We start from the raw sequence: 115,343 nt of genomic DNA, 5'->3' as shown, positions 1-115,343 counted from the left end.
GACGCAGAGCGCGGTAATCCATAGAAGGGTTACGGAAACCCACTTCTTCTCCACCCATTTCCTCATCTGTCTCACCCTATCCTATTCTTCGAAATGACCTTGAATTTGATTGTATAACGAGTAGAATTCCGGTGAGGTTACGTCCCGCGGATACGGAAGTGTATTGTCATAAATATCCGTAATATTAGAGGACGGTCCTACTGACATAATACCAATTCGTTCTCCCAGCAATAACGCCTCCTGAATATCATGAGTTACAAAAATCACCGTCTTATGTGTCTGGCGCCAAATATTGACCAATTCCTTCTGCATCGTTCGGCGCGTCATCGCATCCAGTGCACCAAATGGCTCATCCATCAGCAGAATCGCTGGATCATTCGCCAGCACCCGAGCCAGCTGAACACGCTGCTTCATACCCCCAGACAGCTCCTTCGGGAACTTCTCCTCATGCCCGTTCAGCCCAACAAGCCCGATGAACCTATCCGATATTGTATGCCGTTCCACCTTTGCGATTTTCTTCATCCGCAATCCGAACTCCACATTCTGACGAACGGTTAACCAAGGGAATAAGGAGGAATCAGCCTGCTGGAACACAACCGCCCGATCTCTGCCGGGCTTATTCACCTCTACATTATCCACCCGTAGATGCCCACCGGATTTGGAGACAAAGCCGGCGATCATATTCAGCAGTGTTGATTTCCCGCAACCACTCGGCCCGAGCAGAACGAAGAATTCGCCACCTTTAATTACGAGATCTACATCTTTTATAATGTAGTGAACGTCCCCAGCAGTCGGTTCACTGTAGCTTTTACGGAGCTGCTCAATATGAATGGTATGCTGCTTAGCAGATAATGACATGCTGAACTCCCCCTATTTCTTGTACGTAACCTCTTCTGGCAATGCCTTCTCCAGCGGCTCGAGATTCAGTTTACTATCCAGATCAAAATCCTTCTCAATGATTCCGTTGTCGACCATATATTTCTTTTGCTTGGTCAAACTGTCATACGCTGCTTGAGTAAATCCTAGTGCCCACGGATTATTCGGCAGATCTTTTATCGTTGATTCCTTAGGCTGCTTCACTTCCTTATACATCAGATCAGCAACCTCATCTGGGTGAGCCTGAGCATAGGCTCCGGCTTCATTCACCGCTGCTAGGAAATTCGCTATACCTTGCGGATTCTTAGTCGCAAAATCATTTCCCGTTACAATCCCCATCCCCAATCGAACCGTGGTTTTAGACATATCTGTCAGTTCATGAACACCTTTAAGCGCGTAGAGCTTATCATTCAGAACCGAACCATAAAACCATGCTCCATCCACAGCACCTTGCTTCAAAGCGATATAAGCTTCATCAAAGGCACCCTGTCCTATCAACTCCACATCACTGAGAGCAGCATTATGCTCTTTCAAATATTCATCCCAAAGGTACGGAATGAAGGTACCGCGTATGAAACTCAGCTTCTTCCCCTTCAAGTCTTCAGCCTTCTGAATATCGTCCTGTACGAACAATTTCCATTCAGTGGACGCTTCATCAGTCGCTAATCCCGCCGAGGCGATAATAGCATAATCGCCCTTCGCCACTGCGTTCAGCAAGGGGAAGTCTGCCCCGAAAGCCACATCCACCTGTTTAATAAAAAGGGCATTTACACCTTCCGCAGGGGAACCAAAGTTGACCAGTTCAGCGTCAATCCCGTGTTTGGCAAAGATGCCTTTATCTAGTGCCACCCGAAAAGTGGGATTCGTATTGATGTCAGCAATTTTTATCTTTAATGTCTCTGCTTTGCTGTTCGCCGCTTCCTCTTTAGCGGCATTAGAGGCAGCCGCGTCGCCCTTGGAGCTGCAGCCCGATAAAAGGATAACCACTGATAAAGATAAGAGCAGAAAGCTTGAGCTGATCCATGATTTTTTCAACCGACACATCTCCTCAAATTTGTTAATTTACCTTGCGGCTGCTGCCTTCATCCGTCGTCGCCACACAAGCAGCTCCTTCAACAAATGGCAGGGTTGTCGCCACACTTACCACAGAATCCGATCCTTTAGGTGCAGACCCCGGGACTCTGAACTGCGTTACGTCTATTGGCTCAATCGCTTGTTCAACTGGCGTTTCCAGCTGTGGTACCCATGCATAAGGCACACGGTAGGAACGATAGACCATGTTGGTATTTCTGGAGTCCGTAAATGGCGAAATATATTCCCATACCAGTTCATGTTCTGGCGTAACCTCAAAGAGTCTGCCGTTAGAACCTTCTGTAATTAAGGTGTTGCCATTCGGAAGCCGTTGAGCTGAGCTGATATATGGACTGTAGAATTTATAAGAATCGGTTGGGACAGAGAAACCTGCTTCTGCCGCTGTATATTGCCACTCAATCTCAAGGGTTACGGGATTAATCTCCAGAATTCGTGAGTGGTCGCGGAGTGCATTTTTTTGCCCGAAAGGAGAAGATGGATTTGGAAGACCATAACCGCCCCAGCCCCCGTTATCGAATACAAGTAAGTTGCCTTCTCCCGGCAAACCTTTCGGAATGATGTGCGCATGATGCTGGCCAATGATCCAGTCGATATGCTTCACTTCTGGCAGCGAGTAATCCGGACCGATTCTCCAAACGATGGCTCCGGTACGCTTATCCGTGATCGCAATAATATTTGCTTCACGCGCATCCCAGATCACGTTATCCGGATGGAAACGCTCATCCCCTGCATCGTAAAACTTATTGGGTCCTACATAAGAAGCCGAATTGATATGCAGCCAGTCTCCAACACCACCACCTAGATTTCCGAAAGAGCGTGAGTTAGGATCACGAAATAGTACATTTTTGGCCGCTTCATCAAAGCCTAGCTCATCAAAATGTTCATTTGGAGCCCACTCCCAGACGATATTCCCCTCCCAGTCCACCTCAAGGATCGTGTCATCAAGCAATTGTTTGTCGGAGATTTGAGGATTGTAGATGTTTTTATGAGCAAGAATTAGCGTTTTTCCACTGTCTACCTTGGGTTCAAGCCCCGGTGCAAAATATCCGACCGGATTGCCTTCGCGCTGATAGTCATGATGTTGGCGGGCATACCAGAGGGGTTCATAACCCGGATCTTCTATATGTTCATAGCTGTTATATTTCCACACGATGTTCCCATCCCAGTCCACCTGTACCAGATCTACATTATCCTGTATTCCGAATTTAGGATCTCTTCTTCCTGTGCTGCCCAGCACATAACCACCCGGGAAGATTTTAGCCGGAAATCCAAGCAGCCCCTTCCACAAATGCACCTCTTTACCGTTCATATCAATCAGTACAACACCTTCTTCACCAGCTTGAAATACGGTATAGCCACTCCAGGCTTTGTTAGGGTTATATACGGTTGCTCCAGTTGGATAAATGGTTGAATGTCCCATCGTTCATCTCTCCTACGTTCAATTTTTAGTAGCTAAGATAATTACTTTTTTTGGTGGTTGTTCGTGGCTTCTGTTCAAGGGTTGGAGAGGTCTCTGCATTCTCCTTGGCGAGCTTCAGCAGGATATCCGAGAATCCTTCCAAATTGCTAATGATCCGCTGATAAAAGTCATTTTGCTGCGCCAATTCCTCCTCCGTAAACCCCTCAAACAAAAGCGAAATACATCGTTCTCCGATGTTGCTGTTCTGCTCCGCCAGCTTGCGGCCTTTATCCGTAATATCCAGCATTACCGTTCTACGGTCGCCTTCTTTACGTCTGCGCACGGTATATCCACCCGCCTCAAGCTTATCGCTCAATGCGGTAATCGCACCTGAGGTGAAGTCTAGTTCATCCGCTAAGTCTCCTAGCCTTTGTTCACCATCACGAATGATTTTGTGCAGAATCAGCATGCCTGGTAAGGAGATGCCTGCTACGGCGACCTTATCCCGCTCTTTCACGAATCTGCGAACCGCCTTGCGAAATGCCCAATCTGTCTCCTCCAGCTGTCTCCAATATTGTTCGCTCATGGCTTACTTACCTCTGCTTTCTCCCAATCAGCCCATAAAAAAAGACTCCCAGCACCTACCCCTGACAAGGGAAAAGTACGGGAGCCTTTGGTGGTCCAATCAGCTCAGTTGAATTATTTCACTGTTCATTTAATTACTGTTTAAGTATTGGTGATATCATATACCCCTTTATTCCTACCTGTCAAGTAAGTATTTTATATATTCAAAAAAAGAACACCCTCAAAGGTGCCCTCCAACTCGGAAGCTTATAGACCACTTTCCAGTACAAGCGCATGGCTGTCTTCATCATAAACCTGCATAAAAGATGATACGGCCGGTAAATAACGCTCTAACTGGTAAATATATTTTACCCGACTCCTGAATTGGCAGATTGGAGATATTTAATTTCACTTGCACTCCTTGCAATCTACCTTTTATTTTGAAAGATTCTGAAAATTAAAAATTAATTCAAAAATATTATATATGAAAAATCATATGAATAGTGGAAATTTCCTTTTTACATAGAAGAAAAAGGAGACTACACGCAAAAAAGACAAAAAGCAGGCCAGAGTCACCTCTGCCTGCCTTTGCCAACCTATCTTATAATTTGATTATTCCATATAACAGTTTTGCGATTTCAGCACGGGTCACTTTGCCACGAGGGTCAAAGTTATTGTCGCCCTTGCCGTCAAGGATTCCCTTTGCTTGCAAATCAATTACCGCTTGCTTCGCCCACTCAGATACACTATTCATATCCTTAAAGCTTGCAGCAGCAGCAACGGAAGCTTGCAATCCTGCTTTATACTGCATCAGTTTCTGCAGGACAACTGCCGCCTCCTCACGAGTAATCGCATCTTTAGGTCGGAACTTGCCATCACTGCCTTGGATCAATCCAAGCTGGACAGCTTTGTCTATCGACTGTGCATAATAAGCATCTTTAGATACATCTGCAAAAGCACTCTGTACGATAGCCCCATTTGCTTCATCCAATCCGAGAGAACGAACGGCCAGTGTAACAAAATCTGCACGGGTTACATTCGCCTGTGGTCCATAATGCGTATCGTCGATCCCTTTAATCACATGCTTAGCCGTCAGCTTGGAAATATACGACTCTGCCCAGTGACCAGCAGTATCCCTAAATTGCTTATGGTATTCCAGCACCGCAAAGGAGGAAAAGTGATTTGTTGTGAAGGTAACGGTATTATCCTTAAACACTCCACCCAAATATTCCAACGTGCTGCCATTTACATAATAGACACCCGCAAAATCTGTATCAAGCTTAGCAAGCTGTTCCTTAGTCAGCGTCAAGGTAATCGTAACAGCACCTTTAAGCTGGTGGATAGCCGTTTCTTTGCCTCCTGCAGATGTACTGAGGTTCAGCGTAACGTTAGCTCTGAATGGACTCATTCCAGCGTCATTGGCCTGTACAGATATCATACTCGTATCAATGCTTAGTAGCAGCATATCACTGCCTGCCGGAATGGCTGGTAAGGAGCTTGTTGGTACGCTCAAGGTAACGTTAGATGAAACAATATTCAAATTCAACTTCTTATCGACAGCCTGTTGAACAGCGGCTGCATCAAGAGCAATTCTAATCTGATCTTGAGCCGAGGTTGCTCCGCCTGCGCTAATCTTTAGGCTTCCCCCTGTAGCAGCTTCCTCTATCAGTTTCTTCAAGGCTGACGGATCAGCTGTATACGTCCCATTACTTCCTAATGCCAGTTCAATGTTTCCTTTTCCCGCTCCAGGTGTGGCTGTAGGCGTTGGAGTCACTGTTGGCACTGGTGAAACTACCGGAGGTGCCGTTGTCACCTCTGGTGCTGGTGTAGGCGTCACTTCTGGCGATGGCGTCACTTCTGGCAATGGCGATACCTCTGGTGTCGGCGTTACCTCTGGTGTCGGTGTCACCTCTGGTGTCGGCGTCACATCCTCTTTTCCAGTGTAAAAGCCCCAGATATCTGAAAGCACACTACCGGAGTGATCATCCTCAACCTTTGTATACCATTGGTAGTAGCTATCCGGATTCAGCTTACTCCAAGTGACCTGAGTCTCCGCGCCACTCTCTACTTGTGGATTGGCCGCAATTTCCTGATCGCTGTAAACCTTGACTCCGATATAGTCGGTAGCCACACGTTTAGTCACAGGCTGTAAATCCAGATCCAGAACGAACTCATCTTTGCCTGGATATTCGTCTTCATCATAGTAGTTATAATCATCCAAATAAGGCGAATAAGTCTTCACGCGAAGTTTGTTATTAGCAACATCGAACTGAAGCAGTCGGATATAGCCGAGACCCCCTTCTTCAGCGCCTTGATAATCTGCCAGCATTTGATAGACACTGCGGTCTGGAATACCGTCACCGTTATCATCCAGCTCGTCTACTTTAAGCTCAGCATCATGATAATGGCCGGACAGTGCTGCGATTACGTTTTTATTAGGTTTCACAACCATCTCAAAAATCTTATCCGCAATAGGTGCCCGGTTATTAGAAACCAGCAAGTATTCATGGAGACAAAGAATCGCTTTACGCTCTGGATAACGGGCAACGATCTCATTCATCCATTCGATTTCTTCCTCAGCCAATCCCCAGCCCATGTATACAATAACAAAATCATTTCCGTTCGCAGACACTAAATCGTAATGGCCCCTGTTGTTGTCATAAGAGCCACCAAAGGTCGGCATATTCTTGAATCTCCACTCTCCAAAATACTCCCAGAATTTCGTGTAATCCCCGGTTTGATGACCTACGTCATGATTACCTGCAAGAACACCATAAGGAATGTTAGCTTCCTCCAGAACCTTCATGTCCCGGTCAGCTTCCTTCCACTCATACTCCTGATAGGATTTATCCACGATATCTCCTGTATGAATAACGTATTTCAGGTTCAAGCTCTCTTTGTTGTCAGCTATCCATTCTACATTTTTACGGTAAATGTAAGGGTAGCTCTGTGAATAATATTGTGTATCAGACATCCATACAAAAGAGAAGTCATACGTATCTTGTGTTACTGTAGGTGCTGTCTTAGCCACAGAAGCAATTTCATCCTGAACCATTACGGCAATGCTATTTCCATTAGCATATTCTCCAGCTGTAACCGTGGATTTCAGCTCAAAATCCTCTGTTCCAGCGATTAAATGATCCAGCTGTACCCATTTTTGTTGAGCTGGACTCCATGCGTAGAGACTTACTTTTCGTCCCGGCAACGAATTCCCTTTCCATTCAATATCTACACGATCTGACGCCTTAACCGACTCATCCAGCTTAATTTCATAACGCTGATAAGGGAATTGATCGACAGCATCATTAATTAAATATTGTCCGTCCACCGCACTTATTTTACTGTAGTCATCACTGCTAAGCGCTTGTTCGCCCGCAGGTACGGATTGTTTCGGCGGCTCTGTATCGGATGCATTTATAAACCCAGCAAAGCCTTGCTCCGGATGGTTAGCATCGTACTTAAATCCTCTAAAGAAGGTAACGTTTATCTTATCCTGATTAGGATCTTCAACCTTAACCTTTAAAGTCGGATTAGTACCTACAGCGGTCTCCCAGTTTGTAGGAGAAATAAGCAGTGGCGCAAATGGATTCTCATTCGGTACATGGAATGTAATGACCTTTTCTGCCTGATTGCCAATCCTGTCTAAGGCTGTGATAGAAAGCGTATGATCCCCAGCCGACAACTTCCCGGATGAAGTAGCATAGGGCAGTTCAATAACATTACCATCCAGCTTCACGCTGACCTTATCTACACCCGCATAAGTATCCTTAACTTCAGCAGCAATTTCAAAATTGCCACGGTAAGTTTGTCCTTCTTCTATGGATGCTTTGATGGATGGTGGCGTGTTGTCGACAATTACGTTTGATGATACTTTCGTTCCACCTTCGGTAAGCGTTACTTTATGTTCTCCGTCAGTTGCTTCCTTAGTATTCCAGTTGTACGCCTTTGAACGGAACAAATCCGCTTTTAGATCAAACTGGAAGCCGAGGGATTCATGCTTACCTGCGCTGTCCCCCATCTTGATTTCCTTATCACGTTCTGCATAAGCCGGGTCCCAAATTTCGGTACCATCTGCCAGCAGGAGACGAACATTTTTTACTTCAAAATCATCCTTATTCTCCTCAGGACGAGGATCAAATGGAGATGATTTAGAGCCCGCCCGAATGTAAATCACATTATCCGTACCCTTTTTTAAAGCGGCAGAAGAAATAGGAAAAGTCAATGTAGTATACGTAGTAATCGGGTCCATAAAGGTATACAGAATACTGGCATCTCCTAGTTCTTCCGGTCCCATCGTGATCGCATTTTTAAAATAATAGTCCACATTTTTAGCTTCAAATACAAAGTAGGCATCATTCTCCAGTGCATTATATGCCTCGTTATTGCCCAGTAACTTACTGTCAATGCTCAAGCCTAAGACATCAGCCTTAGCGGTGGCAGAGGTTCCCTTTACGGTCACGGAGCCATTGATCAACTGCCCTTCCTTCACATTCAAACGAAGGGGTGATTGATCCTGTCCTCCTGTAACTTTTACTTTTATTACTGGAGATTGTGTTTCATTCGTTCCATCAGAAACAACAAAGTAATACTGGATTTCATTTCTGCCAATCAAATCCGCAGAGGTCAATTTAAAGTGATACAAGCTGTCGTTGAAGTCTTGGGATAGATTGTGGCTAACAGCCTCCGGCTGCTTGTCCGAAGACACTCTAACTTCCACAGAAGTAACAGCTTTATTGTCATCAGCAAAAGCCTTCAAATCGAGACCCAGCGACTGATCAATCTCCGTTACGCCGGTCAGATCTTCTACTGTTGGTTTCTCTGTATCCGGCTCCACATGGATCGGTGTGTTTGGAAGTTGTGTTGCATCCGTCTGGCCTGGTGACGGAACGGCTGACCCCGTACTGATCTTGAGCATTTTGCTCAGCCCATTCACAGGATACTTATATAGAAGGGCTTTATTCTCTTTGGTGTCATCACCTTTAGCTCCACCATCGTAGGTGAGGTCAGCATCATAATACGCGGAGGAAATTTCTTTTTCCGTGTTACTTTTGATTACGACTGCCCGGCGGCCAGAGTTCGCCATACCATCGCTTTTGATCAAAAAGAGATTGGTGCCTTCAATTAAGTTTGTGTTGAATTCTGTATTGAAATCATTAGCAGTGTAAGTACTATTGGCACTATTAATAACCCAGAACACCACGGACTGCTGTGCAGGAATCAGAAAGTTGTCTGGCGTCGAAGGCCACTTCACATCGGAAGCGTTACCTTTATCAGGATAACGATAATAGACCTTGTAGTCCTTGAAATTAACTGGTGCATCAGTATTGTTATAGATCTCAATGAATTCAAAAGCGTCGCTGCTCGTTCCTTTTACATTCGTCGAATTCGGCAGCAGCTCTGTGATTAACAACGGCGGCACATTATTCGAATCAAACGCCGGCAGGTTCACATGAACAGAATAACTCTCTGTCACATTATTAACGCGGATGCTGTAATGCAGCTCCGGCTCTTCCAGCGCAGCTGCAGGAATCATTGCCGCATATTCATCCCCACCTTTTGAGGTCATGGTGATTACCGTATCTTTCGCCTGAGAAGGAGAGCCATACTGTAGCTTCACTACAGGTAGTGATCCATCTGCCCCGCTTTCCAGATTAGTAATCTTCGCACTGATAGGGAGATCGACTGGATCGACACTACTCTGTGCAATATGTTCAATTACTGGCTGCTTGTTCCCAGGAACTAGCTCAGGCACTTGTTCTGCCTCTACGGTTCCAGGCGTAGCCACAACCGTTCCCGAATTCACCATGAGGTTCATAACGGAGCTATCTGCTTGCAAATATTGATAGAAGATCCCGTTATTCTCCTTCACCTGTTCTTTTCCATAGGAAGCAGAAACAATTAGCGTATCTCCTGCTTTGCTTTTAATTTGTAAATTACGCGCAGAAGTGTTAGCCATCCCCCCGCCACCGTTGATCCGGAACAGATTCACTCCTTCCTGCAAAGCTGCAGAAGGATTAAAGTTTTTGATGAAATCCTCCGTAGGAACATTCAGATTATTGCCGTTCATAATCCAGAAAACAATATTTCCATGCGCCGGTATTACAGCATCACCATTAGGTGCCCATGTATCTTTGTCATTATAAAAGAAATAATAATCCTTAAAATTAACCGGCTTGTCCGTATTATTGTAGACCTCAACAAACTCGTAACCATCTACAGAGGTTCCATCTGTCCCTTTTACATTTTTAGTATCCGGAACAACTTCTGTAATCAGTAGCGCTCCTGGATTATTAGGTACCGCGTACACATCTGCCATTACAGTCGGTTGACTTAAAAGCGTGTCGAGCTCAACCTGTTCATCAAAATGCGCCTCTAATTCGGAAGATGTCTGCTCTGTCTCCAGCTGCTGCTCTTCGGCATACCCTGCTGGAGCCATTATTCCCAACATCAGACTGCTGGCAATTATGCTGGAAAATAAACGTTTAGCTTTTGCTGTTATTCTCAAAACTCCGAACACTCCCCATTTGTTTGATTGTGATTCAATGCATAAATATGCAATGAAGCTCATCTGGAAAGTATACCTGCGGTGTATTATCGCTATATCATAGCCGTGTTAAATCTTTAGGTTATTTTTAATATTGCTTAAGCTTCAGTTCAGCTTCGCGGGTTACAATATAACTAGTTAGAACCCATTTTAAACGATACTTTAGACGGATGCTTAAGCAAGATAAGTTATTGCAGAACAAGAAAAGAGGACTCTAATGGATATAAAAAGAGTGATCATAGTCGGAACGGTAGTTGTAGTGATGTCTTTCGGAAATGCTTGGACTAGTCTTACCGCTAATGCAAGTTCGCCTGTTAAATGGTCCACGGCAGAGGTCGCGGATCAAGACGAATTATTGGAGGTACTTAACCAGCCAACGGACGAGGATCTATACGAGGCCATATATGACGGTAAGTCACTTCAAGATATTGCATCAGAACAAGGCCAAGATATTGAAGCTGTAATCGATCTACAGGTTGCCCAGCTAACGGATCAATTGGATTCACGGTTAGCCGCTGGAAGCATAACAACCGAGCAGTATGCGGCATATAAAGCGGAGCTGAGGGACATCGTTTCAGATAGTGTCCATACTTCCTTCGGTTAAGGGAATACATACAGCGACGCTGTAACATACACACAAAAAAACCGGCTAAATGGATCTTCCATTTAGCCGGTTTTTGTATATTTAACACTTATTTTATAACAGAATCCCTAAGTTCCTATCTTGTTCTCTCTGTTAATCTCCAGAATATCAAGGAAGAATACAAAGATCGGAATCCCCAGAATCAGACCCCATACCCCGAGATAATGCTCAGAGAATAACAACACGATAAACGTATAGAACATAGGCAAATTCATTTTGGATGACATCAGTTTAGGATTTAGGAAGTAGCCTTCTACAAAATGCAGTACGGCAATCATTGCCAGTACGTATATCGTCATGACTAGGCCACCAATATTGTAACCAATAATACAAAGTGGGATTAGCGAGATAACAAAACCTACTACCGGAATTAAACTGAGCAAGAAGATCATAATGGATAATGCGAAAAGGTAAGGAAAACCTAAAATCCAGAGTCCGATCACCGTAAAGCATGTATTAAACAACGCGATCAGAATTTGTGCTTCGATCACTTTTCCGAAAGAGGAGATAAATTTTCTGCCAAAATACTCAAGCTCTACATAGAACCAAGAGATTTTGCTCTCTTTAAGACGGGAAGTGAAACTAACGATCCTGTTCTTCTCAAGTATAAATACAAAGCTCAAAATAGTTGATAAAACAAAGCTGGTGCCCCAATTGCTTATTTTCAAGACATATTCAATACCGTCTTTCATGTACGACTGATAGTTCAAATCCTTAAGCTGGGCGAATATATACTGCACTATATCATTTTGCGGGATGTTCTCAGGGGTCAAATTGGTCAAAAAATTCGTTAACTGTTTAATCTGTATAAAAACCTTAGGCAGATAATTAACGAGGGTTATGACAACTACAGCGATTAAGGCAAGGTATAGAATAACAATAATTACTTTGCTGTTAACTGCTACATATTTGTTAATGCGCTTCGTGAGCAGCACTTGAAAGCTATTCATTACATACGCAATCAAAAACGTCAACAGTACCAAATTAAGCATATCTCTAATACTGAATAGCAGTAGAGCAACCAATCCTAAAATCAAAAAACGCCGGACCGTTAAATTTGCGTAATAACGCTTAAACAATTCCATCAGTTCTCTCCATTCGCTTACCAATTAGTACTCTGTTTATAGTCTACAGTAAGGAATTCACTTATAGCAACTAGTGATTCGCCTAAAATGACGAATTTACTCACTTTTTGTAATCTCATCATCTATAAAAGTGACACTTTTCATGCTCCTGCATCCATATGAGTCAATTCAACGATTCGGCGTTTCGGATCATATTTCATATCTATATGCAGATCTTTGCATAATTGATGAAACGGAACCATCAAGGTTCCCTTCCTCATTTCAGGAGAATTCCTTACCATATTCACCTTTTGGTTGTTCAAGGTCAATTCCATAGGCAAATCGATATGCTTCATCTGATCAAGCGTCAACGCAGCGGTAAGTGTCTCACTTCCCCCGTTAATTCGTGCGGCATTCCGATCCGCTCTGGTGTTAATCCCATCCTCAATTTTGAAGGTCAGTGAAATCCCCAGCGAATCACAAACAGCCAGCAATCTGTCATTGTAGGACCCATAAGGAAAAGCAATCGCCGAATCCATATTGCCCAATTCTTTCTTCAGCCTTTGCTCCGCCTTAGCCAGATCACGTGTAACTCTGCTGTAGTATTCGACATTCATCTCATTCCTGTTCTCATCATCAACATATAACAAGGCACTTGCAGCTGGCCGCTGCCCGCCCTCGGCATCGACAATCCCATAATGGTGCAAATCATAGGTATGACTATAAAATCCCATCCCAGCATGCTTCATTTCCCGCATTTGCTCCCAAGTGAGCTTCGGTACGCTATTCGGATCTGGGTGATCTATTGTAGATACGATAACAAAATTGACGGCTGTATATCCGTATTTTTGCAAAACGGGGAACGCCAATTTATAGAAACTCTCATATCCATCATCAAAGGTCAGCAGCACTGCATTGTCCGGAACTGCGCCGTTATTCAGCATAAATTCACGGTATTCCGCCATGGTGATCACATGAAAACCTTCCTGCTTCAGCAGATTCATTTGATCATCAAACCGATCAACCGATAACACCCAAGGAAACTGTGGCATGGGCTTCTCAGAAAGATGATGATACATCAGCACAGCCACCTGATCTCTGTAGTAAATACCTTTTGGAAGAGGTCCGGATTTCTGCCAGCCGATTTGTGTATTTAGTGCCTGTTCAGCTACCGCCTTCGGGATCATAAGATCATCAGGCGAGGCTGGATTGGCAGCTATCGTCTTTATCATTTGACCATTTACGTTAATAGTTATTGTTGAAGGTTCACGTTGTGTATTCAAAATAGCAGCAAGGCTCAGCAGTAGAACTATGACAACAAGCAGCATATATTTTTTTGTTTTCAATCTCAGAATCTCCTTAACAACATTTCTTGTCCCTATGTAACTATATATTTTATGGAAGTTCCACCTGCTATTGGTTACATTTTCTTCTTATTTTTGTTTCTTTATCATAAAAAAGAGGGCGAACCTCAAGCCTGAACCGGCTTAAGGAACACCCCGCAAAAATGGAGATCTATATACAATTATGTACATCTATATGTGATTGTAGACGGTCTAGGACCTTCTCTTATCTGCGAAGTAATTCTCTTCCCCAAGCTCGTCCACGAACTGCTGCAGCCAATGATAATATTGAACGGCATGCTCCAGCTTCTCCAGATCCTTCAGGCAGAATTGCCGCTCCTCCTCAGACGTATCCACGGCTTGAACCAATCCCTCCAGCTCAGGAATGACAACGTCTAAAGCGTGCTTCATGACATCAATCTCCCGCTGTAGCTTCATCCCAAAAAAGTTCTTAAAGGTCTGAAAGAAATCTGTTTCCACTGCATACAGATCCTTTCGGTCCCGCTTCTCCTCCAGCTTAGTGACCATCTTGGAGGCCATCAAAGAACGGACTCCATAGCTCATATTACTCTTGCTCATATTCATCACATTCTTCATCTCTTCAAGCGTCATCGGACGGTCTTCAAAGAACATAATTCCATACAGCTGCCCGAATGAATAATTCGCACCATATAGGTCCATCGTCTGAGCAATCGCATCGATCATCGGACGCAGCAGCTGCTCGCGTGGAGATAAGTCTTTATTCTCTTCACCAAAGGCTACCTGTTTCATAGCTGCACCTTCATTCCACTTAGAATCTACCCTTCTATTTTACACAAAATAGCAACTACCTGCGCTAATCTCTTAATTTTTTACATAATCTCGCATCGATCTTTACGTCCACTTGACCACGCAGCCGCTCGATGAGTGTACAATTTTTTTTGAACGGAAGAGCTTTCCTCAGAATTATACCGCAAAAAACAGAAGATGGAATGGGGTATCGACAGAATAATGAAACGTTCGAGATTTATAGGGGAGTTGAAACCGGTGCTCTTCACCTTGCCGGCAATGATTCCATTCGTTGTATTTTGGCTAGCGCCATTACTTTATGTATTTTATCTCAGCTTTACCGAATGGGACTTCATGAGCCCTGAGAAAACCTTTGTCGGACTAACCAACTATCTGGATCTTTTCAGCAATCCTGCCTTCTATAAAGCACTTAGAGTGACTCTGTTATTCTGTGCCGGAAGTGTGCTGCCCGTTATTCTGATCGGACTTGGACTAGCACTCCTGATGAACGGGAAGCTGAAAGGCTCCACCCTATATCAGGTATTGCTGTTCTCCCCTTGGGTCACGCCGACCGTGGCTGTATCCATTGTCTGGTCCTGGATCTATGAACCCGAAATCGGCCTTGCCAATACTGTACTTGACCTCTTAGGTCTAGAAAAAATCGGTTGGCTTCAAGACCCTAAATGGGCGCTGCTTGGCGTTCTGCTCGTGACAATATGGAAATCGGTAGGCTGGGCGATGATTTTTTATTTGGTGGCACTACGCAATGTCCCTACAGATCTGCTGGAAGCAGCTCAACTGGATGGAGCAAATGCTGTTCAAAAATTCAGCCGTATTACTTTACCGCTAATCTCGCCAACGACACTGTTTCTGTTCATCGTACAGATCATCGGGGCGTTACAGGCTTACGACCAGATTAACGTACTTACACAAGGTGGACCCTCAGGATCAACACGCACCTTGCTCTATATGTATTATCAGTCTGCCTTTGAAGCCTTTCAGATTGGAGAAGCCTCTAGTGTCGCAATGATTCTGGTATTTATATGTATGCTGCTCTCCGTAATCTCACTAGAGGTTAGTAAACGGACAACCCATTATCAATAACAACTGCTGTAAAGGAGAACGACTGATGAATGCAACGATCGTACGCGTGGGCAAGCTGACCCGCCATCTATTTTTTACAGCTATTGCACTGATCATGGCCTTCCCCTTCTATTGGATGGTCACCAGCGCCTTAAAAACCAATGATGAAATCTGGCAGTCTCCGCCCACAATTTGGCCTAAGGATCCGCTGTGGAGTAATTTTTCAGCCGCCTGGCACGAAGCCCCTTTCTTCAGATATATGGGCAATAGCATATTTGTCGCTGTGTCGATTGTTATTCTGCAGGTCATAAATTCCGGGATGATGGCCTATGCGCTTACGCATATGAAATTCCGCTTCAGAGGGCTGTTCTCAGGCGTTATTCTTTTCGGCTATATGGTTCCAGCCACCGCTGTTTATCTTCCCGGATATTTGGTATTGTCCCAGCTCCATCTACTGGATTCATATGCCGGATTAATTCTATCCAACTGTGTAAGTGTCTTCTCCATCTTTCTAATTCGCCAAGCCTTCCTTCAGGTTCCCCATGAGCTGGTGGAGGCTGGAGAAGTGGACGGTTCCTCACATATGCGGATTCTGTGGACCATTCTTGTCCCCATTACACGTTCTTCCTTTGCTGTGCTAGCCCTGATCACCTTCATTGATCAGTACAATAACTATTTCTGGCCGATGCTGATCACCAAAGACCCTAATCTCCAGCTAGTCTCGGCGGGTCTGCGTAGTTTCTTTACTCAAGGAGGTGCTTATGGATTAAAATGGCCGCTGATCATGGCCGCTAGCGCATTCACCATCGCCCCGTTGCTGCTAGTATTTCTACTAGCTCAGAAAACGATCATGCAAAGTGTCAATATGACCGCTGGTTCCAGCAAAGGATAAGCTAACAATTCTATTTTAATAAGAGGAGAATGATGATGAACGTATTGAAGAGACTGTCCACCCTGTCTTTGGTTGCCGGATTTACAATGTTAACAGCTTGCGGAGGAAATGCGAATACAGGCAATGTTACAGCGGCGAATGGAGCTTCTTCCTCCCCCTCCACAGAGGCTGCACCCACACAAAATGCACCGGTAACAATTGAATTCTGGTATGGTCTCGGCGGCAAGCTTGGTGAGAATATGGAGGTACTGATTCAGAAATTTAATACCTCTCAGCAAGAGGTCATTGTCAAAGGTATCGCGCAGGCAGACTACACGGAAACCGAACAGAAGCTGCAAGCAGCTATCGCTACAGGGAAAGTGCCTGCGGCTGCTCTCTCCTCCAATGTAGATTGGGCCCGTAAAGGATATTTCGCTCCGATAGACGAGCTTATGGCACTGCAGCCAGATTTCAATAAAGAGGATTTTGTCCAAACCTTTCTAAATCAGGGCCAGGTTGATGGTAAGCAATACTTCCTGCCGATGTATGGAACAACGCAGGTCATGTACTATCGCAAAGATGTTTTTGAGAAGAATGGAATTGATGCGAGCACACTAAAGACTTGGGAAGATCTGGCTGCCGCAGCTGCGAAAATGACAGTGAAGGACGGCGGCAAAACCACCCTTTATGGTTGGGAGCCTATGTGGGGTTCAGGGAACATGATTGATGCCGTACTCAGCAAAGGAGGCACTATCCTTAGTGAGGATGGAAAACAAGTTATGGTCGACTCTAAAGAGTGGATTGAAACCTGGGATTTGTTCCGCAAGTGGATTCACGAGGATAAGATCATGCGGATTCATTCCGGCGGTCAAGGCTGGGAGTATTGGTACAAGACGATTGACGATGTAATGAAGGGTCAAGCCGCAGGCTACACCGGCTCCAGCGGCGATCAGGGCGACTTGGACTTCAGCATTGTTTCGGCTATGGAGCAGCCAGGCTGGGCTGGGATCGGTGAGGGCAAACCCGTAGCCCAAGCACTTATGGCCGGCATTCTATCCAAAGCTAACGACAGTGAAAAGGAAGCAGCTATGAAATGGCTAACCTACTTCACAAATGCTGAGAATACTGCGTCCTGGTCCATTAATACGGGATATATTTCGGTGCGCCAATCCGCATTGCAAGACCCGGCATTTGTGTCATTCAGCGAAAGTAATCCACAGATTAGGGTCCCATTGATGCAAGCTTCTCATGGTTCTGCACCTTTCCAAGACCCAACTGGCGGCAAAATTAACGATGCGTTGACAATCGCCGCAGATAAGGTGCAAATTGAGAATATCCCAGCAGCACAAGCACTTAAGGAAGCACAAGAAACGGCACAAGCAGCGCTTGATAAATTAAAATAAAGGGCGGTGGACTTCATGTCTGAGCTCATCACTCCGCAAGGCAGATACGCTGTAGCAGCTATTCTATTCGATAAGGATGGTACGCTGCTCCAGTTCGTATCCCTCTGGGGCAGCTGGGGCGAATGTTTTTTAGAGAGATTCACGAAGTATATGAAGCAAAGAGGGCTACAGATTGCAGAAGAGCAGCTTCCTGCATTAATGGGAACTGTACACAATGCCGAGGGGAGCATTACCGATTATGATCGCAACGGACCGCTGGCTATGGGGACTATGAGTGATCTTTATGCCATTCTGTCATGGCAGGGTTATCTGCAAGGTTTATCTTGGGCGGAGTCCATGGAGATTGTCCATCAATGCCGTCTCGAAGCGGATGTTAGGTTAGAAGAGAAACGCCCCGTTCATTCCCTTCCGGGACTTCATCGTTTTCTTGATGAGTGCGTGAGTGCAGGCATCCCTCTCGCCGTGGTGACCGCAGATGAAACAGAGGCCGCAGACAAACATCTCCAATGGCTGGGCATACGGCATTATTTCTCCGAGGTAATTGGAACAGATCTTGTGGATCAGGGTAAACCTTTCCCCGACATGGTGCAGCTTGCCTGCAAAAGGTTAGCCGTGGAACCCGCGTACACAGCGGTTATCGGCGATACTAACGGGGATATGCGAATGGCTAAAGCAGCGGGTGTACAGGTAGCTATCGGCCTAGCAGAAAGCGACGGTACTAGTGCTTCAACACATATTCTCCCGGATGCAGATCTCATTGTACAATCTTATGCTGAGCTCAGAATTGAGGTTACTTCCCTGTGAGAATAGAAGGAATATGGGCATGGATGTTTCTGGCGCTGGCTATTGTGTTCGAACTCTCAGGGACCCTCTCAATGAAAATATCTCAAGGGTTCACCCAGCTCTGGCCTTCCGTGCTTATGTTCCTGTTCTATGGAGCCAGCTTCACCTCCCTGAATTATGCTCTCACCTCTATTAAGGTAGGCGTAGCTTATGCGATATGGTCAGGAGCGGGAATCATCCTGATTTCCTTCATAGGAACCCTGTTCTTTGAAGAAAAGCTAACCCTATCCTCACTACTTTGGATAGCCGTCATCATTGTCGGGATCATAGGACTGAATATTAGCGGCAAGACGCATTAGCGAACAGCAACAGTATTGGATAGGTTCATAGATGAAGGAGGATGCCCAAACATGAGTACGAACACATCACCTGATGATAAACCAGTTATCACCTTTCAGATCATTACGGATACCCATGTCACTGCTGACCGCAATCATGAGTACAATCTTAACTTCGAGCTGGCTCTCCGTGATATAGCAGCGCATGGGGAAGGCAGCAGCGGGATTATGCATATCGGTGATGTCACAGACCACGGCTTCCATGCTGAATACGAAGAAATGCTTCGTATCCTCAAACAATACAAAACCGAACTGCCCGGGATTACCTTTACCTTAGGCAATCATGATGTGGGCCTCGGAAATTGGGAATCACGTTTAGGAATGTATACGTCACAGACCGGAATGTCCGGACCCTATCATGATCACTGGGTCAATGGCTATCATTTTATTTTTCTAGGGACAGAACAAGGATTGCCCAAATTCTGTGATCTTTCTTCTGAACAGCTTGATTGGCTGGAGCATAAGCTTGGAGAACAAGCTTCACCAGATCAGCCTATCTTTCTCTTCCTGCATCAACCGCTTAAAGACACCGTAGCCGGATCGCTGGAATCGCAAGATTGGTATGGTGTCACACAAGATACGGAATTAAAAGATATCCTGTCGAGATACCCTCAGACCTTGTTATTCACTGGACATACCCATTGGGAGCTGGAGGTAGACAACACTATGTTCCCTGGCGATGGAGAGATCGCAACGATGTTTAATGCTGCTTCTGTCGCCTATCTTTGGACTAATGAAGATAAACATAAAGAGGGCAGCCAAGGCTTCTATGTAGAAGTGTATAGCGATAAAGTGCTTGTCCGGGGCAGAGATTTTAAGACAGGAAGCTGGATTGAGGCTGCATACTATGAGGTATTTTACCCAGCGGTAAGCGTATATTAAAGATAAGCATTTAAGCGAGAAATATAACAAAAAAACGATTGTGCACAGGGAGTCCTTCCCCGCAACAATCGTTTTTTACTGTAGCTATTCAGCTTAACGTCCAATCGGTGCAATCCGGTAGACAGCTGTATCTCCAACCGCTGCCTTCGTATCGCTCTCGATCTGCCAACCGAAGGATAACACAGAGGCCAAACGTTCCTTCTCGGCCAAGGTTAAAGCCACCTCAGCAGCTTCCTTACCTTCCTCAAGCTCCAGAGCCGCTTCTTTGCCCAGAGCTACCCATATCCAGCTGCGAATCCCACGAATCGTGTTGTATTTAATCTGATAGCCTGTCTTCACCGCTTGCCCGAACAACTCCGGCTGCTCTGACTGCAATGTGGTCAGCTGCTTATAATCAAATTGGTATTCGCTCTCGTCAACGGGCAAATCGCCCTCTGCCACTTTACGAAGAATATCCTCATCAGACCACCCCAAGGAGCGGAGTGATTCCACCAATAACGCATCCCACTGGGATAACTTTACCCGGTTTAAGTTCTCTGACATTCTGATCCCTCCCAATCTATATATAGAGTCTAATCATACCGTAAAATCATAAGCAACATAATGGCCCGGACTTACTTCCTGTAGTGTGGAAGTCTCAGCTCTGCCATACTCTTGCGAATATCCGTCTAAAATAATTCTCTGATTGGCCCGCCGGGGATCCGTCTCCAAGATGGAAGACAGCAGCGCCTTTGTATAAGGATGAATAGGATTCTCGTACAGCTCATTACTTTCGGCTACCTCCACTAGACGACCGCCATACATCACGCCGATCCGGTCAGAAATATGCCGTACCATCGACAGATCATGTGCGACAAAGAGATAGGTCAAGCCGAATTCGGACTGCAAATCCTCCAGCATGTTCACTACCTGAGCCTGGACAGACACGTCCAGCGCTGAGATCGGTTCATCACACACAACAAATTCAGGTCTTACGGACAATGCTCTGGCAATCGAAATCCGCTGGCGTTGGCCACCGCTGAATTCATGCGGGAAGCGGTAGAGATGTTCTCTTTTTAAACCTACCTTTTCCAGCAATGCCGCAACAGCTTCTTTGCGTTCTTCACCTTCGTGGATACCGTGGATTTTCATCGGCTCACTGATCAGATCAAGCACACTTAAGCTTGGATTAAGTGATGAATAGGGATCTTGGAAGATCGACTGAATGCGTCTGCGAAAAGGTTTTAGCTGCTTCTCTCCAAGCTTGCTCAGCGGCTGCCCGTCAAAAGACACTTCACCGTCTGTGTAGTCATATAAGCGCAGCAAGCAGCGTCCAACCGTGGACTTGCCGCTTCCCGACTCTCCAACCAGCCCAAAGGTCTCTCCCTGTCGTATCTGAAAGCTTACGCCATCTACTGCCTTAAGCACCGATGTATCGCGTCCCCACATATCCTTGCCTTTGGAGAAATGTTTTTTGAGATTATTTACGTCCACTAGAATCTTATTGTCACTCAACCGAACCGCTCCCTTCAACGCCAGCTACGGCTGGAGTCTCCTGCACACCATCTGCTAACCAGCACATCGAACGGTGACCGGGCGATAATTCGATTACCGGAGGACGTTCGCTGCAACGGGCAAAAGCATTAGGGCAACGTTCCATAAAGGGACAGCCAGAAGGAGGATTCAACAAATCCGGAGGTGTGCCTTCGATTGGAATTAGACGTTCACGCGATTTGCCGTCACGTTTCGGAATGGAGCGAAGCAGACCTTTCGTGTAAGGATGCTGTGGGCGATAAAAAATATCCTCCACCGTACCTTCCTCCATCACTAGTCCACCATACATTACGATAACCCGTGTACATACCTGAGCCACCACACCCAAATCATGAGTGATCAGCGCTATAGCTGTACTGGTATTATTTTTTAGCTCTTTAAAAAGATCAAGAATTTGGGCCTGTATTGTTACATCAAGCGCAGTTGTCGGCTCATCCGCAATCAATAGCTCTGGCTGGCAGGAAAGAGCCATAGCGATCATGACCCGCTGCCGCATCCCGCCGCTGAATTCATGCGGATACTGCTGCAGCCGCTGCTCAGGATTATTAATGCCCACCTGCCGCAGGATACTTGCTGCCTCTTTAAACGCTGCTTCCTTATTTAAGCCGCGATGCCGCCGGATGACCTCCGTAAGCTGCTGGCCGATTTTTTTCACAGGATTAAGAGAAGTCATGGGGTCCTGAAACACCATCGCTATGCGGTTACCGCGCAGTTTTCTCCACTCTTTTTCCGAAAGGTTAGATAAATTGTCACCACGAAAATTAATATTTCCAGCGATAATTTTACCCGGAGGTGTAATCAACGACATAATCGCCTTCGCAGTTACACTTTTCCCGCTTCCGGATTCACCAACAATCCCTACCGTTTCTCCAGCATCTATATGAAAGCTAACGCCACGAACTGCCTGATTCTCTCCATCCCGAGTTTGGAAGGAAACCTTCAAATTCTCAACAGACAATAGCCGTTCCGTCATGATGTCTTCACACTCCTATCTTCGGATCAGCTTCGGTTCAAAGCCAACCCGCAAAATATCGCCCAGAACATTAAAGCTCAGAACCGTTAATAGTATCAATAACCCCGGGAACAATGCCAAATAAGGTGCCTGAGCGATATATCCCTGCGCATTGTTAAGCATACTGCCCCAAGTGGCATTCGGAGGCTGTACCCCGAACCCAAGGAAGCTTAGGGACGACTCCATCATAATCGCGGAAGCGATATTATTCGTCGCACCTACAATCACAACAGGTACTAGCCCCGGAAGAATATGACGCCAAATAATTCCGAAGTTGCTCTGGCCGGAAGCTTTTGCATACAGTACATATTCCCGTTCTTTAATCGTCATCGTCTCCGCACGAATCACACGGGCAATGTTCATCCACATTAATAGAGCAATGATTAAAATGATGTTTCCTACACTCGGCTTCAAAAATACGCTGAGCAGCAGCAGCACAAGGAAAGATGGAATGGACATCACTACATCAAGCATCCGCATCAATAGATTATCAATCCATCCGCCAAAATATCCACTGATTACGCCCACCGTCACACCTATACCCGTGGCGATGATCATTGAAGCAAAACCAACTAGCAAAGATACCCGGCCACCATACAAAGCTCGGGCAAAATAATCCCGGCCGTAATCATCCGTACCAAACCAATGATCCGCCCCGGGTGCTTTCAAACGTGCCAAAACATCCATTGCATTCGGATCATGTCCGGATAAAAAAGCAAATATAGAGCCTAGTGTGAAGACGATTAAAGTAATGAGGGCTGCGACACCCAATTTATTCGTAAATAGCTCATCTCCAACACTTTTCCATTTACTGCGATTCATGAGGTCACCTCGTTAATTTAATTCGTGGGTCCACGAAGCTATATAGAATATCCGCGACCAGATTGCCGATGATCAGCATTAAAGAAGAGAACAAAGTTATTCCCATAATTACGGGATAATCCATCCCTTTAACCGCAGTCATCCCTAAAGAGCCAATACCCGGCCATGAAAATACCGTCTCCGTTACAATTGCACCCGCCACCAGATCACCCATCGACATCCCGAGCAATGTAATTACTGGCAACAGTACATGCTTAAGCACGTGACGGAACAGAATCGTTGTCTTGCTGGATCCAAAAGCATATTGAATCTGCACATATTCTTCTTTTAGCTGTCCAATCGTACTAGAGCGGATGTATCGTACGTAACCGGCCAGAAATCCAAACGCCAATACGGCGCAAGGCAAAATACCATGCTTCAATACATCAACCGCTGATTCCACACCAATGGTTCGCATCCCCATTATAGGCAGCAGGTGCAGCTTAATTGCGAATAAGTACATAAGTAAGATGGCCAGCCAAAATAAAGGCACTGAAATTCCGATATAGGATAAAAAATTAATTACTTTATCCACCCAGCGGTTCCGGTTAGCTCCAGCAAGCAGACCCATCGGGATCGCCAACAGAACGGCTAAGCCGATTGCACTGCCCATCAAACCTGCTGTTGCAGGTAAACGTTCTAGAATTTGCTCCAATACAGGCTGATGATTCACAAGGGAATAACCGAAGTTGCCCTGCAGTACTTCTTTGATCCATATAAAATATTGAATGTAGGCTGGCTTATCCAGCCCAAGGTTATGCCGGATGCGCTCAATATCATCCGCGTGCATATTCGGCGTAACGAAGGATAGTACCGGATCCCCCGGAGCCAGCTTAATCATCGCAAAGCACACAACCGAGACAAAAAACAGCATCGGCAGGGTTTGCAGTAATCTTCGGACGATAAGTTGTCTCATACGTATATTCTCCCAGTTCTATATCGGTAAAAAAATAAGCTGGATTGACCAGCTTATTTTTTCCCGTTCTTATTTAAGGTAGATTTTCGATAAATCTTCAAAAATAACGACAGGCTTCAAGACTGCTTCTTCTAGACCGCCGTAGTTCTTGGAGACAGCTACAATAGTCTTAGTATTAGCAATTGGATAAATCGGTGCATCGTCAGCAATGATCTCTTGGATCTTCTTATAGATCTCACCACGTTTAGTTACATCTGCTTCTCCTGCACCATCATTGAACAACTTATCGACTTCAGCATTATTATAATGCGAGTAGTTAGAGTCTGCAGTAGAAGTATACAAAATTCTGTAAGCATCAGGATCGTAACCCATAATATAACCTGCAATCGCAAGTTCAAAATCTGTTGAATTCATATCACTGAATTTCTGACCATATGCCGAGGCATCCATATTTTGCAGTTCAACTTCAGCGCCAATGGCCTTTAGCTTTTGCTGCACGTATAGTGAAATGGCTTCCTGAGCTTTATTACCGCTCGATACAATCAATCTCAATTTCAGATCGCTAACCCCTGCCGATTGCAGAAGCTCTTTGGCTTTTTCTACATCATTATCAAAAGAAGGTACGTCATTAGTATAGAACAATGCATCCGGAGTCAAAAAGGACTTCGCCGGGTCTGCATACTCATTAGAAGTATAAGCAGCCTGAATGATTTCATCACGATTTAGGGCTAAAGACAAGGCTTGACGAACTTCTTTTTTAGCAAGAGCACCTCTATCACTGTTTGCATTGAACAACAGGTAGGACAATCGGCCTTCACTATAAGGCAGGATTTCGAAATTGTTCGAAGCCTCAATCGTTCCAACATCCTGTGGATCTAGATACTTAATGTTGATCTCACCATTCTGAAGTGCGAGATTCGCAGCATTCGTATCTTTAGCAATCCGGTACGTTATAGAATCAAGATGTGGTTTGCCGCCAAAGTAGTTATCAAATCTCTCGAGTGTAACATATTCGCCTGCTTTGTATTCTTTAAATTTAAATGGGCCAGATCCAACCGGAGCAGCATTCTTGGTGCTTTTCTCTAGATCCGTCTCATTCTCAAAAATATGCTTTGGAATCGGAAATACTTGCACTAGTGTAGCTTCAAAAGCTGGGCTGACCTGCGGAAGCTTGAACTCTACAGTCAGATCATCCACCTTAACTGCCTTAACGGGTTTATCACCGATGAATAAGTTCGCTCTCAGCATGCTGTTTTGCTTCTCATCGAGGATGCTATCAATCGTGAACACGACATCGTCAGCTGTAAGCTTTTCTCCGTCATGCCAAGTTAGTCCACTTTTCAGTTTCAATGTATAAGTCAGGTTATCTTCGGAAAGTGTCAGGCTGTCTGCCAAGTAGAAGGTCTTCTCTCCGTTATTCACTTGGAACAATGGCGCGTAGAGCGCTTGGTCAATCGTCAGACTGACACGATCACCTGCATAGTTCGGATTTAGAATGACAGGATCTGCAGCGACCCCAATAATTAAGTTGCCGCCATCTTTTGGTTCAGTGCTTGCTGTCGATCCTTCAGTAGCCGTAGGCGTCTGATTTGTATTTGTGGAAGCGGCGTTATTTCCCCCGGAGCACGCGCTAATCAAAAATGTTAACAAAACCAAAGTAATAACTCCAGATAATCCTCTACGCATAAGTTTCTCCCCCGTGTCTATATTGTCTTTGTTTGTTTTTATATTGTATATCGGGATACTAGGAATTACAATGGATAGCATTTCACATTAATGTAATATTGAGGGAACTGATAATTTCCACCTTTTTCATGACATCCCCACGCCTTAAAGTATCCACATGGTCCATACCTGAAATGACTCTTCCGAATACAGTATGCCAAGGGTCGCAATAATCAAACTCTGTTCAGCCACCAATATGAGCTTCAGTCTTCGCTGTCTCTTCCGGTGCAATCAATTTCCTCAGCATCCTCATTCAGCAGAGGTCGGTATTCACCCTTTCCATCATCCCAGAACACATCCGCACGAGGATTCATGGCCAGTAACAGATTGATTAACTACTGAACTTTTAGTGGTGATTTATCCATAGTCTCATTCCTGTACTCATCTGGCTGCATTCTTATCTAATTATCCGGTAATTGTACAGCAGATTCATCAAAATTAATATATCTAAAAAGTTCAATTTATCCAACTCTCATTTCTCATTTACTATAAGAACTTTGCGAAATAAGGATTATTACTCTCTCACTGTAAATATATTGAGAACATACCTATACCTCTCGGAAGAAAGGGAGAGTCCCCCAAGGAGGCCGCAATGAATAAGACACGCGTATTAATCGGCAGCCCGATCCATCAAAAGCCCAATGTATTACGGGAATTTCTGAATTCCCTGCTGCGCTTGAATATCGAGCAAATCGAACTGGATTTCCATCTGATTGATGACAATGATGATGAGGAATCCAGCCGGCTGCTCCAGGAATTCAAAAGCAAGGGCGAGCATATTTTTATTCAAAGCTCCGGCTTTAACGATGTGTACATTCGCAATGATACGACTCACTATTGGAATTCTGATTTAGTCTGGAAAGTCGCCAACTTCAAAAACCTCATGATTAACCGAGCGCAAACCCTGAACTACGACTACCTGTTCCTGATCGACTCAGACCTCATCCTCCACCCCGCTACGCTAAGACATCTAATAGGGACGAACAAAGATATTATTTCAGAGGTATTTTGGACACAGTGGCAGCCCGATACCATGTTTCAGCCGCAGGTCTGGATGCATGACGAATATAATCAGTGGGAGATACTTCCCGGCGAAAAACTGCAACCCGAGGAGATCAACCGCAGATTTCATGAATTCATAGCCAAACTCCGCAATCCTGGAATCTATGAAGTGGGGGGGCTCGGCGCTTGTACATTGATTAGCCAGCATGCGATAAAAGCCGGGGTGAGCTACAATCAGATCCGGAACATATCATACTGGGGCGAGGATCGCCATTTCTGCATTCGTGCCGCGGCCCTTGGCATCCCGCTATTTGTTGACACCCATTATCCTGCCCTTCATTTGTACAGAGATAGTGATTTGAACAAGGTTGAAGATTTCATCAGAGAAACAACAGGAGTAAAAGCTGAATCGGCACCCACACCCATCGAGGAAAATTCCAATGAGGTTGCAGCTGCTCCTATAACCAAAAAGCGTCCCAAGCTAACCCTTACCATGGTTGTAAAAAATGAAAGCGGGCGCTTCCTGCGACAGGTTCTGGAGGAACACCGCAAATATATCGATGAGGCTGTCATTATTGATGACGGCAGCACCGACAATACGGCAGCTGTCTGTCTGGAAGCACTTGAAGGCATTCCCGTTCATCTCGTGCATAATACCGAATCCAAGTTCAGCAATGAAATTGAGCTGCGAAAACAGCAGTGGGAGGAAGTCCTAAAGACAAATCCCGAGTGGATTCTGAGTCTGGACGCGGATGAGATCTTTGAAGCCAGCTTTGCGGAAAATATAGATACCTTGCTGTATGCAGATGGGGTCGATCTGTTCTGCTTCCGCCTTTACGATTTATGGAACGCGAACCATTACAGGGAGGATACCTACTGGCGCTCTCATCTGAACTATCGCCCTTTTTTGCTTCGCTATAAAGAAGACTTCAACTATGTATGGAATGAATCCCCACAGCACTGTGGGCGGTTCCCGGAAAATATCTTTGAGCTGTCTCATCAGCTAAGCAACCTGCGGCTCAAGCATCTCGGTTGGTCCAAAGCCGAGTTCCGGCTGGAAAAATATCTGCGTTATATGCTCCTCGACCCCGACGGCAAATACGGCTGGAAAGAGCAGTATATGTCCATCTTGGATGAACAGCCTCATCTAATCCCTTGGGTGGAGTGAGGCTTACAATAAAAAGGGCGTTCACAAAACTGTTAGGGTTTTGTGGACGCCTTTTTTTATTCAGAACTCAATTCAGAACTCTGTGGTCCATCGACTTCTGGCTTCAGAATGGTTACCGTCAGCTCGTTGCCGGATTCATCCACCTGAATAACTGATCCCTCTGCGGCTTCACCAGCAATAATCGCACGCGCCACACGTGTCTCCAAGCTGCGCTGGATAAATCTTTTCAACGGTCTTGCCCCATACACAGGATCAAAACCTTCCTTAGCGATAAAACGCACCGCCGATTCAGTTAATGCCAGCCCGATCTCCCGTTCTGCCAGACGTAGACGCAATCCATCCACCAGTTTGTCCACAATTTTCTCGATCTCACCCAGTGTCAGCGGCTTGAACATTACAATGTCATCCACCCGGTTCAGGAACTCTGGACGGAAATGACCACTCAGTTCCTTCATCACTCTATCCTTGGCAGCTTCCGTGAGCTGACCGTTTTCATCGGTGCCTTGAATCAGATAAGGTGAACCGATATTGGAAGTCATAATGATGATTGTATTCTTGAAGTCAACCATTCGGCCTTGTGAATCAGTCAGCCGTCCATCATCAAGCAGCTGCAACAGAATGTTAAACACATCGGGATGCGCCTTCTCCACTTCATCGAGCAGCACTACAGTATAAGGCTGACGCCGCACAGCTTCCGTGAGCTGCCCGCCTTCCTCATATCCAACATATCCTGGAGGTGCGCCGACGAGACGAGAGACACTATGCTTTTCCATATACTCCGACATATCTATACGGATCATGCCATCTTCGCGGTCAAACAGAGATACCGCAAGCGACTTAGCCAGCTCAGTCTTCCCTACACCCGTCGGGCCAAGGAACAGGAATGAACCAATCGGGCGATTCGGATCTTTGATTCCTGCTCTTGCCCGAAGCACTGCATCGGCCACCAAGCTGACTGCTTCGTCTTGGCCCACTACCCGTTCATGCAGCGTATCCTCCAGACGCAGCAGCTTATCCCGCTCACCTTCTACCAGTCGGCTAACTGGAACGCCGGTCCAGCGGGAGACAATATCTGCGATTTCCTCTTCAGTAACAGCCTCACGTAGCAATCTTGTATCCTGGTCCTGCTGTGCCGCTTCTTCCGCTGTTTTCAGCTGACGCTCCAGATCAGGAATAATGCCGTAGCTCAGTTCGGCTGACTTATTAAGATCATATTCCTCCTGTGCATCGACCAGATCCTTGCGCGCTTGCTCCAGCCGTTTTTTGAGGTCGCGAATCCCTTGGATGGCCGACTTCTCTTTCTCCCAGCGCGCCGTCATTCCTAGCTGTTTCTCCTTCAGGTCAGCGAGCTCGCGCTGCAATATTTCGAGACGGCGTTTGCTGGCGTCATCGGTTTCTTTTTTTAGCGCTGCTTCTTCAATCTCCATCTGCATCAGGCGGCGGGTCACTTCATCCATCTCACCCGGCATAGAGTCTATCTCTGTGCGGATCATGGCGCAAGCCTCGTCCACTAGGTCAATCGCCTTATCCGGTAAAAATCGATCCGTAATATATCGATTGGACAATACCCCTGCGGCTACCAGTGCGCTGTCATGGATTTTGACCCCGTGGTGAACTTCAAACCGCTCCTTCAGACCACGCAAAATGGAGATCGTATCCTCTACATCGGGTTCGCTCACGAGCACCTGTTGGAAACGGCGCTCCAGCGCAGGGTCCTTCTCTATATATTTGCGATATTCATCGAGCGTTGTGGCACCGATACAGTGCAGCTCACCCCGGGCTAACATCGGCTTCAGCATATTGCCCGCATCCATCGAGCCTTCGGTTTTACCTGCGCCCACAATCGTATGCAGCTCATCAATAAAAAGAATAATGCGGCCGTTACTTTCGCGAACCTCCCTCAATACCGCCTGCAGACGTTCTTCGAATTCACCACGGAACTTCGCACCTGCCACAAGTGAACTCATATCCAGTGAAAAAATCGTCTTATCTTTCAGCCCCTCTGGTACGTCTTTGCGTACGATCCGGTGGGCCAAGCCTTCCACAATGGCTGTTTTCCCTACACCTGGTTCACCGATCAGCACAGGGTTATTTTTCGTTTTACGGGACAAAATCCGGATTACCCGGCGGATCTCGCCATCACGACCAATGACTGGATCAATCTTGCCCGCGCGAACCTCTGCTACAAGATCACGGCCGTATTTCTCCAGCACCTCATAAGTAGCTTCTGGCTCCCGGCTGGTTACCCGCTGATGTCCACGAATCTCAGCAAGCACCGACATCAGCTTCTCACGGGTCAGCCCACGGCGGACAAAAAGATCCCTTAGCTCACGATTCTCCCCGCTCGAATCTGACACCATGGCCAGCACCGCATGCTCCACAGAAACAAACTCATCCTGCATCTTCGCCGCTTCCTTCTCCGCCTGCTCCAGCAGATGAATCAGCGATTGCGAGGCGTAACGCCTTACCGTGCTTGCTCCTGACCCGCTGATGCTCGGCTTGCGTTGAAGCAGTTCATCTGTGCTGCGCATCAGCTCAGCCACAGGGATATTCATCTTTTGCAGCAATCTTGGCAGCAATCCTTCTTGCTGCTGAAGCAACGCTTTTAACAGATGGAGATTATCGATCTCCTGATGACCGCTGTCTGATGCCAGCGACTGCGCCGCAGCTACTGCTTCCTGCAGCTTTTGAGTTAATTTATTGAAATCCATAGCTCTCTCACCTTTCTATTTAGGAGTGATTATATTAAATCGGCCTTTTGGGCCGGGGATAGGTTAATTTAGTGGGATTTATCCCGCTTATTTCGAGTAACTGGCTGGTTTGCGCTCATTCTGCGGGATTTTTACCGTTCTTTTCGAGTAACTAGTTGGTTTGCACTCATTCTACGGGATTTTTACCGTTCTTTTCGAGTAACTAGTCGGTTTGCACTCATTCTACGGGATTTATACCGTTCTTTTCGAGTAACTAGTTGGTTTGCGCTCATTCTACGGGATTTTTGCCGCTCTTTTCGAGTAACTAGCTGGTTTGCACTCATTCTGCGGGATTTTTACCGTTCTTTTCGAGTAACTAGTTGGCTTGCACTCATTCTACGGGATTTTTACCGTTCTTTTCGAGTAACTAGTTGGTTTGCACTCATTCTGCGGGATTTATACTGTTCTTTTCGAGTAACTAGTTGGTTTGCGCTCATTCTACGGGATTTTTGCCGCTCTTTTCGAGTAACTAGCTGGTTTGCGCTCATTCTACGGGATTTTTACCGTTCTTTTCGACCTACGAGCCCCATTCGGCACTTTCGAAGACACTTTTGCTTCTCTTTTCGACCAACGATCTCCATCCGGCACTTTCTAAGGCATTTTTGCTTCTTTTTTCGCACATCGAGCCAATTTCGGCGCTTTCTAAGGCACTTTTGCTTCTCTTTTCGCACATCGAGCCTATTTCAGCGCTTTCTAAGGCACTTTTGCTTCTCTTTTCGCACATCGAGCCTCATTCAGCGCATTCTAAGGCACTTTTGCTTCTCTTTTCGACCATCGTGCCCAATTCGGCGCTTTCTAAGGCACTTTTGCTTCTTTTTTCGCACATCGAGCCTATTTCGGCGCTTTCTAAGGTGTTTTTGCCTTTCTTTTCGCCCAACGAGCCCCATTCAGCGCTTTCTAAGGCACTTTTGCTTCTCTTTACGACCATCGATCCCAGTTTGGCACTCTCGAAGGCACTTTCGAAAGCACTTTTGGCACTCTTTTCCCACCATAGTGCCGACTTTCACCGTTTGAGCGAAACGTTCATTTATAGTTAGTGGCTAAATAAGTTACTGTTCTGCAACTAGCATTCAAATCACCTTATTCACCAACCAGAGTTGATCACAAACGAGTGAAATCACCTCACCTCTACCTCTTCTACCTATCTATTAATTACCCACTTTCGCCTTCTGCCGCTGGGTGCCAGTGCTTTGACGTTTAGCTCTGGCTTCGAAAGGGCTGGAGTCTGCCAGCTTTCGGTAGAGATTTTTCTCCGCTTCGCTGATAGGTTCAGGGATAACAATCTCAATTCCAAATAAAATATCGCCGTTCGCACCATTCTCACGTTTTAAGCCCTTGCCGGGGATACGTAGCGTTTTGCCGCTCTGAATTCCTGCTGGAATCTTCAATTTCACGGCGCCGCCCCCCGGTAATGGAACCTTCACTTCTCCACCCAATACCGCTTGCCAAGGAGCGATTTCAACCATGCCATATAAGTCGCCATCGCGAATCTCATAAATATCATGAGGAAGAATATGAAGTGCCAGCAGCACGTCGCCACCCGGAGTGTTTCCCGCGATTTTAATAATTGTACCCTCATAGGATCTAGGCGGAATGTTCACATCCACCGTTTTGTCACTGACCTGTACTCTTACAGTGGCACCTTTATAAGCCTGCTCCAAGGTAATATCCAGCTGCGCCTGCATGGTACTACGGGCCTCGCCCCACGGATTGCCATTCGCACGCCCCGTTCCACTTCCCGAGAAAAAATCAAAGCCAGCCCGATCCGCCGAGCCCCGATTCCCAAAAAACATCCCGAATAAATCTTCCTCCGAAATACCAGAACCTCCTGTTGAATAAGTTCCACCGTTCCAGCTTCCACTTCCACCAAAGTTTGAATCCCAAGAGGAGGCTCCACTCGCCGCCCCTCCACTAGCTCTGCCACGTTGAGCTCCATAAAGCAGCTCTTCATCATAGAGTTTCCGTTTATCCTCATTACCAAGCACTTCATAGGCTTCAGCTGCTTCTTTGAATTTCGCCTCTGCCTCAGGGGCTTTGTTAACATCGGGATGCCACTTCTTGGCAAGCTTTTGATAAGCCTTTTTAATTTCCTGTTTAGTAGCTTTTTTGCTCACACCCAAAGCATCATAATAGCTTTTACTAGCCACTCGCGCTTCCTCCTTTCCATCCCTATTCTCATATTGACCACCATTGCACTCCGAGAAAAGACGCACCATAGCCGGAATCCTCCACTACAATGCGCCTTCTATTCATAACACTATATTAAAAGCCCGCTGCCATCTCTAAAAGACTGAGCGGAAGTTCATTCCGCTTAATTTATGCTTATTCAGACTGCGAACCCGTAGAATTAGAATCTCCGTCTTGAATCTCGATGCGTTTACCTTGCATTTTTTGCCGTTTGGGAACTTCCAGCTTCAGCACTCCATCTTTCAAAGACGCGCGAATTTCTTCCTCGGCAATATCTTGAACATAGAATCTGCGCACATATTCACCATATCGGCGTTCTCTGCGTACAATCTGATGTTCCTTGTTCTCCTCGGCATTTTCTTCCTTACGTACCGCTTTAATCGTCAAATAAGGACTGGCATAATCAATGTCGATTTCTTCTTTTTTCAAACCAGGAAGTTCAGCTTCAATCAGGTAAGCCTGCTCACTCTCACGAATATCTGTTCTGAAGGACATCGTGGAGCTCTTAATCGGTGCAAAAAAATCATCATTAAAAACATCATTCAAGGACTTAGCCAGCACACCAAAAGCATCATCTCTACGTTTACCAAAAGGAACCATATCAAACATTATCCATTCTCCTCTCATTGACTTTGACTTTATTTGACCTATGACCTTATTATAGTCCCCCACCCGAGGAATAACAAAACCGATTTAAGCCGATTATCGCTCAAATTCAGGCGAATTAGCTGATTTTCCACAACGAAATTAGTTCTTTTTATTTATTTGACCAATTTTGACCTTTGTTTGATCTTTCGTAAATGACACCTATATAATCATGATCCAACTTGCAGTACGATTATTATATGTTCAGACCTTCCGTTCAATACAAGCCATTAGCTTCTAATCATCTTCACGCCAGCTTTTAAACAGAGTTTTCTTACGATCTATCAAAATTTAACGATTTAAAGATGAAGCCAGCAGAAGTGATATAATGAAAGACAACTAAAGACCATTTTCATTACAGGAGACCAATTGTATGCAACCAACCTATCCTATGGATGATACGCAGTGGAGTAAGCTCATCCAAAATGTCGCCTATTATTTCGATGATCTTACCCTCAAGCGGGGGTTCCAATATTATAAACAAAATCGAGTGCAGCCGTTTACCATGACGGAGCCTCGTAAGATTAACGCTCTAGTTGAAGGTAGAGAGGATTACCGCGTCACCATTGATCTCGACGGCTTCACCAATTGTCATTGTAATTGTCCAGTATCAGGTCATTGCAAGCATATGGCTGCCGTGCTGTTGAATTATGCCGAACAACAAAATAGATCTGTACAGGTTTTGGCTAACGCTAAAGCTGCATCCTTTTTGCCTAAAATATCAAGTACAGCAACAAGTACTTCTATTGGAGCCGATGCAACTCGTCAGCAGCAAATGAAAGAGATGGCCAACCGCATCGCTAGCGGAAAAATAATGGAGTGGCGGGAGTATTTTGAATTCTGTATCTCCCCTCTAGCCCATACTACCCGAAATCCTGAATATGTGAGTCGGGCCTTGTCTGCAATTAATAAATTCAAACCAAAAATGCTTCCGGAAACGGAGAAGCTGTTCACTCTGCATGCTCATCTTTATCTGTTGGAAAAGCTCGCTAAGCCTTCCACGCAATCCGTCGGTCAGGCCGCTTACGCCCCTTCTCTTGGTTATTACACACAGGTAGCAGTCTCAGAGCTACAGGAAGTAATCACAGGTCTTTTAAAAAAGACACTTCCGCTGTCCCCCGAGCAAGAGCAGGATCTATGGCCATACGTCATCGATACTTTATCTTATCTGCGGTGCGAGATGTTGACGGAGTCGCGGGATCGCTCACGGGATCAACCCTCTTTTTCTCTTAGCTATGATCTGCTGTGGAGAAATTGGATTTATCCGAATACAGGTGGAACTAAGCTTTACCTGAATGAAATCGAACAGCTGCAGCAAGCAGAAGGTGAATTAGGCGCTTCCCTGTCACAACATGCGTGGCTGTTAGCTCAGAGCCGCATGTATTACTATCTGATGGATGACCAGAAGGCTTGGGACTTACTGAATAAGGCTGCCGAACGCCCGGGTCTCCATCCCGATGAGCTCATGAGCTTCACCTCTCCGCTGCTGGATGCAGGGGATTGGTCCCGGTTGGTGGGTTGGCTTGTTCAGATCGGTCCACTACTGAGCAGCAGACTCTATAATCTCAATAGCTATTCAACCAGTTGGGAAGAAGCTGTTCGCCACCTGCCTGAAGCTGAGCTGCAAATGTGGGACACACTAGCCACCATGTTACCTATCTCTGGCGAAGTCTATGAAGAGAAGCTAATCACCTATGAGAAATGGCAGACCTGGATGGATTATCAGCTGTCCATCGGTAAACAGCCCTCCGAATTTCGTGTCAAAGACCTCCAACCGGTGGAAAAGAATGCACCTGAGGTTCTGCTGCCCTTTTACCATCAGGCCGCCGAAAGATTCGTGCTGGATAAGAACAGACATAGCTACAAAGCGGCTGTGAAATTATTGAAACGATTATCCAAGCTGTATAAAAAGCTGAAACAAGAAGAACGCTGGGAAGAGTTCCTCACTGCCTTCGCCATTAGGCATAGCAGGCTCCGTGCGCTGCAAGAGGAGCTTCGGAAAGGAAAGCTAATACCATGAACATGCATTTACGCACGCTAACCATCCGGCTTGCATTAAGCCAGTATGGCGATGCTTTAATATTTGGAATGAATGAGCGCGAAGATCTCGTGCCGGGCTTGCAGCTTAAGCAGCGGCTTTTCGCCTGGCATGAGGCGTCTTTTTATGGTACGGAGTTAACCGTGCAGCCCGCTGGCGAAGGCGTGGAGCTAGTGATTCTTCCTGCTGAGCAGGTCATCCCCTTCTTTGCCGAGCAGAAGCTTTTGGCGCATATCGAATGGAGCTGGGAGGGCGATGCCGCCCACCTCACAGAACTGGCGCCACTTCTGGCTATATGTCTGGAGCACAAACAGTATATTCCCGACATCTCCGTCTACCGCGCCGGGAGGCTGCAATGGACTTGGGACGAGGGGGCTCTTGCGCAGGTGGCAGTGGACAGTGACACTGCTAAGGGAGCCCTTGAGGCGCTAAATGGCGGCAGCGAATTTAGCCGTGGATTACGTGCGGCGTTCTCTGCCGCCGTATCGCAGCGCTATTACAGCACGGAGGCCGAGGCCGGCGACCTCCGCAGCGAATTCCCGCTTCTCTTCGATAGAAGCGGAGCACTTGCAGCGGGCATGGATACCGCTGCGTGGCTTATCGCCATTGGCTGGAAGGCGGACACCGCGCCTTTCCGGCCCGCTCTACAGCTGCTGGAGCCCGATGAGGATGAATCCTATTGGCGGCTGCAGCTGATCCTTCAGGACAAGCGCGATGAATCCGCGCTTGTTCCCATCAGGCTCGCCGATAACGGCGAGCCGTACGGCTTGTGGCCGGCCGCGTGGTCGGCTCACGTGCATGAACGGGCCGCGGGATGGCTGGAGCGCCTCCGCGGCAGTCTGCCGCCCGAGCGCTTCGCGGCGGGCGGCGATGTGCTGGCCGAACCGCTGAGCGATGCCATCGCCTGGCGGTTCTTGACGGCCGAGAGCCAGCGGCTGCTGGAAGCTGGCTGGCAAGTGCTGCTGCCGGCGTGGTGGGAAGCCGCCAGCCGGAAAAAGCCGCGCCTGCGCGCAAAGATCAGCTCCGGCGAAGACAAACGCAGCGGTGGCGAGTCGCTGTTTGGTCTCGATTCGATCATCGATTTCGATTGGCGAATCTCCATCGGCGATGCGGATCTCACTGAAGCCGAATTTGCCGAGCTGGTCGCAAGAGGGGAACGGCTCGTCCGCTTCAAGGGCAAATGGGTCTCACTCGATCCGGCTCTGCTGGCGCAAATCCAAAGAGCCATGGCGGGAATGGACAAGTCGCAAGGCTTGTCCTTCCAAGACGTGCTTCAGCTCCACTTGCTAGGAGCTGGTGAAGAGGCAGACGCTGAAGCTACGGAAGAGCAGCTGCAAGAGGATGCCGCGCGTCTGCGTCTGGAGGTAGAGCTGAACGAGCATTTGATCAGCCTTATCGGTCAGCTGGGCCAGCGCTCAGAATGGCCTAAGCCGCCCGTACCTGCAGGCCTTAAAGCGGAGCTGCGCACCTATCAGCATGAAGGATTCGCTTGGCTGACCTTTCTGCGCCGCTTTGGGCTGGGGGCCTGTCTAGCCGATGATATGGGACTAGGCAAAACAGTACAGCTCATCGCCTATCTGCTACACATCCAAGAAAACACGGATGCAAGCTCAGCCCGGCGGCAGACCGACCCACCAGGCTGGCCTTCATTGATCATCTGCCCGACCTCTGTGTTAGGCAATTGGCAGAAGGAGCTGCAACGCTTCGCGCCTTCGTTGAATGTTATGCTTCATTACGGAAGCCGCCGTCTGGACGCAGGATTCTTCTATGGCGCAGCTTCGCAAGCCGATGTGGTACTGACCTCTTATGCGACTGCTGCGCTTGACCAAGAGCTGCTAAAGGAATTCACTTGGGCGACGATCTGCCTGGATGAAGCTCAAAATATCAAAAATGCCCAAACCAAACAATCCGCAGCTGTACGTAGTTTTCCAGCTCTACACCGGGTCGCCTTAACAGGGACGCCGATAGAGAACAGATTATCCGAGCTGTGGTCCATTTATGATTTTATAACCCCAGGTTATCTGGGCAGCGCCAAGTCTTTTAATGACCGATTCACGAATGCTATTGAAAAGGAACGCGACGCGAAACGTACAGCGGACCTACAAAATCTAGTAAAACCCTTCATGCTGCGCCGCAAGAAAAAAGACCCTAATATACAGCTCGATCTACCTGATAAAAATGAAATGAAAACCTATGTTCATCTGACAGCCGAACAAGCGGCGCTTTACGATCAAACCGTAAACGGACTGTTGGAACGGATGAAGAAGCTGGAAGGCATTGAGCGCAAAGGGGCAATTCTCGGAGCTCTGACCGGGCTTAAGCAGCTATGCGATCACCCGATGCTTGTGACAAAAGAAGCTATCCCTGAGCTTGATACGGACAATAAACTGGATACCAGCTTTCTTATTAACCGCTCCTCCAAACTCGAAAGACTGCTGGACATGGTTAAGGAGCTGCGCGCGGAAGACGAGCGCTGCCTGATTTTTACTCAATATGTGGGTATGGGAAAAATGCTTCAGGCGGTTCTCCAGCAGGAGCTGGGCGAACCCGTCCTTTATTTGAACGGAAGTACCTCCAAACAGGCGCGCGACCGCATGATCGAGCGGTTTCAGACACCAGCCCCTTCGGCGGAAGATGGGTCTACACGCCCAGACACATCGCCGTCTGATCAGCCGAATGTATTCATCCTTTCACTCAAAGCTGGGGGAGTTGGCCTGAACTTAACTGCAGCCAATCACGTATTCCACTTCGACCGCTGGTGGAATCCAGCGGTGGAGAATCAAGCAACTGACCGCGCTTACCGCATGGGCCAGACTCGTGATGTGCAGGTGCATAAATTCATCGCCCTGGGCACACTCGAAGAACGGATTGATGAGATGCTGGAGAATAAACAGCAGCTCAGCGATAATGTGATCTCCAGCTCGGAAGGCTGGATTACCGAGCTGTCCACAGAGGCTCTGAAAGATCTCTTCACCTTGCGTCGTGACTTAAATGACTAGCAAAAAGGAACATTCGCGTAAATGCGAATGTTCCTTTTTCACAAGAATAATTACCATTGCTCGGACATTTTAAAGGTAACTGCGAGATCGTCCCCGCCCGAGAGGGAGTTTACCACCAATGTGACAGGTTCATCATGGAACTCGTATGAGAGTCGCTCATTAAGTAAATTGACCGCCAGATTCGCATACGCACCAGAAATCCCTGATCCTGTACCTTGCATAATAACTTTTCCACCCGTGACCGTAGTGCAGGTATAGTTCACTAGCAGCGCCGTGTCCGTGACAGGAATATTTGTAGTCGGTGTAGGATAATTCTCGAAGGCCCCATCAAGGGTCCCGCCTGCAACGACCATATATCGCACAGGTCTTTTGGACATAACATCTAAAGCTGCCGGTCGAATCTCAGCCGCAAGACCTTGTGGAATAGCAAAGCCAGGACGTCTCATAAAGCTGATCGCTGCGAAGTCAGTCGATGTAACGGTCACGTTATCACGTATTTCCGAGGTTATTCGGCTCACTTGAAACACTTCAAGATCAACGGCCGTCCATACACCTTCCGCATCAACAAGGAAAACCTGAATCTTCATCTGCTCCTGTGAATATACAAAATTAAATTGGAATAAATCCTCTACCATGACATAGGTCTTGCTTAAGGTCTCCTGATATTGCAGCTCAAATAACTCTTCAACAAAAATGGCCTGGGGACTGACACTATTGGATAAGCCCGTAATATAACAAAACGCGCCAGCCGATCCATTGTTGACAACTTTGATCACTACTTGATCTATTGGCCGAGTACCGTCGACTGGTAAATTAATAATGGTGTTTGTGGACAGAACAGGCAATGTCATCACACCTCCTATATATCAATTCATATATGATATGTAAACATTGTTTAGAATTATTGGGTATAATTAAAATACAAGAGATGTTCCAGAGCATAAATTGAGATTTGCCACTAAATAACGAATGTGGTAAACTCGACTTAACTTTTATGAACGGAGGGTTACGTGTGATAGACTTTATCCGAGTTAGAACTTTGCGCGGCTAATTGAATAGCGCTAAAGCTCTGCCCATGTGCAGAGGACTCAGGATTGGTCTACCCATTTTTAAAGGTAACCCGATAATTTAACAACAGCGTGTAGGGAGGATTCTCTTCACCTCCATTCCTTTAAGAATTGAACATCCATAGAAGCCGATTAGCCAACTGCTGCTCGCAAGGGATCAAAGTGACTCTTCCCTGCGACTGGACTGTTGTTTAATTCATTCTACCTATGGAAGGCCCTAACTCTGACGTCCTCTAACGAACCGTAAGCACAGGCAGATTGCCTGTGTTTTTTTGCGTTTATTATTTACTATTGGAGGATGAATAAATATATGGAACAAATACGAGAAAAAGCAATTATAGTCGGTGTCCAGCTTCAGAACGAAACGAATTTCGCCTATTCGATGGAAGAGCTGAGCAATCTGGCAGTTGCCTGTGACCTTGAAGTCGTAGGAGAGCTTAGTCAAAAGGCAAGTCGAATTAACCCCTCCCATTATATCGGGACAGGTAAAATCGAGGAATTATCGGCACTTTTAGAAGCACACGATGCTCCTATTGTTATTTTTAACGACGAACTGTCACCTTCACAGATCCGCAATTTGGAGTCCGCACTGGATCGTCAGGTCATTGACCGGACCATTCTGATCTTGAATATTTTTGCGGAAAGAGCGAAGACCAAGGAAGCCCAGCTGCAAGTTGAAGTAGCCAAGCTGCAATATATGCTGCCGCGCCTCACAGGTCTTCGTGAGTCGCTGGGCAGACAAGGTGGCGGAGCTGGACTTAAAAACAGAGGTGCTGGTGAAACCAAGCTAGAGCTGGACCGCAGAAGAATTGAAGAGCGGATTACTGCTTTACAGGTTGAACTGCAACAACAAGTAGCAAGACGTCAAATCCAGCGGAAACAACGGCATAAAAATGAAGTTCCCGTCGTCTGCCTGGTAGGCTATACGAACACCGGAAAATCCAGCTTAATGAATGTCATGGTAGAGACTTACCATCCGGGTTCCCATAAACAAGTATTCGCCAAGGATATGCTGTTCGCTACACTAGAGACATCGGTTCGCAGCATTGAGCTGCCTGATCACAAAACCTTTTTATTAACAGATACTGTCGGATTCGTCAGCCAGCTTCCCCATCATCTGGTCAAAGCGTTCCGCTCCACTCTTGAAGAGGTTACCGAAGCGGACTTATTGATTCACGTAGTCGATATTTCCGATCCGCAGCATCAACAGCATATGGCGGTTACAGATGAGACGCTCAAAGCACTCGGCGCTGACCAGATTCCAACGATCTATGCCTATAATAAAGCTGATCTGACTGATTTGCCTTACCCGCAAATTGAAGGTGACAATGTCTACCTTTCCGCCAAGAAAAATAGTGGAATGGCTGAACTTACCGCTCTGATCCGCAGCCATGTTTTTACGGACTATGTGCAGTGTGAGATTCTGGTTCCATTTGATCGGGGTAATGTAGTCTCTTATTTCAATGAACACGCCCATGTTCAATCTACTAGCTATGAAGAAACAGGCACACGCCTTGAGCTGGAATGCAGAAAATCTGATTTTGAGAAATTCCGCAACGATTTTATTGAGCTATAACAAATTAGAAACGACGTGGTAATCCTTAATTAAAAAAGAGGGATAGAGTTTTCAGAGTTATCTGAAGCTCTATCCCTTTCTTTTGTGAATAAAAAAATGAACAATACAAAAGAGCCCTCTCTTTGCATTGCTCAGTAAGTATAAAATAGGCAGACGCTAGATCTTATAAATATAGTTTCTAGACCCTATTCTTGAACATACAGTGTATCGGAAGCTTCTATTGTTGGCTGCCGGTAAAACCGTTCCTGCAGATAACCGCTGTAAGTAATTAAAGTCTGGATGCACCGATTCATCCGTTAAATAGGCCGAGATATCACTCCCATATACTCTTTCCTGATTCAGAGAGTCTATGATGATCTCTCCAGTAGTAATCCCTATGCCATGGCCGTAGAACAGATCATTTTCGAGTTTAATTGCATTCTCGCCCTGCCATTCTGGCTTGCTCGGAGCATGATCGGGATTCTTGAAATATACAACGTCTCCCCGCTGCGTTAGTTCCTTGTTGTAGTTTGTAATTAAGCGTAGATTCTCATCGTAATTCCAGTCCCATAAGAACAAATCCTTGAAATACTGATTAAACGCTTCCTCACCTATAGCTTCAATCGTCGCCCGATACATAACAATGACCATGGCTGTCGCGCATTCAAAGGCATATAAATGACCATTCCGAAAAATATCTTTAATTCCCACTGTGGGCTCTACGCCAGTGTTCAGCTGAAGTCCACCAATCTCTGTACGTGTCCAAAACTGCGGATTGCAGCGGGAATCATCAAATGTTGCAAAATCCACTCCACTTTCATTTAAAGCTTCAGCCGATTCCACGATGCTTTCTCTCATTTTGCGCTCAAAGTCAAGGGCATCGGGTGAACGAACTTCCTTCACCATGCTTAGTCCCTCCAATGTTATAGGTTCTAAATATAGGTTATTGTACGTGTTCGTCACCGGGTTGGTGCTTAATTCTCATGATTCCCTGGCATCCACGAACCACTGGTTAAGCTGCCGTGTCTCTTCCGTCAAAATATCCAGGAAAATAGAAGTGCGATAACCCGTATCCTTCAAGCTTTTGCCCGTAATCTCTGCAATTCGGTTTAATCTATAAAGCAATGTATTAGTGTGTATATGTAAAAAAGCCGCGGATTCCTTTAAATTGCCGCTTAATGATAAATAGACAGCGATGGTTTTGAGAAAATCACTTTTATGCTCGCGATCATGTTCTTTTAGCGGATATAGCAACGGGCTTTTACGAATTCGACTGCGCTTTTGCTCCATAATAGCCGGTATATATGCCCAAAATCCAATCTCCTCGTACAATAGCAGCTCCCGCCCATGAAAAGGCAGCAGCTTTTTGATCTCCACAATAGACACCGCTTCCCAATAGGCAATAGCCGCGGACATATATTCAGTGTAATCGAGACTACAGCCAGCAGCCAGTGTGCAGCCTTCACTCTTATACATATCCTCCATTGTTTTATGCAGGAATGAAGATAATCCACCCGCCCCCTCGATCACAAAGCTGAAGGAAAACAAAATAATCAGCCGATTATGCTCAGCCGTCAGAAATAGTAATTGCAGTCCGGAATAAGATGCCATAACCTGCCGAAACCGGAGTATTAAATGATCATCGATTACCTTGTCACTTTCAAACACGCTAATATAATATTTTTCCGGCAAAAGAATGGACCAAAATTCCGCATCCTTTTTAATATTTGCTTCGTTGTCGTAGTGGGAGGTAATCAGCTTCCAGAAAAAGTCCTCATGCGTTTTGTCCTGCTTCGTTTTCCAGCCTCGCTGCTTAAGTAAATAACGGCCTACGATACCTGCCGCCTTCTCAACGATATTTTCGGCATGCCCTTCTACCAGGTTGCCTGTATCTACTACCCAAATGTACCCGAGAATTTCCTTCTGATGTTTGATACAAATGGCCAGCCGGGGACCAAGTCCCACCTCCAGCACTGCAGGAATTCGAATGGGATGTGCCGCGCTCTCCAGCTGCTGCATAATCCCTTTTTTGCGCAAGCCAATAATCACAGCGTTAGGTACACGCTTCCCGATAATCGTTGAAATCCGCGCGGAGTCACTCTCAAATTCATGCGAGCTGTAGCCAATCACATGATGATTGCTGTCCTCGATGGTAACTTGAGACTGTAGCGATTCACTTATCGTATCCGCCAATGATTCCATACTGTCGAAGAAACGATCAAATAATGGATCCTTATCTGCCACTAGCTTCACTCCCACCTGAAGAATAACCAAATCCTGTACTCTAGAGTGATTTCATTATAGTATGCATCCCCCTAGCTGACTATAAGATAAATAGCTGGTGTAGGTGAGGGACGAGATCGGCTAGGTGAGGAAGGTGTTTGGGACGGGGATGTTTGGTGGGGGTTTTGTTGAGAGTTTTGTGGGGAGTTTTGTGGGGAGTTTTGTCGGGGTATTTGGGAAGGTTTAATAGTTGTTGGTGATTACCAAATGTTATAAGTGGTTTTTAGGGAACATCCCCCGGAAATTCTGTGTTCTAATCATCACATGATCATAATTAGGGAAATCCTCCCTAATATTCTGCACTTTAAGCATCACACGATCATAATTGGGGATATACTCCCTGATTTTCTTCTGTTTTGCGTATAAACAGGTGTATTCCTCGTATTTTAGGGAGGAATTCCCTAATAACAGCATTTTAAAGCTATTTTTGCGTTTTTTTAGGGAGAATTTCCCTAAAACATCTCTCCATCAAAGCTTCCACCCGATCCATCCAACTTCACTACGTAATCTATCCACCATCACACCGCACGAGCAAACAACTACTGTATCTAATTACTCTGAAACACAATCTATTTACTTTAACATCGTACTGACCAACTTCCACCCGGTCTCCATCGCAAGAAACGCCAAACAGCAAGCTCCCCGCAGAGAGCTTGCTGTTTGGCTCATTCCATTATGGAACGTGTCTATTTTAGATCAATGTGAATGTCTGCTCCATGGCTTGCTCAACCGAATAAGGTGTCTCACCCAACGCTTCGGCAACAGCTTGGCAGGTGATTCTGCCATTAGCTACATTCACGCCGCTTCTTAGGCCGTCATTATCCTGAATCGCCTTGAACACACCTTTATTGGCAATTTGCAGGGCATATGGAACTGTAACATTTGTTAAGGCAATAGTTGAGGTCTTAGGGACAGCACCCGGCATATTAGCCACGGAATAATGCAGCACGCCGTGTTTCACAAACACCGGATTATCATGTGTCGTCACTCTGTCGATGGTTTCTACAATGCCACCTTGGTCAATGGCCACGTCAACGATCACTGATCCCGGCTTCATAGTCTTGACCATTTCTTCAGTAACCAGTTTCGGTGCTTTGGCACCCGGAATTAACACGGCACCTACCAGCAGATCCGCTTCAGCCACTGCTTTGGCAATATTATAAGGGTTAGAGATCAACGTATTGATTTGTGCTCCAAAAATATCGTCTAATTGACGTAGTCTCTCCGCACTGAGGTCAACTATCGTAACATCTGCGCCTAAACCAATAGCCATCTTAGCTGCATTAGTACCTACTACACCGCCGCCAATAATACTCACTTTACCTCGGCTAACGCCAGGAACACCGGAAAGAAGAATACCTTGTCCGCCGTAGTTCTTTTGCAGGAACTGCGCTCCCAATTGGACGGACATCCGGCCAGCTACTTCACTCATCGGTGTTAACAGCGGCAAGGTGCGTCCATGAACAACCGTCTCATATCCGATCGCAAAGACGCCTTTGTCTTTAAGCGCAGCAGCCAAGGCAGGCTCTGGTGCAAGATGAAGATACGTAAATAGAATAAGGCCTGGACGGAAATAGGGGTACTCAGTTGCCAATGGTTCTTTTACCTTCATCACCATTTCAGCGGAGCTCCAGACTTTTGCTGCATCCTCAATCAGTTGTGCTCCGGCAGAGACATACTCTTCGTTAGGAAATCCACTGCCCACACCGGCTCCAGCTTCTACGAGCACTTGATGACCTTCAGTAATTAAACTAACTAGACCCGCAGGGGTTATGGCAACACGATTTTCATTGTTTTTAATTTCTTTAGGTACTCCGATAATCATCATTCATCTCTCCCATCTAATGTAGATCCCTTATGTAAAGAATGATAACATATGATTAGCATTCCCATTTTGTTAAAAAATTAAAATATTATCTACCATGATTGTGTTTTTACACAAAGGATCAGACTTAACTGCCCATTAATCTTTAACCATTTTGGTACTCAACACAACCATCTATATTATCTCATAAAAAAAGACACCCTATAGAGTGCCTTTTTGACGATTTTGTATGAAATTAAAGCGACTACCATATCGCATGATGTTATATTAAGTGACATTAACTATCTTGATAATAACAACATCACTGTTTCTAACACCACATTTACCCCTTTTTCGCAGTCTTCATAGGAGGTTAGTTCCTCTTCACAATGGCTTTTACCCTTCACGCTAGGCACGAACACCATTGCGGATGGCAGAAAGCTGGCTACGAATTGTGCGTCATGCCCTGCACCACTTGCGATCTTTCGACTGGAATAACCCAAGGTTTGAGCCGCTTGCTCCACCAAATCACACACATTCTGATCAAACCACACCGTATCTCGGCCCCAAAGCTTAGTCTTGCTTACTTCACAATCCAGCAGTTGCTCTGGCAAACCGTTGATAATGGCTTCCACTTCACGCACAATCTCCATCTCTTTATGTCTGGCTTCAATGGTGAAAATCACTTTATTGGGAATGACGGTATGGATATTAGGAAGCACATTCATTCTGCCCATGGTATACACAAGCTCGGAATCGAGCGCCCCCAGCTTGCTCCGCAGCTCAATAATCAGATCTGTGGCAGCAAACAAAGCATCTTTGCGCATCGCCATAGGGGTTGTGCCCGCATGATCGGATTCTCCCGTCACCTCAATCTCGTAACAGGCCATACCAACTACACAGTCAACCAGCCCAATCGTCAGCTCCTCTTTTTCAAGAACAGGCCCTTGCTCGATATGAAGCTCCAAATAAGCGGTGGCTTCGGTGATACGATTGCTCATTTCTCCCTTATATCCACTCTTCTCCAGCGCTTCACCAAAGGTGATGCCTGCTGGATCTTTTTTGTTCAACATGACACTTTTATCAAACTTTCCGGACAACACACCAGAGGCCATCATCGATGGCTCAAAACGTGCCCCCTCTTCATTCGTAAAATTCATAATCGTCACCGGAAACTTCGGCTTAATCCCGTAATCTACAAGCGTCCGCACCACCTCTAGACCCGCGATAACCCCTAGAACGCCATCGAATCTGCCCCCTTTTTTCACAGTATCCATATGCGAGCCAATCACAATCGGAGGCCCGGAAGTTTCGCCTGCCAGTGTGGCATACATCGTCCCCATATCATCCATCTTCACAGACATTCCGAGCTCTTCACAACAGGCACGAAAATAATCCCGAACTTTAAGATCCTCTTCCGTCAGCGATAATCGGGTCACGCCATTTTTATCTGTACGCCCATAATCGGCAAATGCCTCGATTGTATTCTTCAGTCTCTCACCGTTCACGAATATTTTTTGCAGCTGCATCCCAGATCCCTCCGCTTCGAACGTTTTGTTGGCTTTCTATCTATGTTAAACCAAACCATAATATTTTCATTTTACATATTGTAATAATTATTATTCACATGATGCTACAACGAGTAGAGCCAGCAATAAGTAAACTAAAGTAGTATATACAATCTTTTCATACGAGGGGTAAGCTTAAGATAGCTTATCATCCAGTTCTACACAGGAAAGGAGCGAGCCCATGAATCTAAGCCTTGTGATCCCGGTATACAATATAGAGCAGTATATAACCCCTATGTTTAATTCACTGCTTGATCAAAGCGATCCGCATTTCGAAGTCATCATCGTAGATGATGGTTCTACGGATAACACTTACAACGTTATAGAAAAGATTCTTTCGCGTAATCCCGCCCTTTTCTGTAAAGTCATTCGAACGGAGAATCATGGAGTAAGCGCGGCTAGAAATAGGGGGTTAGCTGAAGCCACAGGTAACTATGTTCTTTTTGTAGATGGAGATGATTATGTCTCCGCAGACTTGGTCTCAACCCTTCAGTCATATACTCAAGATGAACAACCCGAGATTATTTGCTGGGGTTATAATCATGTCTCCGAAGGCAGAGAAACTCTATTGAGCTGTACCTCTGATTTCAGCGACGTGACGGGAAGTCAAGCACTGGCGCGGATTTTCGTGAACAAAAGCTTGCGAATATGGACAGGGAGTATCGCTTATAAGCGAGAATTCTTACTTCTCCACGGGCTAGGTTATACAGAACGCTGTGTGAATGGAGAGGATCAAGAGTTCATCTACAAAGCCTTGTCCAGAGCAGCCAGAGTCATCTCAATCCCGGATATACTATCCTTTTATTTACAGAGAAACTCCTCCATCTCCAACAGCTATAACGTGAATAAATTCGATGTAGTGGATGCTTTCAAAAGGGTGGATGAATATTTTAAAACCTATCCCTTTGCTGAACTAGATACGATCTCACCTTTGTTAATGAACCGGGAGCTGATCGAGAACTACTTTTTCAACCTCAAAACCTGTCTAAATGGTACGGAAGGGGTAAGCATTCAGGAATTACTTCGTGACATCAACCATACCTATCCCAAGCTCAATCAAGAAATGGATGAACTCATAAGACGTTATAGAGGAGATAATCGCAGATTAACCCTTTATATCAGAACATTTTTAATCTCCCCGCTTCTATATCACAGATTCATCTCTGTGGAGAGAGGCTTATCCCGGTTCAAGCGCAACCTACTTAAAGGGAACGGAACCCGAAAGGAATCTAGAATATGAAAAAGATGCTGATATACGCCTATACCGAATTTAATCTGGGCGATGATCTATTCATTAAGGTGCTGTGCGAAAGATATCCGGATACCAAATTCAGAATTTGCGCACCACGCCTCTATAAACAATGTTTCAAAGAGCTCCCTAACCTCAAAGTGTATCCTTCCGATTCCCTTCTTCTAAGAGGCATTGGCTATATTTGCAGGAAGCTAAAGATACATAATGTGGCTCACAAATATCTGGCAGATCACTCAGATGGCGTCGTTCATATCGGCGGCTCAATTTTCATGGAAGCAGACCACTGGGCAGAGCATTTCAAGAATGCAGAAGTCATTCGTAATCAAAATAAGCCTTACTATCTGTTAGGATCTAATTTTGGCCCTTTTACAAATCAAGAATACTATGATGAGCACAAGCGGATTTTCAAGGATTATACAGATATATGTTTCAGAGAACAGTACTCTTATGATTTATTTAAGGATCTGGATAATGTCCGCTTAGCCCCAGATATTATTTTCCAGCTAGACCCGCCAGATATTCCAAACGAACCGGAGGATTACATCGTCTTATCCGTTATTAAACCTTCTGCGAAAGGTCTGAACGGTTTTGACAACCTCTATTATGAAAAAATGAAAGAACTCGCAATTTATTTCATTGAAAAAGGTTACGCGGTTCATTTCATGTCATTTTGCGAACACGAAGGCGATCAACTGGCGATTGAAGAGATTCAGCGCCTTATCGGTCCCTCCTACAAGGATGCTATTCAAGTGCATTTATATAAAACGAACATGGAAGAAGTGTTGTCCGTGTTAGCTAATGCCAGTTCTATTGTGGCTTCAAGATTCCATGCAATGATTCTGGGCTGGGTATTTAATAAACCGGTATTCCCTGTAGCCTACAGCAAAAAAATGGTCAATGTAATGGAAGATGTTGGATTCACAGGTCTGTATGCCGATTTCAACACGCTGGAACAGGTCCAGCCTGAACAGATTTTTGAAAGTATGATCACCTGCTCTATGGATGTCACACTGCAAGCAAAACAAGCCGAAAGACATTTCGAGCATCTAGATACGTATTTACCGCTTTACGAAAGGGGGATTCGTTATGAAAGCCAAGCGGAGCATTCTTAACTTATCCTTTGGACTGGGAAGTCAACTCATCACGATCATCCTCGGTTTTTTTATACCCAGACTGATAATGGTCAACTATGGCTCTGAGGCCAATGGGCTGATCGCTTCGATTGTGCAGATTATTAGTTATTTGGCGCTGCTGGAAGCAGGTGTTGGGGCGGCCTCGATCCAAGCACTTTACAAGCCGGTAGCTTCGGATAATAAAAACAATATCAACTCTATTCTGGCTGCCACCTCCAGCTATTATAAAAAAACAGGTATTTACTATTTCTTTGCCGTACTGCTACTCGCCATCGTGTACCCGCTAGTGATCTCATCTGAGATCGATAAATTATCGATTATGGTCATTATTTTGCTTACGGGGATGGGCGGAGCAATCAATTATTATTTTCAGGGGAAATTCAAGGTCCTGCTCGCTGCGGAGGGAAAAAGCTATGTAGAGACTTCTATTGTTACTGTAGCTAATATTATGAACAGCCTGATCCGGATTCTGTTATTACTGCAAGGTGTGGACATTATTGCGGTTCAAGCTTCCTATTTTATCTTAACTTTACTTCAAATCATCGCTTTCTATATTTATATGAATAAGAATTACAAGTGGATCAACCTGAATCTCAAACCAGACTATGAAGCCATTGGTCAAAAGAATTCCGTATTAGTCCATGAAATCTCCTATTTGGTGTTTAGAAATACGGACGTACTTATATTAACCATCTTTACGAATCTAAAAATCGTCAGTATCTATGTTATGTACAATATGATTTTTACGATCGTGGATAATATCGTCCAGACCATAAACGGAAGTGTGAAGGCTGCCCTCGGGCAAAGCTACCATGAGAGTAAAGAAGCATTTATTAAATTTTATGATGCTTACGAAGTGTATTTTATGGGGCTTATCTTCTCGATTCTAACGGTGGCTTATATTTTGATTTTACCCTTTATGAAATTGTATACCGCTGGGGTAAACGACGTGAATTACATTGATATGTGGCTGCCGGTCTTGTTCGTAGTCATCAAACTATTAACCAATGCCAGAACGTCTTCCAATAATGTGATTACCATCGCTGGACATTTCAAAAAAACACAAAACCGTTCCATTCTGGAATCCGCCATAAATCTGGTGGCTTCTGTGGTCTTCGTAATCTTCATGGGAATTTACGGTGTACTGATGGGAACGATAGTTGCCCTCCTATACCGCTCCATAGATATTGTGATTTATGCCAGCAAACATTTGCTGGACCGCAGTCCATGGGTCACTTTTAGAAGATGGCTTACGAATGCAGTAGTTTTTGTAGGCATTATTCTCATCACGACTGCCATCGACATCCCGATCCATTCCTATCTGGGGCTTATGATCTGGGGTGTACTTCTAGGACTAGTGATCTTGCCTGTATATTTTGTAATCGGCTCTTTAATGGAACGGGAAGTCTTCCTCTATACATGGGAACATCTCAAAAAGTATCGATACAAACTCAAAAATAAAATTAACGCTCAGCCTGAGGTAAGTGGTTTATCCAAATAACACAACAGGAGGACTGGAAATGGATCATAGCGAGGTTTTGCAGCAAGCCTGTTACGTCTTTCTAAATGACCTAAATGATGAAATAAACCATTCACCCGCCATCCAAATAGAGGATACAGAACTATTGCAAAGATGCCGCCAGATCATAGATCAAGAACAAAATGTACAAATCAAAACTTATCTGGAAACCTTATCTGAGGTTATTCATGCCTATCTGACTGGGAGGGCTTCAGAGGATACCTTGAAATTCTACCTGTCTGAACAATTCAGTATTGTTGCCAGCGATATCGATGGTTTAATTCAGGGGTTGGTTAAAATCGAAAGCCGTATTTCGGATACGGAAATTTCCTACCCAGCAGTCCAATCCTTATCCGATTCTCCCAAGATCAGTGTCATTATCACCACTTATAATAGAAAAGCATTCCTATACCAAGCGATCCAAAGTATCTTAATGCAGGACTATCCCAATAAAGAGATTACAGTGATTGATGATTGTTCTACAGATGGCACGGAAGAGTTAATGCAGCAACACTTTGGGGCGGAGCCACGGGTCATTTACATGCGCAATGCTACCAATAGCGGACCTGGAAATAATCGCCGAAAAGCTTTCGCTGCACATGGTGATGGGGAATATGTTCTTTTTCTCGATGATGATGATTATCTGATCGACATGAATTATTTTAGTAAAGCTGTCCGCTTCCATCTCCTTCATCCCGAAATATCATTTGTAGCTGCGAATGTGTTTCTGGAGTATTCCAAAGCCAAACAACTAAAAATCTCCAATCTGCAGCTTAGCAGCATTATTAAGAAACGCGATTATTTCATGAATTTCGAGAAAAAAGGATATCCAAAACCCGCCTCTACTTTAACTACTGTCTTTAAACGAGAGGCCTTAATGGCTATGGATATCCTAGATATGAATATGGTCAACGATGCTTCCATCTATTTGCGTTCCCTGCTGATAGGTGATGCGGGCTTCATTGATGTGATTGCGGGCGTGTACCGAATACACGGGAACAATATCACCTTTAATTTGAGCCAGGGATTCTTAATTGAGAATCTGGAAGAAAAAAAACTCATTAAGAATATGGCCGTGCAGAAATATGGATATAACGCACAGGAAATGACGGAATGGTTCAACCATAATGCTTACGATACGATCTCATACTATTTATTAAATTCTGCAAAAGACGCTACAGACTTTAAATTCATGTACCATTGGGCGCTTAACCATTGCCCGCTGATCTACAATCAATTGAAAAATGAGTTTCGCATGAAGCTTATTAAAAAACAATTATTACGAATCTCCTTACTCCGTACGCTACTCGGCAGATGATTCGCTCATTAGCTTATCGAGCAGCAGAAAAAACTCTCTAAGCTTTTCTTTTGGGATGTCGGCATACTTGTCTCCAATGCTGATCTCACAATAAGAAGTATGTTCGCCGGTAGCTCTTATTCCCGCGCTTAAACCGATTCCTGTCGCCTCATACACCGCTGACAGAATCGGTTCAAGTTGTTCCTTAGACATTTGAAAATGCATGTGAAACATATTGGAGACAGGTTGAGCGGGCAGAGTGGTTACGTCGTGACATTGATTAACCCAAGCAGCAAGCTCCTTCGCGCCTTCATAATACTGCTGCATCTTGCCCTCTCTTTGCCGGAAATAATAATCAGAAGAAATGATGTACGGATATAAGCTGATTAAGTCTCCACCATGCCGCCGTTTCCATATCTTTGATTGCTTCGTAAAGTCTTCGCTGCCTGCAAGAATTGCCCCGGCGATTCCTCCAATTCCTTTATAAAAGGATATATACACACTATCAAAGAGTGCAGAGATTTCAGCTGCTGACTTCCCGTAATACGGAAGAATCTCAAATAATCTCGCCCCATCCAAATGCAATTTAATGCCGCGTGCACGGCAATGAGCAGAAATGGCTTCAAGCTCCGTGTACTCTGGCAGCTGACCACCAATCTCGCGCTGAGGTAATTCCAGCAATAGACAAGCGATTTCCTCCTTTAGGTTCGCCACATCCTCCAAAGTGATTAATCGGTTCTTGTCCGCAAGCAAGATAGGCTCAATATGATGTAATTCCTTCAGGCCATCCTGCTCATGGATCTCCAAGTGACATAAGGGATGATAGGCTACTTTTTTCACCTCTTTTTCATCGCACCAGATTCTTAAAGCGATTTGCTGCGCCATCGTTCCGCTCGGAAAGAAAACCGCGGTTTCTTTGCCCAGGATATTCGCCATTTTCGTCTGGAAATCTTCAATCACTTCGCCCGTTCCATAAATATCAGATGCCGTACTGTTCTCTACGGCTGCCAAGGCTTCCTTCAACACTTGCACATCTCTATTCCCATTCCCTGCGATTCGATAGGCCGTTTCATTAAAAGCCTCTTGTACGGTTTTTTTTCCGTTCATTCGTTGGATAACCCCTTCCGGATTTGCCTTGTCCCTAATATAGACGAATTTCCAAAAATCCCATCTTAATTTTACCCGATCTAAGGTGAAAAAACATGAGCGCTGTGCTACAATATTGGAATTGCAACGGCAATCTTAGGGAGGGTTATTGAATCACATGCTCATTATTGGTATCGCCGGCGGCACCGGCTCGGGAAAAACAACCGTAGCCCGCTCCGTCATTGACCGTCTTGGAACGGGAAAGGTAACTTTCATATCTCAAGATAACTACTATAAGGATCACTCACATCTCAGCTTTGCTGAACGTGAATCCATTAATTACGATCATCCTTTCGCTTTCGATAACGAGCTGCTCATTGAGCATCTTAAATCTCTACGCGAAGAACAGACCGCATTCGCTCCAGTGTATGACTTTACAGTCCATGCCCGCTCCACTACAGAGACGGTAGAACTGAAGCCAAACAATATTGTAATCATTGAAGGACTCCACGTCCTTTCTGACGAGAATCTCCGTGAAATGCTCGACATCAAGGTATTCGTAGATGCCGATCCTGATGTACGTATTCTCCGCCGGGTCCTTAGAGATATTGAAGAACGTGGACGGAGCATCCAGTCGATCCATCATCAATATTTGAGTACAGTTAAACCCATGCATGAAGCGTTTATCGAGCCATCCAAAAAATACGCTGACCTGATCATCCCTGAAGGTGGCCATAATGAGGTTGGTATTCAGTTGTTGTCCATCCTAACGGAGAAGCATCTATATAACGATTGGACGTCTTAAGGTCTTAATTAAGCGCTTCTAGCCTAGCCGCAGAGAATCTCTCTGCGGCTTTTTGGGTATGTATGAACCCCTCCATGGTTCAGAATAATCCCCCCTCATTCTGGTAATAGCTATATTTACAGCACCAGCGGAAGAGGGATAACAACTATGGGATTTCTGAACAGAACAATAACAAAAGTTTTTAAGAACCCTTCATTAGGGCACCCCAACCCCACTAAAGAATTACCTAAGGAACCTATTCAAGAAAAACTTCAAGATAATATTCAATATATAAAAACAACACTCGGCAATAGTACAGATCTTGTGATTAGAGAATTCTTTATTGGTTCCAAACACCAGATTAAAGCTGCTATTTTCTATACAGATGGATTGGCGGATAGTAAAGCTATTCAGGATTTCATTCTGGAATCACTAATCTTAGAACTCCCAGACCCAAATCTTGATACACAAACAGCCAACTATCAATTATTAAAAGATCACATGCTCACTGTAGGGGATATCAAAGATGCGACGGAGTTCAATTCTTTATTCACCTCTCTATTATCCGGAGATGTGATCCTCTTACTCGATAGATATACCAAAGGGTTCACCATAGGCATGCGTGGCTGGAAAGACCGTGGTGTAACGGAAAGTGCCACCGAAACGGTGATTCGTGGACCTAAGGAAGCCTTCACAGAAAGCATACGCACGAATACCGCATTAATCCGGCGGAAAATAAAGGACCCCAATCTCTGGTTAGAAACACAGCAAATCGGGCGTGTAACCCAAACAGATGTAGCCCTCATGTATATCAATGGCATTGCAAGTGACGGGATTGTGCAAGAAGTACGCTCACGTTTAGATCGGATCGACATTGACGGGATCCTGGAAAGTGGCTATATCGAAGAATTAATTGAGGATGAAACCTATACCCCATTTCCAACCATCCATCATACGGAACGTCCTGACGTTATAGCAGCTGCTCTTATGGAAGGAAAAGTAGCCATATTAGTAGATGGGACTCCTATAGTAATGACGGTGCCTACCTTATTCGTTTCCTTCATGCAGACAGCGGAAGATTATTATCAACGTGCCGATGTTAGTACCTTAGTGCGGATGCTTCGATATTTCAGTATTTTCATATCACTACTAGCCCCATCTTTATATGTAGCCATTACTACCTTTCATCAGGAGATGCTGCCCACAACCCTGCTGATCAGTCTAGCTGCACAACGGGAGGGCGTACCGCTTCCAGCATTTATTGAAGCACTCTTAATGGAGCTTGCCTTTGAGATTATAAGAGAAGCGAGCGTACGAATGCCTCAAACCATAGCCCAATCTGTATCCATTGTAGGCACCCTGGTGATTGGGACTGCGGCAGTTGATGCCGGCATTGTTTCTGCTGCCATGCTTATTGTCGTCGCTATCACTGCTATCTCCAGCTTTGTACTGCCATCCTTCGATCTTGCCTTGACCATTAGAATGCTTCGTTTCCCGATGATGTTCCTTGCTGCATCCTTTGGATTGTTTGGGATCATTATCGGGGTTATTGCGATAGTTCTTCACATGTGCAGCTTACGTTCCTTTGGCGTTCCCTATTTAAGCCCTTTAGCTCCCTATAATCTCACCGATCAAAAGGACACCTTTTTCCGAATGCCGCATTGGGCTATGTTTACCCGCCCTAGACTAATCAATAAAAAAAATATCGTTCGGGAAAAGAGCACACCACCGGAGAAACCGGGAGATCTCACGGAGGAATAGCCCCTGAAACCTTGACCTATGAAGTGATAAATTGGAGTGAATAAAGCCATGCTCGAAAAAGGTAAAATAAGTACTCGCCAGCTTACCATACTGGTTATGTTCCTTACGATCGGGGATTCCATTCTCGTAATCCCTCCCTCCACTACACACTACGCCAGACAAAACGCCTGGATTTCCGCATTAATTGGCATGATCGTAGGTTTACTAGCCATCTATATGTACAGCAAGTTCGCAAAGTTGTACCCCAAACTAACGCTTATTGAGGTGATTCAAAAGGCTTTTGGAAAATGGATTGGGGCTATTCTATCGCTTTTGACCTTAATGTATTTTCTTATCGTCACCGTTGGAAGCATGCGAGAACTTAGTGAGTTCGTTACATCCGAAATATTACCGAGAACCCCTATTCCGGCTGTTTTAATCTTATTCATGGTGATCGTGATTATGGCTACAAGACTAGGTATAGAAGTCATAGGACGAGCTGGAGAGATCTTTACACCTATGATTATTATCCTATTTCTGATTCTGACGGTCGCAATTATTCCTCAGATGGAGATTGTCAGATTACTGCCCATATTGGAGGATGGCATAAAACCAGTGTTGAGAGGGTCTATTTCCATTACGGCTTACACCTTTTTAGAACCGGTTGTTTTTCTAATGTTTCTCCCTTATGTAAACCAACAACAAAAGATAACCAAAGGCTTACTACAGGGCTGTTTCTTAGGCGGTATTATTATCTTCCTGACCATCACTGTTTCCATATTAGTACTAGGTCCCGATCTGACAACCAGAGATATCTATCCCAGTTATAACATAGCACGGCGGATCTCCGTTGGCGGATTCTTCGAACGGGTAGAAGCCATGATAGCTCTACTTTGGATGTTAACCTTGTTTATAGAAGTTACCTTATACTTCTATGCTTTCGTTCTGGGGTTGTCTCAATTATTCAAACTAAAAGAGTACCGGGTGCTAACTCTACCCACAGGATTAATTTTGGTTACACTAGCACCTCTTATTGCGCCAAATTACACCTATTACAACAAAGTATTCGATAATTATTGGGTGTACTATGTTATAACCTTCGGGTTATTTCTACCTTTGGTGTTGTTAGGTGTGGGAATGTTTCGAAGGGCACTGGACAAAGGCTTAAAATCTCGAAGCTAAAGATGGGCTGGGAGACATGAATACCGAAAGATCTAACGGAGGATTAAACCATGAAACGAAGATCGCTTCTGATTTGTGTTCTTATTCTCATGCAAATATTTGTAACAGGTTGCTGGAGCCGCCGAGAATTAAATGATCTTGCGATTGCTGTAGGAATAGGTATCGATAAAATTGGAGATCAATATCAAGTTTCTGCGCAAGTGGTCTTACCCAGCCAAATCGCTGGCTCAAAGGGAGGCTCTCCTCAGGCACCAGTCAACCTTTACAAAGCGACGGGAAATACCGTATATGAAGCCCTTAGGAAAATCACAACCCTTAGTCCACGTAAAATTTATATCTCTCATTTACGAATCCTAGTCCTCGGCGAGGATTTGGCTAAAGAGGGAATTAGCGATGTTCTTGATTTCATGTCAAGAGACACCGATACGCGAAATGATTATTTTATAGTGGTGGCAAAGGATGCGAAGGCAGAAGATGCATTAAAAATATTAACCAGTCTTGAAAAGATACCTGCCGTGCGATTGTTTTCCAGTCTGGAAACCTCGGAGAAAAATTGGGCACCTACATCTACTGTGACATTAGGAACACTAATTACAGAACTTGTGAGTAAAGGTAAGAATCCTGTCTTAACAGGTGTTGTCATCGATGGAAGTGTAGTTGTAGGAGAAACTCCGAATAATGTTGAAACGGTAGACTCTCCAACAGAATTGAAATACTCCGGATTGGCCGTATTCAAGGAGGACAAATTGATTGGTTGGCTAAATCCAGAGGAATCAAAAGTTTATAACTATTTAACCAATAAAGTTGAGAGCACTGTTTTCTATATCCAATGTCCCGAAGGTAAAAAGGTTTCGCTGGATGTATTTGAAGCCCGTTCCAAAATGAAAGGCAGCATCCATAGTGACAAACCAGAAATCAGTATTGAGCAACATATAGAATCAGATATAGGAGAGGTTCAGTGTAGAAATCTAGAACTGACAGACACAAAAACTATCACCGAATTAGAACAAATCGCCAACAAAAAAGTACAGAATTTATTCGAAACTACTATTAAAAAGGTACAGAATGAATACAAAAGCGATATTTTTGGATTCGGCGAAATCATCCATCGTTCTAACCCGCAGGCGTGGAAGAAACTGCGAAACAATTGGGATGAGACCTTTGTTAACCTTCCAATAAGCGTAAAGATGGATATTAAGATTCGCCTGTTAGGGAAAGTGACTAACTCTTTCCTAGAAGAGACGAAGTGATAAATTGGAGTGAACAAAACCATGTATAACATGCAAGGTGCCCAACTATTAAAATTGAAAGAGTATCGTGTGTTAACCAAATTACACTTATTACAGCGAAATTGCAGTAATGTTCAGAAGAGCACTGAGCAAAGACTTAATATCTCGAAACTAGATGGTTTGGGAGGTTGTGAATATTGGGTATAGTAGTGATTCTCATAGTTGTAGCCGTTATAGCAGCCATTGAAGTTCCCCTGATGTGGAGGAAAAAATTAATCAAGGAGATGTGGGTTTTCTCATTTCTTCTGTTGCTGGGAACTTTCTTCAGTCTTATTAATGCGTTACATATTTCGGTCTCTAACCCACTGGGATGGATGATATTTATCTATAAACCCGTCTCCGATATGGTAAATGCCTGGTTATCCTAAAATGGGACTGAACCATTCCCTTGAGATGGCTTAGTCCCCATGATTAAACGACGTTGCCAAATCAGCAAGCGCCCTAAAGTTTGTTGCTAGCCGTTCACGCGCCAGCCAGTAATAGACTTCCTGGCCTCTCTTTTTATGATCAACAATGCGGGCATCCCGTAGGATTTTGAGATGATGTGAAATCGCTGGCCTGCTTATTTCGAATTCACCTGCAATTTCCCCAACATTCAGCCGACCTTTATTCCCTAATAACGTAACAATCCGAATCCGAGTAGGATCACCAAATGCGGTGAGAAACCGTGTGATGCTGTTGATATCGTTAGGTTTAATCTCTTGCGGTTCTATCTCCCCACCCCGATTCGTAAATAAACTTAAACATACTCACTTGTTGAAACTACAATAAAGACCTTGTAGATTCTCTAACTATTAATTCTGCCGGGAAAATCTGATGCGCATGCTTAACCTTCTTATTGATGAGATCAAAAAGAATCTTAATCGTCGCTTCCGCAATCTCCACTACCGGCTGTTTGATGGTAGTAATAGAAGGATTATAATAGAAGGAAATATCCAATCCGTCATAACCAGCCACAGAGTAATCTTCCGGGACTTGCTTGCCCGCTTCAAATATTGCCTTACAGGCGCCGATAGCCATACTATCTGATAAGGTAAAAATAGCGGTGAACTCTTCACCTAACTCTAGCAATTCTTTTGTAACCGCATACCCATTTTCCATACTGTAACTGTCGATATCCTCTTTCATCCGCCGCACTAGCCGTTCATTATAAGCGATTCCATGATCAGCTAAAGCCCTTTTATAACCTTCATATCTTAACTTACCGATACTTACATCTTCTTCTGGTGCAGTAATGACTGCGATTTTCTCATGCCCCAGATTACATAAATAGTCCACAATCTTATAGCTCTCATTAAAGTCATCTACAGATACAGAAGAATAGTCGCTCAAATCAAACTCTTCCGTCATTCCGATCGTACTAAGGACAAATGGAACCGTTAGTTGCTGTAATTTCTCTTGAGAGTGTGAGAATAAACCTCCTAAAAAGACAATTCCCTTCAGCCTTTTTTCTTTCTCCAGCTCAATCGCCACTTCGATCTCATCTTGATTCTCATCAACTCGTTGTAGGATGAAGGAGTATTTCTTGCGTTGAATCTCTTTTTCGAACACTTTGATCATCGGGCTAAAAAATGGATTGGATATCCCTTTAATCAATACTGCAATCGTTTTCGAATCAGAACGTTTTAAATTTCTTGCACTGTTGTTCGGGACATAATGATTTTCTTTGATAACCCTCATAACCATCGCTTTTGTTTCTTCATTAATATCCGGATGATTGTTAATAGCCCTTGATACAGTAGTCACGCCAACACCGCATAATTTGGCGATGTCTATAATAGTCAGTCTCTCCATTTCTATCTATCCTTTACTTGTTAGTATCTATCAAACTCCTTAATCCTTATTCAACTTCATAGTCAAAATAAGAAAGCAGGGGATTCCTGATGGTCACCCACCAAGAAAAACACCCTACTCGCTTCTTACATGAATATTAATTTATTTAACGAGGTAGATCAAGCTTAACCCTTAACCGCACCTGCAACGACACCTTCGATGATGTACTTTTGACAAGTCAGGTAGAAAATGATGATTGGCACAATAGCTAAGACCAGCATCGCCATCATAGCTCCCATGTCAATCGATCCGTATCCACCTTTTAGGTACTGGATCGCAATAGGAATCGTTTTATATTCTGTACCAATCAGCAGGTCTGGCAATAGGAAGTCGTTCCATACCCACATTACATTAAGGATAGCTACAGTTACAGCAATAGGTTTCAGGATGGGCAATACCACTTTAAAGAAGGCCTGAGGTGGATTACAGCCATCAATCATTACCGCTTCTTCAACCTCAAGCGGGATAGACTTCACAAATCCGCTAAACATAAACACAGACAGCCCTGATCCAAACCCTAAATAGATTAAGATAATCCCAATCGGATTGTCGAGATGCAGCACGTTTGCAGTCTTAGTCATTGTGAACATAACCATTTGGAAAGGCACGATCATCGAGAATACAAACGCATAATACATCATGCCTGTGAATTTGGACTTCACCCGGGTAATGTACCATGCAGTCATGGAAGTAAATAACACGATCACAGCCACCGAGCATACCGTAATAAACAAGGACATTCCGAAGGCACTGAAGAAATCAATCTTTGCTACACCACTAGTATAGTTCTTTAAACCAACAAACGTAGTCTCATTAGGGAATAAGAACGGCGTATCACTAATGTAGAACTTACCCTTGAAGGAGTTCATCAGAACAATAAAAATAGGAGATAAGAACGCAATGGCCAAGACCAACAAAATGGTGAATATGGAGTAATCTTTTGCTCTAGTCTTTTGCATTAGTTCTCAACCTCCTTTCTTCTAGTAATGACAAGTTGTATTAAGGCGATTAAGGCTACTAAAGCAAAGAATACGACGGCTTTCGCTTGACCGACACCTTCCCATCCTGATTTTCCGTAGAATGTATTGTAGATGTCCAGTGCTAACATGGAGGTCTGCTTAGAAGGTGCACCAGCGGTCAACGCTAAGTTCTGGTCAAACAATTTAAATGAATTAGATAAAGTTAAGAATAAACAAATAGTAATGGACGGCATTACGAGTGGAATAGTCACATTACGCAAAATCTTAGAACGTGAAGCTCCATCAATTCTTGCGGCTTCTACTATATCTTTAGGAACATTCTGAATACCTGCAACATAGATAATCATCATGTACCCTATCAATTGCCAATTCATAAGAACGATTAGTCCCCAAAATCCATACGTTGCATCAGAGGTCAAAGTGACACCAAATTTGTACAAAATCCCATTAAAAATCAACTGCCAGATATATCCTAATACGATACCGCCTATCAAGTTAGGCATAAAGAAGATCGTTCTAAATACGTTGGTACCTTTTAGCTTTCTAGTTAATAACATCGCCAAGATGAAGGCGAACACATTAATAGTAAGAACAGATAAAACTGTGAATTTAACGGTGAAACCTAATGCATTTAGAAACTCTTGATTCGAAAAAGCTTTAGCGTAATTGCCAAACCCTATCCATGTTGCATCATTGACTGTAGTAAACTCTGTAAAAGACAAATATATACCCAAAAGAAAAGGGATCACAAAGGCAATTCCAAAGGCTATTATGGTCGGTAATGCAAAAAGAGCAAAATATTTTTTTATCGATTTTTCCATGGAGTCTTCTCCTATCTCAGTATGGAAAATGATGAAACAGATGTAGCAAGATCCACTCCAATTGTTGCTTAGTGCCACTGAATCCCGAGGGAGCCCAGTGGCACTAAGCTTTTATCTGTATGACAACTGAGAGTTATTCAAGCATCTTTCCATGCATTTATTATTTTGCTTTTTCAGCCTTCCAAGTGTCCTTGAAGATGGTTACAACTTCATCCCAAGTTTTGTTTCCTTGAGCGTATTGCAAGAGGGCATCACCAAAGACGTTTTTGAATTCTTCACTTGGGAATGCTGCGAATGTCCAAGCTACAGAAGTAAGATCTTTTTCCATCCAAGCAGATACTTCTTTAGCAAGTGGATCTGCTGGTTTTTCGCTGTCTTCAAAGGTATTGAATGGTGCGATGAAACCTAGATCGTTAGTTACATAAGCTTTACCTTTTTCACTGGAGAACAACCATTCCAGGAAAGCGATAGAAGCTTGTTGGTTCTCAGCAGATACTTTGCTGTTGATTGCGAAATAGTTTTCTGTACCTACAGCCAAACCTTGTTTTTCTTCGCCTTCCATACCTGTGTAGATAGGCAAGAATTTGATTTCTTCAGCTTTAACTACGTTACCGTCAACATCGTTGATTTGTGACCAAGCCCAGTTACCATTTTGAACCATAGCTGCGTTACCAAGTGCAAATTCAGCCATGGAGTCAGCTACGGATTTACTACCCAGCAAGGATTCTTTAGTTACAGAGTTCTTGATGTACAGATCGAAGATGTTTTTAAATTTATCGTTGTATTTGAATTCAACTTCTTTAGAAGCTAGACCCGCAAGAACGGTGTTGTCAAACTCAGTATTGTCTTTGAATTCATAGTACAGCGGCAAGTTTGCAAGGTGAGTCTGCCATCTCCATTGCTCACCAGCAGCGAGGGAAGTGGAGGCGAATACACCTTTAATGCCCAGTTGGTCTTTTTTAGCCGTCATATCTTCTACTACTGCTTTCAAAGTGTCGAAGTTATTGATCTCAGTTGTGGAGGAGATCGATACCGCTTTATCAGCCAAAGCGAAGTATTTCTTCATAATTGCGTCGTTGTAGATGATGCCGTATCCTTCAACTACGTAAGGGATACCATACACGCCTTCACCTTCAGTTACAGCCAAGCTTTTGTCGGACAGATAGCTGTAAAGCTTAGTATCTTTCAAATCCAAGGTGTAATCTTTCCAGGATTGAAAACCAACAGGTCCGTTAATTTGGAAAATAGTTGGCGCTTCAGACTTGGAGATTTCGGATTTCAATTTAGTTTCGTAAGTACCCGCAGCAGCCGTTACGACTTTTACCTTAACTCCTGTTTCTGCTTCGTAATCCTTAGCGATCTTTTCATATATTTCTGCAATCTCAGGTTTGAAGTTCAAGAAATAAACTGACCCTTTTTTACCAGATGTAGCGTTTCCATCATTGGATGCAGAATTATTTTCTTTATTTCCACATCCTGCCGCTAAGACAACAACCATAGACATTACTAACATGAGCCCTAAATATTTTTTGATATTCTTCATTCTTCTTCCCCCTCGTACTTTTTATTAGATTACTTCGCATGAAGACGTTCCGATGCTGTTAGTGAAAATTATGTCAGCGTTTTCATTTGCTTAAGTAATCCCCAGCCTACTTTTTTGGTATCCTTCTCGGTATCCTTATCGGTAACGTTTTCAATTGAAATATTAGCACACCATTTTGAACTTTTCAATAGCCAATCTTTTAGAATCATTTTATGGAAAAACTGCCCACGGCAAACCTTGCAAGCGTTATAATAGATTCATCCTTATTCATGAATGGTGAATGCTTAGGACATACTAATGGTTAACGACCCATTAAATAACTATGAATAGGTGATTGCATATTTTATCTCTGATCGAACAGTATGAGCTACAATTCTCCAATAATAATTATTTTGGCGATATCGGGGTAGATCCCTCTTACTCCATTGTAGAAGGCTCCCTTCCTGTACTAGTCTCAGCTCCACATGCCATTAATCATTTTCGAGAACATGCTGTAAAACCAGCTGACATGTATACAGGCTCCCTTGCCCTCTTGTTACAAAAGCTCACCAATTGCTACTGTATTTATTCGAATAGCTTTTCCAAAGAAGACCCAAATTACATCTTAGGTGGAGAATATAAGGCGGCGCTACGAGCGCTTGTCAAAGAACATCGCATTCAGTTTGTGATCGATCTGCACGGAGCTTCCAAACTTCGAGAGTTTGATATTGACCTAGGGACACTGTACGGAACCTCTATACGAGAGAATAATTTAAATGACGTCATAGGCATCTTTAACAATAATGGTATTACCAATGTTCGACAAAATCATACATTTTCTGCATCCCATCCTGGAACAATTACTTCATATTGCGCTAAGGAATTGTTAGTTCAAAGTATTCAAATTGAAATTAATCGAAATTATCGTAACCCGAATGCGTTTGATTTATTCCAAAAAACCATTCATTCCCTTGAACAAATCATTAAACTATTGGGCGGTGTCTGACATTATTATCGAGCAAACCTTTACTATTCTAGACAAACAAAGCCTTCAACCTCGTGAAGAAATCACAATGAACTCCGAAGAGTTAAAGGAATTAGGTTTAGTCCAGCATATCTTCGTTGATCTTACAGCAGAGAATGGTGTCAAAGTCAGCTGTTTAATTTTATCGGCAGATGAGGTGCCAAGAGGTACAATCCAATTATCCAAGCGGGCAAAGGACAAGCTCGGGGACTGCCTGACTACAGGATTAACAATAACGAAGCCAGAATACGACACAGTTCTTCGGGGAATTCCTAAAGTGGACGAGATTGCCAAACCCTATGTAAAAGCCTGTCCAGCACTCGTCCGTAAATATACGAATCAAGTAGAACTTATCAATCCCAAAAATGGCTTCCGGGTAAACCTAACTTTACGAGAAGATAGCACAGCCAAACCGAATACCCTTTACTTCAACAGATACATTATGTTATTGCTTGAAACCCATTCCGAGGGGCATGACCCATTAATCATTACTCGCGCTAGGACGCGTTCTCAACCCAAGCCAGGCATACATAAACTTATAAATCAACTGATCCAACGGCCCTTAAGTGCATTAGGGAACTTTTTTATTGGCAAAAGAGAGCTCACCCTCAGAGTGGGTCATCCTTACCCTTTTGATGAGCACCAGAATTTATGCAGAATTCATCCGAATGTTAGAAAACTGCTAGGCATGGAAGAAACAGATCAGATCGTGATCTCCTATAATTCCAAACAAATCACCATCCCCATCTTAGACATCGATACGGAGCATATTGCCCAGTCAGTCAAGCTTCATGCGGATAATGAGCAGCTTAAATTTATCGACAGCCACTTATTTATCGGGATCACCGCCTTATCGCGTAACGAGTTAGAAATCCCAAGCATCGGCACATCAGTTACCGTAAAAAGAAGTATGTACTCCTTATTCCTAAAGCACTTAAACAAACTGGTCTTACCTGTTATCGCTTTGTTGTTCACCATAGTACAGCTATATAAGGATTTGAACTGGAGCATCGCTCTGACCATCATCATTTCTCTTGTGTTACTTCCGATTATCATCTACACAACACTATCTGAGGAACGCGCCAAAATTAATTAAATGGAGGGATTTCCGTGGAATTCACTTCACAATCCCAAGTAGAAGATATGATCTACAGCTCTTACCTAAGGGCCATTAACAACATTACAGAGACTTTGGATGAAGAAGTTAGAAAACCGGAGTTAACCAGAGCATTACTGGATGCAGTCGGAAGTCCGGATCGCAATCAAAAATACATACTGGTCACAGGCAGTAAAGGTAAGGGCTCCACCTCTAGATTTATTTCCTCTCTGTTAAGTCACTTGGGATATAAAGTGGGGTTATTCACCTCCCCTCACCTGGTAGATTTCAACGAAAGAATCCGGATCAATGGGCAGGCAATAGCCACAGAAGATTTTGTACGATTAGGTAATGTAATTCGCGGGGGCTTCCACCAGATCGAAGAGCAGCTTGCTGCTGATGAATATCAAGGTCCGGTTGGGGTTGCTTTGGCTATTGCGGCTTTGTACTTTAAGGAGAAGGGTACAGATATCAATGTGATTGAATGCGGTAGAGGAGGAAGGTTTGATGACACCAATGTCCTGAGCAATGACTGGGCTGTCATTACCCCGATTATGGAAGAGCATGTAGCCCATTTGGGACCTGATCTGAACAGCATTACACTGCACAAGCTGGGGATTGTCAAAAACAACACAACAAACGTCTATGTTAGCAAACAGAAATCCGACGTTCTTGCGATCATGAAGGACAACCTCTCCTCCAACCCTGTGCAATATTACGAAGAACAGTTTTTAGCTGAATCTATCACAACCACTTCTGTCGGAACTACTTTTGATGTCCGGACGAAGCCAGCCGTTTATCCAGCCTTGACCCTTCCGCTATTGGGACAGTTTCAAGCGGTCAATGCTGCCAGCGCAGTCGCACTTTGTGAAGAGATTACAGGGGGACCCCTTGATCAGGAGATCGTACATCACTGTTTTGAACAATTACAATGGCCGGGACGTTGTGAAGTTATCTGTCATGACCCACTGACGATTATTGACGGAGCTATTCATAGAGATTCTGCAAGCTATCTGGCTGAACTTATTCAATTAGTGAATCCTGAGCGCAGCCGTACCGTCACATCCATCATCGGTGTCCCTAAGGATAAAGATTACACAGGGGTCATCGAAGTCATGAGTACAGTCTCGGATCAACTAATCGTAACCAAACCCGATATAAGCCATCTAATTTTCCCTACGGATGCTCCGCTTATCGCTAAAAGTTTTCTCGAAAAAAGTTCCGAATTCCCTTATTTAGAGGACGCTCTCACGTATGTTAAAGAACAATCACCTTCCGAGATTATTGTAATCGTGGGTACGCAAACTCTAATCGGAAATGCCAAAAGATTATTCGGGCAATCGCTGCTGAATATCGGCTTATAACTGATTCATACGCTGAAGAATAACTTCCCTGTAAAGGTCTGAGAGGCCAGGTACTTCACTTGGATTTTGCTTGCAATATTCATCTAACATTACCTTATGATTGACTTCGATCACCAACAAGCCTTGATTTGTCTCTAAGATATCTACTGAGCAGAAATCAAGGCCCAGCGCTTTAGAGGTCCGGGAGGCAAGCTCCGCCAGCGCCTCTTGTTTGACCTGATCTTTCACCTCAATCGTAACAGCTCCGTTAATCAAATTGTGCTTCCACGAACGAACTCTTTTTTTGCCAAGGAATACACGCGCCTGATGATTAAAAGTTACAATTCTATACTCAATCTCCGCTTCATAATAAGGACCTATTGCCCCATTAAGCTGTAAAGAAAATAATAAATCCAGCTTTTCATGCAGATCGGCTATCTCATTGATTTTGTACACATGATTGCCCTGCGCCCCGTTATCCTGCTTCATAACTACCTCCCCATTGCACGCTTGGAAATAACGCTCAGCCAATGGATAAGGATTCAAATTGCTAAATTTGGAGTCTGGATGCGGCAAATAAATATGTTCTACGGCTGGGATATTCGCCTTATGCAAAACATCATAAGTTAGAGATTTACTCATGGCAATGATCGTAGAAGCACTGTTGTTTAGTCCGATCTCAGCGTCTACCATCACAAATGATTTCACTCCATCTGTCGCTCTATATACGAAATTCGGTGTAATTTCCTCAAAGCTAATCCCTGAGGCTGTAACAGAATGCTGGATCATTTTTAAGTAAGGTCTAGTCGTCATTCAGTTTCCTCATTTCTAACAAAATATGACCAAACCTAATCATAGCATGAGGAATATTAATAAAAAATAATAAAATTGCGTTATAATAGTTAACACAATAATCTCCCGAATCTTATTTCAGGTCCCTTTTTCACAAAAATGACAGACTGTATGTTACGTTTAATGACTGACAGCGCTTTTATAGTTAAAATAAGTGTTGATTATTTAGTGATCATCCTCTATGATAAGCTTATTAAAGCGAATCAAAAAGTTAAAGCGGTTAAACTTTAATCTCTAGGTACCTAGTATTATTGCTAATTAATAGTGTTAGTATGATCAAAAGTTAAAGCGCTTATACTTTTAAAACGAGAGGTTGGTGTGTCATGATCAATCGCGAGAACAGGCGGCAGACGTTCTACATGTATCTGTTCATTTCTCCTTGGATTATCGGCTTCCTAGTATTCGCCCTTTATCCTATCTTATCATCGCTTTACTTCAGCTTTACTGATTATGACATCATACACCCACCTAAATTTATCGGGCTCGCTAACTACACAGAGATGTTTCACAATGACCTGTTCTGGAAATCGGTGGTTGTCACGCTGAGATATACCTTCATCGGTGTACCTATCCAGCTTGCGCTCGGTCTTGGCTTTGCACTATTGCTTCACCAGACCATTCCTCTGCGCGGCTTTTTCAGAACAGCAATGTATTTTCCAAGCATGGTATCCGGCGTGGCCATGTCCCTGCTGTGGTACTGGATCTTCAACCCGCAGATCGGGCTCTTCAATTACATCCTTTCCTGGTTCGGCATTCATGGACCGGCTTGGCTGATGAACCCAGACACTGCACTATATGCCTTGATCATCATGACTTTCTGGACAGCAGGCTCAGGAATGATTTTATTCCTCGCAGGTCTGCAAGGCGTACCGGCTAGCTTGATCGAAGCCGCTAACCTTGACGGTGCCGGGCGCTTCAGAATCTTCCTGAACATTACCTTACCGATGATCTCTCCCGTGCTGCTCTTCCAACTGATTATGGGACTGATTGATTCCTTCCAAGTCTTTACCCAAGCTTTTGTCATGACTCAAGGGGGGCCGAATTACTCTACCTGGTTCTATGTCTATAATCTCTACACCAGCGCTTTCAAAGAATATCGTGCCGGTTATTCCTCAGCCTTGGCATGGGTGCTCCTTATCGTAGTTATGCTCTGCACCGCACTAATTATGAAATTGTCTAACCGTTATGTTCACTATGAAGGAGGCGGACGCAAATGAGTACAGTCAGAGCGCTAAGCCCCCGGACTAAAGGAACCAAACGCCGCCGGAAAGCGGAGCCTGTTAAGATTTTCAGCTTTATTACTCTAGTAGTTACAACATTTCTGATGCTGCTTCCTTTGTTCTTCATGGTCTCCACTTCACTTAAGTCCAAACGCGAGATGCTGAAGTTCCCACCCACCTTTCTTCCGGAGAGCTGGCAGTGGAGCAATTACACAGAAATATTTGATACCCTGCAGTTCGGTACACTTTATAAAAACAGTCTGATTATCGCCGGCTTTAGTGTTGTGGGAACCTTGATTTCTTCGGCGCTGGTTGCCTATGGATTCGCCAGATTCAGAGGTACAGGTAATCAGGTGTGGTTCATCCTGCTGCTGAGCACCATGATGTTACCCTATCCGGCCATTATGATTCCGCAATTTGTACTCTTTTCGCAAATGAACTGGATAGATACCTTTTTACCCCTGATCGTGCCTGCTTTCTTCGGCTCAGCCTATAATATTTTTCTGCTGCGCCAATTCTTCTCCACATTGCCTGAAGAGCTGTTTGATGCCGGACGCATTGATGGCTGTGGTGAAATACGGATGTGGGCTACCATAGCAATCCCACTCTCCAAACCTGCACTTGCAACCGTAGCTATCTTTGCTTTTATCTACAACTGGAATGATCTGCTTACGCCAGTGCTTTACTTAAGCTCATCAGATAAGTTCACGCTACCCGTCGGGATGGCTTCTCTTACCTCATCGAGGTTCCGCATTCCACCTTGGCATCTGCTAATGGTTGCTTCGGTTCTAGCTATGGTCCCAATCGTTACGCTGTTTGCTGTAGCCCAGAAACAGTTCGTCGAAGGGATTGTACTTACAGGGATTAAGTAATAATCCGCCATCCGGCGGCCAAATATACTTGAAATCATGGAGGGTTTAGCTAATGAACAAGAACAGGAAAAGTATTGCGCTTTTACTTGCAGCTACCATGCTCGTTGTTCTAGCCTTATCAGGCTGTAGCGGCGGCAAATCGGCGGGTAACGCCCTATCTGAAGGAAACGGTGGCTCTACTAATTCTGGAGGCAAAGCAGAAACGGTAACGATTACCCATTACACAATAGATTCAGAAGACCGCACATTTGTCGAAAAATTAATCCCTGATTTCGAGAAGCAGCATCCGAATATTAAAGTGAAAGTGGAAAAAGCGCCCTATGAGCAGTTCGACAGCAAGCTGCAAACGCTAATTGCCGGCGGCAAATCGCCCGACGTGACAAGTCACTGGGGGTATGGAGGTTTCGCAGAATACTACAATAAGGGTATGTTGTTCGATATGACCGACCTTATGAAAGAGGATGGTTTCAAGGCAGAGGATTATAGTATCCCAGAGAATCTAATGGGTATCTACAAGGTTAAAGATCACACTTACGGCATCCCGGTCAATATGTATGTCACCTTAATGCTCTATAACAAAGACATGTTTGATGCTGCCAAACTGACTTATCCAACAAGCGATTATGAAGATAAGAGCTGGACGTTTGAAAAAATGGTCGACGAAGCTAAACAAATGACGCTTGTATCCGATGATATCGCCAAAACTCAATATGGCGTAGACTTCACTTGGTCCGAACGCGATATGCGGCCGTTATATTTTGGAGCGGAGCCTTACTCAGAAGACACATGGACTAATGGCGGCGTGCCTTCCGAGACTTATTTTGACTCCCCTGAAGTGATCGCTGCCTACAACAAGCTTTTTGATCTTGTCTTTAAGGATAAAGTCTCTCCTTCTTCCGAATGGAGCAAAAGTGTAGCTGGACAGAACGGCGATCCCTTTGTTGCTGGTAAAATCGGCATGTCTATCGGAGGCTCATGGAACCTTGCAGGTGCAAATGACTTCCCCTTCAAAATTGGCGTAGCCGCTGTACCATGGGGAGGAAACGAAAAGGTACGCAGCACCCTTTATGTCGATCCGCTGCTGATCTTGAAGGACTCCAAACATCCGAAGGAAGCTTTTGAATGGATCAAATACCTGATCACAAGCGAAGTGCAAGAGAAATCCATTGAGCTTAGTGGCGGTAACCCACCAGTCAACACCGAAGCTGCAGAAGCTTACTATAAACATTTTGAAGGTATCGATCCACAGGATATCAAAAATGTCTACGAGGGTGCTGTTAACTACGGCTTCGAATCCTATAACCACTTAATCACCAACTACTCGCAAATTAATGACATGTTCATTAATGAATTGCAGCCAGTAGAAACTGGACATAAGACGGTTGAAGAGGTGATGGCGACGATTCAGAAGAAGGTTACAGAGATCATTCAGCGATAACTGTTTGGCAGGTATACCGCCCCCTTTAGGGACGGTATACCTGCGTGAAATCATACGTTTAGCGGACAGTCTGCCAACCCTGTATACTGAAAGTAGAAAACAGGATCGGAAAATCTGCCGTGAGGAGAATTAAAGATGAAAGTTAGTATTTTTGATGTAGCCAAAAAATCCGGATTATCCGTTGTAACCGTATCCCGGGTGTTAAATGGGGCCGAATCGGTACGCGAGAATAATCGCCAAAAGGTGCTGGAGGCAATTAAAGAGCTGGATTACCGCCCTAATGCTGCGGCACGCAGTCTGGCAAGCGGTAAGACGGGAATTATCGGCATTATTGTCACTACCCTGCAAGATTCCTTTTTTGACGCAGTGGTCAAAGAGCTGAATGAAATATTAGCGATGCATGGTTATTTTTTAGCCATATCCATCTCAACAGGCATCGAATCGGATGATAGCCATTATTTAATTCAGGAGGATCGTGTAGACGGTTTAATTCTGCTCTCTCCGATGGAAGAGGACAATTATATTGTGGAGTTAAAACGGCGGGGTATTCCTTATGTGCTGATAGATAATCAGAAGCCCGAAAATGATACCTACTCCATCACGATCGACAACTTCAAGGGGGGATACGCAGCTACGCGTCATCTGCTGGAGCTGGGACACACTTCAATCGCTCATCTCTGCGGTCAGGAAATGTTCCGGAGTACGCGGGAGCGGCGCAGTGGATTTCTACAGGCGCTTCAGGAACAAGGACTGGCCCCCTTTGAGATCGTGCCTGGTGATTTCGATATTGGGATGGGATACGATACCTGCAAACGTTGGCTGAAGGAAGGAAAGCTGCCCACCGCCGTATTTGCCGGGGATGACAATATCGCGCTTGGAGTCATCAATGCCCTGATGGAAGCGGGCATTCAGGTACCCGAAGAGGTGGCAGTGGTCGGCTATGACGATCATTATATTGCTTCACAGCTTCATCCACATCTGACAACAATACGTCAGCCTGCAGACAAAATCGGGCTGGCAGCCGCGGATATGCTGCTCAAACGCATCTCCGGAAAGATGAAACGTGGAGCCGGGATGCGGATTGATCCTGAACTTATCGTACGTGAATCTACCGAAGCTGAGTAGATTAAATTTATACACTAGGAGTGACGACCATTGACTTACTACTTGGGGATCGATGGGGGAGGCACGAAAACCTATGCTCTGCTAAGCGATGAACATGGCAATGTTCTTGGCAAAGGCAAGAGTGGTAACGGCAACCACCAGACAGGCGCCCTTGAGGCCGCCAACAGTATTCAAGAGGCCACATTCGGGGCGCTGGCTGAAGCCGGACTCCGGTTGGAAGACATCCAGCATACCTATCTCGGACTTGCCGGTGCTGATCGCGAGGCCGACTATGCTATTCTCCATCCGATGATACGCCAGATAGGATTCACCAAATACACCATTAACTGTGACACTATGATCGGTCTACGCGCCGGAACGAATCGCCCATATGGTGTCGCGCTCATCTGCGGCACCGGCACCAATTCAGCAGGCAGAAACCTGCAGGGAGAGCATTATCAATGCGGCGGCTTTGACTATATGTACGGTGATTTTGGCGGGGGTGGCGCACTCAATATTGAGGTGTTTCGTTCCGTTATCCGAGCTTGGGACGGCCGGGAACAGCCCACCCTATTAACAGGCTTACTGCTAAAAATGTTAGGTTATGAGGAAGTTGGGCATATGTTTCACGATTTCCTTGATCATTGGAAAAAAGTCCCCGTAAATGTTGCTCGCCTGCTCTTTGAAGCAGCAGCTGAAGGAGATGCCGTAGCGCTGGAGATTTTACATCGGCAAGGGGTTGAACTAGGTAAGTCTGCGGCAGCTATCATTCACAAGCTAGGCATGGAGCAGGAGGCCTTCGATGTGGTGCTGGCAGGAAGTCTGCTAACCCGAGGGGATCGCGGTTGGATTCGCCAGCCTATCGAGAAAGCTGTACACGCTGCAGCCCCTCAGGCAACCGTGGTTACCCTTGCCACAGAGCCTGTAGTCGGTGCAGTATGGTCAGCTATGGATCAAGATGGGTTGACCATTAGTAGTGAAGTATATGAGAAAATGCGGAAATTTCAGGATTATGAATCGATCAAACAAACTACAAGACAGGAGTGATTAATCTTGGCAGCTAACCAAGGATTAAAGATTGCAGTTATCGGTGGAGGTTCTTCGTATACCCCAGAATTAGTAGAGGGATTCATTCTTCACTATAAAGAACTTCCCGTGCGCGAATTATGGCTTGTAGATATTGAGCCTGGTCTTCGCAAGCTGAATATTGTAGGTAACTTGGCAAAACGTATGGTGGAGAAATCAGGCCTTCCGATTGAGGTTCATCTGACAACAGACCGCCGTAAAGCGATCGAAGGCGCCGATTTCGTCAGCACCCAGATGCGTGTCGGCATGCTTGATGCCCGTGCTCGTGATGAGTCGATTCCGCTCAAATATGGCGTTATTGGCCAAGAAACAACAGGTCCTGGGGGAATGATGAAAGCACTGCGCACCATCCCTGTTATTCTGGATGTATGCCGTGATATCGAGGAACTGGCTCCCAACGCATGGCTGCTCAATTTCACTAACCCTGCTGGGATGGTCACCGAAGCCGTTCTGAAATATTCTAAGGTAAAAAGTATTGGCCTGTGCAACGCACCTATCGGCCTGATCAAGCAAGTCTCTGCCAAATATAATGTAGCAGCAGACCGTGTATATGCCGAATTTGTGGGCCTCAACCACTTGCACTGGATTACTCGTATCGATGTTGAAGGTGAAGACAAGCTGGACGATATGCTTGCAGATACAACCAGCTACAGCGCTAAGAACGTACCAGCAAGAGAATGGAACCCGGAATTCCTGCAATCCCTTCATGCACTGCCCTCATACTATTTAAAATATTTCTATATGACCGATGCCATGCTCGAAGAGCAGATAGAATCCCATAAACAAGGCATTAACCGTGCTGAAGTCGTTAAACGTGTAGAAGAAGAGCTCTTCGAGCTTTATGGCAATCTAGAGCTAAGCGAGAAGCCGAAGCAGCTGGAACAGCGCGGCGGTGCTTTTTACTCAGAAGCAGCTGTTAATCTCATGAGATCGCTCCATAACGGATCAAACGACATTCAGACCCTAAATGTCGCAAACCATGGCATATTGGACTTCCTGCCAGATGACGCCAGCATTGAAGTGAACTGCGTGGTCACTAAAAACGGCCCGCTACCACTGCCACTGACCAAAATTCCAACCATGGCTAAAGGACTCATTCATGCTGTCAAAACCTATGAACAGCTGGCGATTGACGCCGCTGTAACCGGAGACCGCGCCCTTGCCCTTCAGGCGCTCGCACATCACCCGCTTGTTCCGTCCGTGGACGTAGCGATTCGGATGCTGGACGAAATGCTGGAAGCTAATAAAGAATTCCTGCCGAACTTTTTTGCGAATTAATTCATACCTCCTATCGAGAAATAACTAAAAGAGACCGAACCCGGTCTCTTTTTTTGCGCTTGTTGCTGATACTCGCTACCGAAGCAAAAATGAATAAAGCATCTTGGTAATTTGCACTTAGCGAATTCGCTATCGGACACAGCTGACCTTAAAAGCGGCTTTTTCACATTTTTAGAGTGCTAGCGGACCCCATAGCCGTTATTAGCATGAAAACCACCCAATATAACCCCTTTCTAATTGAATAGCGGCGCTGGTGTCCGAAAACCTGCTTCAAAGGCTAAAAACTAGCAAATAACGTTATCTGGGTCCGCATGACTCGGCCGAAGATTGCACAGAAAATGTGTTCGGATATTTATAGAAGAACCAGAGATTACTGCGAGTTGTACCGATAATGAGATCTGCTGTCCATCAGTTCACTGCTGCCAGATTTGCCAACGACCCACAACGCAAAAAAACGATCCCTGTTACTGGAGGAACGCTTTTTTGTTTCTACTCCAATGGGCTCCCAGCATTTCCACCATTATCATCCACTCATTTATTGCTGCGCTCTCAGCGTATTTCTTGCATTACCTGTTCAATGCCAAAGCGAATATCCGGCTCTTTTACACTGGATACATTGAGCTTTAGAATCTTCTCTTTATTAAAAGAGGGCAGATACCCGCTGTCCGCCATTTCGATACGAATGAACTTTTTTTGCAGACGTTTGATCATCTGTTCTGTCTTTACGCTGTCACTAAGCTTCAGATACGTATGCACGCCAAGCTGGCCGGTTGGATGGTAGGAATAATGCTGTGCTGTCGCTGTATCTAACTCTCTCATAATCGATTCATGGAGCAGCGTGGATCTTTTTTCGTAGCAGGAACGCATCTTTTTTCGGTGGCGCTCGAACATTCCGCTTTTCAGATACAACTCCAGGGCAGCCTGAGACAGCATAGAGCTATCTATATCCATCAGTCTTTTGAATCGGTTAAAAGAGTCACACAGGACCTCTGGCAGTACAGCGACACCGACACGCAGACCCGGAAATATAATTTTGGAAAAGCTTTTCAAATAGATCACATGGGAAGCATCGTCATAAGCGTAGATCGGATCCTCTTTTGCATCCTGCTCCAAGTCCGCCATGTAGTCATCCTCAACGATGTATACATCGTATTTAGCTGCTAGCTGAGCAATCGCCTTCTTCTGGGGACGGGTATAGGAGACGCCAAGCGGATTATGAAATCGCGGGACGGTATAAAAGAACTTGAACTGGCCTGTCTTAAATAACCGTTCTAATTCATTCAAGTCCACCCCAGCATCCGAACGCTTTATTCCCTCTGTCTCAATGCCATACGTCTTCAAATATTCCATAAAAAGCGGATAACCCGGCTGCTCAATCAGCACTCGCTGCCTGCCATTCGGAAAAGGAATTCGGGTCAATACGCCAAGCGCCTGCTGCACACCTGAGGTAATAAAAATCTGTTCCGGATTGGCAAATACCTGATAAGAAGCCAGATGCCGCTGCATTTCACGAATAAGAGAAGGAAGCCCCTGCGGCGTTCCATAGATGAACAAGTCATTGCGGTACATATCAATCGCTTTATTAATACAATGTTGGAAATCCAGATACGGAAAAATATCCGGGTCGGGTGCAGACACCGTAAAATCGATCCAATGTGCACCTTCGTCTTTTCGCTGTCCGCTTCGTTTCATGACATAATAACCACTTTTTGAGGCGGCATAGATTAAATGTTTGTCCTGAAGATCCTGCAACGCGCGAATAACCGTACTTTTACTACATCCATAACGTAAGGACAACTCCCGGATAGACGGTAATTTATCTCCCTCACGATACGCATCCTCGGCAATTTGCGCTTCCAGCTCGTTGATTAACTCCGAATACTTATACATCCCTTTCACCTTCCTCCAAGCTTATTCTGTACCGGTACAGATGAATAATAATTACATTGTAGCACAGCTACTCTAGCCTTAGAATAAAGAGCAGAACAGGACCGGTACCTAAATGCGCGCAACACTTTGGAGGTCTTTACTAATGAATACATCTTCTACTCAAAAAGCGATAGCAGCAGCTGTCATGAATGCTATTATCGTCGGGTTTTCCTTTATATTTGTAAAAATGGCCCTAACCGTCTCGGATCCTTTTGATACGCTAGCTCATCGCTTCACGTTATCTTTCCTTGCCGCTTCTTTATTTACTTTTCCAGGGTGGGGGCGGGTGAAGTTTGGAATATCCAAGGCCGCAGTGATAATCCCACTGGCTTTAATGTATCCAGCGTTATATTTCACCCTTCAGGCGTATGGACTTTTGTATACAACTTCCGCTGTAGCGGGTATTATTCAGGCGACAATGCCCATCTTCACCATCCTTTTGGCGGCGATGTTCTTGAAGGAAACCACGAGCAGCTTCCAAAAGATCTCTACATTAATCTCAGTTGCAGGCATTATTCTTATCTTTGCCATTCCAGGTTTGAGTATCTCTTCTTCTAGTCTTTGGGGCGTCTTGCTCATCCTAATCTCAGCTTTATCCCTTGCCGGTTATAATGTTGCGGCTCGAAAGCTGACACGTACCTGGAGTCCCAAAGAACTTACCTATATGATTACTTTGTTCGGATTTATATTTTTTAATGGACTGTCGATCATTAAGCATGGTTCGGCAGGAACCTTGGATCAGTATTTCACACCTTTTCAAGAGCCCAAATTTATATTCTCCATGCTCTATCTCGGCGTACTCTCCTCCCTCGTGACCTCCTTCCTCTCCAACTATGCTTTATCACGGATGGAAGCTTCACGCGTGAGCATTTTCGGCAGTCTTTCAACAGTTGTCTCTATTCTCGGTGGTGTACTTCTGCTGAATGAGCAACTGGAATGGTACCATTGGACCGGTACAGTGATGATCATCGCCGGGGTGATCGGTGTGAACTGGCGGAAGCAAGTAAGGGCCAAAGGTAAAGCGTGAAGATTGATATGCATACAAAAAAGACACCCCGCGAGGTGTCTTTTATCTTTACCCTTTTCAGTATCTCTATTCTGTAGCAAGCCTCGCTAATCGCCGTTATTTGGCTGTTTCAAGCTCCTTGATCTTCTCTTTATATTGATCCAACAGATTAGCTAAAGCTTCCTTGATCACAGTCGCATCTTTGGATTTAGCGGCACTATTCAGATCATCTTGGGCTTTGAAAAAAGCTTTATCCGCGTCGCTAAGATCTGGAATGGAAATAGCAATTGAAGTCGCGTCTACAGCTTTAATTGAAGTAGTGATATTGCTATCTACCTGCATATCATCGACTACAGGTATTACTTCAAGGTTACGACCAGCTTCAATATATCCTGCAGGTAGAGCTTCGGTGGATAGTATTTCTTTAGATAATTGAACTCCCTCCACCAGTTCCGCAGGCACAAGCTCGGCAAGTGCGGTTACACTAAATCCAGCAACCTTATAATACTGATCCAAGGTGTTCTTCCAATCTTCTTGGGTATTAGGTGCGTAGGTCTTAGCCAACTCTAGGGGATCTACCCAATCAATAGTGGTTACTTTAGTGGCAATTGTTCCTTTAGAGGCAGCAGTAACCACGGCTGCGGCCGTTGTTTTCGTGTTTCCGTCTTGCGCTCCACTTGCTGCGTTCGTTGCAGACGGTGCAGCAACGGCGGACACTAGCAGGGCGGACAGCGCTAACTTTTTAAATAACATCTGTTGATTCATAAATACAACACTCCTCGTCGATTCGAATGATCTTACAAGACCAAGCTTACATAATGGGTGTGGCAGAACATTGGTTAATTTGTGGAAAAACAATGGCAGCCGCCACTACCCACCTCTGGATTGATATACTTGTAGGAGAATAATCTGGAGGTAACCCGAAATGAATAATCCATATCTCATTGCCGTAGTCGACGATGATGAACATATACGCAATCTTGTTGAAGCTTATTTACAAAAAGAAAACTACCACACCATCGGCCTTGGCAGCGCTGAGGAAGCATGGACCTTGTGGCAGACTAGCCCCCCGGATATGTGGGTACTCGACGTTATGCTCCCCGGCATGGATGGTTATGAGTTCTGTAAAAGGATTCGTAACGAAGCCGAAGTACCGATCATTATGATCTCCGCAAGAGATAATGAAGTGGATAAAATATTAGGATTGGAGCTTGGCAGTGACGATTATCTAGTCAAGCCGTTCAGCCCTCGTGAATTAGTCGCCCGGATCAAACGGCAGCTTCAACGCTGGTACAAAATGAGTAATCAGGCCGAAAAATTGAATAGTCAGACCACTTCCACCCGTCTTGAAATCGACCAGCTTCTACTATTGCCGGAAGAAAGACGTGTATTCTGGTGTGGTGAAGAGGTAGACTTGACCAGCAAGGAATTCACCATGCTAAAAGTATTCGCTGATGCCCCTAACCGGGCATTTACAAGAGATGAGCTGCTGAGCTATGTGTGGGGAGACGACTATTTTGGAAGTGATCGCGCCGTGGATCATCTCATTAAACGGATGCGCAAAAAACTGGAGCATTTGCCCATTGAGGCTGTATGGGGACACGGATACCGCATGAGAACAGATGGGGGTGAGCATACGAATGAAACTAGCACATCAGATTAATTTAGCCTTTAGTATTGCATTGGTATTGCTACTATCTATTACTGCAGTCGTGATCCATTTTGTACTACTCAACCATTTTGTCGGAACACAAAAAGAGGATTTAAGAACCATTGGTGCGGCGATGTCAGTTACATTGACTGAAGAAAGTAAATACATCGGGGAGATTGGCACTCAGCTGGAAGCTCTGCCGGTGACCTTACCTTCTCTAAGCACTGCAGGCGTCGAAGCCATTCTTAGCGATGAGACAGGAAAAGTCTTGTCCACATCATCAGAGATGAGTTCAATTGCAATAAACTATGATGCCAAGAGTGTCACAGGCCAAGCCACTGAGCTCCAGAACATTTGGAATGGAACAGATACACGGTATATTACTGAAGTGAAGGCTACACCTATAGGCACGCTAACTCTACTAACCCCTATGAGCGCAGTCACTGCTATTGAACAAGCTTTGCTCAAAAGACTGCTGATCGTTTTCAGCGCAGCGGGAGCATTTATGTTCCTATTTGGCCTATTTATCACCAAGAAGCTGATTCAACCTCTAATGAGGCTGCAACAAGAACTCCGCAAAGTCAAAGAACGGCACTTCTCAGATGTTAAATTAATTAAAGCTGGTGGAGAGCTTGGATCTGTCGCTCAATCGGTATATGACATGGCAGATGAATTAAATCGTTTCAACCATGTGCAGAAACAATTTTTCCAGAATGCGTCTCATGAATTAAAAACTCCCTTAATGTCCATTTCCGGCTACGCTGAAGGGATTAAGGATGGTGTTTTTGAAGGTGAGAATGTAGTAAAAGGGCTAGACATTATCATGAGCGAAAGCAGCCGCTTGAAGAAGCTCGTGTCCGAAATGACTTTACTTGCGAAGCTGGACAGCGAGGAAGATATATTCAAGCCTACGGTTATTTGTTTAAAAGATCTACTGACAGAAACCATCGAACGAATGAACCCTCTATTAATGAAAAAAGAATTAACCCTCCATATCTCCCACGATCATCAAGATTCTCTTACGATCCGTGCGGATAGGGATAAGCTGCTACAGGCGCTTCTTAATGTAGTTTCCAATGCAGCACGTTATGCTAATCAACATATCTATATCCATGTTTCAGTCAAGGAGGGCCGGGCTCTGTTATCCGTAAGTGACGATGGCCCTGGAATTTCGGACGATCTGCTTCCTTATCTCTTCCATCGTTTTGTAAAAGGAAAAGACGGAGAATCCGGACTTGGACTGGCTATTTCCCGCGCAATCATCGAGCGTTGTGGAGGTCAGATCAGCGCAGGCAACCGAAGAAATGGCGGTGCGGTAATCTCGATGGGGTTTCCTTTATAAATATCCATAAGAGGCTGTCTCAAAAGTAGTGAATTCTACTTGGGGGCAGCTTCTTTTTTATGGAATGGAATTGAAAAGAAAAGTAATGGATTTTACTGTGCCATATGACCATATACCACGCGTAGCGTTCTCTGATATTGGGTTGGGCGGTTGGATGGTGGGCGGTGGGCGGTGGACGATATATTAGGTGATTTTTTCGTACGGCTTGCGGTAGGGTTTAAACTAATTAAGGAAAAACTCCCTGAAAATAGCCGATATTCGCTCTAAATGAACGAAATCAGGGAATTCCTCCCTAATAATTAGGGGGATTTCTTAATTAGTTACTAAATCGGCCGAAAATCAGGTAATTTTCCCCTAATTATAAGTCTGATGAACAGAAATCTCTGAATTCCAGGGAGAAATTCCCTAATTACTCTAAAAATACTTCACTTATTGCATCACTTGCAGCATCACTTGGTGCGTCACATGAATCATCAATGCTCATCACTTGGTGCGCCGCTTAATTCAATCGCTCAACAAGTACATAAGAGCTGGAATAGGCCTCATCAGATGCTGTATTATTCATCATCACCCTCTATATTCATCTTGGTAAATGATGCCGTTTCTACTTCATGGTAAATATAGCTACTATTTTGGGTAATATATAGTCGAAGTAACAATTACACCTTACCTCTGATAAGAGTTAGATACTACATTTTTTCACAAAAAGGAGATACCAACATGAGCAGACTTACAGGAAAAGTAGCTATTATTACTGGTGGAGCAGGCGGTATTGGTAAAGGGATGGCCTTGGCTTTTGTAAAAGAAGGCGCTAAGGTAGCTATTATTGACCTCAATGAAGAAACCGGCAAAGAAACAATTAAAGAATTACAAGAATATCAACCTGAATCTATCTTTATTCAAGCGAACCTCAAGGAACACGATAAAATAGCTCACCTTGTTAAACAAGTAGCTGATAAATTCGGAAAAATAGATATTTTAGTAAACAATGCCCACGCATCCAGAATGAAATCTATCGAAGAAACTACACAGGCTGATTTCGATTTATCTTTTGATACAGGCTTCTATCCAACCTTCTATTTCATGCAAGCAGCACTACCGTATTTAAAAGAAGCACAAGGTAAAATTATTAATTTTGCATCGGGCGCTGGCCTCAACGGGGATACCAATCAAGGAACATATGCTGCCGCAAAAGAAGCCATCCGTGGAATTACCCGGGTAGCCGCTAATGAATTTGGTCCATTTGGAATCAACGTAAACATCATTGCTCCAATTGCTAATTCCCCTGGCATGATTGAATGGGCAGAAGCAAACCCTGAGTATTACCAAAACATGATTTCCAAAATCCCTTTGAGAAGATTGGGTGAACTGGAAAGTGATATCGGGCGTGTTGCGGTATTCCTAGCGAGTGAAGATTCCGATTATATTACGGGCCAGACTATCATGGTAGATGGCGGGTCTATTAAGCTTCGTTAATTTCAAGCAGATACTCGACTTAAAATGAATAAATTTGATGCTAAATAAATAAGCCGGAAGTGAACATCGTAAAATGTTCGCTTCCAGCTTTACTACTTTCTATTTAATCGTGATTTCGTCCACATATACGGTAGCACTACCTACTGGATCAGTTGCTGTGGTCATGACTTGAACGCCAATCGCTTGGGTCAAATTACGATCCGCTACCTTGCTGATATCCAGTGTTATTGTAGTAAATCCATTGGCATCTACTGGTGTAGCCGTAGAAGCAGTCCATGTTCCCCAGCTTGAGCCACTTTGGGTGAACAGCTGAGCCATTACACCGCTAACATCGCTTGCATCAATAGGTACAACCTTGATTTTAAGCGTAATTGTTGATGCATTCGCTAAGTTGGTAACCACCATACGACGCAGCTGGAATTGCCCTCCATTCAATGTTAAGTCCGCTTGCATCGAATGAGTTCCCTCAGCATACACAGCATTGCTCACCGATAGATTCTGAGCCAGCGCTGTATTATATTTATTATTTTCATCCACATTGATGCTGAAGCCTTGCAGTGTATTGTCCTCGAAGCCATAGACGACAGCTTCAGGTGCGGTACCATTCTTCAGGGTCCGAACATCATCCAGATACAGCGTAGAAGTTCCCGTACCACTGAATCCCTCGAGCTTGATACCTATGGCTTTTACACTATTAAGATCTGCAATACCTGCCAAGTTGAGCGAAATCGTAGTAAATCCGCTCGAATCTACTTTCACAGCTCCACTGTCAGCCCAAGACCAGGTTGATCCCGTCTTAATATACAAACGTGCATCCGCTGTTCCGTTCGACAGTTTAATTTGTGCGCTTAATTTATCAACCGCGCTCAGATCCAGACTGCCATTTTTGCTGAGCTCAAAAGCTCCATCTGAATCAAGTGAGAACAAGGTGCTTAACGAATGAGTTCCCTCAGCAGCCTCATCAGTCGAGATTACCGCCGCGCTTGCACTCGCATTATTTTGCTCTACTGTCCAGTCCTGAGTATCTTTTTCGAAACCATACAACAGCTTCGCCTGTTCTGGCGTGCTGCCAGGGCCTTCGCCCCCATTAGGAACGCCACCCGTTCCATCATTAAACGCTGCAATATCGTCGAAGTACAGCGTACCAGACGTACTTGCTACTATGTCCTTTTTATTTACGTAGATAGACACTGCCCGAATGTCCTTAAGGTTCTCTTTAGTGATTACTTTACCGGCATTTCCTGTATCCCATGGCGCTGGAGCGAACTGGCTGAATGGAATTTCCACCAAGCCAGGTGTCGTACCTGCCAGTGAAGGATAAGCTTCAAAAGAAATGCCGCTTGCATTGACCTGAATAACAAGCTTGTGGTCGCTGCCATCAGGTGCAATCCAGAGCTTCAATTTGTTGGCGTCCGACCAGTCGGCATTATTCATGTTTTTGGTACGACCTGTATAACCTTGGCCATCCACATTATAATCGAATCTCAGGCCATACTTGCCATCATTTTTATGGTCCGCATCAAGTGAGATCGTATTTAGATCACCCGCAGGACTTAATGCCGCACGAAGTAATTCATCATTCCCTTTGTAATTCTCAAAAGTATCTACAATCAATGGGTCCCCATTACCCTCTACGTCACTTACAAAGATTTGGATCGTTTGTGATAGTACAGAACCATCCTTTGCATAGGACTTAACAGTAAGCATCACGCCAGTTTCGTCGAAGGCTACACCTGGTGTCCAATCTGCCAAGTAATAGAAACCTTCTGCGTCAGCTGCCATGCTGTACTCTGTTGTGTCATCCCCAATCAGGTAGGTTACTTTATCCACATCCTGATTCAACACACGAACACGAAGGGTCGATGCTTTTGTCGTGGGCACTGTTTGGTTTGCCGTTGGTGAGGCAATGTGTAAAAAAGGTTGCTCGGTTTCTGTAGTTACCTGTTTCGAATACGCATCCGCAATAGCCACTTCATGGCTGAAGCTTGTATACGGATCATTATAATAGTCTACAAAATCAGGGAGCAGTTCATGATCCCCTAGCCCGTTTGGAGCATTTCTATAAGGGACAAAGATAGAATCTGTATTGAAATTCGCCCAAGTCTGCATGTACGCCATCCGTTTAGCATCCGGATCAGACTGCAGTGCAGCGATTAGCTTGGTAAAGAATTTCAGGTCCTTCGTTCCAGTTGGCTTCACACCCGAATAACCGAACTCAGTAAATGCTGCGATTTTCCCCTTACCATCCGCCAGCTTCGAGATCAGCTTAGCATCCTTCACGACTGAATCAAACCAACCCTCAGTGGTTCCGTCATAATAATTATCGAAGCCAAGGATATCGACATAGTCATCTCCCGGATACGTCTCAAGGAATGTCGCATCTGTGCCGTTAAATGGACTTCCCGGTGAGAACGCATATAAGAAGTTATGCACATCTTTTTTGTCCCTTAAGTATTCAACGGTATAACGATAAATTTCAGCATACTGCTCCTTCGTACGGTAAGGCGCACCCCACCAGAACCAGCCACCATTTTGCTCGTGGAATGGACGGAAAATGACTGGAATAGCTTTACCATCATCATCTTTTAAGTTATTTGCAAAGTCCGCAATCATATCCAGGAATGCATTAAACTCTGCATGTTTGTCACCGCCGGGTAATATATGCGTAAGCACATTCCCTTTGGTGTCATAAAAGTCCTTTCCTGTGACGAAGTTCGGCATATGCGAGCTTAATGTAAGCACGCCGCCTTTTTCATAAGCAGATTTCATCACGCCGATTAATTTATCACGATTCTCCAGCTGGGTTGCGCCTAGATCGCCTGGTTTCTCAAAACCTTCAAGACTAAGCGTATCCCAGCCGAACAGCCCCGGAAGGTCACCTACTGCATTCTCGACCTCAGACTGCGTTCCGTCCTTTTCAGTAATAGAAAGTCCTTCTGTAGTAGCATGCTGATGTCCAAACAAGATCTCACTGCCGCGGATATCCTGTAAATAGGCGAATAGCGATCTAGTCTCACTACTTGCATCAACATCCGCTAAATTCTCGATACGTCCCACAGGACCCGTCGGGTCTGTCGGTGTTGGTGTTGGTGTTGCTGTCGGTGTCGCTGTTGGTGTCGGTGTTTCCGTTGGTATTGGTGTCGCTGTAGGTGCCGCGGTTGGATTAGTCGGACCTACCGGCGTTGTTGATGAGCCTAATGCCGAGGTAGGCGCTGGGGTAGTCGTTGCTACAGGACCTTGATTGCCTTTGATAATGACAATTGTGCCAGGAGCAATGGGCTTACCATTCAACGTTACTCCTGTTGCTTTAACGTCCGCTTTTGCAATGTCGCCCTGACCGGAAAGGGTGGTTCCAGTCGCTTTGACAGCTACGTTTAGATTAGCAATCGATGCGCCTTCACCTAGGATCAGCCCCACAGTTCTATTTAGAATTGCCGTGGTGATCATCGTCCCTGTTCCAAACTCCAGCCTTGCTAGACTATCTACCGTTAGCTGAGAAATTTGGGTTGTACCACTCGTGAGGACACGAACCTCACCCTCTTTACGATTTATATTTACTTTGCCTAATGAGCTATTTTTAATAAGAATGGAGTTTACCCCGCCACCTGCAATAAATGTGGTGCCCGTAACCTTAATACCCTCAAGGGTCACTTCGCCGTTACCGATCCCAGCAGTTAGATACAGGTTTCCGTTTATCGTTGCATTTTTTAACACAACACCATCCTGATTAACGACTACATTCCCAGAAACTATTCCTCCTTCAAAGCTTCCAGATTGCGAGTAATAACTCTTCACTATTTTATTAATTAACGTTATAACTTCGGCACGGGTGATCCTTCCAAGCGGCTTAAAGGTTCCATCCTCATACCCTGTAATCAAACCTGAGAGCGCATGAACTGCATCCTTAGCATAAGCCTGAATCTGAGCGGAATCACTAAATCCACTCATCGATGAAGCGCTTTCAGTAACTTGAAGAGTAAATATCCGAGCCAACATCGTCACCGCATCCTGACGCGTTATATAATCAGTAGCTTGTGCTTTATTCTCTGAGTATCCTTCATAATACCCAGCATATCGTGCCAACGAAAGCTGATCTGCATACCAATCGGTCGCTTTTACATCGGAAAAAGATTGATCTGACTTCATATAGAAACCAAATACCTTATTCAAGATCGTAGCAAACTCAGCTCTTGTAATTCCTTCATTGGGATGAAAAGAACCATCCTGATACCCGTTTAATACGCCATTTTCTACCCACTTCGCAATATTTTGTTGTGCCCAGTGACCCTGTGTATCACCTAATCCCACAGTCGATGGCGCTGCTGCTGCAGAAATTACAGAGGGGAAAGGAGACATTATCATTGCACAGGCAAGTATACTCCCCAGCCACTTTTTCGCTTTTTTCATTCCTAATTCTCCTTCGAAAATGAATGGATTTGATAATAAGAATAGCCAACCAGCTGTTATGAACCCAATAACTATCTGTCCTTATAGAAGACAATTACAGACCTACTCGCTAACTATTCACCTCCACATATTCAGCTTCGTTATTAATAACAAACACTAACAAAATATTTTTATTTCGTTAGATATTTCGGTATATGCAAGATTATAGCGGTTACATTGGCATAAAACAATCTAAATATTCCCTCTTGTTATAATTATTTTATTGTTTACGTTAGTATTAATGTTAGTAATTCCGAAAATAAATAACAAAATTCAATTTAATATAACAAAAACAGACACCCCGCAGGAGTGCCTCCCAATAATCATATAGATGAGATCCGATTCATTTATCATGTTTTATTGGTGGCACGGAAACACAGATGTACCTTCCCGCACCTCTTTCGTCAGATCGTCCATAGTGACAAGATTACGTGTAGTTCCGAGAACGATAATGACATAATACGATTGCCCACTTGAATCCTCGAGCACTACCTGATAACCCGACCCTCCAAATAAGGGTTTGCAAATCGTTGCAACTCTCAGCGACGCACTTTCCGTGTACTCTTTGCGCACATAATCCATTCCAAGGCTTCCTGCCGACTGCTTGTTCTGACGCTCCGAATTTCCGTGAATTACTGCTATTATTACCGCTCCAATAATTATGATAATAAGGACTAGATAACCTAAATGTTTTTTTCTCATCTTTCCTCCTTATTACATAGAGTACAATTAGCATAGCAACGGAACGATTAGCAATAATCTCGTTTCCGTAGACACCCTATCCCGTGATTAAGTATGCCAAAGCCGATACCTATAAGCAAAATTTTACCACTACTCTACTTCAAAAGCTTAACCTATATAAAAACAAAAGGCACCCCCAAGGGCGCCTTCATTATCACTACATATTAGTTGTGCTAGTTATTTATAAGACTCTGCCAGCGAGTTCGCCACCACTATCGCATTGTACACATCTTCCGGAGTAACCGGGAACGGCATATTGCCCATTGTGTCTCCTTCTGCACAAGCAGCTTCAGCAACTTGGCGCCATTCGGATTCGATAAATTCCGTGCATCCCAGATCGGCGAGGGTCAGCGGAAGATCTACATCCTTGATAAGCTTAATGACAGTTTCCAGCTCCTCATTTGAAGCATTTTCCAGTACTAACTGAGCTAAAAGACCAAACGTAACCTTTTCACCATGCTGAGCTTTGTGTAGTGAAGGAACGGCTGTCATCCCATTATGGATAGCATGCGCGGCAGCCAGACCACCAGATTCAGCACCCACACCACTTAGATAAATTGTCGCTTCAATGGTCTCCTCCACCGCGCGTGTATAGAGCTTCTGATCAACCGCACGTTTTGCTTTTACCGCATTCTTAAGTAGAGCTTCATAACAAAGTCTTGATATACCTAGACCCGTTGTAGAAGGTTTCATAAGTACGAGATTGTCGCCATTAGAGGCATAACAAGCACGGGCTTCAAAATAAGTAGCCAGTGCGTCGCCAATTCCAGCTGCGAAAAAACGGGAAGGCGCTGAAGCTAAAATCGCTGTATCCGCCAAGACCACATCCGGATTACTTGGGAGGAATAAGTATTGATCAAATGAACCATCTTTATTATAAATGACAGCCAGCGCTGTACATGGTGCATCAGTAGATGCGATCGTCGGAAAAATAACTACAGGCAGCTTCTCATAATAAGCAGTAGCTTTTGCGGTGTCCAGTGTTTTACCTCCGCCGATACCAACGATGATATTCGCCCCAGCTTTACGGGCAAGTTCCCGATTACGATTAATCTCTTCCTGAGTACATTCATAATTGAATTTTTCAAAAGTAGCCTTATTGCCCGCACCTTCGATGGAACTTCCCGCCTCTTTCTTAGCACGTTCCAAAATGAACTCATCACAGATCACATAGGCATGATCGCCAAACGCCTTAATATACTCATTCAGATCTGAAAGTAAGTTATGGCCGGAGATAAATTTCTTTGGTGAAGTAACGGATCTAACGAAATGTGACATTGTGCAAGACTCCTTGTTGTGTGTTTTAGTAAGCATAAAGACGCAATTCCTACATATTATTACCCCGCTACCCAAGAAATACTCAAGCCGCATTCTCCAGAGGCACTCATCAGAGCATGCAAAAAAGACACCCCTCAGGGTGTCCTTTGATTTTTTTATATCTATTATATAACACGATGCTGAACCCATTTCTTGCCCATAAATCGCCGCAGGAAAATCAAACCTCTGATCCCCCACTCACAATTCATCGCCAGCCAAACGCCGAGTATACCAAAGTTCAGAACAATACCTAAGATGTATCCGAGCACTACACGGAACAGCCACATCGTAAGCATTGAAACCATGGAGGTAAACTTGGAATCCCCTGCTGCTCTAAGCGCCGAAGGTGTAATAAAGCTTATGGACCATAACGGAATTTGCGCAATCGTATTGATGAGCACAATCAGGAAGATATCACCCACAATCTCAGCAGGAGGATGGAACATTGACACTAATGGATTGAAAAAAGGCATAATCAGCAACCCCATCACCACCAGGGAAAGAGAAGAGGTGACAAGGAATGATTTAATAAATTTTCGAGCATCCTTAACATTATTGCTTCCCATACATTGTCCCACCACTGTAATAATCGTCAAGGACAACGCATTCCCCGGGATTTGCATAATCCCTGCAAAGGAGGAGGCAATCGCATTAGTCGCAAGTGCATACGTACCCAGACTAACGATGAAAATCTGAGTCAGAATTTTACCACCGTTAAAGAACATCTGCTCCGCCGCAAACGGCATCCCGATGAACATTATTTTTTTCAGCATAGACAGCTTAACCGCTACAAGATCGCGAATACGGATATGCAGATCGTTGTCCAATCGGAATAGATAATAAAGTGCGCAGAACGCCCCCAGGTATCTAGCTATATTTATAGAAATGGTCATCCCCAGAACACCCATATGCAACAGGTTAATAAAGATGAGATTCAATAAGACATAAGTTAAATTCATAATTAGCGAAAGTACAAGCGAGGCCCTCGTTCTACCAATTCCACGAAGAGCACCACATACCGCTTCCACAACAGCTATACCAAGATAAGAGATACAGCTCCCGATTAAATATATTCGGGCGTTCTCCATAACCTCCGGTGAGGCCGCTCCAAATAGTAAATTCAACAGCGGATTGTGAAAAAGAATTCCGAACATCCCAATAGCAAATGCCATCAGCGAAACAGATGACGTAGCACCTGCCGTAGCTTTTGACACCATGAGGTCATTGCCGCTCCCTTTATACTGCGCAACAACAACCGTCCCACCTGTTGAGACGGCAATAAACACACTAATGAGAAAAATATTAAGAGAATCTATCATATTGACCGCACTGATAGCTGCCACACCAGACGAGCTTATCATAGCTGTATTCACTAGATTAAGACCCACCACAAAGGCCTGATCCACTAGGATAGGGATGAATAAAGCAATCATCTGACGATAATCTATCGATTCACCAGAGAAATACTTTTCTAGAAACCGCACACTTTGCTTCGTATTTACACCTACATTAGGCTCCATCTTTGCTTCACTTCTTTTACATAGAGTTTGTCAAATTGAATTATGCGTATAAATAGAAAAAGGCTCTTCAGGTTGAAGAGCGATTCAAAAGTATTGCCTGTTTATATGCACTTAGGTATGCGGTCGAGAGGACTCGAACCTCCACGGGGGTTAGCCCACACGGACCTGAACCGTGCGCGTCTGCCAATTCCGCCACGACCGCACAAGATATAAAAAAATACAGTGCAGAATATAAGTTAACATGATTTCACAGAAAGAGCAACAACAAATTTAACAAGTAAAAGCGTCTTCGGTGCCCTTGTAAGGGCAGTAAGCGTTTAAGGGAAGACTATAAGAGTATTGGTGTCACTTATACTTTCTTATATTTAAAAAAAGTGTATCGATGCCCTCAAGAGGATCATCGATACACTTTTAGTTAGAACAATAGAATTATGATGCTTGTCCAAGCATGCGATAGATGATAACCGCTGCTTGAGCGCGATTAGCTATACCCTTAGGTGCAAATTTCCCACCATCAACACCGTTGACGATTCCCAATTGAGTTAGCTGTGCGATAGCCTCTTGTGCATAAGGAGCAATACTGGATTTGTCTGCAAACTTACCCAATGCTGCATTTTTATCAATCGGCTGTAGTTTGTCTTTCAGTGCGTTAGCAACCATAATGGCCATCTCTTCACGAGTCACTTCACGACCCGGTTCAAATTTGCCATTTCCAGAGCCTTGTACAAGTCCAGCCTTCACCGCAAGGGCGATAGAATCCGTGTACCAAACTCCTTGTTTAACATCGTTGAACGAACTGGTTGTCGCTGAACCCGTAAGATTCAGTGCGCGTACCAGCATCGTAACGAACTCTGCTCTAGTCACTGTTTTGGTTGGCGCAAAAGTATTTGCATCCAGACCTTTCAGAATGCCCTTAGCAGCCAATGCTTCAATAGCTTCTTTCGCCCAAGCTACCTTGCCCAGATCCTTGAAGTTTGCTGCTGGCGCAGTAGTTGGTGCAGGTGTTGCCGTTGGTGCTGTTGATGGTGCTGGTGTTGCTGTTGGTTTCGCGGTTGGAGTAGGCGTTGGAGTTACACCGGTAGAACCGCCTCCACTGCCACTGCCTGATCCCGAATCAGCCTTTAATTTATTAATAATACGACCTTCAATGGCTGCTTTAATCTCTTTGCCATTAAACGTTTTTACAATGTAGTCGTAGAACACGTCCAAATCAATAGGTCCAGCCAATGAATCACTAGCTTGAGTCAGAACCTTGTAGTTATCTCCACCCGCAGCCATAAAGTTATTTACTACTGCTGTATATTTCTGCGTAGGATTAATTGGTGTTCCATCAGTTAGTGTGAGGCTCGCAATACGATCGGCTACTGGCAGATACATATTCGCTGTATATTTCAGTCCGGAAATTTGCAGCGTTTTGATATCTGGTGTTCCATCAGCTTTTACATTCCATTGCTGTTGCAGCAATGTTTTGATTTGCGCTCCGGTTAGTGTCAGCTTCACAAGCGTGTTGCCGAATGGCTGAATTTTAGCCAGATCGCCGAAGGTTACAGGACCTTTCGGAAGGTCCGCACGGATACCGCCTGGATTCATAAAGGCGAAATCGGCAGCTTTTGCACCATCGCCGAAGTCAGCATTACGCATAGAGTCAGCAATCAGATTACCAAGTGCAGCCTCATTATTGTAAGCATCGGTACGAGTGATAGTTCCGTCCGTTGTACCCACTGGTTGAGTGAGCTCAGGATGCTTCTCAAGGTAAGCATTAACCAGTGCCACACTTTCCGGATCTGGTGTTACCCCATCATGGAAGGTGGAAGTTACCACAGCAGACTTGTCCTTCACGTCACCTGTTTTAGGATCAATGATCAACTTGATATCCTCAAATGCTGTACCGTAAGAATAAGCTTGTACAATCAGCTTGCCGTTTACTGTTCCATTTGCAAGTGCATGGTTATCACCAGCAACGATAACATCAACAGGGGATTCCGCAGGAAGCGCATTGGCTAGATCAGCCGCTTCACCTGTAGTCACACCATCTTTGGTTGTTGCAGGATCATGTGCAAGCACGATAATCGTCTCAACACCTTTAGATTGAAGCTCCTTAGCGTATTTCTCAACAGCCGCCACTTCCTCTTCAGGCGTGAGGAAATGCACGCCAGCCGTACCGGAAGGTGCCACCTTACTTGGTGTGGATTTCGTTACAAGACCAATAAAGCCGATCTTCACACCGCCTACTTCTTTGATTACATAAGGATTAATAATTGGCTCGCCAGTTTTGGCATCCACTGCATTCGCATTAACATAATCAAAATCAGATCCAGCATGGTTAACTTTATTATCCTTAGGGTCGACACCACCATAAAGCTGTGTCATCAGTGCATCAACACCTTGGTCAAATTCGTGATTACCAAGAGAACCCACATCAAATTTCATCATGTTCATCCAAGCATGAGTCGGCTCATCGCGCTCAAGGGATGATACTGGAGCGGATGCTCCAACGGAGTCACCATTATGGAAGAGTAATGAGTTCTCATATTTTGCACGAGTTGCTTTCAAATAAGTCGCGAGATAGGCTGCTGTGCCTACAGACTTATTGTTCACTGTAGAAACAGTGTCGAGTTGACCGTGGAAGTCATTAATTCCAAGAAGGTGAACCTCCACATCTTCCGTCGGTGCAGGTGTCTTCACACTTAGATCTAGCTTGAAAATTCCAAAGCCCTTATTATCTTGCTGTCCAGTATCGGAAATGTTCGCTGGGAGTACATTTGCCGCTTTAGGTGTTGTTGTAAATGTAACATTCACATTGCCTTTGATGGGTGCCAAGGACCAGTTACCATCAGCAGTTGGATCAATCGTACCAGCTTCACTGATGTAGTCCATCAGAACCTGACGATTCTCATCTTGAGAGTCTACAACCAGCTCTGCACCTTTAACACCCGGGAAGTTCCCGCCACCACTTGCGCGGTAATTATTAGTAACAACAATGAAATCCTGATCTAGATCTAAAGGTTGATCATTGTAAGTGACATCCGTTACACGACTCGAAGAAGCATCATTAATCGTACCATCCGGATTGTACTTCGCGTTTTTCGTCACATCAATTTTATATTGAACCCCATCGATTACATCGAAGTTAAAAACTGAAAATTTCGTATTCAACAGAGACTGCGGAGTCGAGATCCCTGGTTTGATGCGGTTAAATGCGCCCGCACTCATTTCCAGCCATTCTTTTACAACAGTACCCTTAACTTTGATTGCTTTAAGGGTATTATCGTATAAATACAGGTCACTTGCGCTACGAATAGTCAAGTCACCCTTATCAATACTGGTGTACTCATCAGGTCCGTTGCGTCCTGCTTTAAAAGGAGCACCAACACTAAGAATGGCAAGGTCCTTATATTGAGGAACATTGATATCAATATAATTCTGAACGTACCACTTTTGTGCATACGTAACAAGTTGAACCGTAGGATCATCCTGAACCATTGCGAAATAGCTGTTCATCGGAGCTGTTGTAACACCAAGCTTTTGTCCAGTATAAGCAATAGTAGCCTCATGTGCTGCTGCAACAGCTGCATCTACAGCCGCATCAGGCTCAACCAGTGGTATATTCACTTTATTCTCTGTCTTATAAATAGAACGAGCAGAAGCTTTTGAACTTTGCTTGTCTACCGTCCAGTCACTACCATCGTATACAATGTTCAGATCGATTAGACCCAAATAAGCTCCGCCGTAACCAGCTTGTACAGCAGGCGTACCGTTAATGTGGCCATTCACATTATCGATCACAGCCTTTTCGTTTGCATACGGTTGTTTAGTAACAGGATCTTTGAACGACGCGTCCAACGTATCGTTATTCCCTGTTGGGAATACCTTATGCGTATGAGAGAACGTAATCGCATCAATATTAGGAACCTTACTCAAAGCGTTAATATCATTCTCAGAACCGTCTCCAACAACGGCGTTAACATCAAACCCCGTATGGGCCATAGCAACAATAATATCTGCTCCCTTTGCTTTCATTTCAGGAACAAATTTTTCTGCCGTTTTAGCAATATCTTCAACGACAACTTTGCCTTCCAGATTAACCTTGTCCCACTCCATGATTTGAGGAGTAACTAGGCCGATTAGACCAACTTGAATCGTCTGCTCATCGCCGTTACTATCCGTTACTTTCTTAGGAATAATAACATAAGGTTGATAAGCATTTGTAACGCCATCCATTTTATATATATTGGCATTCACATAATCAAAATTGGCTCCAGTAGTCATCTCATTACCAGCGCTACCGTTTATCGTACGATCTAAAAATTGTAATCCATAATTGAATTCATGATTACCAAAAGTCGCAGCATCATATCCCATAGCGTTCATGGCTGCAATCATCGGATGGATATCAGTGACATTAGTAGGATCCTTCAGATCCGATTCCTTCGCCACATAAGTACCTAGCGGAGTTCCTTGAATCAAGTCCCCATTGTCGAGCAGGAGGGTGTTGGGTTCTTCACTTTTGGCTTGTTTCACCAAGCTTGCTGTGCGGTCAAGACCGACAGTTACTGAAGCCGCATTCTTAAAATAGTCCCAGCCGTAGACATTGGTGTGCACGTCCGTCGTGCTCATCAGCCGGAGTTTGGCTGTGGCTGCGGATGCTGCTTCAGCTTTATCTGTACCCCAAGCTGCACCCAAACCAATACCTCCAAACACCTGCAAAGAAAGCACTGCAGTTGCTAATACAGAAGCAATCGGCTTATTCCATCGTGTCTTCCATCCCATAATAATATTAGTCCTCCCTATCATTTTCACATAATTTCTGTGATATTATATCACACAAACATAACCAATTATCATATAATTGTAAAAATAATATAAAACAATGTTAAATATAATAACATAAGAAGAAAGACCTAGACTTATGAATCCGTTTTTATAGGTCAAGAGTCAATAGATGCAAAAAGAACACATCTTCACCAGATGTGTCCTAAAAACAATCCTATATAAAGTCTAGAAAAGTCGAATCTATATCTGGCACTACTTTTTACCCATTCATAGCAGTAATCCCAAAACAAATTGCAGTTATTAGAGATAAGGGTGTCATTACAAGTTTTTCTTTCATGCTCCTCGACAATAAGTTCATTATAGTATTAAGCATTAAATAGACGGCAAAAAAATAACATACCCTTCTATCAAAAGGTAATCCAATAGAGATCACATTCCCTGCCTGCAATAAGTACAGGATGGCAATTAGCTGTATCACTACTGAAACTCCACACGCGACTCTCATTTGTGGAGGCATAATTCTATGCCTTCCTCCCATTGCAAATTCCCCATAAGGCAATCCCAGAGACAGCAGTATATAAAGAATCACTGCTCCCAAAAAAGTAATACTCCCAATCCATGCTGATATCAAGTTTTCACCCCTCCATAATTTATTTATCACACATTAAATTATATGAGTGTAATGAATTATTATGGGCATCAACACAAGTGGTAGCTCTTTCACCCAAATATTTTTTTATGATGAACTAGCACAAGCAACACAAAAATATCTGAGTAATATAGAAGTAAATAGACCAATGAGGTGATCCACAAATGGCAAATACAACGAAGATTCGCAAACGTGCTGAACAGCTGAAAGGTAGACCCGTGTGCATTACGTTACATGATGGACGTACGTATATAGGATGGATAACCGGCCTCGATAAGAATGGACTGACCCTTTCCAAACCACGTAAAAACAAACACAGAAAATCAAAAAAACACTCTTCTTCCCGCTCCCGGAAAGCAAACGTATCAGGATTAATGCCCTTATTCGGCTCACTTTTCGGAATGGGTGGAGGCGCTCTAGGCTCCGCAGGAGCAGGGGCTGCCAGTTCTGGAGGCGGTGGTTTTGGCGGATTTGGCGGGTTCGGGGGAATCGGCAACTTTATTGGAATGGTACAAAAAACTATGCCGGTTATGAAGATGGGCTACAATATGATTAAATCTATTTCCCCCTTCCTTAACGGGCTAAAAGGATTAATGGGATAATCAAAAGACACCCCTCAAGGTGTCTTTTATTTTTGCTCATAATCTTATCAGGTTCTTTAACAATCTGCCTGCAGATCTTAACCGTGGACGTTTTAAATGCTCCTGTACATAACGATAATTCGTCAATTCAACCTTAGCATCACTGAGGGCATAGGTAAAATCATCATCAAAGGGCAACTTATACTCCCAAACTCGCTTACTCCAGTGCGGAATATTTGCTTGCATCCATGGATCGTCTATCCCGGGATGAATATAGGTCTCACTAACGCCATCCGGCAACGAATACAGCTTAGCAATAATAGATCTTTTAAACCTTTCATACGTCTCGCCTTCCTCTACACCAAAAGGATGCGATAGCAAATAGTCGGGAATCGGCACCCCAAACGTATCCGCCAGCCCTGCTCCAAGGGCAACTGGTCGTTCAATATTTTTCAGCGATGCCAAAAGCGGATCCTCAGCATGGATGTATCTGAAGAATCGTGAGGGCAATCCCCAGCGGGAAATTTTCCACAACGTCTGCGGAAGCAAGCTGCGTCCTGTTTCCATTCCGTATAAACTACCCATGTGGTTGTCTACATGGCTAATCACTATTCCCGACTGTTTTACTCGCTCGTACTGCGCATCTATCTCCTTTAGTACGGCTTTTGTCTGCGCCCCCTGTTCGAACTCTTTTACCGTCCTATATTGATGTCCGCTCTCGTCATGAAGAGAAGTCTCTCCCGTCAGGCTCGCCCAGCGCAAAGCCTCAAATTCACTAGTCATCGTCAAGTGAAGTCCCACATTCCGTTGTTGCCTGCGAATACACCATGCAGCTGCCTCCTCAAACCCAGGGGCCACCGCCATAATCGTTGCTGAGGATACCTTTTCCTCTTCCAGCAGATGTTTAATCGCCTGATTCATGGGGGGACTTTGCCCAAAATCATCACAATTGATGATTAATTTTTTGTTCATAGTCAGCCTCACCTCTCAAAGAGTCCATAAATGTAAATTTCATTGTGAAGGATATGACAACAGCTATGGCCAACAGACATAATGGCACCACACTTATTAAATACCTAAATGTCGCTTCAGGATTGGACCCTGGGTCATCGCCGCCTTGATAGCCAAAGATCATACCTACAATGAAAAAAGCTAACGCAGAGATTAACCCGCTTGAACGAGTAATGAATCCGCTTACAGCCGTGTAGATTCCTTCTCTTCTCAGACCTGTTTTTTCCGCATCCTCATCAATAATCTTGCCACCTACTATTGCTGGGGTCACTAGAAATCCGGCTAATCCGAAACCGACAACTACGCCAGCAGCCACACCACTTAAGAGATCATAACCAAACCATAACGGAATTACCGATAACGCATATAAGATCAGTGATAACCGCCACGCCTTAACCCCGTCCATCTTACGAATCATCCAGTACCACACGAATACTAATGGAATGACCGAAACAAAAACAGCTACAAGTAAAATCGATACCTGAGCCTCGGAGATATGAAGTACATATTTTGCATAAAAAGGAATCATCGAGCTTACAAGTCCATTCACCGTTTGGGCAAAAGAGTTCGAAATATTAAACACCCAAAACTTTTTATTCCGAATGGTCTCCCGAAAAGCCGGAATCAACTTCAAGGGTTCCTGCTCTGTGAGCTCCTTCTTTTCTTGGACATTCATCATACATAAAAACATAAACACTCCAAAGAGACAGGCATACACTATAGCCATATTAGAGAAACCAATAGCTGCAAAAATAATTGGGGTTAAGGCAGTACCGATTAACAAAGCTACAACTTGATAGCCTTGCTGAATCGCGGAGGCTTTTGCCCGAATACGGTCTCCACGGAAGAGCTCCGGGAGTAACGCTCCATAATTCACCCATAACACAGTGGCGACAGCCTCATAGAAAATAAGTGTGACTAGAAACCAAGTGAACAATCCATTTTCAGATAATCTGCCGGGAGGGGAGAAAACCAGTACAAATGCCAGCATGAATAACGGAATTGAGCCAAACACCCATGGTCTGCGTCGACCCAAACGAGTATCTGTGCGATCTGACCAATAGCCGAATAACGGATTGTTTACCGCATCCCAGATCAGAAAGATGGTTCTGGCTAATGTAGCAAGTCCAATGCCCAATCCTAATTTTTCAACATAAAAGTAACTGTAAAATGAACTAAATGCCTGACTGGGAACCATCATCGCAAACATCCCTAAAGCAAAGGTGTACGGCGAATTGATCCATTTATGCTTCACTCACATACCTCCCCTATGGTAAAGATCCGGTTGTAATATATTACCATACCGAAGAGAGAACGCCATCAAATTTTTCCTTAGCAGAAACTACGGATAAAAAAAGAGGCCCCGCAGACCATCAACAAATGGCTGCGGAGCTTTTTCATAACTAGACTATAAAACATCCTTCAGCTTGCTCCGGCTCTGAACATCCAGGGCTAGATAATCACGGATTTCGCATCTTTTTCCATTGATATCCGTAAGAATGATTCGTTTATGACTTGGATACTGCATATGCTCGTGCAGGTTCCGCATAACGATCCGGGTCTGGCCCAGATTCGTTTGCAGCTCCCAAATCCACATATCCGCTTTTTGCTTAATAGAATCAATGCGGGTTACAACCGGGAGAAAATACCGCAGCCGGAGCTCTGTATCCACTTCCACCCGACTTTCTTCATCGAGCTGATCAATGTCACGAATGACCCCGATTTCCTCACTCTTGGAGTTACGGACGGAAATATACTCCGTGGTGTATTGAAAAGGAAATATTCGAAAAAGAATTAATTCCTCATATACCTGACCCTCCACCACTCCTTGAAACACGCCACCTTGACTGCGGCTAAAAGAGATTGCACCCGGTTCAAGAATGTTAATCTCATAGGGATCTTTAGGATTCAATTCCCCGTTAACAAGATTCGGATCACTCATGCATCTCAACCCCCTTAATCTGCGACATTTCCTTCTGTGCCTCAACTAGCTTGAAGTAAGCACCTTCTGCAGCAAGCAATTCCTCATGTGTACCCACTTCAATGATCTTCCCGCGTTCAAGCACTACAAGACGGTTCGCATTTCTTAGCGTGGATAATCGATGGGCAATCGCGAATGTCGTTCTGCCTTTTACCAGTCGCGAGATCGCTTCTTGAATTTGCCGCTCGGTCACTGTATCTACAGAAGCTGTTGCTTCATCTAGGATTAGAATTCGCGGATCGTGAATTATTGCTCGGGCAATAGACACTCGCTGCTTCTCTCCACCGGACAATTTATGGCCACGTTCCCCAACTCTTGTATCATAGCCATCCGGCAATTGAACGATAAAATCATGGGCGTTGGCAATTTTTGCAGCCCGCATGATTTCTAATTCCGTAGCGTCCGGTTTAGAATAGGCAATATTCTCAGCTATCGTTCCGTCGAATAGAAACGTCTCCTGCAGCACTACACCGATCTGACTACGCAGATCTGACTGGCTGATATTTCGGATGTCCACACCATCGATGGTAATGGTTCCCTCATCTGTGTCATAGAAGCGACAGATCATATTAATGAAAGTCGACTTACCGGCACCTGAATGTCCGACCAGACCAATCATCTCGCCCGCACCCACTTTTAAATCCACGTTCTTGAGCACAGGATGATGTTTTTCGTATCCATAAGTAACCCGCTTAAACTCAACCTCACCGTTTACGCGGCCGATGGCTGCTGGATTCACAGTATCAGGCACATCTGACGGTGTATCCATAATTTCAAAGACCCGATCTGCTGCTGAAATCGCATGGCTGGCCCAGTTGATCATTTGGCTCACCCACTGCAAAGGTCCGAGAAGCATCCCAAGGTAGGTCACCAAAGCGATTAGCGTACCGATGGATAATTGGCCCTGTAGCACCGTTTTCCCGCCATAAAACCAAATTAATAACGTACCCACACCAGCAACCAACGCAAAAGCAGGAAACATCCCCTGCCATAAGCCTTCGATCCGAATATTATGCCGAACCAGCTCCTTATTGGCGACTGTATAACGTGACATCTCTGTTGTTTCCTGACCGAATGCTTTGACTACACGAATCCCCTGCAAAGAATCGCCAACCAAAGCGTTTAATCTAAAAATAGATCTCCACTGCTGGTACCAACGTCTGCCAATCATCGGCCATAACACGGTCGACAGCACCACCATAAGCGGCATAGGCAGCATAGCAAGCAGCGTTAGCTTCCAATCCATACTGAACATAATAGTGAAAATAGCGATTACCCGCAGCGATTCACCCGAGACCCAGATTACACCGTCAGTCATAAATTGCCGCATCGCCTCTGAATCATTATTCACCCGTCCAATAAATTGCGAAGATTGTCTTCGGTCGAAAAAAGATAAAGATAATTTCATCAAGGAATGATACACATCATGACGAAGATCACCCATGATTTTGGAACCAATCCATACCCCTATAAGTCCACGTAGCGTCTGCATTAAAGTAATTACTAAGGATGTGGCTGCTAGCCCGATCACAATCCATAGAAGCGTTGAGCCCATATCCTTTTCTGTCAACACATTATCAACGATCATCTTCGTCAAAAATGGTGGAACAAGCTCTACCAATGTAGTAAAAATCAACATAATCGCCGCGGCGATCATTTGGATCTTATAAGGCTTAGCATAGCTCAGCATCCGAAATAGAACCTTGCCGTTACTCTTGCACACCGGACAAGCTTGCGAATCCTCCGGCAGTGGATTGCGGCATTTTGGACAATTCCTTGGAAACTCTTTTTCAGAAGCGGTTGGCCGTTCCTCGCCTTTAGCTACAGCGCCAATTAACTTAGAAGCAAAACCAAATATAGAGGTAAGTGATGCTGTATAACGTATAAGTATAATAGGCCCCTCTTGGGCATCCACAAGCAACGATCCGCCGCCTACCCCGCCTACTACCCGGGCATCAGTAATATTCGAGACTAGAAGCTTTGAGACCAGTTTCCCGTCCGTCCCCCAAACGGAAACCTCCTTCTCAGTCAATACAAGCCACTGCTCACCGAATTGCCCATCTTTCATTAAATCAGATACAGAGTGAAATAAAGGTTGTTCTGTAAGCTGTATTTCTATAGACTTGGGAAGTTTATCAATAGATGTCATACATTTCTCCCCCTTTCTTTACCCACCTATTTACTCACATATATTTACAGTGGTAAAGATGAAAAAATGATTATAATTGTTTTGTATGGTTATTTAAACAAATAAAAAGACACCTCTAAAGGTGTCTTTTTGTATTACTTCCTATGGTACTGGCTATACGCTTATTTCAAAGCTTTCCATACCCAGTTCTCTACTTCTGGCAAATCAATACCCTCTTCACGAATGAATTGGTGATGTTTCTTAACGATAGCATCCATTTCATCTGCGATCGCTTTATAGTCGTTAGCATTAGGTAAGCTCAGAACAGCTTCCTTCGCCAAGTCAAAGCGGTCCATTTGATTCAATACGCGCATATCGAATGGTGTTGTGATATCGCCATTCTCGCGGTATCCGTGTACGTGCAGGTTATGGTTATGGCGATCAAAGAACAGGTCTTTAATCAGACCTTCATATCCGTGGAAAGCAAAGATAACTGGTTTATCTTTTGTGAAAAATTGATCAAACTCTTCGTCAGATAAGCCACGCGGATCTAATTTTTGACTTCTCAGTTTCAACAAGTCTACCACATTGATATATCTAATCTTAAGGTTCGGCAGTTTTTCATGCAGGATAGAGATGGCAGCCAAGCTTTCGATAGTTGGTTCTGTACCTGCAGAAGCAAAGACAACATCAGGCTCTCCACCTTGATCGGTGCTTGCCCAGTCAATAATCTTCAGTCCTTTATCCACCAGCTCTTGTGCTTCATCCGCACTGAACCATTGTGGACGAGGATGTTTGGAAGAAACAATCAAGTTAATTTTTTGACGGTCATTTAAGACGGTGTCAAAGACAGCCAGCAAGGAGTTGGCATCAGCCGGCAAATACTCACGGATAAATTCTGGTTTTTTATCAGCCAAGTGACCTAGCAAACCTGGATCTTGGTGAGTGTAACCATTGTGGTCTTGTTGGAATACAGTTGAAGTTGCTACCACATTCAATGATGGAATATCCGCACGCCAGCTTTGATCTGTTGCTTTACGCAGCCATTTGAAATGTTGAGTAATCATCGAATCCACGACACGCAAGAAAGCTTCATAGCTTGCAAAGAAACCATGGCGACCTGTCAATACGTAACCTTCAAGCAAACCTTCTGCCTGATGTTCAGACAATTGGGAATCGATAACACGGCCATAAGAAGCTAGGAATTCATCATTCGGCTCAATCACTTGATCCAACCATTGACGTTTCGTCACTTCAAAGACAGGTCCCAGACGATTGGACATTGTTTCATCCGGTCCGAAAATTCTGAAATTGCGGTTCTCTTCGTTCAGAGAGATAACATCTTTCATGTATTTACCCAGAACGGCCATATCTTGTGCTATTACTTCACCTGGTTTGGAATTATCAAGTGCGAACTTACGGAAATTCGGTAAGTTTAGATCTTTAATTTGGTTGCCAGCATTAGTAACTGGGTTCATTCCCATACGTCTGTCGCCAGTTGGCAGAATCTCAGCAAGTTCAGCGTTCAGACGACCATTGTCATCAAATAATTCTTCTGGTCTATAGCTGTTCATCCACTCCAATAACGCCGGAGCATGCTTCATATTCTTTTGATCCACTGGAATCGGCACCTGATGGGCACGGAAAGAGTTCTCATTCGGAACACCATCCCATTGCTTTGGACCCGTCCAGCCCTTAGGAGAACGGAAGACCAACATTGGCCAAACCGGACGCGTAAGGTCATTGTTGTCACGTGCATTCTTTTGAATCGCTTCAATTCTTTCAACGATGGTATCAAGCACCTTAGCCATTTCCGGATGCATTAGATCAGGATTTTCGCCTTCAACGAAGAACGGTTCCCAACCCATACCTTTAAAGTATGCAGTAATTTCTTCTTTGGATTGACGAGACAGAATCGTTGGGTTACTGATTTTGAAACCATTTAAGTGCAAGATCGGCAGAACTGCACCATCAGTAACTGGATTGATGAACCGGTTGGAGAACCATGAAGCCGCTAATGGGCCAGTTTCAGCCTCTCCATCACCAATAACAACAGCGGAGATCAAATCTGGATTATCCAGAATTGCACCTACACCATGGGATAGAGAATAACCTAATTCGCCACCTTCGTGGATCGATCCAGGTGTTTCAGGGGCAGCATGGGAAGCAACTCCACCTGGGAAAGAGAATTGTTTGAACAATTTCTTCAGGCCTGGGATATCTTGTGTGATTTCCGGATAAATTTCAGTATAGCTACCATCGAGATAGGAGTTCGAAACCATGACCTGACCGCCATGACCGGGACCCTCGATATAGAACATATTCAAATCATATTTAGTAATGACCCGATTCAAATGGGCATAAATAAAGTTCTGGCCAGGAATAGTTCCCCAGTGTCCAATGGGCTTAATCTTTACGTCTGCTTCTTTCAGCGGTTCTCTTAACAACGGATTATCTTTCAAATACAGTTGACCTACAGAGATGTAGTTAGTTGCGCGCCAGTATGCATCAAGCTTCTCTAAATAAGTTTTTGATGAGTAATCAACATCCATGGATAATACCATTTCTTCCACTCCCCAAAATTTTTTCTGTGTCTACATTGCCGTAATTTCTTCCACAAGTACATCATACCGCCGCGAAAAATTAATTCAACCTTTTCAACAAATGATACGGTCCAATTTTGTGAAAATATGAACATAGTATGAAAAACGGTGTCAATTGTCAGTAAAAATAAGTCAATATTAATATATATGTAAAAATATGGGCTGGAGTTTGCGGGGGATATTTACTACTTGTCCCTCATCTATTTTGCGCAAAATAAAAAAAATAAGACCGAGAAAAATTCCCCAGTCTTACTTTTAATGAACGGACACAAAGGTATTAAATTTTAAGTATTTATAGTGGAAGCGCATATGGGAGAATTCAAATGGCGTGCCATTATCTAAAAAGAAAATCCCTTCCATAATGCTTACTGGCTCATTTGCCTGCAAATGCAGCAGCTCTTGATCCGTAGCCTCAGAGGGTTCTGCGGATATCGATAAAAAGGATTTGGTTACCGCCAGATTTCGTGAATCCTCCAAATAATTAAAGATAGATCCTTCAATAATGGTCTGATTTAAATTCTGTACAATTTTGATTGGGATATAACCTGTTTCAATCATAAAGGGTTCATCATCAAAAAGACGCAAGCGAATGATTTTGTATACAAAATCATGTGGGCCTAAAAACAGATCCCGTTGTAGTTCTTCCGTTGGTGGAATGACCTCAAATTTCAAAACTTTAATCTTTGGCTTCTTCCCATTCATTTGAAAATTGTCGGTGACACCTAAATTAGAGCCTTCGTAGTTAAAAATAGATTCATTTTTTATGTATAAAGGATTTATAAATGTCCCTGAGCCACGCTTTTTAAAAATAATGCCGGCATTTGCCATTTTAGTCAGAGCACTTTTAATAGAACTACGACTCACTTGATAAGTTTCACTAAGCGTTCGTTCATCCGGTAATTTCATATCGGGAAACTGCCCAGCAAAAATTTTCATTTTTAAGTCATCAATAATTTGTTTGTAGACAAACTGTGTCATGAAGTACTCCTTTTCAGGTCGATACAAGTTTTATTTCAATCTTTACTATAACATAATAACCAGACGTTTATAATCTATCCGGCCAGCTTATTTACGTCGGCGATTTGTCATGCGATTGTACATCACTAAACCGGCAATGACCATGCCCAGCGTCCCCATACTACTTGCTGATTCAGCCTGCATACCAAACAAAATGCACAGGTTAGTGACCAAGCTTTTTGTAAGTACAGCAACAATAATTAACATCAACGGGCGCCAAATGTTGTATCTTCTCATCCAGGCAACACTCCTAATCCAATTTTCTCAAACTATTGATCGATTTCATCTATTATATCACAAGATAGTAACCGCATTCATTTCCTATAACCGTAAAGGAATCGAAGCACACCTGCATTTTTTACTTCCCTCTATCTTTTTCTGTATTCTAGCCTAGCGAACGTGACGTCTATGCGTCATATTCGCTTTCAATTCCTCAGCTCCTCCCATTCGTCAATTACGTCTTTATTCGACTTTTGGTCTGGACTTATCCTTTTTCACGGATTATAATAACGAATGCACACCAAAAGACGAACATTAAGGCGGAAATTATGAGAAATTATATGCAAATATTCCTAGGCACTTCATTTTCTAGCCTATCCCCAAAAGAAATTCAAATTTTAAAAGACCATCTCTTCTGTATCAATTCGGATGGGATGATAGAAATGATCGTTGCACCGGAGCACCCCGACTATCAACCCTTGCTTGATGCTTATCAAGGTCAGGACAATTTTCATGTATTAGCCGAGGGCCAGTATTTTTTGCCCGGCTTTATCGACCTGCATGTCCACGCGCCACAATGGGCTCAATCTGGAACTGCATTAGATATCCCGCTCTATGATTGGCTAAATACTTATACCTTCCCACTGGAGTCTAAATTCTCGGACCTGGCTTTTGCAAAAAAAGTCTACGATGACGTGGTTGGTACTTTGCTCGCAAACGGAACCACTACAGCACTTTATTTTGCAACGGTGCATAAAGAGGCCAGTCTATTATTGGCTAAAATATGTGCGGAAAAAGGGCAACGTGGACTCGTTGGAAAAGTGGTTATGGACGATCCGCAGGGAAATCCTGAGAATTACCGCGACTCCGACACCCACACCGCACTAGTGGATACGGAAGAATTTATACTAGCTGTACAAGAACTCGCTAAATCTACTAAACAAGGCGTTTATCCAGTAGTGACACCAAGGTTCATTCCAAGCTGCACTAATGAGGCTTTACAAGGCTTGGGAGAACTTGCCGCTAAATATGATACGTATGTGCAATCGCACTGTAGTGAAAGTGATTGGGCACATGGTTATGTGCAAGAACGGTTCCAGAAGAACGATGCTTTTGCCTTGCATGATTTTGGTCTGCTCAGTGATAAATCTGTCATGGCACATTGTAATTTTTTAGATGAAGATGATGTGAATTTGTTTGCAGAGACAGGAACAGCTATTGCGCATTGTCCGATATCCAACGCGTATTTTGCCAATAGTGTCATTCCGATCGCTGACTTCCATGCCAAAGGCGTTGAAATTGGTTTAGGCTCTGATATTTCCGGAGGTTTTTCACCTAGTCTCTTCGACAACATTAGACAAGCCGTTATGTCTTCAAGAATGCTGGAGGATGGAGTGAATCCCTCACTTTCTGCACAAAACCGCGGAGTACCCGGATCGCGAATTACGATCCATGAATCCTTTTATCTTGCTACCGCTGGCGGCGGAGAAAGCTTAAGCTTACCTATCGGCCGGTTACTAGAAGGTTATGCATGGGATGTTCAAATAATCGATACGAAAGTACCCTCGGCGAAATTGCCCGTCTTTGATGAGAATGAAGATTTGCAAGATATTTTTCAAAAGATAATGTATCTGGCTAGACCTGAAAATATCCGTGAAGTCTGGGTACAGGGTGAAAAAGTTCATTCGCGTTAAAGATTAATTAAACTAGAAAACTTAAGGTGGGCATCGGAGTGAAAACACAAGTAAACGTACAAGAGCAAGCACATTTGGAATCACAGCTACTAACTGTCCTACCCGATGAAAAAGTTTCATTTAGTAAATCCGTCATTCTCGGCTTTCAACATGTATTGGCTATGGATGTCTATGTAGTGCCATTCCTTATTGCGATGTTAATCGGCTTACAGCCCAATCAGTCCAGCGCGTTAATCCAATCCACCTTTATTGCCGCAGGACTTGCAACGATTGTGCAAACCTATTTCTGTATGAAGCTGCCTATCGCTCAAGGTCCTTCTTATGTTCCACTGGGTGCGATCGTCAGTATTTATGCAGCTAGTGGTGGCGGGGAGCTCGGTTGGAGCTCCGTGTTAGGTGCCAGCTTAATCGGGGCCATCCTGGTTATTATTTTGGGTTATGCGGGGATTTTTAATAAAATCGTTAAAAACTTTATCCCGCCTATCGTAGGTGGCACAATCATTTTCATTGTAGGTCTATCTTTATTGCCTGTTGCGATCAGAGATAATATCTACGGAGCCTCCGGGGCTTCAATTAATCAAAATGTATTATTAGCCCTTATTTCAGGTGCTACACTGCTTATTTTTGTGGTTCTCGGTACTTTGTTCCGTAATAAAGGATCTGTCTTCCGAATTCTTTCCGTAATGATGGCGTTAGTAGTTGGATGTATTTCGGCTAATATTATGGGCGTTTTAGATTTCTCAGCGATAAGTAGTGCCAAGTGGTTTAGCATGCCGCGAATCGCTTTTGTTGATTTCGGCTTTTCCTTCAATTTTTCAGCTATTATCACCATGGTTATTATTTATATCGTGCTGCTGGCTGAAACAACAGGCACCTGGTTTGCGGTCAGCAATGTAATCAATAAACCTTTGACAGACAAAAATATTAACCGCGGCGTAATTGGAGAAGGAATTGGCTGTCTTATTGCTTCTGTGCTCGGTTCGACTCCTGTTACAGGTTATTCAACTAATGCAGGGATCATCTCCATTACAGGTGTTGCCAGCCGCCGGGTTTTTCTCGCTGTAGGAGGATGGTTTGTCCTCTTTGGTTGTTCCGGTAAACTCGCCGCTTTGATCTCTTCCATTCCATCCGCTGTAATCGGCGGCGTCTTCGCCATCATCTGCGGCATCATCGCAATTAATGGTGTGCAAGTAATGAAAAATGTAACCATCGGCGAAAAAGAAATGTACATTATTGCCTTACCTATGATCATCACCTTGGCGTTGGTACTCATTCCTGGTGACTACTTGAACTCTTTACCTACATTCGTGCAGTATTTATTAGGCTCACCTATCCTAGCTGCTTCATTGGCAGCAATATTATTGAATAAATTATTACCTAGTGGAAAATAGAACATAAAAAGAAGCAGCCTCTTATTGATCCTTTTTTATCCCCGCGAATAAGCCGAGCTTTGTATGCTACCTTCTGGAATTCCTTAAACAAAAGACACCCATCGAGGTGTCTTTTGTTTAAGGACATGATTATTTTTTACTTGAGTTCATCCATAAAACCGCCTTACCATATGACCTCACAATTTTAATACAAATATCCATATGTCCCTTGATTATATTTAATAAACTAGGATTCCTCCAAAATAACGGAGATTATCAACGCATTGAATTATTCCCTGAAATATATTATGATACGTTTAAACAATTAAACATTATAACGGAGGGAGTTATGAACGAATCTAATAGTAATCAGAAGGCGATTCACATTTTTGAGAATTTAAGCCCCTATTTCCAAGGCTTGGGAGATCCTATACGTCAGCAAATCATTGCATTGCTGATCGACAAAGAGAGTATGAATGTGAGCCAAATTGCAGAGCATATCCCCATGTCCCGGCCTACAGTCTCTCATCATCTGAAAATATTACGGCAAGCAGGGCTGCTTAAGGTTCAGAAGAAGGGCACGGAAATGTTCTACAGACTTGAGTTTGACGAAGCGATAGCGCTTATGAAACAACTTGTCCATTTCGTTGAAGAGGAATGCCAGTGCTAATGCCATTAACCTGACTAGCACTTGTCATTCCTATTTTTTTAAGCGATATGTTAAATAACTTAAACATATAAACATTTAAACGGAGGTTGCAGATATGCATAGGAAAAAGGTACTTATTGTAGGAGGATACGGTGCCGTCGGCAGACAAATTGCTCAAATATTACACGTTCGACATCCCGATCTCGAGATTATATTGGGAGGAAGGTCACCGCAAAAAGCAGCACCTTTTGAGTCCACACGGGTACAAACAGTCGTAGTTGATAATAATGCGGATGATCCACTGCTTTATGCAGGCGATAATGTATCGCTAATCATCAATTCCGTCAACGATCTGCAGGATCGGCTACTTATGTCTGCAGTTAGAAGAAAAATCCCACTGATCGATCTTACTCGCTGGACAGAGATATTCCAACAATCAATCACAAAGTTAGAAAAAGCAGACCTCTATGCTCCTATCGTGCTTTCTTCGGGATGGATGGCGGGAACTGCTTCGCTGTTCGCCATGCTGCACTCGGCCACACTTCAAAACGTCGCCGTTGATATTCACGCGTTGTACTCTCTACGTGACAAAGCAGGACCCGACTCCGCGGCGTACATGGATCGTATGACCATTCCATTCCATATTACAGAACGGGGGGGAAAACGTCTTGTATTTCCAATGACTGACCCCATCAAAGTCCAATTTCCAGATGGATATACAGCAAAATGCTATCGGCTTGACACCCCAGATCATGTCACCTTGCCAACAGCTGAGCATATCGACTCCGCCAGCTTCCGCATCTCCTTCGACAGCAAAGCCTCCACCTCCATCCTTGTCGGACTAGTTAACAGCGGAATATGGAAGATGATCAGCGGGGACCGATTCCGTTCGCTTAGACGAAGACTGCTCTACAATCCTGGTACTGGCAGTGCACATCATATCCTTATTCATCTAAAGGGTCTGGATCATAATGGGCACTGGGTTGAACGGACAATAGCGATTTCTGACCCGCTTGGTCAGACTCATCTTACCGCTTTGGGAGCTGCTGTCCAAGCAGAAAAGCTATTGCGGATATCAAAGGAAGAACCATGGGTCCCAGGCATTTATTATCCAGAAGATCTACCTGATGAACGGATGGACATCTCTGAAATCACCAACTTTTTTAAACAATATGGGGTTCTTATATCTCACTAATAGCACTTCACATATACCGAGCATTCTGTCTACTACAATTAAGCGCACAGACAGTAAAGAACCCGCTAATATAGCGGGTTCTTTACAATAGAGATGAGACGGAGCTAGGTAAGTTCACAAAAATATAAAATCTTTGATTCGTGCTAAACCCTGTCCCCTGCCTATTTCCACCCTTAAAGGCGTTTGACTAGACCAGGCTAAAGTCCCTGAATATATTGTTATTATTTATCCTATTCAAGGACTTTTATTAAATGGTGGGGGTGATCATTCTGGCTATCCGTTACAGCATCATAATTCCAACCTATAACCGACTTCAGCAGCTGCTACTTACACTCACTTCATTCGAGACACAGACCTATCCGAAGGATCGGTTCGAGGTGATCGTCGCAGATGACGGTTCTACAGATGGTACTAAGGAAATGGTCGAAAGCTTTCAAACTTCTTATCCGCTTATTTATGTCGCTCAGCAGGAACAACGCGGCCGTTCTGCCGTAAGAAATCTGGGGCTGAGTCAGGCAAAAGGGAAATACGTCATCTTCTGCGATGCTGATTTTCTGGTATTCCCTGAATTCATTAGGATCGTAAACCAGTATCACCGTAAATATCCTAAGTCCATAATTTCAGGTATTCCACACTCATGGGATGATGCTTATACCCACTACTACCCAGACTTTTCTCCTGAAGAAAAAGAACATTGCCGCAATACACTTTCGCCTTCTAACTTATGGAATCCTGACTTCGAATCAGTGACTGAAATTATCCCAATAATCACACCCAATGATATCCTTCAGCAGACGGAGACGTTATCAAAAGTCACCTTTGCCTCAAGAGTTCCTCCAAATACTAAAAAGCAATTTGCCAGCACAGATGTAGCCCCATGGATGTTACTCGTCACACGTTGTGTGTCCATAAGACGCAGCCAATTAACTCGGGCTGGAGGTTTTAATGAACAGTTTATCCTCTATGGACTCGAAGATTGGGATCTTGGGTATCGACTGCATCGATTAAAAATCCCTTTTCACAGCATCAAAGAAGTTGTCGGCGTTCACCAAGAACATCCAACCCACTTCAGAGGAAATCTCATAAATATTGAGAATCTAAAAATCATGTTCAAAAGCTACGGGTTCAATGACTCTTCCCTAAATCTGTTCGCCCTTGTTCCTCCAAACGAAGACCTGGAGAAATACAAACATACTATACGGGTCTTGCGCAGAGGATACCGAACGAAGTCAACACGTTCATCAGCAATATTAATGAGAAGGACGTTACGGATTGCCGCCAAACAGCTCTATGAACCCATTGATACCGCCGTATACCAAGAGTCGTTAAGACGGATAAGTGTAAAAGTAAAGAGAAGAAAAAGCCGGGTTGCCCGTGTTTTGCGAGAGATTTTGGTGAAGGCTGAAAAGCTGGGAGAATGATATCTAAAAATACATTAAACCGGGCATCAAATGATGTCCGGTTTTCACTTATTTTCTCAATTTATTGGGTAGCGGAATATGCCTAATCGACTCAATGGGATGATAGAGCAGCATCCACGGACCAGAAAAACGCATAACCCCTTTAATTCTTTGGCGATAATCCGGTTTGTAACAATGAACAGGACATTTGGCACAAGCTGTTTTCTCTTCACCAAACCTACAATAGGCTAACCTCTTCAGCGCATACTCATTTAATTCCTGACATTCCTTACAAAAGCCTTTATGATGGTGTTTTTTCTTACAATATATACGAATCATTTTGGTAACAAGCTCTTGTTCTTTTTGAATTTTAGGACCCTCATTTAACTGCCGGTTTACCTTTGTTATCATATATGAACCCCCTTGTAACTTGTACAATAAGATCTCATGTAATTATAAAGGGTAAACCAACTGTGAAACCAGCCTTAACGCTGAACCTCCTTAATTCCCTCACATACCGGGGTTGAAAGGCGATAATTGTATAAATCAAATTTTTTAAAAAAAACTTGTAACGTTTATAGCTTTTTACGGATATATAACTTGAGGAGGTGAATGGATGGAGGACAACGAGCAATTATACAGGGAATATTCAACCCAAGTATATAAATTCGTATTTAGCTTTTGTCATAATCACTTGCTGGCAGAAGAAATCACCCAAGAAACTTTTTATAGAGCTATAAAATCGATAGATAAATACGATGGGACCTGCAAAGTATACGTTTGGCTTTGTCAAATTGCTAAACATGTGTGGTATCAGGAGCTGGACAAGCAGCGCAAGCGGAAGTCTGAGGAATTAGAAGACGCTCCTTTGGCTAACGCAAATTCAACAGAATCCCAGTTCATTTTTGCTCAGGACAAAATGGATTTATTTAAACAACTTCATTTACTTGATCCAAATACCAAAGAAGTATTATATCTGCGTTTGACCGGAGAATTCAGTTTTCGGGAAATTGGCGAAATTCTTGGCAGAGATGAGACCTGGGCAAGAGTTACCTTTTACCGTGGAAAACAAAAATTAATGAAAGGAAGATCTTCATGAAATGCGAGATCATTCAGGATTTATTACCTTCCTATATTGAAAAGCTAACCTCTGTACATAGTAACGAAGAAATCGAAAAACACCTGCAATCCTGTGAAAGCTGCCTTCAATCCTATAATGAAATGACCGCCACAGCAAATCTAAGTGTGCCTATTATTGATAAAGAGGAAGTTAACAAACTCAATTATTTTAAAAAAGTGAAAAAAAAGAATATAAAAACTCTCATTTTTTCCGTCTTATCGGGACTCATACTGGCTACAGCCCTTATTGGACTTTTTGTTATCGGTTTCCCTGTATCCTCTAAAGATGTAGTCATAGATTATCAGAAGACAAAGGATCGTTTGGAAGTTCATCTAACTTTGGAAAATGGCAAGGACCTCGTGTTCTCAGGAAAAACCAAATTTATCCGCGATGAGAATAATAATGTAATCGGTTCTGAAACTAGGTATACGCCTAGAGGTTTACTTCATAATCCCTTTGATGATGTAGGCAAAAAAGTTATGTTGGGGACGGAGATTCATACTGATCTAGATTTTCCAAACAAGTTTATTCTTGAATTCAAAGATAAAACTATGACGTTTGTTAATGGTGTTTTAGTGGAGTAGACATTGCCGCTAAAATAAATAAAGACACCTTTTAAGGTGTCTTTCGCTTTACACCCCACTAAAAAAGTTAGCATTTTTTTTCGTTTTTTCGCTAAAATATAGGGTTATCGATTTACTAAAAGTATCTTATAATAAAATTACACATGGATATTTCACCTCTTTGTGAACGCGCGTTTATAGATCGGCCCATTAACCACTTAATAGGAGGAATGGTCATGCAATATGGTTATTTTGATGGAAAAAACAAGGAATACCTCATTACCAAGCCGAATACGCCTGCCCCTTGGGCGAATTACCTCGGCTCGCCGGAATACGGTGCGATCATCTCAGGTAACGCAGGCGGCTATAGCTTTGTAAAGTCTGGCGCAAATGGGCGGCATATCCGCTACCACTTCAACTCTAAGGACGAGCCCGGACGCTATATTTACGTGAGAGATTTGGAGAACGGGGATTATTGGTCCGGCTCTTGGCAGCCAGTGGGTAAAGATCTGGAGCAATATAAGTCGGTATGCCATCATGGAACCGGATACACGAACATCGTCTCGGACTACGATAACATCCATACAGAATCATTATATTATGTACCACTGAACGAAACCTATGAGGTGTGGCGCATGAAGGTGCGCAATGATGACTCCAAAGCACGCAAGCTGGCTCTCTTCGGATTTGTTGAATTAACCAACAATAACAACTATGAGCAGGATACCGTCAACCTTCAGTACACTCTGTTTATTTCACGGACCTACTATAAAAATAATATGATCCTTCAAGTCATCAATGAAAACACCCCCGAAGAACAAACCTGGAGATTCTTCGGGGCTGCAGGTGCAGAAGTTACCGCTTATGACGGTGACCGGGATACGTTCCTAGGCGATTACCGCAGTTATGGCAATCCGGCCTCTGTTGAGAACGGCCAATGCTCCAATTCATTAAACTACAATACTAACTCCTGCGGGGCCCTGCAGATTAACGTAGATTTGCAGCCGGGAGAAGAGAAAGAAATCGTATTTCTACTGGGACAGTATGATGAGAAAGGCGCTTCCGAAATTCTCAGCCATTATAAGGACTTGTCCGTGGTAGATAAAGAACTCGAAGAGTTAAAAGCATTCTGGCACAGCAAACTTAACCGCTTCCAGGTCCAGACACCAAGCGATAACCTGAACAACATGATCAACACTTGGAATGCATATCAATGCTTTATCACTTTCATCTGGTCACGTGCAGCCTCCTTCCAATACTCCGGTCTTCGTAATGGACTCGGATATCGGGATACCGTGCAGGATATTCAAGGCATCATTCATCTGGATCATGAGATGGCCCTTGAACGTCTAAGACTGATGATATCCGCCCAGGTTTCCAACGGCGGTGGACTTCCGTTGGTGAAATTTGATCACAATCCTGGGCATGAGGGCACACCGGATGATCCAGAATACGTGCGGGAAACCGGTCACCCCCATTATCGGGCTGATGACGCTTTATGGCTGTTCCCCACCGTCATTAAATACTTGAATGAAAGTGGCAACTGGGATTTCACAGATGAAATAATCCCTTATTCGGATAAAGGCGAGGGCACAGTGTACGAGCATTTGCGCCAGGCACTTCAGTTCAGTCTGGATCGTATGGGCGCACACGGCATGCCGGTTGGGCTTCATGCCGACTGGAACGATTGCCTACGGCTTGGAGCCAAGGGTGAGTCGTTGTTCGTCGCATTCCAGCTGTATATGGCATTCAAGGTATTCATGGAAATCGCACAAAATAAGAACAAGCCTGAAGATATTCAATGGGCGCAGGGCCTGCTTGATGAGCTGGACGATAACATTCAAAAACACGCTTGGGAGAACGATCAATTCGTCCGCGGATTTACCGAAGACAACTATACCATCGGCTCCTGGGAAAATGATGAAGCCAAGATCTGGCTCAATCCGCAAAGCTGGGCCGTATTAAGCGGTGCAGCCCGCCCGGATCAGGCGAAGCTCGCCATGGACAAAGTGTATGAGAATCTGCGGACCGATTACGGCACTATGTTATTCTACCCTCCGTTCCGTGAATACGGTTTGCCAGTAGCGTTGATGGCTCTTTTCAACGCCTCAACTAAGGAAAACGGCGGCATCTTCAGCCAGCCGCAGGGATGGCTCATTCTGGCGGAAACCATGATCGGCAACGGTGGGCGCGCGTTCGAATACTTCCTGAATTGCAGTCCGGCCAGCATGAACGATAAGGCTGAAATCCGTAAACTCGAGCCTTATGTACATGGCCAGTTTGTCGAGTCCAAGGACAGCCCATATCAAGGCCGGGCGCATGTCCACTGGCTGACCGGCACCGCTTCAACCGTGATGGTCTCCTTGGTGGAAGGCATTATGGGGG

Annotated in this window: 88 protein-coding genes, 1 tRNA gene and 1 pseudogene (2 of these 90 running past the window's edge); 44 read left to right on the top strand and 46 right to left on the bottom strand. The window is 44.3% G+C overall.

Annotation, left to right across the window (positions count from 1 at the left end; all coding sequences use genetic code 11):
• The 6 genes from MHI25_RS01525 to MHI25_RS01500 all read right to left on the bottom strand — a co-directional run.
• Window positions 1-66, bottom strand: the 5' portion of a protein-coding gene (locus MHI25_RS01525; RefSeq protein WP_036687327.1) for an ABC transporter permease. It extends 714 nt beyond the left edge of the window; only the first 66 of its 780 coding nucleotides appear in the window; it begins with the start codon at window positions 64-66; its stop codon lies off the left edge, out of view.
• 15 nt (window positions 67-81) lie between these two features.
• On the bottom strand, window positions 82-858 hold the full coding sequence (locus MHI25_RS01520) for an ABC transporter ATP-binding protein (protein WP_076186160.1): 777 nt from the start codon (window positions 856-858) through the stop codon (window positions 82-84).
• Between the two features lie 12 nt (window positions 859-870).
• The gene (locus MHI25_RS01515) at window positions 871-1,911 is read right to left on the bottom strand and encodes an ABC transporter substrate-binding protein (RefSeq protein WP_340394843.1); all 1,041 of its coding nucleotides are present in this window, start codon (window positions 1,909-1,911) and stop codon (window positions 871-873) included.
• A gap of 22 nt (window positions 1,912-1,933) precedes the next feature.
• Window positions 1,934-3,388, bottom strand: coding sequence for an aryl-sulfate sulfotransferase (locus tag MHI25_RS01510; RefSeq protein WP_076186164.1), 1,455 nt, complete (start codon window positions 3,386-3,388; stop codon window positions 1,934-1,936).
• 25 nt (window positions 3,389-3,413) lie between these two features.
• Window positions 3,414-3,953: a MarR family transcriptional regulator gene (locus MHI25_RS01505; protein WP_036687318.1), complete on the bottom strand. Its 540-nt coding sequence runs from the start codon at window positions 3,951-3,953 to the stop codon at window positions 3,414-3,416.
• Between the two features lie 579 nt (window positions 3,954-4,532).
• Window positions 4,533-10,436, bottom strand: a complete 5,904-nt coding sequence (locus tag MHI25_RS01500; RefSeq protein WP_340394842.1) for an S-layer homology domain-containing protein — start codon at window positions 10,434-10,436, stop codon at window positions 4,533-4,535.
• A gap of 256 nt (window positions 10,437-10,692) precedes the next feature.
• On the opposite strand from MHI25_RS01500, the gene MHI25_RS01495 reads away from it, so the two are divergent.
• Window positions 10,693-11,079 carry a hypothetical protein gene (locus tag MHI25_RS01495; RefSeq protein ID WP_038568262.1) on the top strand — a complete coding sequence of 129 codons (387 nt, stop codon included), beginning with the start codon at window positions 10,693-10,695 and terminating at the stop codon, window positions 11,077-11,079.
• Between the two features lie 107 nt (window positions 11,080-11,186).
• Here MHI25_RS01495 and MHI25_RS01490 read toward each other — a convergent pair whose 3' ends face one another.
• From MHI25_RS01490 to MHI25_RS01480, 3 genes are all read right to left on the bottom strand, one after another.
• Window positions 11,187-12,203 (bottom strand): AI-2E family transporter, encoded by a 1,017-nt coding sequence (locus MHI25_RS01490; RefSeq protein WP_076101160.1) that lies wholly within the window; start codon window positions 12,201-12,203, stop codon window positions 11,187-11,189.
• 140 nt (window positions 12,204-12,343) lie between these two features.
• Window positions 12,344-13,528: a polysaccharide deacetylase family protein gene (locus MHI25_RS01485; protein ID WP_340394841.1), complete on the bottom strand. Its 1,185-nt coding sequence runs from the start codon at window positions 13,526-13,528 to the stop codon at window positions 12,344-12,346.
• Window positions 13,529-13,738: 210 nt separating this feature from the next.
• A complete protein-coding gene (locus MHI25_RS01480; RefSeq protein ID WP_076101159.1) occupies window positions 13,739-14,296 on the bottom strand; it encodes a transcriptional regulator in 558 nt (185 codons plus the stop codon).
• A gap of 195 nt (window positions 14,297-14,491) precedes the next feature.
• Between MHI25_RS01480 and MHI25_RS01475 the strand changes: the two genes are divergently transcribed.
• From MHI25_RS01475 to MHI25_RS01450, 6 genes are read left to right on the top strand one after another with little or no spacing between them, the layout of a single operon-like run.
• Entirely contained in the window at window positions 14,492-15,397 is a 906-nt protein-coding gene (locus MHI25_RS01475) for a sugar ABC transporter permease (RefSeq protein ID WP_248549160.1), read from the top strand.
• A 25-nt stretch (window positions 15,398-15,422) separates the two neighbouring features.
• Window positions 15,423-16,268, top strand: coding sequence for a carbohydrate ABC transporter permease (locus MHI25_RS01470; RefSeq protein WP_051491496.1), 846 nt, complete (start codon window positions 15,423-15,425; stop codon window positions 16,266-16,268).
• A 35-nt stretch (window positions 16,269-16,303) separates the two neighbouring features.
• A complete protein-coding gene (locus MHI25_RS01465; protein WP_340394840.1) occupies window positions 16,304-17,650 on the top strand; it encodes an ABC transporter substrate-binding protein in 1,347 nt (448 codons plus the stop codon).
• A 15-nt stretch (window positions 17,651-17,665) separates the two neighbouring features.
• Complete coding sequence (locus MHI25_RS01460) at window positions 17,666-18,454, top strand: HAD family hydrolase (RefSeq protein WP_340394839.1); 789 nt, start codon at window positions 17,666-17,668, stop codon at window positions 18,452-18,454.
• Window positions 18,451-18,792, top strand: coding sequence for a multidrug efflux SMR transporter (locus MHI25_RS01455; RefSeq protein WP_248549163.1), 342 nt, complete (start codon window positions 18,451-18,453; stop codon window positions 18,790-18,792). The genes MHI25_RS01460 and MHI25_RS01455 overlap by 4 nt, the downstream gene beginning before the upstream one ends.
• Before the next feature lie 51 nt (window positions 18,793-18,843).
• Window positions 18,844-19,713: a metallophosphoesterase gene (locus MHI25_RS01450; protein ID WP_340394838.1), complete on the top strand. Its 870-nt coding sequence runs from the start codon at window positions 18,844-18,846 to the stop codon at window positions 19,711-19,713.
• Window positions 19,714-19,806: 93 nt separating this feature from the next.
• Here MHI25_RS01450 and MHI25_RS01445 read toward each other — a convergent pair whose 3' ends face one another.
• The 7 genes and pseudogenes from MHI25_RS01445 to MHI25_RS01415 all read right to left on the bottom strand — a co-directional run.
• On the bottom strand, window positions 19,807-20,256 hold the full coding sequence (locus MHI25_RS01445; protein WP_076134772.1) for a hypothetical protein: 450 nt from the start codon (window positions 20,254-20,256) through the stop codon (window positions 19,807-19,809).
• A gap of 33 nt (window positions 20,257-20,289) precedes the next feature.
• Window positions 20,290-21,207, bottom strand: coding sequence for an ATP-binding cassette domain-containing protein (locus MHI25_RS01440; RefSeq protein ID WP_340394837.1), 918 nt, complete (start codon window positions 21,205-21,207; stop codon window positions 20,290-20,292).
• Complete coding sequence (locus MHI25_RS01435) at window positions 21,200-22,219, bottom strand: ABC transporter ATP-binding protein (RefSeq protein ID WP_076127008.1); 1,020 nt, start codon at window positions 22,217-22,219, stop codon at window positions 21,200-21,202. Before MHI25_RS01435 ends, MHI25_RS01440 begins: the two co-directional genes overlap by 8 nt.
• Window positions 22,220-22,234: 15 nt before the next feature.
• A complete protein-coding gene (locus tag MHI25_RS01430; RefSeq protein ID WP_036687295.1) occupies window positions 22,235-23,080 on the bottom strand; it encodes an ABC transporter permease in 846 nt (281 codons plus the stop codon).
• A 4-nt stretch (window positions 23,081-23,084) separates the two neighbouring features.
• The gene (locus MHI25_RS01425; protein ID WP_076127007.1) at window positions 23,085-24,035 is read right to left on the bottom strand and encodes an ABC transporter permease; all 951 of its coding nucleotides are present in this window, start codon (window positions 24,033-24,035) and stop codon (window positions 23,085-23,087) included.
• Window positions 24,036-24,104: 69 nt separating this feature from the next.
• Window positions 24,105-25,721 (bottom strand): ABC transporter substrate-binding protein, encoded by a 1,617-nt coding sequence (locus tag MHI25_RS01420; RefSeq protein WP_076127005.1) that lies wholly within the window; start codon window positions 25,719-25,721, stop codon window positions 24,105-24,107.
• Window positions 25,722-25,803: 82 nt separating this feature from the next.
• Window positions 25,804-25,917, bottom strand: a pseudogene (locus tag MHI25_RS01415) (peptidylprolyl isomerase); the annotation flags it as partial.
• 435 nt (window positions 25,918-26,352) lie between these two features.
• Here MHI25_RS01415 and MHI25_RS01410 point away from each other — a divergent pair.
• Window positions 26,353-27,930, top strand: coding sequence for a glycosyltransferase (locus tag MHI25_RS01410; RefSeq protein ID WP_340394836.1), 1,578 nt, complete (start codon window positions 26,353-26,355; stop codon window positions 27,928-27,930).
• 56 nt (window positions 27,931-27,986) lie between these two features.
• Here MHI25_RS01410 and clpB read toward each other — a convergent pair whose 3' ends face one another.
• Entirely contained in the window at window positions 27,987-30,641 is a 2,655-nt protein-coding gene (gene clpB, locus MHI25_RS01405; protein WP_076127001.1) for an ATP-dependent chaperone ClpB, read from the bottom strand.
• A 590-nt stretch (window positions 30,642-31,231) separates the two neighbouring features.
• On the opposite strand from clpB, the gene MHI25_RS01400 reads away from it, so the two are divergent.
• A complete protein-coding gene (locus MHI25_RS01400; RefSeq protein WP_139332122.1) occupies window positions 31,232-31,717 on the top strand; it encodes a hypothetical protein in 486 nt (161 codons plus the stop codon).
• Window positions 31,718-31,828: 111 nt separating this feature from the next.
• Here the strand turns inward: MHI25_RS01400 and MHI25_RS01395 are convergent, their stop codons facing one another.
• Both MHI25_RS01395 and MHI25_RS01390 read right to left on the bottom strand, forming a co-directional pair.
• The gene (locus MHI25_RS01395; protein ID WP_175618984.1) at window positions 31,829-32,827 is read right to left on the bottom strand and encodes a DnaJ C-terminal domain-containing protein; all 999 of its coding nucleotides are present in this window, start codon (window positions 32,825-32,827) and stop codon (window positions 31,829-31,831) included.
• Between the two features lie 175 nt (window positions 32,828-33,002).
• Complete coding sequence (locus tag MHI25_RS01390) at window positions 33,003-33,476, bottom strand: Hsp20/alpha crystallin family protein (RefSeq protein WP_076186194.1); 474 nt, start codon at window positions 33,474-33,476, stop codon at window positions 33,003-33,005.
• A 409-nt stretch (window positions 33,477-33,885) separates the two neighbouring features.
• Here MHI25_RS01390 and MHI25_RS01385 point away from each other — a divergent pair, with 409 nt between their 5' ends.
• Window positions 33,886-35,532 carry an SWIM zinc finger family protein gene (locus MHI25_RS01385; protein ID WP_340394835.1) on the top strand — a complete coding sequence of 549 codons (1,647 nt, stop codon included), beginning with the start codon at window positions 33,886-33,888 and terminating at the stop codon, window positions 35,530-35,532.
• A complete protein-coding gene (locus MHI25_RS01380; protein WP_340394834.1) occupies window positions 35,529-38,549 on the top strand; it encodes a DEAD/DEAH box helicase in 3,021 nt (1,006 codons plus the stop codon). Before MHI25_RS01385 ends, MHI25_RS01380 begins: the two co-directional genes overlap by 4 nt.
• 50 nt (window positions 38,550-38,599) lie before the next feature.
• Here the strand turns inward: MHI25_RS01380 and MHI25_RS01375 are convergent, their stop codons facing one another.
• Window positions 38,600-39,400, bottom strand: coding sequence for a hypothetical protein (locus MHI25_RS01375; RefSeq protein WP_076303188.1), 801 nt, complete (start codon window positions 39,398-39,400; stop codon window positions 38,600-38,602).
• A gap of 526 nt (window positions 39,401-39,926) precedes the next feature.
• Between MHI25_RS01375 and hflX the strand changes: the two genes are divergently transcribed.
• Complete coding sequence (hflX, locus tag MHI25_RS01370) at window positions 39,927-41,192, top strand: GTPase HflX (protein ID WP_076186202.1); 1,266 nt, start codon at window positions 39,927-39,929, stop codon at window positions 41,190-41,192.
• A gap of 156 nt (window positions 41,193-41,348) precedes the next feature.
• On the opposite strand, the gene MHI25_RS01365 is transcribed toward hflX, so the two are convergent.
• The 4 genes from MHI25_RS01365 to MHI25_RS01350 form a co-directional block, all read right to left on the bottom strand.
• Window positions 41,349-42,077, bottom strand: a complete 729-nt coding sequence (locus MHI25_RS01365) for a hypothetical protein (RefSeq protein WP_076139027.1) — start codon at window positions 42,075-42,077, stop codon at window positions 41,349-41,351.
• A 75-nt stretch (window positions 42,078-42,152) separates the two neighbouring features.
• Entirely contained in the window at window positions 42,153-43,415 is a 1,263-nt protein-coding gene (locus tag MHI25_RS01360; RefSeq protein ID WP_340394833.1) for a helix-turn-helix domain-containing protein, read from the bottom strand.
• 730 nt (window positions 43,416-44,145) lie between these two features.
• Complete coding sequence (ald, locus tag MHI25_RS01355; protein WP_340395645.1) at window positions 44,146-45,279, bottom strand: alanine dehydrogenase; 1,134 nt, start codon at window positions 45,277-45,279, stop codon at window positions 44,146-44,148.
• 281 nt (window positions 45,280-45,560) lie between these two features.
• Window positions 45,561-46,787, bottom strand: a complete 1,227-nt coding sequence (locus tag MHI25_RS01350) for a Zn-dependent hydrolase (protein ID WP_248549176.1) — start codon at window positions 46,785-46,787, stop codon at window positions 45,561-45,563.
• Between the two features lie 220 nt (window positions 46,788-47,007).
• Between MHI25_RS01350 and MHI25_RS01345 the strand changes: the two genes are divergently transcribed.
• From MHI25_RS01345 to MHI25_RS01330, 4 genes are read left to right on the top strand one after another with little or no spacing between them, the layout of a single operon-like run.
• Window positions 47,008-48,066: a glycosyltransferase family A protein gene (locus MHI25_RS01345; RefSeq protein ID WP_339281556.1), complete on the top strand. Its 1,059-nt coding sequence runs from the start codon at window positions 47,008-47,010 to the stop codon at window positions 48,064-48,066.
• Window positions 48,063-49,190, top strand: a complete 1,128-nt coding sequence (locus MHI25_RS01340; protein WP_248549178.1) for a polysaccharide pyruvyl transferase family protein — start codon at window positions 48,063-48,065, stop codon at window positions 49,188-49,190. The genes MHI25_RS01345 and MHI25_RS01340 overlap by 4 nt, the downstream gene beginning before the upstream one ends.
• Window positions 49,165-50,712, top strand: coding sequence for a sugar isomerase (locus tag MHI25_RS01335; RefSeq protein WP_076126979.1), 1,548 nt, complete (start codon window positions 49,165-49,167; stop codon window positions 50,710-50,712). Before MHI25_RS01340 ends, MHI25_RS01335 begins: the two co-directional genes overlap by 26 nt.
• 19 nt (window positions 50,713-50,731) lie before the next feature.
• Window positions 50,732-52,048: a glycosyltransferase family A protein gene (locus MHI25_RS01330; protein WP_340394832.1), complete on the top strand. Its 1,317-nt coding sequence runs from the start codon at window positions 50,732-50,734 to the stop codon at window positions 52,046-52,048.
• On the opposite strand, the gene MHI25_RS01325 is transcribed toward MHI25_RS01330, so the two are convergent.
• Window positions 52,034-53,134 carry a beta-eliminating lyase-related protein gene (locus MHI25_RS01325; RefSeq protein WP_340394831.1) on the bottom strand — a complete coding sequence of 367 codons (1,101 nt, stop codon included), beginning with the start codon at window positions 53,132-53,134 and terminating at the stop codon, window positions 52,034-52,036. The two genes, MHI25_RS01330 and MHI25_RS01325, sit on opposite strands and share 15 nt — an antisense overlap.
• Window positions 53,135-53,291: 157 nt before the next feature.
• Between MHI25_RS01325 and udk the strand changes: the two genes are divergently transcribed.
• From udk to MHI25_RS01300, 5 genes are all read left to right on the top strand, one after another.
• Entirely contained in the window at window positions 53,292-53,918 is a 627-nt protein-coding gene (gene udk / locus MHI25_RS01320; protein ID WP_036687251.1) for a uridine kinase, read from the top strand.
• Between the two features lie 147 nt (window positions 53,919-54,065).
• Window positions 54,066-55,658, top strand: a complete 1,593-nt coding sequence (locus MHI25_RS01315; RefSeq protein ID WP_340394830.1) for a spore germination protein — start codon at window positions 54,066-54,068, stop codon at window positions 55,656-55,658.
• Window positions 55,659-55,706: 48 nt separating this feature from the next.
• Window positions 55,707-56,819 (top strand): endospore germination permease, encoded by a 1,113-nt coding sequence (locus MHI25_RS01310; RefSeq protein ID WP_340394829.1) that lies wholly within the window; start codon window positions 55,707-55,709, stop codon window positions 56,817-56,819.
• A gap of 50 nt (window positions 56,820-56,869) precedes the next feature.
• Entirely contained in the window at window positions 56,870-58,069 is a 1,200-nt protein-coding gene (locus MHI25_RS01305) for a Ger(x)C family spore germination protein (protein ID WP_340394828.1), read from the top strand.
• A gap of 176 nt (window positions 58,070-58,245) precedes the next feature.
• The gene (locus tag MHI25_RS01300) at window positions 58,246-58,476 is read left to right on the top strand and encodes a hypothetical protein (protein ID WP_254847760.1); all 231 of its coding nucleotides are present in this window, start codon (window positions 58,246-58,248) and stop codon (window positions 58,474-58,476) included.
• A 394-nt stretch (window positions 58,477-58,870) separates the two neighbouring features.
• Here the strand turns inward: MHI25_RS01300 and MHI25_RS01295 are convergent, their stop codons facing one another.
• From MHI25_RS01295 to MHI25_RS01280, 4 genes are all read right to left on the bottom strand, one after another.
• A complete protein-coding gene (locus tag MHI25_RS01295) occupies window positions 58,871-59,902 on the bottom strand; it encodes a LacI family DNA-binding transcriptional regulator (protein WP_076126967.1) in 1,032 nt (343 codons plus the stop codon).
• Window positions 59,903-60,066: 164 nt separating this feature from the next.
• Entirely contained in the window at window positions 60,067-60,900 is an 834-nt protein-coding gene (locus tag MHI25_RS01290; protein WP_036687243.1) for a carbohydrate ABC transporter permease, read from the bottom strand.
• Window positions 60,900-61,742: a sugar ABC transporter permease gene (locus MHI25_RS01285; protein WP_036687240.1), complete on the bottom strand. Its 843-nt coding sequence runs from the start codon at window positions 61,740-61,742 to the stop codon at window positions 60,900-60,902. Before MHI25_RS01285 ends, MHI25_RS01290 begins: the two co-directional genes overlap by 1 nt.
• A gap of 160 nt (window positions 61,743-61,902) precedes the next feature.
• Window positions 61,903-63,285 (bottom strand): ABC transporter substrate-binding protein, encoded by a 1,383-nt coding sequence (locus MHI25_RS01280; protein ID WP_076126963.1) that lies wholly within the window; start codon window positions 63,283-63,285, stop codon window positions 61,903-61,905.
• A 334-nt stretch (window positions 63,286-63,619) separates the two neighbouring features.
• On the opposite strand from MHI25_RS01280, the gene MHI25_RS01275 reads away from it, so the two are divergent.
• Genes MHI25_RS01275 through MHI25_RS01265 form a run of 3 tightly spaced genes read left to right on the top strand, consistent with a single transcriptional unit; the run spans window position 63,620 to window position 66,748 of the window.
• Window positions 63,620-64,270, top strand: a complete 651-nt coding sequence (locus MHI25_RS01275) for an N-formylglutamate amidohydrolase (protein ID WP_076192573.1) — start codon at window positions 63,620-63,622, stop codon at window positions 64,268-64,270.
• On the top strand, window positions 64,236-65,384 hold the full coding sequence (locus MHI25_RS01270; RefSeq protein ID WP_340394827.1) for a hypothetical protein: 1,149 nt from the start codon (window positions 64,236-64,238) through the stop codon (window positions 65,382-65,384). Before MHI25_RS01275 ends, MHI25_RS01270 begins: the two co-directional genes overlap by 35 nt.
• Before the next feature lie 14 nt (window positions 65,385-65,398).
• A complete protein-coding gene (locus MHI25_RS01265) occupies window positions 65,399-66,748 on the top strand; it encodes a Mur ligase family protein (RefSeq protein ID WP_339189150.1) in 1,350 nt (449 codons plus the stop codon).
• On the opposite strand, the gene MHI25_RS01260 is transcribed toward MHI25_RS01265, so the two are convergent.
• Entirely contained in the window at window positions 66,743-67,540 is a 798-nt protein-coding gene (locus MHI25_RS01260) for a hypothetical protein (protein ID WP_076126956.1), read from the bottom strand. The genes MHI25_RS01265 and MHI25_RS01260 overlap by 6 nt on opposite strands.
• 362 nt (window positions 67,541-67,902) lie before the next feature.
• On the opposite strand from MHI25_RS01260, the gene MHI25_RS01255 reads away from it, so the two are divergent.
• The 6 genes from MHI25_RS01255 (at window position 67,903) to MHI25_RS01230 (ending at window position 74,577) form a co-directional block, all read left to right on the top strand.
• The gene (locus MHI25_RS01255) at window positions 67,903-68,796 is read left to right on the top strand and encodes a sugar ABC transporter permease (protein ID WP_036687229.1); all 894 of its coding nucleotides are present in this window, start codon (window positions 67,903-67,905) and stop codon (window positions 68,794-68,796) included.
• On the top strand, window positions 68,793-69,671 hold the full coding sequence (locus MHI25_RS01250) for a carbohydrate ABC transporter permease (RefSeq protein ID WP_038568194.1): 879 nt from the start codon (window positions 68,793-68,795) through the stop codon (window positions 69,669-69,671). Before MHI25_RS01255 ends, MHI25_RS01250 begins: the two co-directional genes overlap by 4 nt.
• A gap of 52 nt (window positions 69,672-69,723) precedes the next feature.
• Complete coding sequence (locus MHI25_RS01245) at window positions 69,724-71,109, top strand: sugar ABC transporter substrate-binding protein (protein WP_076192581.1); 1,386 nt, start codon at window positions 69,724-69,726, stop codon at window positions 71,107-71,109.
• A 135-nt stretch (window positions 71,110-71,244) separates the two neighbouring features.
• Window positions 71,245-72,234 (top strand): LacI family DNA-binding transcriptional regulator, encoded by a 990-nt coding sequence (locus MHI25_RS01240; protein ID WP_076303197.1) that lies wholly within the window; start codon window positions 71,245-71,247, stop codon window positions 72,232-72,234.
• A 30-nt stretch (window positions 72,235-72,264) separates the two neighbouring features.
• On the top strand, window positions 72,265-73,260 hold the full coding sequence (locus MHI25_RS01235; protein ID WP_076303198.1) for a BadF/BadG/BcrA/BcrD ATPase family protein: 996 nt from the start codon (window positions 72,265-72,267) through the stop codon (window positions 73,258-73,260).
• A 6-nt stretch (window positions 73,261-73,266) separates the two neighbouring features.
• Window positions 73,267-74,577, top strand: a complete 1,311-nt coding sequence (locus MHI25_RS01230; RefSeq protein ID WP_076303199.1) for a 6-phospho-beta-glucosidase — start codon at window positions 73,267-73,269, stop codon at window positions 74,575-74,577.
• 549 nt (window positions 74,578-75,126) lie between these two features.
• Here the strand turns inward: MHI25_RS01230 and MHI25_RS01225 are convergent.
• The gene (locus MHI25_RS01225) at window positions 75,127-76,467 is read right to left on the bottom strand and encodes a PLP-dependent aminotransferase family protein (RefSeq protein ID WP_340394826.1); all 1,341 of its coding nucleotides are present in this window, start codon (window positions 76,465-76,467) and stop codon (window positions 75,127-75,129) included.
• 142 nt (window positions 76,468-76,609) lie between these two features.
• Here MHI25_RS01225 and MHI25_RS01220 point away from each other — a divergent pair, with 142 nt between their 5' ends.
• Window positions 76,610-77,533 (top strand): DMT family transporter, encoded by a 924-nt coding sequence (locus tag MHI25_RS01220; RefSeq protein WP_076206086.1) that lies wholly within the window; start codon window positions 76,610-76,612, stop codon window positions 77,531-77,533.
• Window positions 77,534-77,629: 96 nt separating this feature from the next.
• Here the strand turns inward: MHI25_RS01220 and MHI25_RS01215 are convergent, their stop codons facing one another.
• Window positions 77,630-78,277 (bottom strand): hypothetical protein, encoded by a 648-nt coding sequence (locus MHI25_RS01215; protein ID WP_076126946.1) that lies wholly within the window; start codon window positions 78,275-78,277, stop codon window positions 77,630-77,632.
• Window positions 78,278-78,437: 160 nt separating this feature from the next.
• On the opposite strand from MHI25_RS01215, the gene MHI25_RS01210 reads away from it, so the two are divergent.
• The 4 genes from MHI25_RS01210 to MHI25_RS01195 all read left to right on the top strand — a co-directional run bounded on the left by MHI25_RS01210 (window position 78,438) and on the right by MHI25_RS01195 (window position 81,981).
• Window positions 78,438-79,175, top strand: a complete 738-nt coding sequence (locus tag MHI25_RS01210; RefSeq protein ID WP_076126944.1) for a response regulator transcription factor — start codon at window positions 78,438-78,440, stop codon at window positions 79,173-79,175.
• A complete protein-coding gene (locus MHI25_RS01205) occupies window positions 79,153-80,505 on the top strand; it encodes a HAMP domain-containing sensor histidine kinase (protein WP_076192593.1) in 1,353 nt (450 codons plus the stop codon). Before MHI25_RS01210 ends, MHI25_RS01205 begins: the two co-directional genes overlap by 23 nt.
• Window positions 80,506-80,533: 28 nt before the next feature.
• Window positions 80,534-80,692, top strand: a complete 159-nt coding sequence (locus MHI25_RS01200; protein WP_340394825.1) for a hypothetical protein — start codon at window positions 80,534-80,536, stop codon at window positions 80,690-80,692.
• A gap of 533 nt (window positions 80,693-81,225) precedes the next feature.
• A complete protein-coding gene (locus MHI25_RS01195) occupies window positions 81,226-81,981 on the top strand; it encodes an SDR family oxidoreductase (protein WP_076187062.1) in 756 nt (251 codons plus the stop codon).
• 99 nt (window positions 81,982-82,080) lie between these two features.
• On the opposite strand, the gene MHI25_RS01190 is transcribed toward MHI25_RS01195, so the two are convergent.
• From MHI25_RS01190 to MHI25_RS01165, 6 genes are all read right to left on the bottom strand, one after another.
• Complete coding sequence (locus tag MHI25_RS01190) at window positions 82,081-86,388, bottom strand: glycosyl hydrolase (protein ID WP_340394824.1); 4,308 nt, start codon at window positions 86,386-86,388, stop codon at window positions 82,081-82,083.
• 396 nt (window positions 86,389-86,784) lie between these two features.
• Window positions 86,785-87,129 carry a hypothetical protein gene (locus MHI25_RS01185; protein WP_076126939.1) on the bottom strand — a complete coding sequence of 115 codons (345 nt, stop codon included), beginning with the start codon at window positions 87,127-87,129 and terminating at the stop codon, window positions 86,785-86,787.
• A 216-nt stretch (window positions 87,130-87,345) separates the two neighbouring features.
• Complete coding sequence (locus MHI25_RS01180) at window positions 87,346-88,446, bottom strand: glycerol dehydrogenase (RefSeq protein WP_076101108.1); 1,101 nt, start codon at window positions 88,444-88,446, stop codon at window positions 87,346-87,348.
• A 164-nt stretch (window positions 88,447-88,610) separates the two neighbouring features.
• Complete coding sequence (locus MHI25_RS01175; protein WP_076126938.1) at window positions 88,611-90,005, bottom strand: MATE family efflux transporter; 1,395 nt, start codon at window positions 90,003-90,005, stop codon at window positions 88,611-88,613.
• Between the two features lie 118 nt (window positions 90,006-90,123).
• Window positions 90,124-90,207: transfer RNA gene (locus tag MHI25_RS01170), tRNA-Leu, on the bottom strand.
• 227 nt (window positions 90,208-90,434) lie between these two features.
• Entirely contained in the window at window positions 90,435-94,775 is a 4,341-nt protein-coding gene (locus MHI25_RS01165) for a bifunctional 2',3'-cyclic-nucleotide 2'-phosphodiesterase/3'-nucleotidase (RefSeq protein ID WP_340394823.1), read from the bottom strand.
• Window positions 94,776-95,591: 816 nt separating this feature from the next.
• On the opposite strand from MHI25_RS01165, the gene MHI25_RS01160 reads away from it, so the two are divergent.
• Entirely contained in the window at window positions 95,592-96,029 is a 438-nt protein-coding gene (locus MHI25_RS01160) for a hypothetical protein (RefSeq protein ID WP_076126935.1), read from the top strand.
• A gap of 36 nt (window positions 96,030-96,065) precedes the next feature.
• On the opposite strand, the gene MHI25_RS01155 is transcribed toward MHI25_RS01160, so the two are convergent.
• The 7 genes from MHI25_RS01155 to MHI25_RS01125 all read right to left on the bottom strand — a co-directional run bounded on the left by MHI25_RS01155 (window position 96,066) and on the right by MHI25_RS01125 (window position 104,985).
• Entirely contained in the window at window positions 96,066-96,980 is a 915-nt protein-coding gene (locus tag MHI25_RS01155) for a polysaccharide deacetylase family protein (RefSeq protein WP_340394822.1), read from the bottom strand.
• On the bottom strand, window positions 96,952-98,274 hold the full coding sequence (locus MHI25_RS01150) for an MFS transporter (protein ID WP_340394821.1): 1,323 nt from the start codon (window positions 98,272-98,274) through the stop codon (window positions 96,952-96,954). The genes MHI25_RS01155 and MHI25_RS01150 overlap by 29 nt, the downstream gene beginning before the upstream one ends.
• Window positions 98,275-98,427: 153 nt before the next feature.
• A complete protein-coding gene (locus MHI25_RS01145; protein ID WP_051491493.1) occupies window positions 98,428-98,961 on the bottom strand; it encodes a DUF1854 domain-containing protein in 534 nt (177 codons plus the stop codon).
• A complete protein-coding gene (locus MHI25_RS01140; protein ID WP_339170765.1) occupies window positions 98,954-101,149 on the bottom strand; it encodes an ABC transporter ATP-binding protein in 2,196 nt (731 codons plus the stop codon). The genes MHI25_RS01145 and MHI25_RS01140 overlap by 8 nt, the downstream gene beginning before the upstream one ends.
• Window positions 101,150-101,310: 161 nt before the next feature.
• Window positions 101,311-103,692 carry a phosphoketolase family protein gene (locus MHI25_RS01135; protein WP_175618986.1) on the bottom strand — a complete coding sequence of 794 codons (2,382 nt, stop codon included), beginning with the start codon at window positions 103,690-103,692 and terminating at the stop codon, window positions 101,311-101,313.
• A 294-nt stretch (window positions 103,693-103,986) separates the two neighbouring features.
• Window positions 103,987-104,709: a GntR family transcriptional regulator gene (locus MHI25_RS01130; protein ID WP_076126926.1), complete on the bottom strand. Its 723-nt coding sequence runs from the start codon at window positions 104,707-104,709 to the stop codon at window positions 103,987-103,989.
• 87 nt (window positions 104,710-104,796) lie between these two features.
• The gene (locus MHI25_RS01125; RefSeq protein WP_036687195.1) at window positions 104,797-104,985 is read right to left on the bottom strand and encodes a hypothetical protein; all 189 of its coding nucleotides are present in this window, start codon (window positions 104,983-104,985) and stop codon (window positions 104,797-104,799) included.
• A gap of 311 nt (window positions 104,986-105,296) precedes the next feature.
• On the opposite strand from MHI25_RS01125, the gene guaD reads away from it, so the two are divergent.
• From guaD to MHI25_RS01100, 5 genes are all read left to right on the top strand, one after another.
• Window positions 105,297-106,661 carry a guanine deaminase gene (gene guaD / locus MHI25_RS01120; protein ID WP_076135315.1) on the top strand — a complete coding sequence of 455 codons (1,365 nt, stop codon included), beginning with the start codon at window positions 105,297-105,299 and terminating at the stop codon, window positions 106,659-106,661.
• A gap of 38 nt (window positions 106,662-106,699) precedes the next feature.
• Window positions 106,700-108,052 (top strand): solute carrier family 23 protein, encoded by a 1,353-nt coding sequence (locus tag MHI25_RS01115; RefSeq protein ID WP_076126923.1) that lies wholly within the window; start codon window positions 106,700-106,702, stop codon window positions 108,050-108,052.
• 328 nt (window positions 108,053-108,380) lie between these two features.
• Window positions 108,381-108,701, top strand: a complete 321-nt coding sequence (locus MHI25_RS01110) for a metalloregulator ArsR/SmtB family transcription factor (protein WP_076126921.1) — start codon at window positions 108,381-108,383, stop codon at window positions 108,699-108,701.
• A gap of 94 nt (window positions 108,702-108,795) precedes the next feature.
• Complete coding sequence (locus tag MHI25_RS01105; protein WP_340394820.1) at window positions 108,796-109,875, top strand: saccharopine dehydrogenase; 1,080 nt, start codon at window positions 108,796-108,798, stop codon at window positions 109,873-109,875.
• 269 nt (window positions 109,876-110,144) lie between these two features.
• Entirely contained in the window at window positions 110,145-111,296 is a 1,152-nt protein-coding gene (locus MHI25_RS01100) for a glycosyltransferase (protein WP_076187066.1), read from the top strand.
• A 48-nt stretch (window positions 111,297-111,344) separates the two neighbouring features.
• Here the strand turns inward: MHI25_RS01100 and MHI25_RS01095 are convergent, their stop codons facing one another.
• Window positions 111,345-111,686, bottom strand: a complete 342-nt coding sequence (locus MHI25_RS01095; RefSeq protein WP_340394819.1) for a nitrous oxide-stimulated promoter family protein — start codon at window positions 111,684-111,686, stop codon at window positions 111,345-111,347.
• A 205-nt stretch (window positions 111,687-111,891) separates the two neighbouring features.
• Here MHI25_RS01095 and MHI25_RS01090 point away from each other — a divergent pair, with 205 nt between their 5' ends.
• The 3 genes from MHI25_RS01090 to MHI25_RS01080 form a co-directional block, all read left to right on the top strand.
• Complete coding sequence (locus MHI25_RS01090) at window positions 111,892-112,374, top strand: sigma-70 family RNA polymerase sigma factor (protein WP_076187044.1); 483 nt, start codon at window positions 111,892-111,894, stop codon at window positions 112,372-112,374.
• Window positions 112,371-112,979 carry a zf-HC2 domain-containing protein gene (locus MHI25_RS01085; RefSeq protein ID WP_076279932.1) on the top strand — a complete coding sequence of 203 codons (609 nt, stop codon included), beginning with the start codon at window positions 112,371-112,373 and terminating at the stop codon, window positions 112,977-112,979. Before MHI25_RS01090 ends, MHI25_RS01085 begins: the two co-directional genes overlap by 4 nt.
• 215 nt (window positions 112,980-113,194) lie before the next feature.
• Window positions 113,195-115,343: the 5' portion of a N,N'-diacetylchitobiose phosphorylase gene (locus tag MHI25_RS01080; protein WP_326046966.1), read on the top strand. The gene runs 233 nt beyond the window's last position; the window shows 2,149 of its 2,382 coding nt (coding positions 1-2,149); the start codon lies at window positions 113,195-113,197; its stop codon lies off the right edge, out of view.

It is taken from the genome of Paenibacillus sp. FSL E2-0177 (assembly GCF_037992975.1).
Lineage (GTDB): Bacteria > Bacillota > Bacilli > Paenibacillales > Paenibacillaceae > Paenibacillus_AQ > Paenibacillus_AQ odorifer.
This window is presented reverse-complemented; position numbering and strand designations above follow the sequence as displayed.

Excerpts from the sequence above, each read along its gene's own strand:
- MHI25_RS01185 (WP_076126939.1), bottom strand. The coding sequence starts at position 87,129 with ATGAGAAAAAAACATTTAGGTTATCTAGTCCTTATTATCATAATTATT.
- MHI25_RS01140 (WP_339170765.1), bottom strand. The coding sequence starts at position 101,149 with ATGACATCTATTGATAAACTTCCCAAGTCTATAGAAATACAGCTTACA.
- MHI25_RS01335 (WP_076126979.1), top strand. The coding sequence starts at position 49,165 with ATGAAAGCCAAGCGGAGCATTCTTAACTTATCCTTTGGACTGGGAAGT.
- MHI25_RS01245 (WP_076192581.1), top strand. The coding sequence starts at position 69,724 with ATGAACAAGAACAGGAAAAGTATTGCGCTTTTACTTGCAGCTACCATG.
- MHI25_RS01130 (WP_076126926.1), bottom strand. The coding sequence starts at position 104,709 with ATGACACAGTTTGTCTACAAACAAATTATTGATGACTTAAAAATGAAA.
- MHI25_RS01420 (WP_076127005.1), bottom strand. The coding sequence starts at position 25,721 with ATGCGTAGAGGATTATCTGGAGTTATTACTTTGGTTTTGTTAACATTT.
- MHI25_RS01495 (WP_038568262.1), top strand. The coding sequence starts at position 10,693 with ATGGATATAAAAAGAGTGATCATAGTCGGAACGGTAGTTGTAGTGATG.
- MHI25_RS01110 (WP_076126921.1), top strand. The coding sequence starts at position 108,381 with ATGAACGAATCTAATAGTAATCAGAAGGCGATTCACATTTTTGAGAAT.
- MHI25_RS01460 (WP_340394839.1), top strand. The coding sequence starts at position 17,666 with ATGTCTGAGCTCATCACTCCGCAAGGCAGATACGCTGTAGCAGCTATT.
- MHI25_RS01210 (WP_076126944.1), top strand. The coding sequence starts at position 78,438 with ATGAATAATCCATATCTCATTGCCGTAGTCGACGATGATGAACATATA.
- guaD (WP_076135315.1), top strand. The coding sequence starts at position 105,297 with ATGAGAAATTATATGCAAATATTCCTAGGCACTTCATTTTCTAGCCTA.
- MHI25_RS01125 (WP_036687195.1), bottom strand. The coding sequence starts at position 104,985 with ATGAGAAGATACAACATTTGGCGCCCGTTGATGTTAATTATTGTTGCT.
- MHI25_RS01260 (WP_076126956.1), bottom strand. The coding sequence starts at position 67,540 with ATGACGACTAGACCTTACTTAAAAATGATCCAGCATTCTGTTACAGCC.
- MHI25_RS01160 (WP_076126935.1), top strand. The coding sequence starts at position 95,592 with ATGGCAAATACAACGAAGATTCGCAAACGTGCTGAACAGCTGAAAGGT.
- MHI25_RS01490 (WP_076101160.1), bottom strand. The coding sequence starts at position 12,203 with ATGGAATTGTTTAAGCGTTATTACGCAAATTTAACGGTCCGGCGTTTT.
- udk (WP_036687251.1), top strand. The coding sequence starts at position 53,292 with ATGCTCATTATTGGTATCGCCGGCGGCACCGGCTCGGGAAAAACAACC.
- MHI25_RS01190 (WP_340394824.1), bottom strand. The coding sequence starts at position 86,388 with ATGAAAAAAGCGAAAAAGTGGCTGGGGAGTATACTTGCCTGTGCAATG.
- MHI25_RS01345 (WP_339281556.1), top strand. The coding sequence starts at position 47,008 with ATGAATCTAAGCCTTGTGATCCCGGTATACAATATAGAGCAGTATATA.
- MHI25_RS01175 (WP_076126938.1), bottom strand. The coding sequence starts at position 90,005 with ATGGAGCCTAATGTAGGTGTAAATACGAAGCAAAGTGTGCGGTTTCTA.
- MHI25_RS01285 (WP_036687240.1), bottom strand. The coding sequence starts at position 61,742 with ATGGAAAAATCGATAAAAAAATATTTTGCTCTTTTTGCATTACCGACC.
- MHI25_RS01225 (WP_340394826.1), bottom strand. The coding sequence starts at position 76,467 with ATGTATAAGTATTCGGAGTTAATCAACGAGCTGGAAGCGCAAATTGCC.
- MHI25_RS01295 (WP_076126967.1), bottom strand. The coding sequence starts at position 59,902 with ATGGAGAGACTGACTATTATAGACATCGCCAAATTATGCGGTGTTGGC.
- MHI25_RS01250 (WP_038568194.1), top strand. The coding sequence starts at position 68,793 with ATGAGTACAGTCAGAGCGCTAAGCCCCCGGACTAAAGGAACCAAACGC.
- MHI25_RS01290 (WP_036687243.1), bottom strand. The coding sequence starts at position 60,900 with ATGCAAAAGACTAGAGCAAAAGATTACTCCATATTCACCATTTTGTTG.
- MHI25_RS01325 (WP_340394831.1), bottom strand. The coding sequence starts at position 53,134 with ATGAACGGAAAAAAAACCGTACAAGAGGCTTTTAATGAAACGGCCTAT.
- MHI25_RS01365 (WP_076139027.1), bottom strand. The coding sequence starts at position 42,077 with ATGGTGAAGGAAGTTCGTTCACCCGATGCCCTTGACTTTGAGCGCAAA.
- MHI25_RS01095 (WP_340394819.1), bottom strand. The coding sequence starts at position 111,686 with ATGATAACAAAGGTAAACCGGCAGTTAAATGAGGGTCCTAAAATTCAA.
- MHI25_RS01385 (WP_340394835.1), top strand. The coding sequence starts at position 33,886 with ATGCAACCAACCTATCCTATGGATGATACGCAGTGGAGTAAGCTCATC.
- MHI25_RS01240 (WP_076303197.1), top strand. The coding sequence starts at position 71,245 with ATGAAAGTTAGTATTTTTGATGTAGCCAAAAAATCCGGATTATCCGTT.
- MHI25_RS01145 (WP_051491493.1), bottom strand. The coding sequence starts at position 98,961 with ATGAGTGATCCGAATCTTGTTAACGGGGAATTGAATCCTAAAGATCCC.
- ald (WP_340395645.1), bottom strand. The coding sequence starts at position 45,279 with ATGATTATCGGAGTACCTAAAGAAATTAAAAACAATGAAAATCGTGTT.
- MHI25_RS01105 (WP_340394820.1), top strand. The coding sequence starts at position 108,796 with ATGCATAGGAAAAAGGTACTTATTGTAGGAGGATACGGTGCCGTCGGC.
- MHI25_RS01205 (WP_076192593.1), top strand. The coding sequence starts at position 79,153 with ATGAAACTAGCACATCAGATTAATTTAGCCTTTAGTATTGCATTGGTA.
- MHI25_RS01180 (WP_076101108.1), bottom strand. The coding sequence starts at position 88,446 with ATGTCACATTTCGTTAGATCCGTTACTTCACCAAAGAAATTTATCTCC.
- MHI25_RS01165 (WP_340394823.1), bottom strand. The coding sequence starts at position 94,775 with ATGGGATGGAAGACACGATGGAATAAGCCGATTGCTTCTGTATTAGCA.
- MHI25_RS01330 (WP_340394832.1), top strand. The coding sequence starts at position 50,732 with ATGGATCATAGCGAGGTTTTGCAGCAAGCCTGTTACGTCTTTCTAAAT.
- MHI25_RS01425 (WP_076127007.1), bottom strand. The coding sequence starts at position 24,035 with ATGAGACAACTTATCGTCCGAAGATTACTGCAAACCCTGCCGATGCTG.
- MHI25_RS01350 (WP_248549176.1), bottom strand. The coding sequence starts at position 46,787 with ATGCAGCTGCAAAAAATATTCGTGAACGGTGAGAGACTGAAGAATACA.
- MHI25_RS01135 (WP_175618986.1), bottom strand. The coding sequence starts at position 103,692 with ATGGTATTATCCATGGATGTTGATTACTCATCAAAAACTTATTTAGAG.
- MHI25_RS01475 (WP_248549160.1), top strand. The coding sequence starts at position 14,492 with ATGGAATGGGGTATCGACAGAATAATGAAACGTTCGAGATTTATAGGG.
- hflX (WP_076186202.1), top strand. The coding sequence starts at position 39,927 with ATGGAACAAATACGAGAAAAAGCAATTATAGTCGGTGTCCAGCTTCAG.
- MHI25_RS01480 (WP_076101159.1), bottom strand. The coding sequence starts at position 14,296 with ATGAAACAGGTAGCCTTTGGTGAAGAGAATAAAGACTTATCTCCACGC.
- MHI25_RS01315 (WP_340394830.1), top strand. The coding sequence starts at position 54,066 with ATGGGATTTCTGAACAGAACAATAACAAAAGTTTTTAAGAACCCTTCA.
- MHI25_RS01430 (WP_036687295.1), bottom strand. The coding sequence starts at position 23,080 with ATGAATCGCAGTAAATGGAAAAGTGTTGGAGATGAGCTATTTACGAAT.
- MHI25_RS01450 (WP_340394838.1), top strand. The coding sequence starts at position 18,844 with ATGAGTACGAACACATCACCTGATGATAAACCAGTTATCACCTTTCAG.
- MHI25_RS01085 (WP_076279932.1), top strand. The coding sequence starts at position 112,371 with ATGAAATGCGAGATCATTCAGGATTTATTACCTTCCTATATTGAAAAG.
- clpB (WP_076127001.1), bottom strand. The coding sequence starts at position 30,641 with ATGGATTTCAATAAATTAACTCAAAAGCTGCAGGAAGCAGTAGCTGCG.
- MHI25_RS01465 (WP_340394840.1), top strand. The coding sequence starts at position 16,304 with ATGAACGTATTGAAGAGACTGTCCACCCTGTCTTTGGTTGCCGGATTT.
- MHI25_RS01375 (WP_076303188.1), bottom strand. The coding sequence starts at position 39,400 with ATGACATTGCCTGTTCTGTCCACAAACACCATTATTAATTTACCAGTC.
- MHI25_RS01255 (WP_036687229.1), top strand. The coding sequence starts at position 67,903 with ATGATCAATCGCGAGAACAGGCGGCAGACGTTCTACATGTATCTGTTC.
- MHI25_RS01310 (WP_340394829.1), top strand. The coding sequence starts at position 55,707 with ATGCTCGAAAAAGGTAAAATAAGTACTCGCCAGCTTACCATACTGGTT.
- MHI25_RS01155 (WP_340394822.1), bottom strand. The coding sequence starts at position 96,980 with ATGAACAAAAAATTAATCATCAATTGTGATGATTTTGGGCAAAGTCCC.
- MHI25_RS01510 (WP_076186164.1), bottom strand. The coding sequence starts at position 3,388 with ATGGGACATTCAACCATTTATCCAACTGGAGCAACCGTATATAACCCT.
- MHI25_RS01390 (WP_076186194.1), bottom strand. The coding sequence starts at position 33,476 with ATGTTTGATATGGTTCCTTTTGGTAAACGTAGAGATGATGCTTTTGGT.
- MHI25_RS01280 (WP_076126963.1), bottom strand. The coding sequence starts at position 63,285 with ATGAAGAATATCAAAAAATATTTAGGGCTCATGTTAGTAATGTCTATG.
- MHI25_RS01520 (WP_076186160.1), bottom strand. The coding sequence starts at position 858 with ATGTCATTATCTGCTAAGCAGCATACCATTCATATTGAGCAGCTCCGT.
- MHI25_RS01505 (WP_036687318.1), bottom strand. The coding sequence starts at position 3,953 with ATGAGCGAACAATATTGGAGACAGCTGGAGGAGACAGATTGGGCATTT.
- MHI25_RS01340 (WP_248549178.1), top strand. The coding sequence starts at position 48,063 with ATGAAAAAGATGCTGATATACGCCTATACCGAATTTAATCTGGGCGAT.
- MHI25_RS01380 (WP_340394834.1), top strand. The coding sequence starts at position 35,529 with ATGAACATGCATTTACGCACGCTAACCATCCGGCTTGCATTAAGCCAG.
- MHI25_RS01195 (WP_076187062.1), top strand. The coding sequence starts at position 81,226 with ATGAGCAGACTTACAGGAAAAGTAGCTATTATTACTGGTGGAGCAGGC.
- MHI25_RS01445 (WP_076134772.1), bottom strand. The coding sequence starts at position 20,256 with ATGTCAGAGAACTTAAACCGGGTAAAGTTATCCCAGTGGGATGCGTTA.
- MHI25_RS01215 (WP_076126946.1), bottom strand. The coding sequence starts at position 78,277 with ATGAATCAACAGATGTTATTTAAAAAGTTAGCGCTGTCCGCCCTGCTA.
- MHI25_RS01470 (WP_051491496.1), top strand. The coding sequence starts at position 15,423 with ATGAATGCAACGATCGTACGCGTGGGCAAGCTGACCCGCCATCTATTT.
- MHI25_RS01305 (WP_340394828.1), top strand. The coding sequence starts at position 56,870 with ATGAAACGAAGATCGCTTCTGATTTGTGTTCTTATTCTCATGCAAATA.
- MHI25_RS01410 (WP_340394836.1), top strand. The coding sequence starts at position 26,353 with ATGAATAAGACACGCGTATTAATCGGCAGCCCGATCCATCAAAAGCCC.
- MHI25_RS01090 (WP_076187044.1), top strand. The coding sequence starts at position 111,892 with ATGGAGGACAACGAGCAATTATACAGGGAATATTCAACCCAAGTATAT.
- MHI25_RS01435 (WP_076127008.1), bottom strand. The coding sequence starts at position 22,219 with ATGACGGAACGGCTATTGTCTGTTGAGAATTTGAAGGTTTCCTTCCAA.
- MHI25_RS01220 (WP_076206086.1), top strand. The coding sequence starts at position 76,610 with ATGAATACATCTTCTACTCAAAAAGCGATAGCAGCAGCTGTCATGAAT.